This window comes from Microbacterium sp. ZW T6_19, from assembly GCF_044987465.1.
Taxonomy (GTDB): Bacteria; Actinomycetota; Actinomycetes; order Actinomycetales; family Microbacteriaceae; genus Microbacterium; species Microbacterium natoriense_A.
The window spans coordinates 397,682-508,355 of record NZ_JBJDRH010000001.1 but is presented as its reverse complement, the minus strand read 5'-3'; the positions used below and the strand labels follow the sequence as shown (position 1 = coordinate 508,355).

115 protein-coding genes and 1 tRNA gene (2 of these 116 cut by a window edge) are annotated in these 110,674 nt (G+C 68.4%); 34 read left to right on the top strand and 82 right to left on the bottom strand.

The features are described 5' to 3' along the window. Nucleotides 1–1,312 carry the 3' portion of a PucR family transcriptional regulator gene (locus ACI3KT_RS02260; protein ID WP_404902275.1) on the top strand. It extends 197 nt beyond the left edge of the window, so only the last 1,312 of its 1,509 coding nucleotides appear in the window; its start codon lies off the left edge, out of view; its stop codon occupies nucleotides 1,310–1,312. Nucleotides 1,313–1,339: 27 nt separating this feature from the next. Here ACI3KT_RS02260 and ACI3KT_RS02255 read toward each other — a convergent pair whose 3' ends face one another. After that, on the bottom strand, nucleotides 1,340–2,047 hold the full coding sequence (locus ACI3KT_RS02255) for an MBL fold metallo-hydrolase (RefSeq protein WP_292909433.1): 708 nt from the start codon (nucleotides 2,045–2,047) through the stop codon (nucleotides 1,340–1,342). 55 nt (nucleotides 2,048–2,102) lie between these two features. Between ACI3KT_RS02255 and ACI3KT_RS02250 the strand changes: the two genes are divergently transcribed. Next, the gene (locus ACI3KT_RS02250; RefSeq protein WP_404902272.1) at nucleotides 2,103–2,660 is read left to right on the top strand and encodes a WHG domain-containing protein; all 558 of its coding nucleotides are present in this window, start codon (nucleotides 2,103–2,105) and stop codon (nucleotides 2,658–2,660) included. A gap of 93 nt (nucleotides 2,661–2,753) precedes the next feature. Here ACI3KT_RS02250 and ACI3KT_RS02245 read toward each other — a convergent pair whose 3' ends face one another. Beyond that, on the bottom strand, nucleotides 2,754–4,205 hold the full coding sequence (locus tag ACI3KT_RS02245) for a helix-turn-helix domain-containing protein (protein WP_292909437.1): 1,452 nt from the start codon (nucleotides 4,203–4,205) through the stop codon (nucleotides 2,754–2,756). 141 nt (nucleotides 4,206–4,346) lie between these two features. On the opposite strand from ACI3KT_RS02245, the gene aceB reads away from it, so the two are divergent. The 4 genes from aceB (at nucleotide 4,347) to ACI3KT_RS02225 (ending at nucleotide 8,546) form a co-directional block, all read left to right on the top strand. Next, on the top strand, nucleotides 4,347–6,008 hold the full coding sequence (gene aceB / locus ACI3KT_RS02240) for a malate synthase A (RefSeq protein WP_292909439.1): 1,662 nt from the start codon (nucleotides 4,347–4,349) through the stop codon (nucleotides 6,006–6,008). 27 nt (nucleotides 6,009–6,035) lie between these two features. Further along, nucleotides 6,036–7,631 carry an isocitrate lyase gene (locus ACI3KT_RS02235; protein ID WP_404902270.1) on the top strand — a complete coding sequence of 532 codons (1,596 nt, stop codon included), beginning with the start codon at nucleotides 6,036–6,038 and terminating at the stop codon, nucleotides 7,629–7,631. 117 nt (nucleotides 7,632–7,748) lie between these two features. Then, nucleotides 7,749–8,105: a hypothetical protein gene (locus tag ACI3KT_RS02230; RefSeq protein ID WP_404902268.1), complete on the top strand. Its 357-nt coding sequence runs from the start codon at nucleotides 7,749–7,751 to the stop codon at nucleotides 8,103–8,105. Between the two features lie 9 nt (nucleotides 8,106–8,114). Continuing rightward, nucleotides 8,115–8,546 (top strand): hypothetical protein, encoded by a 432-nt coding sequence (locus ACI3KT_RS02225; RefSeq protein ID WP_292909452.1) that lies wholly within the window; start codon nucleotides 8,115–8,117, stop codon nucleotides 8,544–8,546. A 1-nt stretch (nucleotide 8,547) separates the two neighbouring features. Here the strand turns inward: ACI3KT_RS02225 and ACI3KT_RS02220 are convergent, their stop codons facing one another. Then, complete coding sequence (locus ACI3KT_RS02220; protein ID WP_404902267.1) at nucleotides 8,548–9,057, bottom strand: Lrp/AsnC family transcriptional regulator; 510 nt, start codon at nucleotides 9,055–9,057, stop codon at nucleotides 8,548–8,550. A gap of 110 nt (nucleotides 9,058–9,167) precedes the next feature. Between ACI3KT_RS02220 and ald the strand changes: the two genes are divergently transcribed. From ald to ACI3KT_RS02195, 5 genes are all read left to right on the top strand, one after another. After that, on the top strand, nucleotides 9,168–10,259 hold the full coding sequence (ald, locus tag ACI3KT_RS02215; RefSeq protein ID WP_292909454.1) for an alanine dehydrogenase: 1,092 nt from the start codon (nucleotides 9,168–9,170) through the stop codon (nucleotides 10,257–10,259). A 208-nt stretch (nucleotides 10,260–10,467) separates the two neighbouring features. Then, a complete protein-coding gene (locus tag ACI3KT_RS02210; protein ID WP_307298548.1) occupies nucleotides 10,468–11,862 on the top strand; it encodes an MFS transporter in 1,395 nt (464 codons plus the stop codon). A 10-nt stretch (nucleotides 11,863–11,872) separates the two neighbouring features. Continuing rightward, nucleotides 11,873–13,420, top strand: coding sequence for an FAD-dependent oxidoreductase (locus ACI3KT_RS02205; RefSeq protein WP_404902266.1), 1,548 nt, complete (start codon nucleotides 11,873–11,875; stop codon nucleotides 13,418–13,420). Beyond that, complete coding sequence (locus ACI3KT_RS02200) at nucleotides 13,417–15,498, top strand: molybdopterin oxidoreductase family protein (protein WP_404902265.1); 2,082 nt, start codon at nucleotides 13,417–13,419, stop codon at nucleotides 15,496–15,498. Before ACI3KT_RS02205 ends, ACI3KT_RS02200 begins: the two co-directional genes overlap by 4 nt. 10 nt (nucleotides 15,499–15,508) lie before the next feature. Continuing rightward, entirely contained in the window at nucleotides 15,509–16,711 is a 1,203-nt protein-coding gene (locus ACI3KT_RS02195) for a pyridoxal phosphate-dependent aminotransferase (protein WP_404902262.1), read from the top strand. Nucleotides 16,712–16,801: 90 nt separating this feature from the next. Here the strand turns inward: ACI3KT_RS02195 and ACI3KT_RS02190 are convergent, their stop codons facing one another. From ACI3KT_RS02190 to ACI3KT_RS02170, 5 genes are read right to left on the bottom strand one after another with little or no spacing between them, the layout of a single operon-like run. Beyond that, nucleotides 16,802–17,203, bottom strand: coding sequence for a VOC family protein (locus ACI3KT_RS02190; protein ID WP_404902260.1), 402 nt, complete (start codon nucleotides 17,201–17,203; stop codon nucleotides 16,802–16,804). A gap of 19 nt (nucleotides 17,204–17,222) precedes the next feature. Then, the gene (locus ACI3KT_RS02185) at nucleotides 17,223–18,359 is read right to left on the bottom strand and encodes a UDP-N-acetylmuramate dehydrogenase (protein ID WP_404902259.1); all 1,137 of its coding nucleotides are present in this window, start codon (nucleotides 18,357–18,359) and stop codon (nucleotides 17,223–17,225) included. Continuing rightward, nucleotides 18,359–18,757, bottom strand: coding sequence for a MaoC/PaaZ C-terminal domain-containing protein (locus tag ACI3KT_RS02180; RefSeq protein ID WP_307298561.1), 399 nt, complete (start codon nucleotides 18,755–18,757; stop codon nucleotides 18,359–18,361). The genes ACI3KT_RS02185 and ACI3KT_RS02180 overlap by 1 nt, the downstream gene beginning before the upstream one ends. Then, nucleotides 18,757–19,212, bottom strand: coding sequence for a MaoC family dehydratase N-terminal domain-containing protein (locus ACI3KT_RS02175; RefSeq protein WP_307298564.1), 456 nt, complete (start codon nucleotides 19,210–19,212; stop codon nucleotides 18,757–18,759). The genes ACI3KT_RS02180 and ACI3KT_RS02175 overlap by 1 nt, the downstream gene beginning before the upstream one ends. A 35-nt stretch (nucleotides 19,213–19,247) precedes the next feature. Further along, a complete protein-coding gene (locus tag ACI3KT_RS02170; RefSeq protein ID WP_292909472.1) occupies nucleotides 19,248–20,063 on the bottom strand; it encodes a sulfite exporter TauE/SafE family protein in 816 nt (271 codons plus the stop codon). A 129-nt stretch (nucleotides 20,064–20,192) separates the two neighbouring features. Here ACI3KT_RS02170 and ACI3KT_RS02165 point away from each other — a divergent pair, with 129 nt between their 5' ends. Then, on the top strand, nucleotides 20,193–21,767 hold the full coding sequence (locus ACI3KT_RS02165; RefSeq protein WP_404902256.1) for an AMP-binding protein: 1,575 nt from the start codon (nucleotides 20,193–20,195) through the stop codon (nucleotides 21,765–21,767). Nucleotides 21,768–21,848: 81 nt separating this feature from the next. Here ACI3KT_RS02165 and rplQ read toward each other — a convergent pair whose 3' ends face one another. From rplQ to ACI3KT_RS02130, 7 genes are all read right to left on the bottom strand, one after another. Beyond that, a complete protein-coding gene (gene rplQ / locus ACI3KT_RS02160; protein WP_307298567.1) occupies nucleotides 21,849–22,388 on the bottom strand; it encodes a 50S ribosomal protein L17 in 540 nt (179 codons plus the stop codon). A gap of 34 nt (nucleotides 22,389–22,422) precedes the next feature. Beyond that, entirely contained in the window at nucleotides 22,423–23,412 is a 990-nt protein-coding gene (locus tag ACI3KT_RS02155; protein WP_307298568.1) for a DNA-directed RNA polymerase subunit alpha, read from the bottom strand. Between the two features lie 157 nt (nucleotides 23,413–23,569). Further along, nucleotides 23,570–23,968 (bottom strand): 30S ribosomal protein S11, encoded by a 399-nt coding sequence (gene rpsK / locus ACI3KT_RS02150; RefSeq protein ID WP_050722515.1) that lies wholly within the window; start codon nucleotides 23,966–23,968, stop codon nucleotides 23,570–23,572. Nucleotides 23,969–24,000: 32 nt separating this feature from the next. Further along, entirely contained in the window at nucleotides 24,001–24,375 is a 375-nt protein-coding gene (gene rpsM / locus ACI3KT_RS02145) for a 30S ribosomal protein S13 (protein ID WP_292909482.1), read from the bottom strand. 130 nt (nucleotides 24,376–24,505) lie between these two features. Then, a complete protein-coding gene (gene rpmJ, locus ACI3KT_RS02140) occupies nucleotides 24,506–24,622 on the bottom strand; it encodes a 50S ribosomal protein L36 (protein WP_005050492.1) in 117 nt (38 codons plus the stop codon). Nucleotides 24,623–24,688: 66 nt separating this feature from the next. Beyond that, the gene (infA, locus tag ACI3KT_RS02135; protein WP_005050493.1) at nucleotides 24,689–24,910 is read right to left on the bottom strand and encodes a translation initiation factor IF-1; all 222 of its coding nucleotides are present in this window, start codon (nucleotides 24,908–24,910) and stop codon (nucleotides 24,689–24,691) included. A 163-nt stretch (nucleotides 24,911–25,073) separates the two neighbouring features. Further along, a complete protein-coding gene (locus ACI3KT_RS02130; protein WP_292909484.1) occupies nucleotides 25,074–25,784 on the bottom strand; it encodes a thioredoxin domain-containing protein in 711 nt (236 codons plus the stop codon). Between the two features lie 293 nt (nucleotides 25,785–26,077). Here ACI3KT_RS02130 and ACI3KT_RS02125 point away from each other — a divergent pair, with 293 nt between their 5' ends. Continuing rightward, entirely contained in the window at nucleotides 26,078–27,118 is a 1,041-nt protein-coding gene (locus ACI3KT_RS02125) for a hypothetical protein (protein ID WP_404902254.1), read from the top strand. Between the two features lie 190 nt (nucleotides 27,119–27,308). On the opposite strand, the gene map is transcribed toward ACI3KT_RS02125, so the two are convergent. From map to ACI3KT_RS01965, 32 genes are all read right to left on the bottom strand, one after another. Further along, entirely contained in the window at nucleotides 27,309–28,157 is an 849-nt protein-coding gene (gene map, locus ACI3KT_RS02120; protein ID WP_404902252.1) for a type I methionyl aminopeptidase, read from the bottom strand. 1 nt (nucleotide 28,158) lies between these two features. Further along, a complete protein-coding gene (locus ACI3KT_RS02115) occupies nucleotides 28,159–28,755 on the bottom strand; it encodes an adenylate kinase (protein ID WP_404902249.1) in 597 nt (198 codons plus the stop codon). Further along, nucleotides 28,752–30,074, bottom strand: a complete 1,323-nt coding sequence (secY, locus tag ACI3KT_RS02110) for a preprotein translocase subunit SecY (protein WP_292909491.1) — start codon at nucleotides 30,072–30,074, stop codon at nucleotides 28,752–28,754. Before secY ends, ACI3KT_RS02115 begins: the two co-directional genes overlap by 4 nt. 101 nt (nucleotides 30,075–30,175) lie before the next feature. Next, nucleotides 30,176–30,796, bottom strand: a complete 621-nt coding sequence (gene rplO, locus ACI3KT_RS02105) for a 50S ribosomal protein L15 (protein WP_307298579.1) — start codon at nucleotides 30,794–30,796, stop codon at nucleotides 30,176–30,178. Beyond that, nucleotides 30,796–30,981: a 50S ribosomal protein L30 gene (gene rpmD / locus ACI3KT_RS02100; RefSeq protein WP_130498108.1), complete on the bottom strand. Its 186-nt coding sequence runs from the start codon at nucleotides 30,979–30,981 to the stop codon at nucleotides 30,796–30,798. The genes rplO and rpmD overlap by 1 nt, the downstream gene beginning before the upstream one ends. Continuing rightward, nucleotides 30,981–31,655 (bottom strand): 30S ribosomal protein S5, encoded by a 675-nt coding sequence (rpsE, locus tag ACI3KT_RS02095; RefSeq protein ID WP_268748601.1) that lies wholly within the window; start codon nucleotides 31,653–31,655, stop codon nucleotides 30,981–30,983. The genes rpmD and rpsE overlap by 1 nt, the downstream gene beginning before the upstream one ends. Nucleotides 31,656–31,675: 20 nt before the next feature. Then, nucleotides 31,676–32,035 (bottom strand): 50S ribosomal protein L18, encoded by a 360-nt coding sequence (gene rplR, locus ACI3KT_RS02090; protein WP_292910337.1) that lies wholly within the window; start codon nucleotides 32,033–32,035, stop codon nucleotides 31,676–31,678. A 2-nt stretch (nucleotides 32,036–32,037) separates the two neighbouring features. Beyond that, nucleotides 32,038–32,574 (bottom strand): 50S ribosomal protein L6, encoded by a 537-nt coding sequence (gene rplF / locus ACI3KT_RS02085; protein ID WP_307298584.1) that lies wholly within the window; start codon nucleotides 32,572–32,574, stop codon nucleotides 32,038–32,040. 6 nt (nucleotides 32,575–32,580) lie between these two features. Then, on the bottom strand, nucleotides 32,581–32,979 hold the full coding sequence (rpsH, locus tag ACI3KT_RS02080) for a 30S ribosomal protein S8 (protein ID WP_207482440.1): 399 nt from the start codon (nucleotides 32,977–32,979) through the stop codon (nucleotides 32,581–32,583). 154 nt (nucleotides 32,980–33,133) lie between these two features. After that, nucleotides 33,134–33,724 carry a 50S ribosomal protein L5 gene (rplE, locus tag ACI3KT_RS02075; protein ID WP_045256211.1) on the bottom strand — a complete coding sequence of 197 codons (591 nt, stop codon included), beginning with the start codon at nucleotides 33,722–33,724 and terminating at the stop codon, nucleotides 33,134–33,136. Beyond that, a complete protein-coding gene (gene rplX, locus ACI3KT_RS02070; RefSeq protein ID WP_292910329.1) occupies nucleotides 33,724–34,083 on the bottom strand; it encodes a 50S ribosomal protein L24 in 360 nt (119 codons plus the stop codon). The genes rplE and rplX overlap by 1 nt, the downstream gene beginning before the upstream one ends. A gap of 2 nt (nucleotides 34,084–34,085) precedes the next feature. Then, a complete protein-coding gene (gene rplN, locus ACI3KT_RS02065) occupies nucleotides 34,086–34,454 on the bottom strand; it encodes a 50S ribosomal protein L14 (protein ID WP_025102399.1) in 369 nt (122 codons plus the stop codon). Continuing rightward, nucleotides 34,451–34,768 (bottom strand): 30S ribosomal protein S17, encoded by a 318-nt coding sequence (gene rpsQ / locus ACI3KT_RS02060; protein WP_292910327.1) that lies wholly within the window; start codon nucleotides 34,766–34,768, stop codon nucleotides 34,451–34,453. Before rpsQ ends, rplN begins: the two co-directional genes overlap by 4 nt. Further along, nucleotides 34,768–35,085: a 50S ribosomal protein L29 gene (rpmC, locus tag ACI3KT_RS02055; RefSeq protein WP_067121112.1), complete on the bottom strand. Its 318-nt coding sequence runs from the start codon at nucleotides 35,083–35,085 to the stop codon at nucleotides 34,768–34,770. The genes rpsQ and rpmC overlap by 1 nt, the downstream gene beginning before the upstream one ends. Beyond that, entirely contained in the window at nucleotides 35,085–35,504 is a 420-nt protein-coding gene (rplP, locus tag ACI3KT_RS02050) for a 50S ribosomal protein L16 (protein WP_292910324.1), read from the bottom strand. The genes rpmC and rplP overlap by 1 nt, the downstream gene beginning before the upstream one ends. Beyond that, a complete protein-coding gene (gene rpsC, locus ACI3KT_RS02045; protein ID WP_045256216.1) occupies nucleotides 35,504–36,259 on the bottom strand; it encodes a 30S ribosomal protein S3 in 756 nt (251 codons plus the stop codon). Before rpsC ends, rplP begins: the two co-directional genes overlap by 1 nt. After that, complete coding sequence (gene rplV / locus ACI3KT_RS02040) at nucleotides 36,259–36,657, bottom strand: 50S ribosomal protein L22 (RefSeq protein WP_050722498.1); 399 nt, start codon at nucleotides 36,655–36,657, stop codon at nucleotides 36,259–36,261. Before rplV ends, rpsC begins: the two co-directional genes overlap by 1 nt. Next, nucleotides 36,657–36,938, bottom strand: a complete 282-nt coding sequence (gene rpsS, locus ACI3KT_RS02035) for a 30S ribosomal protein S19 (protein WP_017201589.1) — start codon at nucleotides 36,936–36,938, stop codon at nucleotides 36,657–36,659. The genes rplV and rpsS overlap by 1 nt, the downstream gene beginning before the upstream one ends. A 12-nt stretch (nucleotides 36,939–36,950) precedes the next feature. Further along, nucleotides 36,951–37,790, bottom strand: a complete 840-nt coding sequence (gene rplB, locus ACI3KT_RS02030) for a 50S ribosomal protein L2 (protein ID WP_292910317.1) — start codon at nucleotides 37,788–37,790, stop codon at nucleotides 36,951–36,953. Between the two features lie 21 nt (nucleotides 37,791–37,811). Further along, nucleotides 37,812–38,135: a 50S ribosomal protein L23 gene (rplW, locus tag ACI3KT_RS02025; RefSeq protein ID WP_292910315.1), complete on the bottom strand. Its 324-nt coding sequence runs from the start codon at nucleotides 38,133–38,135 to the stop codon at nucleotides 37,812–37,814. Then, on the bottom strand, nucleotides 38,132–38,794 hold the full coding sequence (gene rplD / locus ACI3KT_RS02020; RefSeq protein ID WP_307298599.1) for a 50S ribosomal protein L4: 663 nt from the start codon (nucleotides 38,792–38,794) through the stop codon (nucleotides 38,132–38,134). Before rplD ends, rplW begins: the two co-directional genes overlap by 4 nt. 2 nt (nucleotides 38,795–38,796) lie before the next feature. Continuing rightward, entirely contained in the window at nucleotides 38,797–39,456 is a 660-nt protein-coding gene (gene rplC, locus ACI3KT_RS02015; protein ID WP_292910311.1) for a 50S ribosomal protein L3, read from the bottom strand. Nucleotides 39,457–39,464: 8 nt separating this feature from the next. Then, a complete protein-coding gene (rpsJ, locus tag ACI3KT_RS02010) occupies nucleotides 39,465–39,773 on the bottom strand; it encodes a 30S ribosomal protein S10 (RefSeq protein ID WP_017201594.1) in 309 nt (102 codons plus the stop codon). A gap of 416 nt (nucleotides 39,774–40,189) precedes the next feature. Continuing rightward, a complete protein-coding gene (locus ACI3KT_RS02005) occupies nucleotides 40,190–40,366 on the bottom strand; it encodes a hypothetical protein (protein WP_307298603.1) in 177 nt (58 codons plus the stop codon). A 254-nt stretch (nucleotides 40,367–40,620) separates the two neighbouring features. Further along, a complete protein-coding gene (locus tag ACI3KT_RS02000) occupies nucleotides 40,621–40,833 on the bottom strand; it encodes a hypothetical protein (RefSeq protein WP_292910309.1) in 213 nt (70 codons plus the stop codon). A gap of 177 nt (nucleotides 40,834–41,010) precedes the next feature. After that, entirely contained in the window at nucleotides 41,011–42,204 is a 1,194-nt protein-coding gene (tuf, locus tag ACI3KT_RS01995; RefSeq protein WP_045256223.1) for an elongation factor Tu, read from the bottom strand. A gap of 146 nt (nucleotides 42,205–42,350) precedes the next feature. Further along, nucleotides 42,351–44,468, bottom strand: coding sequence for an elongation factor G (fusA, locus tag ACI3KT_RS01990; RefSeq protein WP_292910305.1), 2,118 nt, complete (start codon nucleotides 44,466–44,468; stop codon nucleotides 42,351–42,353). Between the two features lie 84 nt (nucleotides 44,469–44,552). Continuing rightward, a complete protein-coding gene (rpsG, locus tag ACI3KT_RS01985; RefSeq protein ID WP_045256225.1) occupies nucleotides 44,553–45,026 on the bottom strand; it encodes a 30S ribosomal protein S7 in 474 nt (157 codons plus the stop codon). A 5-nt stretch (nucleotides 45,027–45,031) separates the two neighbouring features. Next, a complete protein-coding gene (rpsL, locus tag ACI3KT_RS01980) occupies nucleotides 45,032–45,400 on the bottom strand; it encodes a 30S ribosomal protein S12 (protein ID WP_013584051.1) in 369 nt (122 codons plus the stop codon). A 198-nt stretch (nucleotides 45,401–45,598) separates the two neighbouring features. Beyond that, nucleotides 45,599–49,318 (bottom strand): SCO7613 C-terminal domain-containing membrane protein, encoded by a 3,720-nt coding sequence (locus ACI3KT_RS01975; protein ID WP_404902246.1) that lies wholly within the window; start codon nucleotides 49,316–49,318, stop codon nucleotides 45,599–45,601. Beyond that, on the bottom strand, nucleotides 49,318–49,536 hold the full coding sequence (locus ACI3KT_RS01970) for a helix-turn-helix transcriptional regulator (RefSeq protein ID WP_292910300.1): 219 nt from the start codon (nucleotides 49,534–49,536) through the stop codon (nucleotides 49,318–49,320). The genes ACI3KT_RS01975 and ACI3KT_RS01970 overlap by 1 nt, the downstream gene beginning before the upstream one ends. Continuing rightward, nucleotides 49,536–50,012, bottom strand: a complete 477-nt coding sequence (locus ACI3KT_RS01965; protein WP_307298611.1) for a DUF2975 domain-containing protein — start codon at nucleotides 50,010–50,012, stop codon at nucleotides 49,536–49,538. Before ACI3KT_RS01965 ends, ACI3KT_RS01970 begins: the two co-directional genes overlap by 1 nt. Before the next feature lie 162 nt (nucleotides 50,013–50,174). Between ACI3KT_RS01965 and ACI3KT_RS01960 the strand changes: the two genes are divergently transcribed. Beyond that, nucleotides 50,175–53,372 (top strand): ATP-binding protein, encoded by a 3,198-nt coding sequence (locus ACI3KT_RS01960; RefSeq protein WP_404902244.1) that lies wholly within the window; start codon nucleotides 50,175–50,177, stop codon nucleotides 53,370–53,372. A 90-nt stretch (nucleotides 53,373–53,462) separates the two neighbouring features. On the opposite strand, the gene ACI3KT_RS01955 is transcribed toward ACI3KT_RS01960, so the two are convergent. From ACI3KT_RS01955 to ACI3KT_RS01915, 9 genes are all read right to left on the bottom strand, one after another. After that, entirely contained in the window at nucleotides 53,463–54,302 is an 840-nt protein-coding gene (locus ACI3KT_RS01955; protein WP_307298612.1) for an ABC transporter permease, read from the bottom strand. Then, nucleotides 54,299–55,294, bottom strand: a complete 996-nt coding sequence (locus tag ACI3KT_RS01950; protein WP_404902243.1) for an ATP-binding cassette domain-containing protein — start codon at nucleotides 55,292–55,294, stop codon at nucleotides 54,299–54,301. The genes ACI3KT_RS01955 and ACI3KT_RS01950 overlap by 4 nt, the downstream gene beginning before the upstream one ends. 83 nt (nucleotides 55,295–55,377) lie before the next feature. Then, nucleotides 55,378–56,025, bottom strand: a complete 648-nt coding sequence (locus ACI3KT_RS01945) for a spermidine/putrescine ABC transporter substrate-binding protein (protein WP_307298616.1) — start codon at nucleotides 56,023–56,025, stop codon at nucleotides 55,378–55,380. A 47-nt stretch (nucleotides 56,026–56,072) separates the two neighbouring features. After that, nucleotides 56,073–56,564, bottom strand: a complete 492-nt coding sequence (locus tag ACI3KT_RS01940; RefSeq protein WP_307298617.1) for a hypothetical protein — start codon at nucleotides 56,562–56,564, stop codon at nucleotides 56,073–56,075. 7 nt (nucleotides 56,565–56,571) lie between these two features. Next, nucleotides 56,572–57,588, bottom strand: a complete 1,017-nt coding sequence (locus ACI3KT_RS01935; RefSeq protein WP_404902241.1) for an ABC transporter — start codon at nucleotides 57,586–57,588, stop codon at nucleotides 56,572–56,574. A 98-nt stretch (nucleotides 57,589–57,686) separates the two neighbouring features. Then, the gene (locus ACI3KT_RS01930) at nucleotides 57,687–57,839 is read right to left on the bottom strand and encodes a hypothetical protein (protein ID WP_307298621.1); all 153 of its coding nucleotides are present in this window, start codon (nucleotides 57,837–57,839) and stop codon (nucleotides 57,687–57,689) included. Between the two features lie 56 nt (nucleotides 57,840–57,895). Then, nucleotides 57,896–58,861: a TolB family protein gene (locus tag ACI3KT_RS01925; RefSeq protein WP_404902239.1), complete on the bottom strand. Its 966-nt coding sequence runs from the start codon at nucleotides 58,859–58,861 to the stop codon at nucleotides 57,896–57,898. Next, on the bottom strand, nucleotides 58,858–60,126 hold the full coding sequence (locus tag ACI3KT_RS01920; protein ID WP_292910280.1) for an MFS transporter: 1,269 nt from the start codon (nucleotides 60,124–60,126) through the stop codon (nucleotides 58,858–58,860). The genes ACI3KT_RS01925 and ACI3KT_RS01920 overlap by 4 nt, the downstream gene beginning before the upstream one ends. A 4-nt stretch (nucleotides 60,127–60,130) precedes the next feature. Beyond that, on the bottom strand, nucleotides 60,131–62,743 hold the full coding sequence (locus ACI3KT_RS01915; RefSeq protein ID WP_404902237.1) for a chitosanase: 2,613 nt from the start codon (nucleotides 62,741–62,743) through the stop codon (nucleotides 60,131–60,133). Nucleotides 62,744–62,917: 174 nt separating this feature from the next. Here ACI3KT_RS01915 and ACI3KT_RS01910 point away from each other — a divergent pair, with 174 nt between their 5' ends. Continuing rightward, nucleotides 62,918–64,126, top strand: coding sequence for an ROK family transcriptional regulator (locus tag ACI3KT_RS01910; RefSeq protein WP_404902235.1), 1,209 nt, complete (start codon nucleotides 62,918–62,920; stop codon nucleotides 64,124–64,126). Between the two features lie 15 nt (nucleotides 64,127–64,141). Here the strand turns inward: ACI3KT_RS01910 and ACI3KT_RS01905 are convergent, their stop codons facing one another. The 3 genes from ACI3KT_RS01905 to ACI3KT_RS01895 form a co-directional block, all read right to left on the bottom strand. Continuing rightward, nucleotides 64,142–65,050: a sugar ABC transporter permease gene (locus tag ACI3KT_RS01905; RefSeq protein WP_404902233.1), complete on the bottom strand. Its 909-nt coding sequence runs from the start codon at nucleotides 65,048–65,050 to the stop codon at nucleotides 64,142–64,144. After that, on the bottom strand, nucleotides 65,050–66,654 hold the full coding sequence (locus tag ACI3KT_RS01900) for an ABC transporter permease subunit (RefSeq protein ID WP_292908619.1): 1,605 nt from the start codon (nucleotides 66,652–66,654) through the stop codon (nucleotides 65,050–65,052). The genes ACI3KT_RS01905 and ACI3KT_RS01900 overlap by 1 nt, the downstream gene beginning before the upstream one ends. Before the next feature lie 70 nt (nucleotides 66,655–66,724). Continuing rightward, on the bottom strand, nucleotides 66,725–67,939 hold the full coding sequence (locus ACI3KT_RS01895) for a maltose ABC transporter substrate-binding protein (protein ID WP_292908621.1): 1,215 nt from the start codon (nucleotides 67,937–67,939) through the stop codon (nucleotides 66,725–66,727). 187 nt (nucleotides 67,940–68,126) lie between these two features. On the opposite strand from ACI3KT_RS01895, the gene ACI3KT_RS01890 reads away from it, so the two are divergent. Then, entirely contained in the window at nucleotides 68,127–68,615 is a 489-nt protein-coding gene (locus ACI3KT_RS01890; RefSeq protein WP_307298631.1) for a YajQ family cyclic di-GMP-binding protein, read from the top strand. 430 nt (nucleotides 68,616–69,045) lie between these two features. Beyond that, complete coding sequence (locus ACI3KT_RS01885) at nucleotides 69,046–69,678, top strand: GntR family transcriptional regulator (protein ID WP_292908733.1); 633 nt, start codon at nucleotides 69,046–69,048, stop codon at nucleotides 69,676–69,678. Here ACI3KT_RS01885 and ACI3KT_RS01880 read toward each other — a convergent pair. From ACI3KT_RS01880 to ACI3KT_RS01855, 6 genes are all read right to left on the bottom strand, one after another. Then, nucleotides 69,669–70,703 carry an alpha/beta hydrolase gene (locus ACI3KT_RS01880; RefSeq protein ID WP_404902231.1) on the bottom strand — a complete coding sequence of 345 codons (1,035 nt, stop codon included), beginning with the start codon at nucleotides 70,701–70,703 and terminating at the stop codon, nucleotides 69,669–69,671. The two genes, ACI3KT_RS01885 and ACI3KT_RS01880, sit on opposite strands and share 10 nt — an antisense overlap. Before the next feature lie 28 nt (nucleotides 70,704–70,731). Further along, nucleotides 70,732–71,772 (bottom strand): hypothetical protein, encoded by a 1,041-nt coding sequence (locus ACI3KT_RS01875; RefSeq protein ID WP_404902230.1) that lies wholly within the window; start codon nucleotides 71,770–71,772, stop codon nucleotides 70,732–70,734. A gap of 62 nt (nucleotides 71,773–71,834) precedes the next feature. Beyond that, nucleotides 71,835–73,208, bottom strand: a complete 1,374-nt coding sequence (locus ACI3KT_RS01870; protein WP_404902228.1) for an FAD-dependent oxidoreductase — start codon at nucleotides 73,206–73,208, stop codon at nucleotides 71,835–71,837. A gap of 44 nt (nucleotides 73,209–73,252) precedes the next feature. Then, nucleotides 73,253–74,314, bottom strand: coding sequence for a polyprenyl synthetase family protein (locus ACI3KT_RS01865; protein WP_404902225.1), 1,062 nt, complete (start codon nucleotides 74,312–74,314; stop codon nucleotides 73,253–73,255). A 23-nt stretch (nucleotides 74,315–74,337) separates the two neighbouring features. Further along, the gene (locus tag ACI3KT_RS01860) at nucleotides 74,338–74,997 is read right to left on the bottom strand and encodes a ubiquinone/menaquinone biosynthesis methyltransferase (protein WP_373426337.1); all 660 of its coding nucleotides are present in this window, start codon (nucleotides 74,995–74,997) and stop codon (nucleotides 74,338–74,340) included. 93 nt (nucleotides 74,998–75,090) lie between these two features. Then, nucleotides 75,091–75,651: a hypothetical protein gene (locus ACI3KT_RS01855; protein ID WP_307298640.1), complete on the bottom strand. Its 561-nt coding sequence runs from the start codon at nucleotides 75,649–75,651 to the stop codon at nucleotides 75,091–75,093. Nucleotides 75,652–75,711: 60 nt separating this feature from the next. Between ACI3KT_RS01855 and ACI3KT_RS01850 the strand changes: the two genes are divergently transcribed. Beyond that, complete coding sequence (locus tag ACI3KT_RS01850) at nucleotides 75,712–76,962, top strand: isochorismate synthase MenF (RefSeq protein WP_404902223.1); 1,251 nt, start codon at nucleotides 75,712–75,714, stop codon at nucleotides 76,960–76,962. 136 nt (nucleotides 76,963–77,098) lie between these two features. Here the strand turns inward: ACI3KT_RS01850 and ACI3KT_RS01845 are convergent, their stop codons facing one another. Genes ACI3KT_RS01845 through ACI3KT_RS01835 form a run of 3 tightly spaced genes read right to left on the bottom strand, consistent with a single transcriptional unit; the run spans nucleotide 77,099 to nucleotide 79,957 of the window. Then, nucleotides 77,099–77,941, bottom strand: a complete 843-nt coding sequence (locus tag ACI3KT_RS01845) for a PPK2 family polyphosphate kinase (protein WP_404902222.1) — start codon at nucleotides 77,939–77,941, stop codon at nucleotides 77,099–77,101. 16 nt (nucleotides 77,942–77,957) lie between these two features. After that, nucleotides 77,958–79,622 carry a 2-succinyl-5-enolpyruvyl-6-hydroxy-3-cyclohexene-1-carboxylic-acid synthase gene (gene menD / locus ACI3KT_RS01840; protein WP_404902221.1) on the bottom strand — a complete coding sequence of 555 codons (1,665 nt, stop codon included), beginning with the start codon at nucleotides 79,620–79,622 and terminating at the stop codon, nucleotides 77,958–77,960. Beyond that, entirely contained in the window at nucleotides 79,619–79,957 is a 339-nt protein-coding gene (locus tag ACI3KT_RS01835; protein ID WP_292908636.1) for a PLDc N-terminal domain-containing protein, read from the bottom strand. The genes menD and ACI3KT_RS01835 overlap by 4 nt, the downstream gene beginning before the upstream one ends. Before the next feature lie 67 nt (nucleotides 79,958–80,024). On the opposite strand from ACI3KT_RS01835, the gene ACI3KT_RS01830 reads away from it, so the two are divergent. Both ACI3KT_RS01830 and ACI3KT_RS01825 read left to right on the top strand, forming a co-directional pair. Further along, on the top strand, nucleotides 80,025–80,426 hold the full coding sequence (locus tag ACI3KT_RS01830; RefSeq protein ID WP_404902220.1) for a hypothetical protein: 402 nt from the start codon (nucleotides 80,025–80,027) through the stop codon (nucleotides 80,424–80,426). Nucleotides 80,427–80,479: 53 nt separating this feature from the next. Next, nucleotides 80,480–81,121, top strand: a complete 642-nt coding sequence (locus ACI3KT_RS01825; protein WP_404902218.1) for a DsbA family protein — start codon at nucleotides 80,480–80,482, stop codon at nucleotides 81,119–81,121. Here the strand turns inward: ACI3KT_RS01825 and ACI3KT_RS01820 are convergent. From ACI3KT_RS01820 to ACI3KT_RS01810, 3 genes are read right to left on the bottom strand one after another with little or no spacing between them, the layout of a single operon-like run. Then, nucleotides 81,118–82,464, bottom strand: a complete 1,347-nt coding sequence (locus ACI3KT_RS01820; protein ID WP_404902216.1) for an NtaA/DmoA family FMN-dependent monooxygenase — start codon at nucleotides 82,462–82,464, stop codon at nucleotides 81,118–81,120. The two genes, ACI3KT_RS01825 and ACI3KT_RS01820, sit on opposite strands and share 4 nt — an antisense overlap. Beyond that, entirely contained in the window at nucleotides 82,461–83,666 is a 1,206-nt protein-coding gene (locus ACI3KT_RS01815; RefSeq protein ID WP_404902213.1) for an LLM class flavin-dependent oxidoreductase, read from the bottom strand. The genes ACI3KT_RS01820 and ACI3KT_RS01815 overlap by 4 nt, the downstream gene beginning before the upstream one ends. A 47-nt stretch (nucleotides 83,667–83,713) precedes the next feature. Beyond that, nucleotides 83,714–84,433, bottom strand: a complete 720-nt coding sequence (locus ACI3KT_RS01810; RefSeq protein ID WP_292908642.1) for a GNAT family N-acetyltransferase — start codon at nucleotides 84,431–84,433, stop codon at nucleotides 83,714–83,716. 251 nt (nucleotides 84,434–84,684) lie between these two features. Between ACI3KT_RS01810 and ACI3KT_RS01805 the strand changes: the two genes are divergently transcribed. The 9 genes from ACI3KT_RS01805 (at nucleotide 84,685) to ACI3KT_RS01765 (ending at nucleotide 95,157) form a co-directional block, all read left to right on the top strand. Continuing rightward, complete coding sequence (locus tag ACI3KT_RS01805) at nucleotides 84,685–85,755, top strand: ABC transporter permease (protein WP_404902211.1); 1,071 nt, start codon at nucleotides 84,685–84,687, stop codon at nucleotides 85,753–85,755. Beyond that, the gene (locus ACI3KT_RS01800) at nucleotides 85,752–86,705 is read left to right on the top strand and encodes an ABC transporter permease (protein ID WP_404902209.1); all 954 of its coding nucleotides are present in this window, start codon (nucleotides 85,752–85,754) and stop codon (nucleotides 86,703–86,705) included. The genes ACI3KT_RS01805 and ACI3KT_RS01800 overlap by 4 nt, the downstream gene beginning before the upstream one ends. Further along, nucleotides 86,702–88,423, top strand: a complete 1,722-nt coding sequence (locus ACI3KT_RS01795; RefSeq protein ID WP_404902206.1) for a dipeptide ABC transporter ATP-binding protein — start codon at nucleotides 86,702–86,704, stop codon at nucleotides 88,421–88,423. The genes ACI3KT_RS01800 and ACI3KT_RS01795 overlap by 4 nt, the downstream gene beginning before the upstream one ends. Nucleotides 88,424–88,461: 38 nt before the next feature. Next, entirely contained in the window at nucleotides 88,462–90,084 is a 1,623-nt protein-coding gene (locus ACI3KT_RS01790) for an ABC transporter substrate-binding protein (RefSeq protein WP_404902204.1), read from the top strand. Next, nucleotides 90,084–91,121, top strand: coding sequence for an LLM class flavin-dependent oxidoreductase (locus ACI3KT_RS01785; RefSeq protein ID WP_404902201.1), 1,038 nt, complete (start codon nucleotides 90,084–90,086; stop codon nucleotides 91,119–91,121). The genes ACI3KT_RS01790 and ACI3KT_RS01785 overlap by 1 nt, the downstream gene beginning before the upstream one ends. A 30-nt stretch (nucleotides 91,122–91,151) precedes the next feature. Next, nucleotides 91,152–92,348, top strand: coding sequence for an LLM class flavin-dependent oxidoreductase (locus tag ACI3KT_RS01780; RefSeq protein ID WP_404902198.1), 1,197 nt, complete (start codon nucleotides 91,152–91,154; stop codon nucleotides 92,346–92,348). Between the two features lie 20 nt (nucleotides 92,349–92,368). Next, the gene (locus ACI3KT_RS01775; protein ID WP_404902195.1) at nucleotides 92,369–93,748 is read left to right on the top strand and encodes an NtaA/DmoA family FMN-dependent monooxygenase; all 1,380 of its coding nucleotides are present in this window, start codon (nucleotides 92,369–92,371) and stop codon (nucleotides 93,746–93,748) included. Next, nucleotides 93,745–94,671: a DUF1684 domain-containing protein gene (locus tag ACI3KT_RS01770; RefSeq protein WP_404902192.1), complete on the top strand. Its 927-nt coding sequence runs from the start codon at nucleotides 93,745–93,747 to the stop codon at nucleotides 94,669–94,671. The genes ACI3KT_RS01775 and ACI3KT_RS01770 overlap by 4 nt, the downstream gene beginning before the upstream one ends. A 183-nt stretch (nucleotides 94,672–94,854) precedes the next feature. Next, nucleotides 94,855–95,157 carry a GIY-YIG nuclease family protein gene (locus ACI3KT_RS01765; RefSeq protein ID WP_404902190.1) on the top strand — a complete coding sequence of 101 codons (303 nt, stop codon included), beginning with the start codon at nucleotides 94,855–94,857 and terminating at the stop codon, nucleotides 95,155–95,157. 60 nt (nucleotides 95,158–95,217) lie between these two features. On the opposite strand, the gene ACI3KT_RS01760 is transcribed toward ACI3KT_RS01765, so the two are convergent. From ACI3KT_RS01760 to ACI3KT_RS01730, 7 genes are all read right to left on the bottom strand, one after another. Beyond that, a complete protein-coding gene (locus tag ACI3KT_RS01760; protein WP_404902187.1) occupies nucleotides 95,218–95,751 on the bottom strand; it encodes a GNAT family N-acetyltransferase in 534 nt (177 codons plus the stop codon). Next, the gene (locus ACI3KT_RS01755) at nucleotides 95,748–96,890 is read right to left on the bottom strand and encodes an LLM class flavin-dependent oxidoreductase (RefSeq protein WP_292908662.1); all 1,143 of its coding nucleotides are present in this window, start codon (nucleotides 96,888–96,890) and stop codon (nucleotides 95,748–95,750) included. The genes ACI3KT_RS01760 and ACI3KT_RS01755 overlap by 4 nt, the downstream gene beginning before the upstream one ends. Before the next feature lie 95 nt (nucleotides 96,891–96,985). After that, the gene (locus ACI3KT_RS01750; RefSeq protein ID WP_307298672.1) at nucleotides 96,986–97,984 is read right to left on the bottom strand and encodes an ABC transporter substrate-binding protein; all 999 of its coding nucleotides are present in this window, start codon (nucleotides 97,982–97,984) and stop codon (nucleotides 96,986–96,988) included. Nucleotides 97,985–98,048: 64 nt separating this feature from the next. Continuing rightward, nucleotides 98,049–98,840, bottom strand: coding sequence for an amino acid ABC transporter ATP-binding protein (locus ACI3KT_RS01745; RefSeq protein WP_045256264.1), 792 nt, complete (start codon nucleotides 98,838–98,840; stop codon nucleotides 98,049–98,051). Beyond that, nucleotides 98,837–99,889 carry an amino acid ABC transporter permease gene (locus ACI3KT_RS01740; protein WP_404902185.1) on the bottom strand — a complete coding sequence of 351 codons (1,053 nt, stop codon included), beginning with the start codon at nucleotides 99,887–99,889 and terminating at the stop codon, nucleotides 98,837–98,839. Before ACI3KT_RS01740 ends, ACI3KT_RS01745 begins: the two co-directional genes overlap by 4 nt. A 154-nt stretch (nucleotides 99,890–100,043) precedes the next feature. After that, nucleotides 100,044–101,354, bottom strand: coding sequence for a M20/M25/M40 family metallo-hydrolase (locus ACI3KT_RS01735; RefSeq protein ID WP_404902182.1), 1,311 nt, complete (start codon nucleotides 101,352–101,354; stop codon nucleotides 100,044–100,046). A gap of 8 nt (nucleotides 101,355–101,362) precedes the next feature. Further along, entirely contained in the window at nucleotides 101,363–101,716 is a 354-nt protein-coding gene (locus ACI3KT_RS01730) for a carboxymuconolactone decarboxylase family protein (protein ID WP_404902180.1), read from the bottom strand. A gap of 198 nt (nucleotides 101,717–101,914) precedes the next feature. Between ACI3KT_RS01730 and ACI3KT_RS01725 the strand changes: the two genes are divergently transcribed. Together ACI3KT_RS01725 and ACI3KT_RS01720 are read left to right on the top strand one after the other, a co-directional pair. Beyond that, nucleotides 101,915–102,742, top strand: coding sequence for a nitroreductase family protein (locus ACI3KT_RS01725; RefSeq protein ID WP_404902177.1), 828 nt, complete (start codon nucleotides 101,915–101,917; stop codon nucleotides 102,740–102,742). Continuing rightward, entirely contained in the window at nucleotides 102,739–104,253 is a 1,515-nt protein-coding gene (locus tag ACI3KT_RS01720) for a protein adenylyltransferase SelO (RefSeq protein ID WP_404902175.1), read from the top strand. Before ACI3KT_RS01725 ends, ACI3KT_RS01720 begins: the two co-directional genes overlap by 4 nt. A 21-nt stretch (nucleotides 104,254–104,274) precedes the next feature. On the opposite strand, the gene ACI3KT_RS01715 is transcribed toward ACI3KT_RS01720, so the two are convergent. Further along, a complete protein-coding gene (locus tag ACI3KT_RS01715; RefSeq protein WP_404902172.1) occupies nucleotides 104,275–105,342 on the bottom strand; it encodes a PQQ-dependent sugar dehydrogenase in 1,068 nt (355 codons plus the stop codon). A 103-nt stretch (nucleotides 105,343–105,445) separates the two neighbouring features. Here ACI3KT_RS01715 and ACI3KT_RS01710 point away from each other — a divergent pair, with 103 nt between their 5' ends. Beyond that, a complete protein-coding gene (locus tag ACI3KT_RS01710) occupies nucleotides 105,446–105,907 on the top strand; it encodes a GNAT family N-acetyltransferase (RefSeq protein WP_404902169.1) in 462 nt (153 codons plus the stop codon). Between the two features lie 29 nt (nucleotides 105,908–105,936). After that, the gene (locus ACI3KT_RS01705; RefSeq protein ID WP_404902166.1) at nucleotides 105,937–108,009 is read left to right on the top strand and encodes a bifunctional lysylphosphatidylglycerol flippase/synthetase MprF; all 2,073 of its coding nucleotides are present in this window, start codon (nucleotides 105,937–105,939) and stop codon (nucleotides 108,007–108,009) included. 5 nt (nucleotides 108,010–108,014) lie between these two features. Here the strand turns inward: ACI3KT_RS01705 and arfB are convergent, their stop codons facing one another. The 3 genes from arfB to ACI3KT_RS01690 all read right to left on the bottom strand — a co-directional run bounded on the left by arfB (nucleotide 108,015) and on the right by ACI3KT_RS01690 (nucleotide 109,646). Continuing rightward, entirely contained in the window at nucleotides 108,015–108,455 is a 441-nt protein-coding gene (gene arfB / locus ACI3KT_RS01700; RefSeq protein WP_307298686.1) for an alternative ribosome rescue aminoacyl-tRNA hydrolase ArfB, read from the bottom strand. Between the two features lie 39 nt (nucleotides 108,456–108,494). Continuing rightward, a tRNA-Met gene (locus ACI3KT_RS01695) sits at nucleotides 108,495–108,570 on the bottom strand. A gap of 89 nt (nucleotides 108,571–108,659) precedes the next feature. Then, a complete protein-coding gene (locus ACI3KT_RS01690; RefSeq protein ID WP_404902163.1) occupies nucleotides 108,660–109,646 on the bottom strand; it encodes a helix-turn-helix transcriptional regulator in 987 nt (328 codons plus the stop codon). 61 nt (nucleotides 109,647–109,707) lie between these two features. On the opposite strand from ACI3KT_RS01690, the gene ACI3KT_RS01685 reads away from it, so the two are divergent. Beyond that, a protein-coding gene (locus tag ACI3KT_RS01685; protein WP_292908692.1) for an ATP-binding cassette domain-containing protein crosses the window boundary here: on the top strand, nucleotides 109,708–110,674 show its 5' portion. 68 nt of this gene lie beyond the right edge of the window; 967 of the gene's 1,035 nt are visible here — the first part of the coding sequence; its start codon is at nucleotides 109,708–109,710; its stop codon lies off the right edge, out of view.

Below are 110,674 nucleotides of genomic sequence, written 5' to 3'. Positions count from 1 at the left end.
CGACGTCGACACCGAGATCGACGTGTACGTGCGCCGACTGTCGGATCGAGGCGTGCTCGGCCTCGGCTTCGGCACCGAGGTGCACCGCTCCGGAATCCCCGATGAGCTCCTCGCAGCGTGCGACGCACACGCGATGCCGCTGTTCGAAGTGCCGTACCGCACGCCCTTCATCGCGGTCGCGCGGGCACACTCCGAGGCGATCGCGGCGCAGGCCTACGCGCGCCGCTCCTGGGCCCTCGACACGCAGCGCGCTCTCGCCCTGGCCGCTCTCCGTCCGCACGGGCTCGACGCGACGATCTCAGAGCTGGGTCGCAGGCTCGACGCCTGGACGGGCATGTACGACGCCGCCGGCGCTCTGCGGTTCGCTCACCCGCGCGACGGCCTCGACCTCGAGACCCTCGCTCTCCTCGGCGAGCGCGTGATGGAGGTGCTCACCCGGGGCCTCGAGGCCGGGCAGGCCCTCACGATCGGCACTCAGACCTTCATGCTGTTCACCGTGGGGCGCGGGGGCCACCTGCGCGGGGTGATCGCGCTCGCGCTCGACGCCCTCGACCCCGAGGCCCGCACCGTGGTCACCTCGGTGATCGCGATGGCCGGCCTCGCGCTCGAGCAGAGCGAACAGCTCGCGCGGAGCCGTCGGCGTCTGCACACGCAGCTGCTCGGATCGCTGCGAGATGACGATCCCTCCCTCGCCCGGCGGGTGCTCGGCAGCATCCCTGCCGCCCCGGTGGTGGTGGCGGTGGCCGCCGATGCGCCCGCGGGGCCCCTCGTCGACTGGTGGGAGCGCCGGCGCTCCGAGCACGGCACAGCGTCCTTCGTGGCGGAGACCGACGATGGCGTGGTGATCTGCGTGTCGGCCGGCGACGAGGCGCTGTTCGACGAGGTCGCCGCGCGTTTCGGCATCCGCATCGGCATCTCCGCACCGGAGCCGTACGACGCCTTCTCCCGCGCACACGCGCAGGCCCTCACCGCGCTGCGACAGCAGGGGAACCCCGCAGCCGTCCGCTACGCGGATTCGGTGGGCTCGAGCATCCTCAGCGCTCTCGCGACCGACGAGGCGCGCGTCGTGGCCGAGTCGAGACTCGCTCCGCTGCGTGCGCACGATCAGCGGCACACCGGAGACCTCGAGAAGTCGCTTCGCACGTGGCTCGAACACGATGCCAAGGCCGAGTCCGCCGCTGCCGCGCTCGGTGTGCATCGGCACACCCTGCGCTCGCGGATCGCTCAGGCCGGCGAGCTGCTGGGAATGGACTTGGCCTCGTTCCCCGCCCGTGCCGAGGTGTGGACGCTGCTGCAGACCGCCAGAGACTGAGTCGTGCTCCCCCGGGCCGAGGGGAGTTCACCCACGCCTGTCGAGCTCCTCGAGCAGCGCGGCCACGGTGCCGCGGTACTCCGGGCCGTGACCGGGGAAGATCCGCGACTCGGGCAGGTCGCGCAGCGTCTCGAGGCTTCGCCTGGTCTGCGGCGCATCGTCGCTGAACGGCGCGAGGCGTGCCCCCGCTGCACCGGTGAGCACGTGACGGGTGGTGATGGCGTCTCCGAGGAAGAGCGCCTCGACCTCGGCGACCCTGATGGCCGCGGACCCCTTCGTGTGGCCGGGGATCGAGATGATCTCGGGGCGACCGGGCAGATCGAGGACGTCGCCGTCGGCCATCGCGGTGACCACCTTCGGATGCGTCTTGCGCAGCGCTCCTCGGCGCAGTCCCTTCCAGATGAAGCCGAGCGACGGGCCGAGACGCCAGGCGTCGGGCTTCACCCCTCGTGCAGGAACCGCGCCCGTGGCCAGATCTGCATCGGGTTCGAGCACATGCACCGGAATGCCGTGGCGCGAACGAAGCTCTTCGGCGATGCCGATGTGATCGTCGTCTCCGTGGGTCAGCACGACACCACGGATGTCGGCGATGTCGCGCCCGACCGTTGCGAGGGCCTTGCGGAGGATGCCGAGATCGCCGGAGAGTCCGGCGTCGATGAGAGTCACGCCCTCATCGGTCACGATCGCGTGGATGGCGATGATGTCGTCGCCGATGCGGAGGATCTGAGCTGTCATGTTGGCTACGATACATAGCCTTGATGGCTACGGTCAATAGCCATATGCTGGAGTCATGCCCGCCCCGCAGAGAGTCAGCGCCGAAACGCTCGTGACCGCCGTCCGCTCCATCGCGGAAAAGGACGGAGTGGATGCCGTGACGATGAGCGCCGTCGCAGCCGCGGTCGGGGTGCGCGCACCGAGCCTCTACAAGCGCGCCTCCAACCGTCATGAGCTGCTGCGGCTCGCCGCTGACGACGTCGCCCGCGAGCTCGGCGAAGAGATCGCCGAGCTCTCCCGGCGGGTCGACGACCCCCGCGAACTGCTCGCCGGGACCGCCCGCGCCCTGCGCGGCATATCTTCCCGCTCGCCGAAGGTCACCACTCTGCTGTTCTGCGCGCCTGCCCGGCTCGCGGGCCCTTCGCCGGAGCTCGTCGCACCACTCATGGCCACCCTGCTCGCCGCGGTCACACGGCTCTCCCCCGAAGACCCGCTCTCGGCCGCACGCACGCTCACGGCGTGGGCGTACGGCTTCAGCACCATGGAGCAGAACGGCGGTTTCCGTCAGGGCGGCGATGTCGACGCCGCCTTCGAACGCGGTCTCGACATCGTGCTCCGCGGTATCGGCGCCTGAGCCGGCTCTCGATGTTCCCGTCGCAGAAAGTCCCGGTATTCGGCGGCGATACCGGGATCTTCTGCGACCGGAACGCGCCCGAGGAGACGGCGCTCACACCGGGGCGTGCGCCTCGAGGAACTCGTACACGTCGGTGGTGTCGACGCCAGGGAAGGCGCCGGTAGGAAGAGTCGCCAGCAGGGTTCGAGGGGTCTTCACGTTCGGCCAGGAGTTCTCGCGCCACCGCTCCTCCAGGTCGGCCGGAGCCCGTCGGCAGCACACCTCGACCGAGTGCTTCGACACTCCGCGATGCGGGGTGTCGCGACCGACGAACCACTTCGTGTCGTCGAAGCGCACGCCCACGCTGACCGAGTGCAGCCCTTCGCTCGACGCCTCCACTCGGGCCGTGCACCAGTACGTGCCGTTGCCGGTGTCGGTGTACTGGTAGTAGGGATTGAAGCGGTCGTCCTCGTCGAACACGACGCGACTCGTCCATCGACGGCAGCACATCTGCCCCTCGATCGCGCCGAGCCTGTCGGTCGGGAAGTTGACGTCGTCGTTCTCGTAGGCCTTGGTGATCGTGCCCGACTCGTGCACCTTGAGGAAGTGCACCGGGATGTCGAGGTGCCGGGTCGCGAGGTTCGTGAAGCGATGCGCGGCCGTCTCGTACGACACGGAATAGGCGTCGCGGAGATCCTCGATCGAGATCGCCCGGCGGCTCTTCGCCTCTTTCAGCATAGGCACGACGTGATCCTCGGGGATCAGGAGCGCTCCGGTCAGATAGTTCGTCTCGACGCGCTGGCGCAGGAACTCGGCATAACTGCGCGGTTCGGAGTGACCCAGCATCCGGCTCGACAGCGCCTGCAGCACCGAGGTGCGCGCATCGCCCTTGGCCTGCACCTGGCTGGAGAGATAGAGACGCCCGTTCGCGAGATCCGCGACGCTGCGCGTGGTCTGCGGGAGGTCGGGCGCGTAGTGCAGCGTGAAACCGAGATAGGCGGCGATCTCGGATGCCGCGCGCTGGGTCAGTGGTCCGCCCGAGTGCCCGACCGCGGTGAGGATCTCGGATGCCTTGGCCTCGAGATCTGCGAAGTGGTTGTCCTGCCGGCGCATGAGGTGCCGGAGCTCCACATTCGCCCGCCTCGCCTCTTCCGGCGTGGCGGCACGTTCGTCCTTGAGCCGGTCGATCTCGCCGTGCAGGGCGAGCAGAGCCTTCAGGGCGTCCGTCGGGAGGCTCTTCGCGATGCGGAACGGCTCGATGCCGAGGGACTGGAACGTCTGCCCCTTCATCGCACGCTCGAGCGCGATCTCGATCGCGCTGCGCTCGTCGAGAGGCTCGCCCTCCAGCAGCGCGTCGATCGACACGCCCAGGGCGCGGGCGATCGCCTGCAGTTGCGTGAGCTTGGGCTCGCGCTTGCCGGTCTCGATCATCGACATCTGGCTCGGGGCGCGATCCACCGCCGCCGCGAGGGCGTCGAGGGTCATGCCGCGAGACGTGCGCAACTGACGGATGCGGCGGCCGATCGTGAGGGCGTCGGCGTCTTCTTCGACGAAAGAAGCGGTCATGGCCGTGATTCTGTCACAGAAACAGAATTTTGATCAATCTTCACACGCCGTTTGGTCGGTCGAGGTGCGGAAGTTCACCCAGAGTGGTGTTCAAGCCACCCGGCGTCGAGGCCGGATCGACCGAAGAAAGGACTTCTGATCATGAGCACTCCCACCATCACCGCACCGATCCAGACGGCGCAGCAGGGGCCGGCGATCGCAGTCACGGGCCCGATCCGCGAACGCTACGACGAGGTCCTCACGCCTGAGGCCCTCGCGTTCCTCACCGAGCTGCACCACCGATTCGGCGGACGTCGCCACGACCGCCTCGCCGACCGGATGCGTCGCCGCTTCGAGATCGGCAACGGGCACGACCCCCGGTTCCGCGACGACACCGCGCACATCCGCGAGGATCGCGACTGGCGTGTGGCCGGCGCGGGCCCCGGCCTCGAGGACCGCCGCGTCGAGATCACCGGCCCCACGGACCCGAAGATGACCATCAACGCCCTGAACTCCGGTGCGAAGGTCTGGCTCGCCGATCAGGAGGACGCGACGAGCCCCACGTGGCAGAACGTGATCGAGGGACAGCTGTCGCTCAGGGATGCGATCCGCGGCGAGCTGTCCTACACCGCCCCCGCATCCGAAACGGGTCCTGGCAAGGAGTACCGCGTCACCGCCGAGCGCACCCCCACGATCGTGATGCGTCCTCGCGGATGGCACCTGCCCGAGAAGCACATCGACTTCACCGATCGCGCGGGCCGGCGGATGTCGGCATCCGGTTCTCTGGTCGACTTCGGCCTCTACTTCCTGCACAACGCTCAGGCGCTGATCGACGCGGGCCGCGGACCCTACTTCTACATCGCCAAGCTCGAGTCGAGCGAGGAGGCGAAACTGTGGGACGACGTGTTCTCGTTCGCCGAGGAGTACGTCGGCATCCCCCACGGCACGATCCGCGCGACTGTCCTGATCGAGACCCTGCCTGCGGCCTTCGAGATGGACGAGATCCTCTACGAGCTGCGCGACCACTGCGCGGGCCTGAACGCCGGGCGCTGGGACTACATCTTCTCGATCATCAAGAACTACCGCGGTCGCGGCGCACGCTTCGTGCTGCCCGACCGCAGCGAGGTCACGATGACCGTGCCGTTCATGCGGGCCTACACCGATCTGCTCGTGCAGACCTGCCACAAACGGGGCGCCTACGCGATCGGCGGCATGAGCGCATTCATCCCGAACCGGCGCGACCCTGAGGTGACCGCGCGGGCGATCGAGAAGGTCTCCGCCGACAAGAAGCGCGAGGCCGGCGACGGCTTCGACGGCACCTGGGTGGCCCACCCCGATCTGATCCCCACCGCGCAGGCGGAGTTCGACGCCGTGCTCGGCGAGCGACCGAACCAGGTCGATCGTCAGCGCGACGACGTGCACGTGACGGCATCCGATCTGCTCGATCTGCACATCGGGCGTCCGATCACGGCACGGGGCGTGCGCGACAACGTGTCGGTGGCGATCCGCTACCTGGAGGCCTGGCTGCGGGGCCTGGGAGCCGTGGCCATCGACAACCTCATGGAGGATGCCGCGACCGCCGAGATCAGCCGCTCGCAGGTGTGGCAGTGGATCCACCAGGACCGGACGACCGAAGACGGCACGGCGATCACACCCGAGTACGTCGAAGGCCTCATCCGCGAGGTGCTCGCCCAGGCCACCCGTTCCGCGGGCGACCGTTTCGAGGATGCAGCGGAGATCTTCCGCGAGGTGGCGCTGCGCGAGGAGTTCCCCGCTTTCCTCACTCTCGGCGCCTACTCCCGGTACCTCACCGAGACCGACTGACCGCTCACCGACGACGAAGGACCTGACATGACCCAGTACGAGAACGACATCGACGCGATCCAGACGCTGAAGGACGCGAACGGCTCCGCATGGCGAGCCATCGACCCGGAGTCGGTCGCGAGGATGCGGGCGCAGAACCGCTTCCGGACAGGACTCGAGATCGCGCAGTACACGGCCGACATCATGCGCCGCGACATGGACGACTACGACGCCGACTCCTCTGTCTACACCCAGTCGCTCGGGGTGTGGCACGGCTTCATCGGGCAGCAGAAGCTCATCTCGATCAAGAAGCACCTGAAGTCGACGAACAAGCGCTACCTGTACCTCTCCGGCTGGATGGTCGCGGCGCTGCGCTCCGAGTTCGGCCCGCTCCCCGACCAGTCGATGCACGAGAAGACGGCCGTTCCCGCCCTGATCGAAGAGCTCTACACGTTCCTCCGCCAGGCCGACGCACGTGAGCTCGACCTGCTGTTCACCCAGCTCGATGCGGCTCGTGCGAGCGGCGACGAGACCGCGATCGAGTTCATCCAGTCGCAGATCGACAACTACGAGACCCATGTGGTGCCGATCATCGCCGACATCGACGCCGGCTTCGGCAATCCCGAGGCGACGTACCTCCTCGCCAAGAAGATGATCGAGGCCGGCGCCTGCGCGATCCAGATCGAGAACCAGGTCTCCGATGAGAAGCAGTGCGGCCACCAGGACGGCAAGGTCACGGTGCCGCACGAGGACTTCATCGCCAAGCTCAACGCGGTCCGCTACGCGTTCCTCGAGCTCGGCATCGACAACGGCGTCATCGTCGCCCGCACCGACTCGCTCGGCGCCGGTCTCACCCAGAAGCTCGCGGTCACCCGTGAACCCGGCGATCTCGGCGATCAGTACAACTCGTTTCTCGACGTCGAGGAGATCTCGGAGGCGGAGCTCGGCAACGGCGACGTGGTCATCAAGCGCGACGGTGCGCTGCTGCGGCCGAGGCGCCTGGCCAGCAACCTGTACCAGTTCCGCCCGGGGACCGGTGAGGAGCGCGTGGTCCTCGACTGCATCACGTCGCTGCGCAACGGCGCCGACCTGCTGTGGATCGAGACCGAGAAGCCGCACGTCGAGCAGATCGCGGGCATGGTCGACGCGATCCGCGAGGAGATCCCGAACGCGAAGCTGGTCTACAACAACAGCCCGTCGTTCAACTGGACGTTGAATTTCCGTCAGCAGGTGTACGACCTGCTCGCGGAGCAGGGTGAGGACGTCTCGGCGTACGACCGCGACAAACTGATGAGCGTCGAGTACGACGACACGGAGCTCGCGCGGCTCGCCGACGAGAAGATCCGCACGTTCCAGCGCGACGGATCGGCCCGCGCGGGGATCTTCCACCACCTCATCACGCTCCCGACGTACCACACGGCTGCACTGTCGACGGATGACCTCGCGAAGGGCTACTTCGGCGACGAGGGGATGCTCGCCTACGTCAAGGGAGTCCAGCGCCGTGAGATCCGCGGCGGGATCGCGGCGGTCAAGCACCAGAACATGGCCGGAACCGACATCGGCGACAACCACAAGGAGTACTTCGCCGGTGACGCCGCTCTCAAGGCGGGCGGCCAGCACAACACGATGAACCAGTTCAACTGACGCCCCCGGCGAACCCAGCCGGTCCCCGCGAGCCCCTCGCCCCACCAGGGCGAGGGGCTTCGTCATGCCTGTGGATAACTCCTGCGGGCCGTCGACGGCCGCACGTACTCTGCTGGCATGACCGATATCGTCGCTCCCCGGGAGACCAGGAGCATCCGCCGCACCGTCGGCATCGTGCTCCTGATCGTCGCCGCTCTGACGACGGTCCCCGCTGCCGTCGCCGGTGTCGCCGAGGCTACGCTGATCCCCGACAGGGCGCCGCCCGAGGCGTTCCTGCTGCCGGGGCTCGCGGCGTGGCTGATGACGTACACGTGGTGGTTCCATGCGGCGCTGATCGCGATCGGCATGATCCTCGTGTTCGAGGCGCCGCGAAGAGCCTGGGCCGCGCTCCTCGGCGTCGCAGTCTCGGTCAGCTGGGTCGTGGCGATGGTGTTCCTGATCACCTCCGGCATGCTGTTCCCGCAGGGGGCATAGCCTGGAGGCATGAGCGACGTCTGGGCCGGGATCGCCGGCGAGTTCCTCCACCTCTATCCGCGCGGATGCCGGATCCTCGCGGTCGCGGGAGCGGATGCCGCTCGCTCCCGTCGCGCCGCGGACGACCTCGCCGAGGCGCTGCGCGCCGCGGGTCAGGAGGTGCGGCGCGTGCACAGCGCCGACGGAGACGAGCAGGCTCTGCGCGACGACGTGGTCTCGCCGTTCCGCGCCGCGCAGGAGCCCGCCGTGCTCGTCGTCTCGGGCCCTGGCATCCTGCTCGGCGCCACCGCTCGCGGAATGTGGAACTTCGCCGTGTGGCAGCTCGAGGGTGATGAGCCGCCGCACACGGTCGCCGATGCGATCGTGGACATGACAGACCCCGACGCACCGACGCGTCGCTTCGCGGACTACTGCGCGGCGCCTGCGGCCTGGGGCGCCTGACTCAGCGGAACGACGCCGCGACTGAGCCCCGGTGGTAGTCGAACACGATGCTCGTGCGCGTCGAGGCGACGCTCGACTGCGCCGACAGGTGCTCGAGAACGAACTCGCGCATCTCCGAGGAGTGGGCCACCGCGATGTGGAGCAGGAAGTCGTCGTCGCCGCCGAGAAAGAACAGCTGGATCACCTGCGGCAGCACGCGTACCCGCTCGGCGAACTCGACGATGCTCTCGCGTCGCCCGCTCGGGCGCAGTGTCACGCCGATGACCGCTTGGAGGCCGGCGCCCAGCATCCGCTCGTCCACGCTCGCGTGGAACCCGGTGATGACGCCCCGCTCGAGAAGCGATCGCAGGCGCGCGTGGGCGGTCGACGGAGCGACGCCCAGGGTGCCCGCGAGCTCGGCATTGGTCATGCGACCGTCAGCCGCGAGCAGACTCACGATCCGGGCGTCGATCGGGTCGAGCGCGGGGGCTCGCAGAGTATTCGGTCCGGGGGCTTGCGAAGGCATCTCCATCCGAACGATTATTCAGGATCCGACCGCCGGGCGAATAGTCTTCAGCAAATCTTCCCGTGAGCCGACGTTTCTGCGATCCTGACTTCACCGCCATCATCTCAGGAGGATCGATGAAGATCGCCGTGCCCACCGAGGTCAAGAACAACGAGAACCGCGTCGCGCTCACCCCCGCCGGCGCCGACCGCCTCGTACACGAGGGGCATCGCGTGCTCGTGCAGTCGGGCGCAGGGCTCGGCTCCGGCATCGCCGACGACGACTATCGCGCCGTCGGCGCGGAGATCGTCGCCACCGCCGACGAGGTCTGGCACGATGCCGAGCTCCTCATCAAAGTCAAGGAGCCGATCGCTCAGGAGTACGGCTTCCTGCGCCCTGATCTCACGCTCTTCACGTACCTTCACCTGGCCGCCGACCGCGCCCTCACGACCGCGCTCGTCGAGGCCGGCACCACGGCCGTCGCCTACGAGACCGTGCAGCTGCCCGACCGCAGCCTCCCGCTGCTGGTGCCGATGAGCGAGATCGCCGGCCGCCTCTCCGTCACGATGGGCTCGTATTCCCTGCTGCGCTCGAACGGCGGCCGCGGCATGCTGCTCGGCGGCATCGCGGGCGCCCCGCGTGCGAAGACCGTCGTGATCGGCGGCGGCGTCGCGGGCGAGCACGCCGCGGCGAACGCTCTCGGTCTCGGCGCGCAGGTCACCGTCATCGACATCTCGCTGCCGCGCCTGCGCGAGCTCGAGCACCGCTACGGCGGCGCTCTGCAGACCCGGATGTCCAGCCGATACGACATCGCGGAGGAGCTCGCCACGGCCGACCTCGTGATCGGCTCGGTGCTGATCCCCGGTGCTGCGGCCCCCAAGCTGGTCACCGACGCCATGGTCGCCGCGATGAAGCCGGGGTCGGTGCTGGTCGACATCGCGATCGACCAGGGCGGATGCTTCGAAGGCTCCCGTCCGACCACGCACGACGATCCGACCTTCGCCGTCCACGACTCGATCTACTACTGCGTCGCGAACATGCCGGGCGCGGTGCCCGCGACCGCGACGAGGGCGCTCACCAACGCGACGATCCCCTACGTGTCGGCGATCGCCGGCAAGGGCTGGGAGCGCGCAGCATCCGACGATCCGGCCCTTGCGAAGGGCCTGAACGTCCACGGCGGCCGCGTCGTGCTCGAGGCTGTCGCCCGGGCGCACGGCCTCGCCGCCTGAGGACTGCGTCACGCTCGCGTCGACGGCCGCGCTCCCGAGATCGGATGCTTCGTTACAGCCGTGTTTCGTCTTTCTCTTGCGCGGCGCGTCGCCGCCGTGATGGAGATGTGACGCCCCCGTAAAGTCCCTGCCGCACGCCCGGAACACCTCCCCCCTAGCGTGGCCGATACGCAAACCAGCGTGAAGCGCCACCCTACGGAGGTCTGCCATGGCAACATCCACCGACACCCTGCGCACGATCGATGCGGCATCCGGGGCCCTCGCCGAGCGTCCCGGCCGCTGGCTCGACGGCTGGAACGCCGAGAACGGCGAGCAGTGGGAGTCGCAGGGCCGCGCGATCGCGAAGCGGAACCTGGGCTGGTCGATCTTCGCCGAGTTCCTCGGCTTCGTGATCTGGCAGCTGTGGAGCGTCGTCGTCGTCATGCTCCCCGCCGCCGGATTCGCCCTCACCAGCGGCGAGCAGTTCTGGCTCATCTCGCTGCCGACACTCGTCGGCGCGACTCTGCGCATCCCCTACACCTTCGCGGTGGCCCGCTTCGGCGGCCGGAACTGGACGATCGTCTCCGCCGGCCTCCTGCTCATCCCCGCCGTCCTGCTGGGCATCGTCGTCCAGCATCCGGAACTCCCCTTCGGCGTCCTGCTCCTGGTCGCCGCGCTCGGCGGAGTCGGCGGAGGCAACTTCGCAAGCTCCATGGCGAACATCACCTACTTCTTCCCGCAGAAGGAGAAGGGCTGGGCGCTCGGCTTGAACGCGGCCGGCGGCAACCTCGGCGCCGCTGTCGCGCAGTTCACGGTGCCGATCGTCGTCACTCTCGGGGCTGCGGGCACGCTGAACCTCAGCCTCGCCGGCTGGTTGTGGGTGCCGCTGATCCTGCTCGCGATGTGGGGCGCGTGGCGGTTCATGAACAACCTCTCGACGGCGAAGACCGACTTCGCGGGGGTCGCTGCGGCCCTCCGAGAGAAGCACCTGTGGATCATGGCGTTCCTCTACATCGGCACCTTCGGCTCGTTCATCGGGTTCGCCGGAGTCTTTCCGAAGCTGATCGCCGACCAGTTCCCCGAGTTCTCCACACTCTCGATCGGCACCGCGAGCGTCGGGCTGGCGTTCCTCGGCGCGCTGACCGGATCGCTGGCCCGCCCCTACGGCGGTCGGCTCGCCGATCGCATCGGCGGCGCCCGGATGACGATCGCCGCGTTCACGTTGATGATCGCCGCGACGGTCGCGGTGATCCTCACTCTCCCGCTGCACAACTTCTGGCTCTTCCTCGGCCTGTTCCTGCTGCTGTTCATGGCGACGGGCATCGGCAACGGCGCGACGTACCGCATGATCCCCTCGATCTTCGCCGCCCGGGGCGCGGCACAGGCCGGTACCGAGCACGCGGTGTCCACTCAGCGCCAGGGTGCGGCCGCCGTCGGGATCATCTCGGCTGTCGGCGCATACGGCGGATTCCTCATCCCGCAGGTGCTGAACGCATCGCAGGCCACCACCGGCCGGTACGACTCCGCGTTCTGGGGCTTCGTGGTCGCTTACGCCGCGATGGCAGCGGTCACCGCCGTGATCTATCTCGTGCCGCGGGCGTCGCTCGACCGCCGGATCGTCTGAGGGCGTGCGCGTGTCGCCGCACAGAATCGTGCTGATCGGATTCGGGCCGGTCGGCGCACGGTTCGCGGAGGAACTGCTGCCCGCGGTCGAAGACGGCCGAGTGGACCTCACGATCGTCGGCGCCGAGTCGCACGATCCCTACAACCGGATCATGATCGCGGAGTACGCCGCGGGTGAGATCGAGCGCGAGTCGCTCACGACCGCGGTCGCCGCCGACTTCACCGCGGCCGGTGCCTCGGTGCTGCACGGTCGACGGGTGACGCTGATCGACCGCGAGGCATCCGTCGTCGTGCTCGACGACGGATGCCGGCTCCCCTACGACCGCGTCGTGCTCGCCACGGGCGCCAGGGCGAATCTCCCCGCGCTGGACGGGATCGACCGCCTCGGACCCGACGCCTCCGGGCTCGATCACGCGCTCACCGAGGGCGTGTGCGCCGTGCGCAGCCTGGAAGACGCGGAGCGTGTCAAAAAAGTCGTGGATGCCGGGGGCCGCGTCGTGATCCTCGGCGCCGGCGTGCTCGGGATCGAGTTCGCGCTGCTGCTGGCCGCAGCCGGCGCGATCCCCCGGCTCGCCCACTTCGGACCGATCCCGATGCCCCGGCAGCTAGACCGGGGCGCCGCCCACGTGCTCGCGGGATCCCTCGATCACGCGGGGGTCACGGTCGTCCCGCACATGCGCGCGGAGGGCGTCGTCGTCCGCGAGGTCGACGGCATCCGCTCGTTCCGAGCTCTCGTCTCCAGCGACGGCAAGCGCATCGAGGGCGACCTGCTCGTGCTCTCCTGCGGTGTGCAGGCGCGCACCGAACTCGCGGTCGACGCCGGTCTCCGGGTCGCTCGCGGTGTTCTCGTCGACGACCGGCTGCGCAGCTGGACCGACCCTCGCATCCACGCCATCGGCGACGTCGCGCACCTCGCCGACCCGATCGTCCACGCGCACGAGCGCGAGGTTCCCGGTGGCCCCTCCGGGCTGATCGGTCCCGGCTGGCGCCAGGCGGACTGGCTGGCTGCGGCGATCGTCGCCGAGCTGGAGGGTCTGGAGGTCGAGCCGTTCGCCGAAGAGGTGCCCGGGGTCGTGCTCGTGAAGGCGAGCCAGGTCGATCTCGTGTCAGCCGGCGATGTGCAGGCCGACCCCTTCGCGCCGACGCCGGTGGGTGAGAAGCCACGCGAGGTCGCGCTGTGGGCCGATCCGCAGCACGGCACCTACGTGAAGATGACGACGACCGACGGTGTGCTCGACGGCTTCGTGGCTGTGGGGATGCCGCGAGCCGCCGCCGAGCTGGCCGTGCTGTACCAGCGACGAGGCGAGCTTCCGAGCGACCGATCACTGCTGCTGCGGCTCGATGCGGCCGAGGCGGCTCTTCCCGTACCTCAGGGACGCGAGGCCACGGTCTGCATGTGCAACGCCGTCACGGCCGGCCAGATCGAGGACGCGGTGGCCGAGCACTCCTGCACGAGCGTGGAGGACGTCGGCAGGTGCACCCGGGCGGGTACCGGATGCGGTGGCTGCCGTGCGCGGATCGCAGATATGCTGACCGCTCTGGAGGTCGCCCCCGCATGACCGACACGCACTGCCCGTACTGCGCGCTGCAGTGCGCCATGACGCTCACCGCGACCCCCGGCGAGCGCCTTCCCGTCGAGGTCGCCGGTCGCGATTTCCCCACCAACCGGGGCGGGCTCTGCAAGAAGGGCTGGACCTCTGCCGAGCTGCTCGGCAGGGCCGACAGGATCACCGCCCCGCTCGTGAAGCAGGCCGACGGGACCTTCGTCGAGGCAGGCTGGGCGGAGGTCCTCGACCGCATCGCCGCCGCCGTCACGCGACTGAAGGCCGAGAGCGGCCCCGACGCGATCGGCGTGTTCGGCGGTGGCGGCCTCACGAACGAGAAGGCGTACCAGCTCGGCAAGTTCGCGCGCATCGCGCTGGGCACCCGCCTGATCGACTACAACGGGCGCTTCTGCATGTCTTCCGCGGCCGCGGCCGCGAACCGCGCCTTCGGCCTCGACCGGGGTCTGCCGTTCCCGCTCTCCGACCTCGACACGGCCGACGCCGTCCTCGTCCTCGGCTCGAACATGGGCGACACCATGCCGCCGTTCGTACAGCACCTGCAGGGAGCCAGAGGCCGCGGCGGGCTCATCGTCGTCGATCCGCGGCGCTCGACCACGGCCCGGCTCACCGAAGACGGCGCGGGGATGCACGTGCAGCCCGTCCCGGGGACGGACCTGGCACTCCTGCTCGGCATCGCCCACGTCGTCGTGGCCGAAGAGCTGTACGACCGCGACTATCTCGACGAGCGCACCGTCGGCTTCGAGGCTGTTCGACGCTCGGTGTCGTCGTGGTGGCCGGCCCGCGCGGAGTCCGTCACCGGGGTTCCTGCCGAGACGATCCGCGCCGTCGCGCACCGTCTGGCCGGTTCCTCTTCGGCCTACATCCTGACCGGGCGCGGAGTCGAGCAGCACGTCGACGGCACCGACACCGCGACGGCCGCGATCAACCTCGCCCTCCTGCTCGGCCTCGTCGGGCGCCCTGGGTCCGGATACGGCACGCTCACCGGGCAGGGGAACGGGCAGGGTGGCCGCGAGCACGGTCAGAAATCCGACCAGCTGCCCGGCTATCGCAAGATCATCGATCCGGCCGCCCGCGCTCACGTCGCCCGCGTGTGGGGTGTCGACCCCGCGATCATCCCCGGCCCCGGACTGCCCGCGGTGCAGCTGCTCGAGCGATGCGGAGCTGCCGACGGAGTGCGGATGCTGCTCGTGCACGGGGCCAACGTCGTGGTCTCTGCGCCGGACGTGTCGCAGGTGCGCGCCGCACTCGGGCGGCTCGACCTCCTCGTCGTGAGCGACTTCTTCCTGTCGGAGACGGCGCAGCTCGCCGACATCGTGCTCCCTGTGCTGCAGTGGGCCGAAGAGGACGGCACCATGACGAACCTCGAAGGCAGAGTCATCCGCCGTCGCCGCGCCGTCGATCCGCCTCCCGGAGCCCGCAGCGAGCTGTGGATCATGCGCGAGCTCGCCGAGCGGCTCGGCGCCCCTGGTACCTGGTCGCTCGACCCCTCCGAGGTCTTCGACGAGCTCGCCCGCGCGTCGGCCGGCGGCATCGCCGACTACTCCGGCCTGTCGCACGCGCTGCTCGACACCGGCGTCGAGGCGCACTGGCCGTACCCGGCCGGTTCCACAGGCACTCCGCGGCTGTTCCGCGAGCGCTTCGGCCACGACGACGGCCGCGCGCGTCTGGTCGCGGTACGGGCGCGTCAGCCGGAGACTCCGCGAGGCGCGGAACTCAGCCTCATCACCGGCCGCCTGCTCGCGCACTATCAGTCGGGCACGCAGACCCGAAGAGTGGCAGAGCTGAACGACCTGCACCCGCGCATCGTCGCCCAGCTGCATCCCCTGACCGCGCGCGACCGAGGTGTGGCGGAGGGGTCCCGCATCCGCCTGTCGAACTCCCGCGGCGCGCTCGAGGCCGATGTCGAGCTCACCGACGGCATCCGCCCCGACACGGTGTTCCTGCCCTTCCATTACTCGGGAGCGGAGAGTGCGAATCTGCTCACGAGTGCCGCGACCGACCCGCACAGCTCGATGCCGGAGTTCAAGAATGCCGTGGTCACCGTCGAAGCGATCCGGGCCGGCGCCGAGTAGCATTTGACGTGTGACCGAACGCGCACCTCTCTCCCGCAAACTGTCCGCAATCGCCGAGTCCGCGACTCTGAAGGTCGACGCCAAGGCGAAGGCCCTGAAGGCCGAGGGCAAGCCCGTCATCTCGTACGCCGCCGGCGAGCCCGACTTCGCGACGCCGCAGTTCATCGTCGATGCCGCGGCCGAGGCTCTCGCCGACCCCGCGAGCTATCGGTACACGCCGGCCCCTGGCCTTCCGGCCCTCCGCGAGGCGATCGCGGCGAAGACGCTGCGCGACTCGGGCCTCGAGGTCTCCCCTGCCCAGGTCATCGTCACGAACGGCGGCAAGCAGTCGGTCTACCAGGCCTTCCAGGCCGTGGTGAACCCGGGCGACGAGGTGCTGCTTCCGGCGCCCTACTGGACCACCTACCCCGAGGCCATCCGCCTCGCCGACGGCACTCCCGTCGAGGTGTTCGCCGGCGCCGACCAGGAGTACAAGGTCACCGTCGAGCAGCTCGAGGCCGCCCGCACCGAGCGCACCACCGTGCTCGTGTTCGTGTCGCCCTCGAACCCGACCGGCTCGGTGTACACCGCCGAGGAGACCAAGGCCATCGGCGAGTGGGCCCTCGAGCACGGCATCTGGATCGTCTCCGACGAGATCTACCAGAACCTCACCTACGAGGGCGTCAAGGCGACCTCGATCGTCGAGGCCGTGCCGGACGTCGCGAACCAGACCATCCTCGTCAACGGCGTCGCGAAGACCTACGCCATGACCGGCTGGCGCGTGGGCTGGATGGTCGGCCCCGCAGACGCCATCAAGGTCGCAGGAAACCTGCAGTCGCACCTGACCAGCAACGTGAACAACGTCGCCCAGAAGGCCGCGATCGCCGCGCTCAACGGCCCGCAGACCGAGGCCGAGCAGTTCCGCGAGGCGTTCGACCGCCGCCGTCGGCTGATCGTGTCGGAGCTGTCGAAGATCGACGGCCTCGTGGTGCCGAACCCGCTCGGCGCGTTCTACGTGTACCCCGACGTGCAGGGCCTGCTCGGCCGCACCTGGGGCGGCGTGACGCCGACCACATCGCTCGAGCTCGCCGACCTCATCCTCGACCAGGCCGAGGTCGCGGTCGTCCCCGGAGAGGCCTTCGGCCCGTCCGGTTACCTCCGCATGTCGTACGCGCTCGGCGACGACCAGCTCCTCGAGGGCGTGCAGCGCCTGCAGCGGCTGTTCTCCGCCTGACGCGTCTCGTCGCTTCGACTCGATGATCGCTCGATGACCGGAACTCCGGTCGTCGAGCGATCAGAGCGAGACGGGACGCTGCGAGATCCGTCAGTCCTCGGGGTGGAAGCCGATCAGCCAGCGGATGCCGTAGCGGTCGACGACTGTTCCATCGAAGTCGCCCCAGGGCCGCTCCTGCAGCGGGTCGATGACGCGTCCGCCCGCGGCGAGCTGGTCGAACCAGCTGGTGAGGGTCGTGGCATCCGCGGTGCCGAGCAGCGACAGGAACATGCCGGCCATCTGCACGGCGTCGTCGTCGGCTCCGGCATCCGCTCCGGCGATCTCGACGGGACCTGCGAGCTGGCCGTGCGCGATCGCGTCGCCCGGGCCGTCATGGCGACCGGCTGCCGCGTAGTCGAGCAGCTGAAGCTCTCCGCCGAAGACGGCCTGATAGGAGCCCAGCGCCTCGGCGGCGTTGCCGGGGAACAGCAGGTAGGGGATGAGTCCGCTCATGCCGCGAGTGTACGCCGGGCTAGAGCTCGACGCCCACGAGCACGGGCTCTGGCTGCAGGACGAGACCGAACTCCGAGTGCACGCGGCTCTGGATGAAGCGGGCGAGTTCCGAGACCTCCGCCGCGCTCGCTCCGCCGCGATTCGTGAGTGCGAGAGCATGCTTGGTCGAGACCGAGGCACGCGAACGCGGCAGCTTGAAGCCCTTGCGGATGCCGGCCTGCTCGATCAGCCAGGCCGCGCTGACCTTGACCTCGGCACGCTTCTGCGTCTGCACCGGCTGCGGGACCAAGCCGTCGTACGACGTGAGCGGGATCACCGTGACAGCGTCGAGGTCGGGCGTCACCGGCCACTGCGGGCACTCGGGCGGCAGCGCCCTGGCGACGCTCTCCGGCACGATCGCGTTCTGGAAGAACGAGCCGACGCCGTGCGTGTCGGGATCGTTCGCGTCGAGCAGCATGCCCTTCGATGCGCGGGTCGAGAGGATGCGCTCCCGCACCCAGCTCAGCGGCACCGGCTCGTCACTCTCGAGGCCGAGCGCGCGACGCAGCTGCGCGCCTCGCACCACGCGCTCCCCCGCCACGGCGAGGTCGACCGTGATCGAGAGGATCACGGCTCGGCGCTGCGGCTCGCTGCCGTAGTGGTGTTTGAACACCGAGGTGCGGAATCCGAGTCCGAGGTCGGATGCCGGCACGGTGACGATCTCGGACGTGTGCTCATCGAGCAGCTCGACCTCGGCCAGGGTCTCCTGGATCTCCTGGCCGTACGCCCCGATGTTCTGCACGGGGGCGGCGCCGACCGTTCCCGGGATGCCGCTCATCGCCTCGAGCCCCGCGTAGCCGTGCTGCACAGCGTAGGCGACCAGGTCGTCCCATCCGTGCCCGGCCTGTGCGCGCAGGCGGATGCGACCGGGGTGCGGAGAAGGCAGCTCCTCGATGCCTCGCGTGAGCACTCGGATCACGGTGCCCTCGAACGGCTCGTCGCCGACGAACAGGTTCGACCCGCCACCCAGGACGAACCAGTCGTCTCCACGAGCCCAGACGTCTTGCAGCGCGTCGACCAGTTCGGCGGTGGTGTTCGCCTCGAGCATGCGCTCGGGCGCCGCGCCGGTCTGCAGCGTCGTGAGCGCGGACAGGCGGATCGGCTCGACCTCGCGCATCAGATCGCGACGCGCAGCTGCGCTTTGACGAGCACGGTCGCCTCGCCGAACGTGACCTTGAGGTCGATACGCGCAGCGGTCTCGTCGACGGCTCCGACGGTCGCGAGGACGTGGACGTCGGCACCGCTCTCAGGATCGACGACGACGGGCTTGGTGAATCGCACGCCGTAGTCGAGGATGCGAGCGCTCGGGTCGAGCGCCGCGACGACGACGGACGAGGCGATTCCCATCGTCAGCATGCCGTGCGCGAGCACTCCGGGCAGTCCCACGGCCGCCGCGACGTCGTCACGGTAGTGGATGGGGTTGAAGTCTCCCGAGGCGCCTGCGTACCGCACGAGCGACTCCCGGGTCAGATGCACGGTGCGCTCGGCGACCACGTCTCCCACGGTGAACGACATCAGGAGGCCCCTTCTTCCGAGCCCACCAGCAGCACGCTGGTGGCCGTCACGACGTGGCTGCCCTCGGCATCCGTGATCTCGGCCTCGCTCGTGATCATGGCGTTCCCGCCCATCATGCGGATGCCGGTGACCTTCAGACGGCCGGTCAGTTCGTCACCCGCGACGATCGGCCGCGTGTAGGCGAAGCGCTGCTCGGCGTGGATCGTGCGCGCCAGCACGATGCCGGAGTCCGGCTCGGCGAGCAGCTGCTGCAGGGTGTGGTCCTGGATGACCATCGCGAACGTCGGCGGCGCAACGACGTCGGCGAAGCCTGCGGCGCGCGCGGCGTCCACGTCGGTGTGCTGCGGGGCGTCGGCGAAGACGGCGCGAGCGAACTCGCGCACCTTCTCACGTCCGACCAGGTACGGGGCGGTCGGCGGGTATTCCCGGCCGACGAGATCTTGGTTCACTGCCACCTCTCGATCCTACTTTCCCGAACCGACCGGCCTGTCTACTTCTGGGTCCCTGAGCCTGCCGAAGGGCGGCCTTTGATCGCCTTCATCGCCATCTGCGCCGCGATGACGACGAGGTATGCCGCGAACAGGATGTTCCCCGTGAGGGGATCGATCAGAGTCGCGAGCCACGCGCCGAGCGCCGTGGTCGTGCACGCCGAGACTCCGATGAGCGCGGCCGCAACGAGGTCGACGTTGTGGTTGCGCAGGTTGCCGATCGTTCCGGACAGTGCAGTCGGGATCATCATCAGCAACGAGGTGCCCTTGGCGACGAGGTCGCTGGTGCCGAAGGCGATCATCATCGCCGGAACCACGATCACACCGCCGCCGACGCCGATGAGGCCCGCGATCACACCGGTGGCGACGCCGAGCACGACGAGCGATATCCCGCTCAGCCAGTTGAGGTCGAAGTCGGCGTCGCGGGAGGGGATCACCAGGAAGAGCGTCACGATCACGACGAGGAGGAAGATCACGAACGCCCATCGCAGCACCGTCTGCGAGATCTTCGGCAGCAGCCGCGTGCCGATCTGCGCTCCGACCACGGATCCCGCGGCGAGGATCAGCGCCGGAACCCAGGCGACCGAATCGTGCACCGCATAGGAGATCACGCCCACCGTGGCCGTGGGGATGATCGCCGCGAGCGACGTGCCTGCTCCGAGGCGCTGGTTGAAGTGCAGCAGCAACACGAGCAGCGGCACGATGACGGTGCCGCCTCCGACTCCGAAGAGTCCGGAGAGAAGACCGGCGACGAGGCCGATCCCCACGAACGATGCGTAGGCGCGAGGCCCTCGGCTCAGGCTCTGGACGTCACTCACCGCTTCAGCCTACTCGCGGGCAGCGCTCGCCCCCCGGATGCGGGTGAACCCTGGGACTGGGTGCCATTGTGTGCGACACTGGATCGCATCGGACGCCGGCGTCCGCAGACCCGGATCGAAGGAGATCTCATGGTTCGCAGTTCCTACCCCGACGTGGAGATCCCCGACGTCTCCATCCACGAATTCCTGTTCGGAGACCTCGATGAGTCGCGGCTCGATGCCATCGCACTGGTCGACGGCATGAGCGGCGCCACCACGACCTATCGGCAGCTTCTCGGGCAGATCGACCTGTTCGCGGGCGCCCTCGCCGCGCGCGGCGTCGGCGTCGGGACGAAGGTGGGCGTGCTCTGCCCGAACGTCCCCGCTTTCGCGACCGTGTTCCACGGCATCCTGCGAGCAGGGGCGACCGCGACGACGATCAACTCGCTGTACACCGCCGACGAGATCGCGAACCAGCTGACCGATGCCGACGCCACCTGGCTCGTCACCGTCTCTCCTCTGCTCGCCGGGGCACAGGCCGCGGCCGAGGAGCTCGGGATCGAGGCGGATCACGTGATCGTGCTCGACGGCGCCGAGGGGCGCCCCTCGCTCCCCCAGCTCCTCGGAGAGGGGCACAGCGCCCCAGCGGTCTCCTTCGATCCCGCGACCCACATCGCGGTGCTCCCCTATTCCTCCGGCACCACGGGACGACCGAAGGGAGTCATGCTCACCCACCGCAACCTCATCGCGAACGTCTCCCAGTGCCGCTCCACGATCTCTCTCGCCGACGACGACCGCGTCCTCGCTGTGCTCCCCTTCTTCCACATCTACGGCATGACGGTGCTGCTGAACTTCGCTCTGCGCCAGCGTGCAGCTCTCGTGACGATGCCGAAGTTCGACCTCGTCGAGTTCCTGCGTGTGGTGCAGGAGCACCGGACCAGCTGGGTCTTCATCGCTCCCCCGATCGCAGTCGCCCTGGCGAAGCACCCCCTCATCGACCAGTACGACCTGTCGGCGATCAAGGTGATCTTCTCCGGCGCCGCGCCTCTCGACGGCACCCTGGCCACGACCGTCGCGAACCGGCTGGGCTGCGTGGTGTGCCAGGGGTACGGAATGACAGAGACGAGCCCGGTCACGCACGCCATCCCCTACGACCGCCCCGACATCGACCGCTCGTCCGTGGGCATGCTGCTCGCGAACACCGAAGCGCGGCTCCTCGCCGAGGACGGCGCCGATGTCGAGGTCCCGGCATCCGGCGCCAGCGAACCGGGCGAACTCCTCATCCGCGGGCCGCAGGTGATGCAGGGCTACCTCAACCGTCCAGACGCGACTCAGGAGATGCTGGACGCCGACGGCTGGCTGCACACGGGTGACGTGGCGACCGTCACCCACGACGGGGTCTTCCGGATCGTCGACCGCCTCAAGGAGCTCATCAAGTACAAGGGCTACCAGGTCGCCCCCGCCGTGCTCGAGGCGGTGCTGCTCGAACACCCGTCCATCGCCGATGCCGCCGTGATCGGCACACTCGACGACGACGGCCAGGAGGTGCCGAAAGCGTACATCGTGGTGCAGCAGGGCGCCGAGCTGGATGCGGATGCCGTGATGGCCCACGTCGCCGCGCATGTCGCGCCACACGAGAAGGTGCGTCAGGTGGAGTTCATCGGCGCCATCCCGAAGTCGGCCTCGGGCAAGATCCTGCGCAAGGACCTGCGCGCCCGCGCGTGATCGCACGACCGACTCCCCAGGCGCCAAAGACGAAGCCCGCCACCTCCGAGGAGGTGGCGGGCTTCGTCGTACGCTGGGCGCTTACTCGGACTTCTCCTCGGCAGCAGCCTCGACGGTCTCCTCAGCGGGAGCCTCGGTCTCGGCGACCTCAGCCTCGGGAGCCTCCTCGACAGGAGCCTCCTCGACGACCTCGGCCGGCTTCTCAGCCTTCTCGGCCTTCGGAGCGGAAGCCTTCTTGGTCGACTTCGCCTTCGGGGTGACGGGCTCGAGGACGAGCTCGATCACTGCCATGGGCGCGTTGTCGCCCTTGCGGTTGCCGATCTTCGTGATGCGGGTGTAGCCGCCCTCACGGTCGGCGACCAGCGGAGCGATCTCGTTGAACAGCACGTGAGCGGCGTCCTTGTTGGAGCGCAGCACCGTCATCGCACGACGACGCGCGTGCAGGTCGCCGCGCTTGCCGAGCGTCACGAGACGCTCTGCGAGCGGACGCAGGCGCTTCGCCTTGGTCTCGGTCGTGGTGATCGACTTGTGGGTGAAGAGCTGCGCGGCGAGGTTGGCAAGCAGCAGGCGCTCGTGGGCGGGGCCGCCTCCGAGGCGGGGACCCTTGGTGGGCTTGGGCATAATCGTCTAACTCCTGGTCAGGAAAGGTCGGGTATCAGAAGGACTCGTCTTCGCTGCCGCCGTAGAAGTGGGCGCCGTCGAAACCGGGCACCGAATCCTTGAGCGACAGACCGAGCGAGATGAGCTTGTCGCGCACCTCGTCGACCGACTTCTGGCCGAAATTGCGGATGTTCATGAGCTGCGTCTCCGAGAGGGCGACGAGCTCCGAAACGGTGTTGATGCCCTCGCGCTTCAGGCAGTTGTACGAGCGCACGGACAGGTCGAGGTCCTCGATCGGCATCGACAGCTCGCTGGAGTTCACAGCCTCCACCGGTGCCGGGCCGATCTCGATGCCCTCAGCCTCGACGTTCAGCTCGCGTGCGAGGCCGAACAGCTCGGTGAGCGTCTTCGCAGCCGAGGCGACGGCGTCGCGGGGGCTGATCGACGACTTGGTCTCGACATCGAGCACGAGCTTGTCGAAGTCGGTGCGCTCACCGGCACGAGTCGCCTCGACACGGTAGCTCACCTTGAGGACCGGCGAGTAGATCGAGTCGATCGGGATCTGACCGGCCTCTGCGTACTCGTTGCGGTTCTGCGTCGCCGAGACGTAGCCACGTCCACGCTCGATGGTGAGCTCGAGCTCGAACTTCGCGGTGTCGTTGAGCGTCGCGATGACGAGCTCGGGGTTGTGCACCTCGACACCGGCCGGAGCCGAGATGTCGGCGGCGGTCACTTCGCCCGCACCGGTCTTGCGCAGGTACGCCGTGATGGGCTCGTCGCGCTCGCTCGACACGACGAGCTGCTTGATGTTGAGGATGATCTCGGTGACATCCTCCTTCACGCCGGGGATGGTGCTGAACTCGTGCAGCACGCCGTCGATGCGGACGCTGGTGACAGCGGCGCCGGGGATCGACGACAGCAGGCTGCGACGAAGCGCGTTGCCGATCGTGTATCCGAAGCCGGGCTCCAGAGGCTCGATGATGAACCGGCTCCGGTTCTCGACGATCTTTTCCTCGGTCAGTGTGGGACGCTGTGCAATAAGCACTCTGTGTTCCTTTCGATCACATGCCCGCTATATGACATGTGGTGGGGTGAGGTCTTGAGTTGTGACGTTGCCGTCGGGCCCGCAGCCCTGGCGCGATGCCCCGGGGCGGGCAGTGAGTCGCCCGCCCCTCACAGGGCGAGCGACTCATGGAGCCTGATCAGACGCGGCGGCGCTTCGGCGGGCGGCATCCGTTGTGCGCCTGCGGAGTGACGTCCGAGATCGAGCCGACCTCGAGGCCGGCGGCCTGGAGCGAGCGGATCGCGGTCTCGCGGCCGGAGCCCGGACCCTTCACGAGGACGTCGACCTTCTTGACGCCGTGCTCCGCAGCCTGACGGGCAGCGGACTCGGCAGCCATACCGGCGGCGTACGGGGTCGACTTGCGGGAGCCCTTGAAGCCCACGCCACCCGACGATGCCCAGGCGATGACGGCGCCGGACGGGTCGGTGATCGAGACGATCGTGTTGTTGAACGTCGACTTGATGTGGGCCTGGCCCAGCGCGATGTTCTTCTTTTCCTTGCGGCGCGGCTTGCGCGCGGCGGCCTTGGGTGCAGCCATGAAAGTGTTCTCCTAGTCCCTGGGGCCGCTGCTTAGCGGGCCTTCTTCTTGCCGGCGACGGTGCGCTTCGGGCCCTTGCGGGTACGGGCGTTGGTCTTGGTGCGCTGACCGCGGACCGGGAGACCACGACGGTGGCGGATGCCCTCGTAGGAGCCGATCTCGACCTTGCGGCGGATGTCTGCTGCGACCTCGCGGCGCAGGTCACCCTCCACCTTGTAGTTGCCTTCGATGTGATCGCGAAGTGCGATGAGCTGGTCGTCGGTGAGGTCCTTCACGCGGATCGACTCGTCGATCTCGGTGGCCTTGAGGATCTCGACCGAGCGGGTACGGCCGACGCCGTAGATGTAGGTAAGGGCGATCACCACGCGCTTGTCGCGCGGGATGTCAACGCCGGCAAGACGTGCCATGCGGTTCTCCTGGATGTTGTGGAGGTGTGGAGCAGGATCGGTGCTCGGGCCTCCGCCCCGAGGTGTCCCCCACTCGCGTGGGATCTGATCCTGCCGTTGTGTATTGAGTTGTGAGTCGGATCTGTGCTGATCAGCCCTGGCGCTGCTTGTGGCGCGGGTTGCTCTTGCAGATCACCATGACGCGGCCGTGGCGGCGGATCACCTTGCAGTGATCGCAGATGGGCTTGACGCTGGGATTGACCTTCATGATGTGTTCCTGTTCGCTGTCTTCACCGGGCAGGCAGGGATGCCTGGGGTGTTACTTCTCGACCGATCAGCGGTAGCGGTAGACGATGCGCCCGCGGGTCAGGTCGTAAGGGCTGAGCTCCACGACCACGCGGTCCTCGGGGATGATGCGGATGTAGTTCTGCCGCATCTTTCCTGAGATCGTTGCCAGAACCTTGTGTCCGTTGGTGAGCTCAACGCGGAACATCGCATTGGGCAACGCCTCGGACACGACGCCCTCGATCTCGATGACACCGTCTTTCTTAGCCATAGCCTCGCTGACGCTTCTGCAGACCGGTCGATCTGCGGTGGGTGATTTGGATTGCGGTGCCGCACCGACTCAGACACGCCGAATCAAGGCACAAGGCACCAAAGATCTATGATATCCGACGGCGCCGGTTCCAGCAAGCTGGGGCCGGCGCCGTCGGCGGAGATCACTTGGCGGAGTCGTCGCCCTCTGTGCCGGTCGTCGCCGCGCCGGCCTTGGCGAGGACGTCCTCGAGCTTGGTGATCTCTCCCGCGTTCAGGTCGAGACGTTTGCCGTTGACCTCGACGGTCGGAGTGCCCTTGATGTCGTGGCTCGTGGTCTGCGATGCGACGAAGTTCTTGTACGTGCCGTCCGCGATGCAGTCCGCCGCTGCGCCGGCGCCCGCCTGGTCGGCGAGCGAGGCGAGCTCGTCGTCGCTCAGGCCGACCGAGTTCTCCTCGGGCTGATTGGCGAACAGCGAGTTGAAGAACGTCAGCGCAGCGTCCGGAGCTTCGGCGGCCACGCAGTACATCGCGCTCGCGGCACGGGTCGAGTACTTCGTGTTCTGCGAGTACCGATCGAGAATCGAGACGGGGTGGATGTTCAACGTGATCGCGTCGTTCGCCGCGGCTGTCTGCAGCTGCTCGCCGTACTGCGTCTCGAAGGTGCCGCAGATCGGGCACATGAAGTCGACGTAGGTGTCGACCTCGTCATCGCCGGTGCCGAATGTGATCGCACCCGTCTCCTGGTTCACGATCGCGCTCTGCGGTGCGGTGCCGGGGCCGGTCGCCAGCGAATTCGCCCACCACACGGCTGCTCCGATGGCGACCAGTACGACCACCACGGCCGTGGACACGCCGACGACGAACCAGTTCGTGCTCTTCTTGGCGACTGCCATTGCTTTCCGATCTGTCGAGGCTCACGCGCGTGAGTCCGGCCTGAAGTCTTCGGGTGTATGCACACCCATGCAACCATTCTGCCTGGTCTTTCCTATGCAGTGGTTGTGTTCGTCTCGATTGCCGCGAGACATCATCTCGCGCGCGAGCCACCTGCTGCGGCGTGGTGTTTCGCGCGCGGCTCGGTTTCTCACTCTCTTTGCACCGGTGCCCGGAAAATCAGATCGTCCACGGATCGTGCGGATTCGGAGGGACGCCGGCTCGCCGACGAGCGGCAGACGGACAGGATGCTGCCATGCCTCTGCTGCTTTCCTCACGGGCGTCGACGTCGTCGCCGCTTCCGCTTCTCACGTCGTCCGAAGCGCGTCTACGCGGTGTGCGCCATCGCGGCTCCGACTGGCTCCGCGTGCGGACCGGGGTCTATGTCGATCGCTCGGCATACCAGAAGCTCAGCCCCTCAGAGCGTTACGCAGTGCGCGTGCACGCGTTCCTCCGGACTCACCCCGACGCGATCCTCTGTTTCGAGTCCGCAGGCGTCATCCACGGCCTGCCGACGTTCGGCGAGGCCGAGCACATCCACGTGTACGACCCCTCACGCGCCCGGTCCCGCCGCTTCAGCGACGTGTGCGTGCACACGAGTGAGGATTCGCGCCAGGTGGAGCGGGTCGACGGCACTCTCGTCACGTCATTGCTCGACACGGTCGTCGACCTCGCCAGGGTGTTGCCGCCGGCGCGTGCCGTGGCTGTGGCGGACAGCGTCGTCTCGCCGGTTCAGGGAGGGACGCTTCAGCTCGATGAACTCCGCCTCCGCACGGGCGAGCAGGTGAATCGACGCGGACGCCGCCGTGCGTCGTGGACGTGGGACCACACCGTGCCGCTGTCGGAGTCGCCTGCCGAGAGCGTGAGCCGCCTGGTGATCGCGTGGAACGGGTTCGAGGCGCCGGCCCTGCAGCAGGTGTTCCGCTACGAGGGGCATGAGGACCGGACGGACTTCTACTTCCCGTCCTCCCGCGTCATCGGCGAGTGCGACGGCTGGCAGAAGTACGCGCTCGGCGAGCCCGAGAAGGCAGCGAAACTCCTCGCCGACGAGAAGCGGCGAGAAGACCGGCTGCGCCGGCATCGGCATCCGTTCGCCCGATGGGATCTGAGGGATGCCTGGAAGTCGGCGCCTGTGCGAGAAGCGCTGCTTGCCGCCGGCGCAGAGCTTGTGCGCCCGCCGGAGACCGGGATGCTGCGGACACTCGCAATCCGTTCCCGCGAGAAGCCACTTCGCGCCTCAGACACCACGCCCGGCGCAATGTCTCGCCGACGGAATGATGTCTCACCGCCGAAGTGATGTCTCACGCACGACCGGGCATTCACACGCCCGGCCCGCCCGCCGGAGACTCCCCCTCAGCCCGACGAGAAACCATTTCGCGCACGAGACACCACGCCTGGCACGATGTCTCGCGCGCAGAATGATTTCTCACCAAAATGAGTCCTGCGGAAGGAATACCACGCCTGGCGCGCAGCCGCATGCCGCCTGTCTAGGCGATGGGAGTGGGGACGACACCGAAGGGCGCAAGGCCCGCGGCTCCGCCGTCCTCGGCAGTCAGCACCCAGATTCCATCGGCGTGCACCGCGACGCTGTGCTCCCAGTGCGAGCCGTCGGAGCCGTCGATGGTCGAGACGGTCCAGTCGTCGTCTTCGACGAAGGTCTCCTCGCCGCCGGCGGTGACCATCGGCTCGATCGCGAGAGCCAGGCCCGGCTTGATCTCGGCGCCGGGGTCGGGCGTGCGGTAGTTGAAGACGCTCGGCGCTTCGTGCATCTTGCGGCCGATGCCGTGGCCCACGTACTCCCGAAGGATCCCGTAGGTGCGCCCCGAGACCTCCGAGACGCCCTGCGCCTCGATGTACTCCTGTATCGCTGCGCCGAGATCGCCGATGTGCGAGGCGGACGCCATCGCGGCGATGCCCGCCCACATCGCCCCCTCGGTAACGCGCGAGAGCTCCTGCCGCCGGGCGACCAGCCCGGCATCCGCCTCGCCGGGAACGATGAAGGTGCGGGCGCTGTCGCCGTTCCATCCCTGGAACTGCGCTCCCCCGTCGACGGAGACGATGTCGCCGGCCTCGAGCACCCGGTCGCCCGGGATGCCGTGAACGACCTCTTCGTTCACCGAGACGCAGATCGTGTGGTGGTATCCGCGCACGAGCTGGAAGTTCGACTCGCCTCCGCGCTCCAGGATGACGCGGTTCGCCTCGGTGTCGAGCTCGAGAGTCGAGACTCCAGGCCAGATGAGCGGAGCCACGGCATCAAGCGCCGCTGCTGTGATCAGCCCCGGCTCGACCATCGACTGCAGCTGTGCCGGGGTCTTGTAGATCGAACGACGGAACATCTCAGACGGCGACGCGGAGACCGCGTGCGTCGAGAGCGGCGAAGATGCGCTCGGTGATCTCGTCGAGACTGCCCACGCCGTCGATGGTGTCGACGATGCCGCGGGGACCGTACACCGACAGGATCGGGGCGGTCTCGTTCTCGTAGATGTCGAGACGGTGCGCGATCGCTTCGGGGGTGTCGTCGGTACGCCCCTGCTCGGTGGCGCGAAGCGCGAGACGGGCGATGCTCTCTCCACGCGGCACGTCGAGCAGGATCACGGCGTCGAGTGACTCGCCACGCCCTGCGAGGAACTCGTCGAGGTGCTCCACCTGGTGGGTGTTGCGAGGATACCCGTCGAGCAGGAAGCCTGCTGCCGCGTCGTCCTGGGAGAGGCGGTCGCGCACGATCGCGCTCGTCAGCTCGTCGGGGACGAGGTCGCCCGCCTCGAGGATCGCCGTGACCTGCTGGCCGAGCTCGGTGCCCTCTTTGATGTTGGCGCGGAAGATGTCACCGGTCGACACCACCGGGATGCCGAACGACTCCGCGATGCGCACGCCCTGCGTGCCCTTGCCGGAACCCTGCGGGCCGACGATGAGGAGACGAGCGGATGCAGTCATCGGAGGAGCCCTTCGTAGTGACGCTGCTGCAGCTGCGCATCGATCTGCTTGACCGTCTCGAGTCCGACGCCGACGATGATCAGGATCGACGCGCCACCGAACGGGAAGTTCTGGTTGGCGCCGACCGTGGCGAGGGCGATGAGCGGGATGAGGGCGATCAGACCCAGATAGATCGAGCCGGGGAGCGTGATGCGGGTGAGCACGTAGTCGAGGTACTCGGCGGTGGGCCGACCGGCGCGGATGCCGGGGATGAAGCCGCCGTACTTCTTCATGTTGTCGGCGACCTCGACCGGGTTGAACGTGATCGCCACGTAGAAGTACGTGAAGCCGATGATCAGCAGGAAGTACGCGAGCATGTAGATCGGGTGGTCGCCCTTGGTGAAGTTCGTGGTGATCCAGGTCACCCACTCCGCCGGCGTCGAACCGTCCTGCGGCGTGTTGAACTGGGCGATCAGCGCCGGGATGTACAGCAGGGACGACGCGAAGATCACGGGGATCACGCCCGCCATGTTCACCTTGATCGGGATGTACGTGTTCGTGCCGCCGTACGTGCGGCGTCCGACCATGCGCTTGGCGTACTGCACGGGGATCCGTCGCTGCGACTGTTCGACGAATACGACGAGTCCCATCACGACGATGCCGACCGCGATCACCATCAGGAAGATCTCGAAGCCCTTGGTCTGCCAGATCAGGGACATGGCGCCGGGGAAGGTCGCGGCGATCGAGGTGAAGATGAGCAGCGACATGCCGTTGCCGATGCCGCGCTCGGTGACGAGCTCGGCGAACCACATGATGAGGCCGGTGCCGGCGGTCATGGCGATGATGATGAGCAGCTGCGCCCACCACGCCTCGTTCGTGAGCAGGGTCTGGCAGGCGGCGACGTCAGTGTTGCCGAAGAGCTGACCGCTGCGCGCCACCGTGACCAGCGTGGTCGACTGCAGCAGTGCCAGAGCGATCGTGAGATAACGCGTGTACTGGGTCAGCCTGGACTGTCCGGCCTGACCCTCCTTGTGCAGCGCTTCGAAGTGCGGGATGACGACACGCAGGAGCTGCGTGATGATCGTCGCCGTGATGTACGGCATGACGCCCAGCGCGAAGATCGACAGCTGCAGCAGCGCGCCACCCGAGAAGAGGTTGACGAGTCCGAGCAGTCCGTCGGTCCCGTTGTTCTCGGCAAGACATGCCTCGACGTTCGGGAAGTTCACGAATGGAGCCGGGACGTTGGATCCGAGGCGGTAGATGGCGACGATCGCCAGAGTGAAACCGATCTTCCGACGCAGGTCGGGCGTGCGGAAGATCCGCGCGATGGCGCTAAACAAGGGCGTTCCTCCTGAAAAGGTTGCCAATCCCGAGAGATGGCTGAAAGACCAGGGTAACTCAAAAGAGGGGCCGGATTTCTCCGACCCCTCTTTCGCAGTGGTTACTTGACGGTTCCGCCCGCGGCCACGATCTTCTGCTCGGCAGAACCCGAGACCTTGTCGACCGAGACGGTGAGCTTCACGGCGATGTCGCCGTTGCCGAGAACCTTGACCTTCTCGTTCTTGCGAACGGCACCCTTGGCGACCAGGTCGCTGACGGTGACGTCGCCACCGGCGGGGTACAGCTCCGCGAGCTTCTCCAGGTTCACGACCTGGTACTCGACGCGGAACGGGTTCTTGAACCCGCGCAGCTTCGGGGTGCGCATGTGCAGAGGCATCTGCCCACCCTCGAATCCGACGCGAACGGTGTTGCGAGCCTTGGTGCCCTTGGTACCACGACCGGCGGTCTTGCCCTTGGAGCCCTCACCACGACCGACACGGGTCTTCGCGGTGTTGGATCCGGGGACCGGACGCAGGTGGTGCACCTTCAGGACGCCCGGACGGGATGCCGGAGCATCCTTCTTCGGAGCGGCCTTCTTGGCAGCAGCGGTGTCGGCCTTGGCGGAGGCAGCAGCCTTCGCGGGAGCCTTCTTCGCGGCAGGCTTCTTCTCGGCGGCAGCCTTGGGAGCTGCAGCCTTCTTCGGGGCCTTCTCGGCCTCGACGGCTTCGTTCTTCTCAGCCATTAGTCGATCTCCTCAACCTTGACGAGGTGGGCGACAGCGCGGACGTAGCCGCGAGTCTGGGCGTCGTCAGGGCGGACGGTGCTGTCACCGATGCGCTTCAGACCGAGCGAACGCAGCGTGTCGCGCTGGTTCTGCTTCTCGCTCACCTTGGACTTGATCTGCGTGACCTTGAGCCGGGCGGCCATCAGGCACCTACCTTCTGTGCAGCGAGAGCCTCGGCCTCGGCACGGACGAGACGCGCAGGTGCGACCTGGTCGAACTCGAGGCCACGACGCGCGGCGACCGCACGGGGCTCCTCGAGCTGCTTCAGAGCCGTCACCGTGGCGTGCACGATGTTGATCGTGTTCGACGAGCCGAGCGACTTCGACAGCACGTCGTGGATGCCGGCGCACTCGAGCACGGCGCGCACGGGACCACCCGCGATGACACCGGTACCGGCAGCAGCCGGACGGAGCAGGACCACACCGGCGGCCGCCTCACCCTGCACGGGGTGCGGGATCGTGCTGCCGACGCGCGGAACGCGGAAGAAGTTGCGCTTGGCCTCTTCGACGCCCTTCGCGATCGCGAGAGGGACCTCACGGGCCTTGCCGTAACCGACGCCGACCAGACCGTTGCCGTCGCCGACGACCACGAGAGCGGTGAAGCTGAAGCGACGACCACCCTTCACGACCTTCGACACGCGGTTGATCGTGACGACGCGCTCGAGGAACTGGTTGTCGCCGCGGTCGCGGGAGTTGCGGTCACGACCGCCCTGGTTGCGGTCACGGCCACCGCGGCGGCCATCACGCTGATCGCGAGTCGGCTCTGCCTGCGTCGTGCCGGCAGCCGTCTCGGAAGTGGCAGCAGCCGCTTCGGTCACTTCGTTCTCCTTGTTGTCACTCACAGTGCCAGGCCCCCTTCACGAGCGCCGTCGGCGATGGCGGCGACGCGACCGGCGTAGCGATTGCCACCACGGTCGAACACTGCCTCGGAAACGCCTGCGGCCTTCGCGCGCTCGGCGACGAGCTCGCCGACCTTGCGGGCCTTGGCGGTCTTGTCACCCTCGAACGAGCGCAGGTCGGTCTCGAGCGTCGAAGCCGACGCCACGGTGTGACCCTTGCTGTCGTCGACCAGCTGCACGAAGACGTGGCGGGCCGAGCGGTTGACGACGAGACGCGGACGCGACTCGGTGCCCACGACCTTCTTGCGAAGGCGGGCGTGACGACGCGCGCGGGCGTCAGACTTTGACTTGAGAGCCATGGTTACTTACCACTCTTTCCGGCCTTGCGACGCACGACCTCGCCGGCGTAACGCACACCCTTGCCCTTGTACGGCTCAGGCTTGCGGATCTTGCGGATGTTCGCAGCTGCCTCGCCGACAGCCTGCTTGGAGATACCGCTCACGGTGAGCTTGTTGGTGCCCTCGACCGTGAAGGTGATGCCGGCGGGCGGGTCGATCAGGACCGGGTGCGAGAAGCCGAGGGCGAACTCGACCGCGCTGCCCTTCTGGGCGACGCGGTAACCGGTGCCGACGACCTCGAGACCCTTGGTGTAGCCCTGGGTCACGCCGATGATGTTGTTGTTGATGAGCGTGCGGGTCAGGCCGTGAAGCGACCGCGACGCGCGCTCGTCGTCGGGACGAGTGACGAGAACCTGGTTCTCCTCGACCGCGACCTCGATGGGGCTGGCCACCGTCAGGGTGAGCTCACCCTTGGGGCCCTTCACCGCGACCTCACGGCCGTCGACCGAAACGGTCACGCCCGCGGGAACATCGATGGGAAGTCGTCCAATACGCGACATTTCGAATTACCACACGTAGGCGAGAACTTCTCCGCCCACGCCCTTCTGCTCAGCCTGACGGTCGGTGAGAAGACCGGAGGAGGTGGACAGGATGGCCACGCCGAGGCCGCCGAGAACCTTGGGAAGCTCCGTCGACTTCGCGTAGACACGAAGGCCGGGCTTCGAGACGCGCTTGATGCCGGCGATCGACCGCTCGCGGTTCGGGCCGTACTTCAGCTGCAGCGTGAGGTTCTGTCCGACGCGGGCGTCAGAGGTTTCCCAGCCTGCGATGTAGCCCTCCTGCTGGAGGATCTCGGCGATGTGCGTCTTCAGCTTGCTCGACGGCAGAGTCACGGAATCGTGGTGCGCCGAGTTCGCGTTGCGCAGACGGGTCAGCAGATCTGCGACCGGGTCTGTCATTGTCATGTGTGTTTTCCTTTGTTCATGAGGTTCCGGCTGTCGTTACACGACAGACGGCCTGCGATGACACGCAATCTTCAATTGTACGGCACCGCGAAGGCGATGCCGGACGCTTCGACAGGCTCAGCGACCCGCTGGGTCCCTGAGCCTGTCGAAGGGCTTACGCCTGGGCGTCGTCCGAGCGGAACGGGAAGCCGAGTGCGCGCAGCAGGGCGCGGCCCTCGTCATCCGTCTTCGCGGAGGTCACGACGGTGATGTCGAAACCGCGAACCCGGTCGATCTTGTCCTGATCGATCTCGTGGAACACGCTCTGCTCCTGGAGACCGAAGGTGTAGTTGCCGTTGCCGTCGAACTGCTTGTCCGACAGACCGCGGAAGTCGCGGATACGGGGCAGGGCGAGCGAGACCAGGCGGTCGACGAACTCCCATGCGCGGTCACCGCGAAGGGTGACGTGCGCACCGATGGGCTGACCCTCGCGCAGCTTGAACTGTGCGATGGACTTGCGCGCCTTGGTGACGATCGGCTTCTGACCGGTGATCTTGGTGAGGTCGTCGACCGCACCATCGATCACCTTGCTGTCGCGAGCTGCCTCGCCGACACCCGTGTTCACGACGACCTTGACCAGGCCGGGGATCTGCATGACGTTCGCGTAGCCGAACTGCTCCTGCAGAGCCTTCTTGATCTCAGCGTTGTACTTCGCCTTCAGGCGGGGCTGCACCTTGACAGCCTCCGCAGCGTCAGTCGTTGCCATCAGAGGTCCTTACCGCTCTTCTTCGCGTAACGCACGCGGACGGTGCGCTTGACGCCGTCCTTGGTCTGCTCCTCGACCCGGTGGCCGACCTTGGTCGGCTTCTTGGTCGAGGGGTCGACGACTGCGACGTTCGAGATGTGGATGGGAGCCTCGACGGTCTCGAGGCCACCCGTCTTGGTGCCGCGCTGCGTCTGGCCGACGCGCGAGTGCTTGGTGACGTAGTTCACACCCTCGACGATGATGCGGTTCTGCCCGACAAGGATCTCGAGGACCTTGCCCTGCTTGCCGCGGTCGCCGCCCTTGGCCTGGGTGCGGCCGGTGATGACCTGAACCAGGTCGCCCTTCTTGATCTTCGCCATGATCAGATGACCTCCGGTGCCAGGGAGACGATCTTCATGAACTTCTTGTCACGAAGCTCACGGCCGACCGGGCCGAAGATACGGGTGCCGCGGGGCTCCCCGTCGTTCTTCAGGATCACGGCGGCGTTCTCGTCGAACTTGATGTACGAGCCGTCGGGACGGCGCGTCTCCTTCTTGGTGCGGACGATGACCGCCTTGACGACGTCGCCCTTCTTGACGTTGCCGCCCGGGATCGCGTCCTTGACGGTCGCGACGATGGTGTCGCCCAGGCCCGCGTAACGGCGGCGCGAGCCACCGAGAACGCGGATCGTGAGCAGTTCCTTCGCGCCGGTGTTGTCGGCGACCTTGAGGCGGGACTCCTGCTGAATCACTTGGCCTTCTCCAGAATCTCCACCAGACGCCAGCGCTTGGTGGCGCTCAGCGGGCGGGTCTCGTTGATGAGGACCAGGTCGCCGATGCCGGCGGAGTTGGTCTCATCGTGCGCCTTGACCTTCGAGGTGCGGCGGATGACCTTGCCGTAAAGCGGGTGCTTCACGCGGTCCTCGACCTCGACCACGATGGTCTTGTCCATCTTGTCGCTGACGACGTAGCCACGACGCGACTTGCGGTAGCCACGGGCATCCACATCGCGCACGTCGTGTGCGGCGTGCTCAGCCTCGACAGCGGCTTCCTTCTTGGTGGCCATCACTCAGCCTCTTCCTTCACGGCGTCGTCGGCGGCATCCGCCTTCTTCGCCTTCGACTTGGTCGCCTTCTTGGCCGGAGCCTCGACCGGAGCAGGCGTCGCACGGATGCCCAGCTCGCGTTCGCGGATCACGGTGTAGAGACGCGCGATGTCGCGCTTGACGGCGCGGATGCGGCCGTGGCTCTCCAGCTGGCCGGTGGCCGACTGGAAACGGAGGTTGAACAGCTCCTCCTTGGCCTTGCGCAGCTCCTCAACGAGGCGCTGGTCTTCGAACGTGTCGAGCTCTGCCGGAGCGAGCTCCTTGGTGCCGATCGCCATTACGCGTCGCCCTCCTCGCGCTTGATGATGCGTGCCTTGAGCGGCAGCTTGTGAATTGCTCGGGTCAGTGCTTCACGAGCGAGCTGCTCGTTGACACCCGCGACCTCGAAGAGGACACGGCCCGGCTTGACGTTGGCGACCCACCACTCGGGGGATCCCTTACCGGAACCCATTCGGGTCTCAGCCGGCTTCTTGGTGAGCGGGCGGTCGGGGTAGATGTTGATCCACACCTTTCCACCACGCTTGATGTGACGGGTCATCGCGATACGAGCGGACTCGATCTGACGGTTGGTCACGTAGGCCGAGGTGAGCGCCTGGATGCCGTACTCGCCGAACGACACCTGGGTGCCGCCGGTGGCGTGGCCATCACGCTTCGGGTGATGCTGCTTGCGGTACTTGACCTTGCGGGGAATAAGCATCAGGCAGACGCTCCTTCTGCGACGGGGGCCTCGTTGCGCGGCGCGCGGCGGCGGTCGCCACCACGGTCGTCACGACGGGCCTTCGGTGCGTTGGCCTGCTCGCGAGCAAGCTCCTTGGCGGTGAGGTCGCCCTTGTAGATCCAGACCTTCACGCCGATGCGGCCGAAGGTGGTCTTCGCCTCGTAGAAGCCGTAGTCGATGTTCGCGCGCAGCGTGTGCAGCGGCACACGACCCTCGCGGTAGAACTCCGAACGGCTCATCTCGGCGCCGCCGAGGCGGCCGGAGACCTGGATGCGGATGCCCTTGGCGCCAGCGCGCTGCGCGCCCTGGAGACCCTTGCGCATCGCGCGACGGAACGCCACACGAGCAGACAGCTGCTCGGCGATGCCCTGGGCGACGAGCTGAGCGTCGGCCTCGGGGTTCTTGACCTCGAGGATGTTCAGCTGGATCTGCTTGCCCGTGAGCTTCTCGAGGTCGCCGCGGATGCGCTCGGCCTCGGCGCCACGACGACCGATCACGATGCCCGGGCGGGCGGTGTGAATGTCGACGCGGACGCGGTCACGGGTGCGCTCGATCTCGATGTTCGAGACACCGGCGCGGTCGAGCTGCGTCTGCAGCAGACGACGGATCTTGATGTCCTCGGCCACGTAGTCGGCGTAGCGCTGACCCTTCTTCGTCGAGTCCGAGAACCAACGAGAGACGTGATCAGTGGTGATACCGAGGCGGAAGCCGTACGGGTTTACCTTCTGTCCCATTACTTGCTCGCCTTCTTGTTGCTGTCGCCTGCGGCAGCCGGAGCGGCCTCGGGCGTCGAGAGCACGACCGTGATGTGGCTCGTGCGCTTCTTGATCTGGAAAGCGCGACCCTGTGCACGGGGCTGGAAACGCTTGAGCGTCGTGCCCTCGTCGACGTACGCGTTCTTCACGTACAGGTCCTGCTCGTCGAGGTACTCGCCGTCACGATCCGCCTTGACCTGCGCGTTGGCCATGGCCGACGCGACAAGCTTGTAGATCGGCTCACTGGCGCTCTGCTGTGCGAACTTCAGGATCGCCAGAGCCTCCTGGGCCTGCTTGCCCTTGATGAGCGCGACGACACGACGAGCCTTCTGAGGGGTCACGCGGATGTGCTTCACGCGTGCGATCGATTCGACCATTAGCGGCGCCGCCCCTTCTTGTCGTCCTTCTCGTGGCCGCGGAAGGTGCGGGTGGGCGCGAACTCGCCCAGTTTGTGACCGACCATGGTCTCGGACACGAACACAGGAATGTGCTTGCGTCCGTCGTGGACCGCGATCGTGTGACCCAGCATGGCCGGGATGATCATGGACCGGCGAGACCAGGTCTTGATGACGTTCTTCGTGCCGGCTTCGTTCTGCACGACCACCTTGCGAAGCAGGTGCTCGTCGACGAAGGGGCCCTTCTTAAGACTGCGAGGCATCTTCTCTTACTCCTACTTGCGCTTCTTGCCGGCGTTACGACGACGCACGATGTACTTGTCGCTTTCCTTGTTGGCGTGGCGGGTACGACCCTCAGCCTGGCCCCAAGGAGTGACGGGGTGACGTCCACCGGAAGTCTTGCCCTCACCACCACCGTGGGGGTGGTCCACCGGGTTCATCGCGACACCACGCACGGTCGGGCGGACGCCCTTCCAGCGCATGCGGCCGGCCTTGCCCCAGTTGATGTTCGACTGCTCGGCGTTGCCGACCTCGCCGATGGTCGCGCGGCAGCGCGCATCGACGTTGCGGATCTCGCCCGAGGGCAGACGCAGCTGGGCGTAGGGGCCGTCCTTGGCGACGAGACGGACGGATGCACCGGCCGAACGCGCCATCTTCGCGCCGCCGCCGGGGCGGAGCTCGATCGCGTGGATGACGGTACCCGTCGGGATGTTCTTCAGCGGCAGGTTGTTACCCGGCTTGATGTCAGCCGAGGGACCCGACTCGATGATGTCGCCCTGCTTCAGCTTCGCCGGCGCGAGGATGTAGCGCTTCTCGCCGTCGAAGTAGTGCAGCAGCGCGATGCGCGCGGTGCGGTTGGGGTCGTACTCGATGTGAGCGACCTTGGCGTTGACACCGTCCTTGTCATTGCGACGGAAGTCGATGACACGGTACTGGCGCTTGTGGCCACCACCGATGTGACGGGTCGTGATGCGGCCCTGGTTGTTACGACCACCGGTCTTCGAGAGCGGGCGCAGCAGCGACTTCTCCGGCGTCGATCGAGTGATCTCGGCGAAGTCAGCCACCGACGAGCCGCGACGGCCCGGGGTCGTGGGCTTGTACTTGCGAATAGCCATTATTTGTCCTTATCCCCCGGGTCAGCCGACTGCCGTGAAGATGTCGATGGTGCCCGACTTGAGGGCCACGATCGCGCGCTTGGTGTCCTTGCGCTTGCCGGTGCCGAAGCGGGTGCGACGGGCCTTGCCGACGCGGTTGATCGTGTTGACCGATGCGACCTTGACGCCGAAGATCTTCTCGATGGCGAGCTTGATCTCGGTCTTCGAAGCGCGCGGGTCGACGAGGAAGGTGTACTTGCCCTCGTCGATGAGTCCGTAGCTCTTCTCGGACACGACCGGCTTCAGGATGATGTCGCGCGGGTCCTTGTTCAGGGCCGTCTGGAGAACAGATGCCTGCTCGCTCATGCGGAGACCTCCTGGTTGGCGCCGGTCTTGGAGGCGATGAAGCCCTCGAGAGCGGCCTGGGTGAAGACGATGTCGTCGGAGACGAGCACGTCGTAGGCGTTGAGCTGGTCGAACGTCAGCACGTGCAGGTTCGACAGGTTGCGAATGCTCTTCAGCGTCACGTCGTCGTTGCGCTCGATCACCACGAGGACGTTCTTCGACGAGACGACGTTGGTGAGGAAGCTCACCGCGGTCTTGGTCGAAGGCGCACCGTCGATGCCGAAGGACTCGATCGCGTGGATGCGGTCGCCGCGGAAGCGGTCGCTCAGCGCGCCCAGCAGGGCGGCGGCGATCATCTTCTTGGGGGTGCGCTGCGAGTAGTCGCGCGGCTTGGGGCCGTGCACGATGCCACCACCGGTCATGTGCGGCGCGCGGATCGAGCCCTGACGGGCGTTACCCGTGCCCTTCTGCTTGAAGGGCTTGCGGCCTGCACCGGAGACCTCACCGCGACGCTTGGTCGAGTGGGTGCCCTGGCGCGCGGCGGCGAGCTGCGCGACGACGACCTGGTGGATCAGCGGGATGTTCGTCTTGACGTCGAACAGCGCGGCGGGAAGCTCGATCGAGCCTGCCTTCTTGCCGTCTGCCTTGAGGACGTCGAGCGCGAGAGTCGAGTCAGCCATGATCAGGCACCCTTCACTGCGTTGCGGACGTAGACGATGCGGCCACGAGCACCGGGGACGGCGCCCTTGACGAGCAGCAGACCCTTCTCGATGTCGACGGCGTGCACCGTGAGGTTGAGAACGGTCACGCGCTCGCCACCCATACGGCCGGCCATGCGCATGCCCTTGAAGACGCGGCTCGGGGTCGACGATGCGCCGATGGAGCCGGGCTTGCGGTGGTTGCGGTGCGAACCGTGCGAAGCCGAGACGCCCTTGAAGTTGTGACGCTTCATGACACCGGCGGTGCCCTTGCCCTTGCTGGTGCCGACGACGTCGACCAGCTGGCCGGCCTCGAAGGTCGCGTCCACGGTGAGCTCCTGGCCCAGCGAGTAGTCAGCGGCATCCGCGGTGCGGATCTCGGTGACATGGCGACGCGGCGTGACGCCGGCGGCCTCGAAGTGGGCGGTGAGGGGCTTGTTCACCTTGCGCGGGTCGATCTGACCGTAGGCGATCTGAACAGCGTTGTAGCCGTCCTTCTCGGGGGTGCGGATCTGGGTGACCACGTTCGGCGCGAGCTCGATGACTGTGACGGGAACGAGCTTGCCGCTCTCGTTCCACACCTGGGTCATGCCGAGCTTCGTGCCGAGCATGCCCTTGGAAATCTTTGCGTTGATGTCAACCATGGCGGACCTCAGAGCTTGATCTCGATGTTGACATCAGCGGGCAGGTCGAGACGCATCAGCGAGTCGACGGCCTTGGGCGTCGGGTCGACGATGTCGATCAGACGCTTGTGGGTGCGCATCTCGAAGTGCTCGCGGCTGTCCTTGTACTTGTGGGGCGACCGGATGACGCACACGACGTTCTTCTCGGTCGGAAGGGGCACGGGGCCGACGACGGTTGCGCCCGCACGGGTCACGGTGTCGACGATCTTGCGTGCGGACGTGTCGATGACCTCGTGGTCATACGACTTCAGGCGAATGCGGATCTTCTGTCCCGCCATTGTCTGCTCTCTCTCTTTAGGCGTCTTACCGTCCGGGGCCGGGTGACCCTGGGGCATTGGACGCACGATGGCGCTGGTTTCGCGCCAGGCACTACGGACGACTCCGGAGAGTCGTTCTGCGCACCACTGTTCTGCTGTCATCCCGCACGTCTTGCAACGGACGGATGCCGACCCTCCGTCACGCATGACGGAGCCTCTACGAAGAGGTGTCGGGGATGTCCTGCCATCCGCGGCCTAGGTCCCTGCGCTGCATCTCTTGCGAGACGACGCCGCCTATGCACTGCCGTGATGGTGATCCGGCACGCGGAGCGCGCCGAAATGTCGAACCTGTCTATTCTGCCATGCCGGATTTCACTTGCGCAAACCCGGGCGTGTCGCGCTTCCGAGAGCGCCGCGCCGAAGGCGCTGCGGCAGGGTCAGAAGAGCGGGGCGAGGCATCCCCATGCCTCGCCCCGCTTGGGGAGGGCGTCCAGTGCGAGGGGGCGCACCGAACGCGAGGAGGGCAGCGTGAAGGGACGCCGCTCCCCTCGTTCGAGGGCGCGGCGAGAGACCCGCCGCGCAGGCAGGGAGTAGCCGAGGTGCGCAGAGCGCACGCATCTCACGATGATCCCCAAGATCGTTCCCCAGTATCGAACGCGGGTGCCCCGCGTGTCGTCGGAACGTCGAACCCCTTCGACGTTCCCGGCCGTAAGATCCCCAGACGGCCAGAAGTCATTCTACGGGATGATCGCCGAGGAACGCGATATCGGGCGACGGAATACCGGGTCTCAGTCCCCCGCGCGCGGATATGAGACGAGCGGCGGCCCTTCCCTGAGGAAGGACCGCCGCTCGGAGTGCGTGCGAGGGACTACTCGTTTCCGACGGCCTTGTCGGCGCCTTCGCGGATCTCGTCGATCTTGTCCGCCGCACCAGGTGCGATCTTCTTGGCGAAGTCGGCGACGCCGTCGAGCACCTTGTCGCTGACGTCCTCAGCCTGCTCGCTCTTGACCGCCTCTTCGATCTTGTCCTTGTTCTGCTCGAAGAGTTCCTTGCCCTTGTTGACGGCGTCCTCGATACCCATGTGAAAATCCCCTTCTGAGGTGTGTGCTGCCGGCCGACGGGCCGACAGCACTCATTCTGCATCGTCGCACCGGTATACGGAACCCCGTGCGTCGTTTGCGACACCGAGTGTCATCCAGTGGGAAGCACAAAGGGGCCGAGCCCGAAGGCTCGACCCCTTTGCGAAGGAAGCAGATGCTTACTTGATGATCTTCGTGACCGTACCGGCGCCGACGGTGCGTCCACCCTCACGGATGGCGAAGCCGAGGCCCTCTTCCATGGCGATCGGCTGGATCAGCTCGACCGTCATGTCGGTGGTGTCGCCGGGCATGACCATCTCGGTGCCCTCAGGCAGCGAGATGACGCCGGTGACGTCGGTGGTGCGGAAGTAGAACTGCGGGCGGTAGTTCGTGTAGAACGGGTTGTGACGGCCACCCTCGTCCTTGGACAGGATGTACGCGGTGCCCTCGAAGTTCGTGTGCGGGGTAACCGAACCCGGCTTCACGATGACCTGGCCGCGCTCGACGTCCTCGCGCTTGGTGCCGCGGAGGAGCAGACCACAGTTCTCGCCGGCCCATGCCTCGTCGAGCTGCTTGTGGAACATCTCGATACCGGTGACCGTGGTCTTGACGGTCGGACGGAGTCCGACGATCTCGACCTCGGAGTTGATGGCCAGCGTGCCACGCTCGGCGCGGCCCGTGACGACGGTGCCACGACCGGTGATCGTGAAGACGTCCTCGACGGGCATGAGGAACGGCTTGTCGCGGTCGCGCTCCGGGTCCGGAACGCTGTCGTCGACGGCCTGCATGAGCTCGAGGATCTTCTCGGTCCACTTCTCGTCGCCCTCGAGCGCCTTGAGCGCCGAGACCTGCACGACGGGAGCGTTGTCGCCGTCGAAGCCCTGGCTCGAGAGCAGCTCGCGGACCTCGAGCTCGACGAGCTCCAGGATCTCCTCGTCGTCGACCATGTCGCTCTTGTTCAGCGCGACGAGCAGGTAGGGAACGCCGACCTGCTTGGCGAGCAGCACGTGCTCACGCGTCTGAGCCATCGGGCCGTCGGTGGCGGCGACCACGAGGATCGCGCCGTCCATCTGTGCGGCACCGGTGATCATGTTCTTGACGTAGTCGGCGTGGCCGGGAGCGTCAACGTGCGCGTAGTGGCGCTTCGGGGTCTCGTACTCGATGTGCGAGATGTTGATGGTGATTCCACGCTGACGCTCTTCCGGCGCCGAGTCGATGGAAGCGAAGTCGCGCTGCACGTTGGTCGCGGACGGGAACTTGTCAGCAAGCACCTTCGAGATCGCTGCGGAGAGCGTGGTCTTGCCGTGGTCAACGTGACCGATGGTTCCGATGTTGACGTGCGGCTTGGTCCGCTCGAACTTGGCCTTAGCCACTTGGTCCTCCTCAGGACGTCGTGTAGAGGTGACCGGGCACTGGATTGCGACCGGTTCTCTACGGGTTAGGTTCTCAGTTTAGTAGAGAGGGAATGTGAAGTTGTAGGGGACCTGGGAGCCGGGCCGGAACCCGGCTCCCAGAAGTGTTACTCGCCGCCCTGGTGCTTCTGGACGATCTCGTCGGCCACTGCACGGGGAACCTCAGCGTAGCTGTTGAACTCCATGGAGTAGACGGCGCGGCCCGAGGTCTTCGAGCGCAGGTCGCCGATGTAACCGAACATCTCGGACAGCGGGACGTGTGCACGGACGACCTTGACGCCTGCGGCGTCCTCCATCGACTGGATCTGGCCACGACGCGAGTTCAGGTCGCCGATGACGTCGCCCATGTACTCCTCCGGAGTACGCACCTCGACGGCCATCAGCGGCTCGAGCAGAACGGGGTTCGCCCGACGCAGAGCCTCCTTGATACCCATGGAGCCGGCGATCTTGAACGCCATCTCCGAAGAGTCGACGTCGTGCGCGGCGCCGTCGACGATGGTCGCCTTGACGCCGACGATCGGGTAACCGGCGAGGACGCCGACGTTCATCGCGTCCTGGAAACCGGCGTCGATAGAGCCGATGTACTCACGAGGGATGCGACCACCGGTCACGGCGTTCACGAACTCGTAGGTCTTGTCGTTGTCGAGCTCGAGCGGCTCGATGTTGAACTGGATCTTCGCGAACTGACCCGAACCACCGGTCTGCTTCTTGTGCGTGTAGTCGTGCTTCTCGACGGCCTTGCGGATCGTCTCGCGGTACGCCACCTGCGGCTTGCCGACGTTCGCCTCGACGTTGAACTCACGCTTCATGCGATCGACGAGGATGTCGAGGTGCAGCTCGCCCATGCCCTTGATGGTCGTCTGACCGGTCTCGGGGTTGAGCTCGGTGCGGAAGGTCGGGTCCTCCTCAGCGAGCTTCTGGATGGCGACACCCAGCTTCTCCTGGTCGGCCTTGGTCTTCGGCTCGATCGCGACCTCGATGACGGGCTCGGGGAACGTCATCGACTCGAGGACGACGGGCGACGTCGGGTCGGTCAGCGTGTCACCGGTGGTGGTGTCCTTCAGACCGATGACGGCGTAGATGTTGCCCGCGGTGACCGAGGGGACCGGGATCTCCTTGTTGGCGTGCATCTGGAAGATCTTCCCGATGCGCTCCTTCTTGCCCTTGGTCGAGTTGATGACCTGGGCGCCGGAGTCGAGCTGGCCCGAGTAGACGCGCACGTAGGTCAGGCGACCGAAGAACGGGTGCACCGCGACCTTGAACGCGAGAGCCGCGAACGGGTCGTTCGCGTCGGGGTGACGCTCGATGATCGTGTCGTAGTCCTTGGGATCGTGCGCCTCGATCGAGCCCACGTCGAGCGGGTTCGGGAGGTAGTCGACGACCGCGTCGAGCATCGGCTGCACACCGCGGTTCTTGAACGCGGAACCGCAGAGCACCGGGTAGATCTCGGATGCGACGGTGAGCTTGCGGATGGCGCCCTTGATCTCGGCGACCGTGAGCTCCTCACCGCCGAAGAACTTCTCGAGCAGAGCGTCGTCGGTCTCGGCGACGGTCTCGAGGAGCTGCTGACGGTACTCGTCGGCCTTGTCCTTGAGATCGGCCGGGATCTCCTGGATCTCGTAGGAGGCGCCCATGGTGACGTCACCCTTGGCATCTCCGGCCCAGACCAGCGCGCGCATCTCGACGAGGTCGATCACGCCGATGAAGTCGTTCTCCGCGCCGATGGGCAGCTGGATGACCAGCGGCTTCGCGCCGAGGCGGTTGATGATGGTGTCGACGGTGAAGTAGAAGTCCGCGCCGAGCTTGTCCATCTTGTTGACGAAGCAGATGCGGGGGACGTTGTACTTGTCGGCCTGACGCCACACGGTCTCGGACTGGGGCTCGACGCCCTCCTTGCCGTCGAAGACGGCGACAGCACCGTCGAGGACGCGGAGCGAGCGCTCCACCTCGACCGTGAAGTCCACGTGACCGGGGGTGTCGATGATGTTGATCTGGTTCTTGTTCCAGTAGCAGGTCACGGCGGCAGACGTGATCGTGATGCCGCGCTCCTTCTCCTGCTCCATCCAGTCGGTGGTCGACGCGCCGTCGTGCGTCTCGCCGAGCTTGTGGTTGACGCCCGTGTAGAACAGGATGCGCTCGGTGGTGGTGGTCTTGCCAGCATCGATGTGAGCCATGATGCCGATGTTCCGAACCTTGCTCAGGTCGGTGAGCACGTCTTGTGCCACAGGAGTGTCCTTATCTTTTTGGCAGTCGTACTGCGAAGAGTGGGGTGCCCGCCTCCGGCGAGTGGCCGGGGGCGGGCGAAGCTGTTACCAGCGGTAGTGAGCGAACGCGCGGTTCGACTCGGCCATCTTGTGCGTGTCCTCGCGGCGCTTGACCGCGGCGCCGAGGCCGTTCGACGCGTCGAGGATCTCGTTCTGCAGACGCTCGGTCATCGTCTTCTCACGACGACCCTTGGCGTAGCTGACGAGCCAGCGCAGCGCGAGGGTGTTCGCGCGGTGCGGCTTGACCTCGACCGGCACCTGGTAGGTCGAGCCACCGACGCGGCGGCTCTTGACCTCGAGGGTGGGACGGACGTTGTCGAGCGCCTTCTTCAGCGTGGCGACGGCATCCTGGCCGCCGTTCTTCGCCTCGACGCCCTTGAGGGCGTTGTAGACGATCGACTCGGCGAGGGACTTCTTGCCGTCGACGAGGATCTTGTTGACCAGCTGGCTGACGATCGGAGCGCCGTATACCGGGTCGTTGACGACGGGACGCTTAGGTGCGGGACCCTTACGAGGCATCTAACTCAACCCTTCTTCGCACCGTAGCGGCTGCGAGCCTGCTTACGGTTCTTGACGGCCTGGGTGTCCAGGGCGCCACGGACGATCTTGTAACGCACACCGGGGAGGTCCTTGACACGACCGCCGCGGACGAGCACCAGCGAGTGCTCCTGCAGGTTGTGGCCCTCACCGGGGATGTACGCGGTGACCTCGGTCCCGTTGCGGAGCTTCACACGAGCGACCTTGCGCATCGCCGAGTTCGGCTTCTTCGGGGTGGTGGTGTAGACGCGGGTGCAGACCCCGGCCTGCTGCGGGTTCGACTTCAGGGCGGGCGCCTTGGTCTTCGAGACCTTGGGCGAGCGACCCTTGCGAACCAACTGCTGAATGGTTGGCACGTTCTCTCCTCATAGTGCTGCACGGTGACAGCGTGATGGATTCACATCAGACCCACCGGCGCGCCGGAACCGACGTGCTTTTGTGGTGGTGGGTATGCCGTGGGGGCGGACCGGCAAGGTGCCGACGCCCAGCGCGCACATCAAGACGTGCACACACCTGATCAAGTGTAATGCCGCGTAACGTGGCGGTCAAATGGATCAGCGCAGATCACGGATCCGCGCCGCCACCGATCCGCTCTCCCCCGTCCGCCGTTCGGCGGTGACCGCGATGATCAGCAGCACGGCGCCCATCACCGCGAGCGTGATCCACCACGGCATCGACTCGATCCCGCGACCGATCTGCACCGAGAACACGAACACGTTCTCGATCGGCAGCACGATGAGGCCGATCAGGAAGGGGGCGGCGAGCCGACCCCTCGAGCCGACGAGGATGGCGGCGAGTGCGAGGACCATCACCAGGATCGCCCGCCAGGTGAGCGGATCGGTGAACGTCGACACGATAGACGCGCTCATCATCGTGACGATGCCCGGCGCGAGCAGCGCCCAGGAACCGGTCCAGCGACCGGGCCAGCTGTCGAGCGTCGGCCTGCGCTTCGACGGGCTCAGCGACCCAGGGGTGAGGCTCGGCGACCCAGGGGGGAGGATCGGCGACACAGGGGTGAAGTTCAGAGCTCCGGCGATCAGCAGGAATGCGCCCAACGGGAGCGAGAACCACTCCACTCTCAGGTCGCGCGGACTCCACGCCACGACGGCGGTCACGAACGCGATCGCGAACAGGAACCAGACCGGCGGCATCAGAGTCGCCCTGCTGCGGAGAGTGGACGCCGTCGACACGACCGCGAGCAGATAGGCGAGCATCAGCGCCCACATGGCCCAGATCGAGAACCAGTCGCGCTCGATCGCGAACCACGTGCCCGCGGCGAGCGCAAGAGCCGCTGGAGCCCCCAGCCACCGGCTCGACTGCAGGGGCGCGCTGTCGGAGGTTCTGCGGATGCCGCGGCCTGCGAGCATCAGGGCCAGAGCCGCCACCGCGCTGGCCCCGAGGCACGCCAGGAAGAGACCGGCGCCGCGGAGCGAGGGGAAGTCCCATCCGAGACCGATCCTGATGGCCTGGATCGTGCCGACGCTCGCCGCGAGGCCTGCGGCGAGCAGGGTCGGGGTGCGCAGCATCCGCAGCCGGCGCACGCGCCCCGCCGCTTCGCTCCGCCCGAAGAAGCGCGCGAGTGCGAGCAGCAGCCAGCCCGCCGCGAGCAACCCGCCCACGCGCCACGGAAAAGAGGTCTGCCCCGCCGGGTCGGGCTCGACGACCGCGACGATCGCGAGCAGCGGTCCGATCGCGACGACCAGGCCTGCGGCGTACAGGGCGACGGCGCGCGCTCCACGCAGAGTCAGGAGCACGGCGACGAGCGCTGCGCCCAGAGTCGGCGGCAGCAGATACGCCTCGAGCAGGTCGACGCCGATGAGGCCCCACACGCACCACAGCGCTCCGGTGAACGCTGCTGCCGAGACCGCCCACGCGTACCGGCGCCCGGCGAACAGCGCGGTGGCCGCGGCGCCGAGACCGAGGATCAGCAATACGAGGAAGGCCGTGCCGAGTCCGGCCGCATCGCGCCAGAGCGCGAGCAGGATCGCGATCGCGCCGGTCAGCAGCGACGATGCTTCGATCGCGACCCGCGCGGCGTCGGCAGCGCCGACGGCGTGACCTCTCGCGAGCAGTGCAGCGCGTATCAGCGGCGTCGCCGGCAACGCCAGCGCCACCAGCATCGCGATGATCGGGAGGGTCACCGGAGACCCGCTCGACGGCAGCAGTTGCGCGCCCAGGCACACGATCACGACGGCGAGAGTCGGGACCAGCATCCCCGCGGCCATCGTGCGCACGGCGACCGTGAGACCGGGACGGCGCGTGACCAGCAGCGAGACGGCCAGCACGAACATCAACCCGGTGGACAGGGCCGTCCAGCCGCTGCGCTCGACGACGACCTGCAGGACTCCGATGCCGAACGGCACCGCCGAGACCACGAGCACCGTCTGCCATGCCCGCGCCCCGATGCGGGACAGATAGGTGGCCGCGATCGCGACGGCGAGGCCCGCGGACGCCGTCAGACACAGCTGTGCGATGCCGTCGACGCCGCTCTCGCCGAGCGCGGTGGAGACGAGCGTCAGCGCGAACGCGAAGCCGGCTCCGACGTACACGAATCGCAGCCGGGCCGGGAGCACACCGGCCAGGACGGCGAGCGCGAGAAGCGTGCCGACGCCGGCGAGCGGGACGATCGACGGCTCGCGCCAGGCGATGACTGCTGAGGCGATCAACGCCACGTGTGCGGCGACGATCAGAACGATCCGAGTGCCGGCAGCCGTGACCCTCAGGTAGCGGAGGACCAGGGCGACCACGACGACTGCGACGGCGAGCACGGCCACAGACACGGGCAGCAGCAGCACCTTCGCGCAGCCGAGCACCAGAACGGCTGCGGCCCCCATGACCGACGACACACGAGCGGGGGCGGTCGCGAGCGAGCGGATGCTGTCACGTCGCCGCGCGAGCGCACTGAACACGGCGAGCCCTGCGCTGACCGCGGCGAGACCGACGATCAGGCCCCACTCCATGGCTCCGCCCGTGACCTCCGCGCGGGGACTCCGCTGCATCACCTCGGTGATCGCGACCATGCCGTTCAGCGCGGCGAAGCCGAGCAGGACCAGGGCCGGGAGAGCCAGCACGGCGAACGAGCCGCCGACGACGAACCCGCGCGGCACGGTGCGCGGAAGCGGAACGACGGCCCCGACGAGAACGAGGGCGGCTGCGGCCGCAGCCGGGATGATCGCGAACATCCACGACACGTCGACCGAGGCCGCGCCCGTGAGGGCGTAGACGACGAGCACGATCGCCGCGGAGGCCGTACCTCCAGCCCCGATTCCCCAGAGCGGTCCGAGCATCCGCCGAGACGCGATCGTCGCGTGCGCCGCCATCAGGACCAGCAGGCCTGCGGCCGTCAGCAGGAACGGCGTGAAGCTGCCGCCGATCCGCCACAGGAGCACGAGCGCGACGAGCGCGCTGATCAGCTGCAGCGCCGTGAGGGTGATCTGCTCGGCCCGCGGCGGGCGCAGCCACTCGATGAGACCGGCCGCAGCGTAGGCGACGCCGATCGCGCCGAGCACGGCCCAGAGCTGTGCGCCGACACCTGCGCCGATCATCGCGGGCACGAGCGACAGGCCGACGAGCGAGGTCCACTGCCAGATGCGGATGCCGCGGGCGAAGCTCGCGAGCAGCATGACGGTGCCCGCGACAGCCGTCGCCGCTGCGGAGGTGAGCCAGGGGTCGATCTCCGGACCGGCGAGCTGGGCGACTGCGTGGACGTCCAGTCCGCCGAACACGAGCCCGAGCCCGCCGACCGCCTCGGCCGAGAAGCGCAGGCCCCGTCGCGACAGCAGCCAGGCTCCGCCGAGGAACAGCAGGGTGATGAGTCCGACGATGACGCCGCGCAGCGCCTTGTCGGCGAGATCGGGGTTGAAGTAGGTGAACACGATCGCTGCGACGGCGAAGAGCCCGGCCCCCGCGGTGGCCAGCACGGACTGCAGCGTCGCGCTGCTCTGTGGAGCCGATGCGGATGCGGTCGCCGGATGCGAACCGTGCGGTGCCGACGACGGAGCCTGTGGTGAGGCCGTATGCGGGCGGGGAGCCGCTCCGACCGGTGCGAGCGGGATGACGGGCAGGCGTCGCAGCAGCTCGTCGCGGGCGCGCAGCGCGTTCGCGGCGGCGACCGAGGCGTTCCACACCTCGATCGCGACGGGGCCGCGGAAGTCGGAACCGCAGCGGGCGCAGCATCCGTCTGACAGCATCCACTGGCACACCGGGCAGCTGGCGTCGTCGAGCAGCTGCCGGGCGACCGACTCGCCCCAGGTCGATACCTGCGTCGTCGTCATCACGGCTCCTGTCCGTCGGGTACCCAGCGCAGGATGTCGCCCGGCTGGCATTCGAGCACTCGGCAGATCGCGTCGAGAGTGGTGAAGCGCACGGCTTTGGCACGACCGTTCTTGAGGACGGCGACGTTGGCCGGGGTGATTCCGATGGCGTCGGCGAACTCCTGCACGCTCATCTTCTTGCGGGCGAGCTGCACGTCGAGGTCGATCACGATGGGCATCAGACGACCTCGGAGAGATCCTGCTCGAGCTCGAGCGCCTTGCGCAGGAGTCCGCGGAGCACGACCACGAGCAGCGCCAGCGCCGCGCTCACCACGACCCCGAGGACCGCGAGGAGCGTGAGCGAGAGCGACACCGCCCGGCTTGCGACGATCACGATGTACGAGGCGAGGATCAGCACGCCTGCCGAGATGAGCGCGGCGAGGATCACGTCGACATAGCGGAAGGCCTCGACGCGGAAGATGCGGTCGGCCTGCACGAGGGAGAGCAGGAACCAGATGCACACCAGGGTGACCTCGACGAGGCCGAGGAAGACGACCGCCCCGATGATGCCCGGGATCTCGAGCTGGGCGACATCGGGGTTCCGGCTGGCGGTGATGCGGGCGACTTCGGGGATCACGAGGACCTGACTGGCCACGAGGAGTCCGAGCAGGACGAGGATCAGCACCTGGAGGATGACGGTGACGCGAGGCTGCATGACGACCCTATCGATCAGCAATGGATATCTATCGAAAAACGATAGTGACTGTGCCGGCGCGGATGCTGCGGATCGGCTCTTCTCACAGTGGATCCGCAGGTCGGATGACCTCGGCCGTGGGGCCCGGAACCTCACGTCGGGTCGTCGTCCTATGCTTGCCAGGTGACGCAGCGCACTCCCCGGGTCGCCGTGCTCGGCCCGGTGAAGGTCGCCGCGGCCGACGGTATCCCGCTCGACATCCCCGGCGCGACGTCGCGCGCCCTCCTGGCGTCGCTCACCCTCGGCGCGGGCACCTCCCGCAGCGTCGACGCGATCGCCGCCGACGTGTGGGGCGACGACCTGCCCGCAAATCCGCGCGGAGCAGTGCAGACCCTCGTGTCCCGGCTGCGTTCCCTGGCCGGAGCCGACATCATCCGCAGCGACGCGATCGGCTATGCGCTCGGCGTCACCGTCGACAGCGACCTCGCGATCGCGAGAGACGCAGATGCCGCCGCCGCGCGTCTCCCGGAGGGCGATGCGGCGCGGCTGCCGATGCTCGACCGCGCGCTGTCGCTCTGGCGCGCAGAGGCGGGAGCAGACCTCGCCCACTCCCCCGTCGCTCTCGACCTCGGCGCGGCCGCGGCAGAGCTGCATGATCGCCTCCGCGCGGCGCGCTCGCGCTCGCTCATAGTTCTCGGCCGCGCGGCCGACGCGATCCCGGCGCTGGCCGCTCTCGCCGACTCGAAGCCGTACGACGAGGAGGCGCACGCTCAGCTGATGACGGCTCTCGTCGAGGCCGGGCGCGAGCAGGAGGCACTGGCCGTGTTCGCGCGGCTGCGGACCCGACTGCGGGATGATCTCGGCTCTTCTCCGAGCAAGGACACGAGCGCGTTCAACGCCCGCATCCTGCGCGGCGAGGAGGCGACTGCGCCCGCGCGGGTGCGCATCGGGCTGCAAGCCGCTCCGAACGAGCTCATCGGCCGCGATGACGACGTCGAGCGCATCGAGGCGCTGCTGGCGACCAGCCGGCTCGTGACGATCCTGGGCCCGGGCGGCCTCGGCAAGACCCGGCTGGCACAGGCGGTGGCGGCGGCATCCGACGCGCCGGTCGTCGCGGTCGTCGCCCTGGCCGGCGTCCGCGCCGATGCCGACCTGGAACCCGCCATCGGGGCGGCGCTGGGCATCAGCGAGAGTTCTGCCGGCAGCCGACTGTCCGACGCGCGATCACAGCCCGACCTGCGCACCCGCATCGTCGCACTGCTGGGCGAGCGACCGGCGCTGCTCGTTCTCGACAACTGCGAGCAGATCATCGACGCGGCCGCGGCCTGGGCCGCCGACATGCTCGGCGCAGTGCCGACGCTGCGGATCGTCACAACCAGTCGGACGCCCGTCGCGATCGCAGCCGAAGCGGTGTACCCGCTCACCGCGCTGAGCGCGGGCGACGGCGAGGGCCCGGCGGTGCGGCTGTTCCTCGAACGGGCGCGTGCGGCGCGCCCCGACGCGAGACTCGACGGAGCGACCGTCGCCCGGCTCTGCGACCGCCTCGACGGACTGCCTCTTGCGATCGAGCTCGCCGCCGCACGCGTGCGCACCATGACCGCCGAGCAGATCGAGTCTCGCCTCGAGAACCGCTTCGCCCTGCTGACGAGCGGCGACCGCGCCGCGCCCGAACGCCATCGCACCCTGCAGGCTGTGATCGAGTGGAGCTGGGACCTGCTCGACGACGACGCCAGGAACGCGCTCGTCCGGTTGTCCCTTCTTCCGGCAGGCTTTTCGGCGGTCTCGGCGTCAGCAGTGCTCGGCGAGAGCGCCGTCGACGACCTGCTCGACCGGCTGGTCTCCCAGTCCCTGCTCGCGGCGACCGATACCGGCATGGGTGTGCGGTTCCGCATGCTGGAGACGGTGCGCGAGTTCGGCCTGGCCCGGCTTGCAGCCTCGGGCGCCGAAGACGACGCGTGGCATGCCGTGCTCGCATGGGCAGGCGGCTTTTCCCGGATGCCGGGGGCTGCGCTGTTCGGCGAGTGCGCGCCGGTGCGCCCCGACGTTCTGGCAGAGCTGAACGCCGAGAACGACAACCTGGTAGCGGCGCTGCGCTACGCCGCAGAGAGCGGACTTTCCGCCGATGTCGTGCGGATCTTCTCTGCGTTGATGTCCGCGTGGGTCGTGCGCGGCGCGTTCACGGAGTTCTTCGGATTCACACCGATCGTGATCGCGGCGCTCGACGGGCTCGACCACGACGCGGTGTCCGCCGATCTCCTCGTGAGTGTCCTGCTGCCGTGCGGGCTGATGGCCCTCGTCGGCGAGGACCCGCGTGGGCTCGGCGCCATCAGCCGCCTGCGCCGCATCGCCCGCACGCCCGGCGTGATCCTGAGCCCCGCCTTGGCGGCGCTCCTGTCGGTGACCGTGCAGGTGTCGCGTCCGGAGCGGATGATGGCGGTCCTGCGGGCGTTGCGCGAAGAGCCCGAACCGGCCGCGCGCCTGGTCGGAGAGTTCCTCACCTCGCAGACGGCCGAGAACACCGGCGACGCCGTCACGGCCGCCTCGTCGGCGCAACGCGCCTGGGAGCTGGCAGGAGAGATCGACGACCGGTGGATCGGCACGCTCGCGGCGAGCGCGGCGGCACAGGTCGCCGGCCAATCGGGCCATCACGCGGATTCTCTCGTCTGGCTCGACCGTGCCCGACGCAGCGCCGAGGGTTTCGACGTCTCGGAGGAGCAGGTGCAGCAGGACTGGACGCGAGGCATCGCTCTGCTCGGCCTCGGCCGCCTGGACGAGGCCGAGCGCGTCTTCGAAGACGTGTCCCGTACGGCCGAGCTCACCCAGCAGGGAGTGGAGTACGCGGCGCTGGGCTGGTTCGGCCTCGCGGAGGTGGCGCGCGCACGCCGTGACTTCGACGGGGCGGTGGCAGGCTACCGACGATCTCTGGCCGGCTTCCCGTCGGGCGATCAGCGCGCCACCCCGTGGTACCTGGTGCTGCTGGCGACCCTCATCACGGCCTCCGTCGCCGACGAGCTGCTCCCCGCTGCAGACCTCGCGCGGTGGGCGAACCGGCTGCGGACACGGACCCTGGCTCTGCACCGTATGAATCCGACCTACGTCGACCGACCGGTGATCGGCACAGCGCTGGCGGGCTGGTCGTCGTGGGCGCTGACCACGCCGACCGAGCAGGATCGCGGTCTGCGGGGGCTGGCACTGGCCGAGCTTCTCGGCGCTCGACAGGATCTGCCGAGCCTGTCGCTCACGGCGCTGTTCGCACAGGCGCGAGGAGTGGTCGGAGCCGAGGCCGTCGCCGCGGCGCGCGCCGCGGCATCCGCTCTGCCATCCGAGCAGCTCGTCGATGAAACGCTGCGCGTGCTGACGCATCGAGTCCCCGGCCGCTGAGACCCCCGGGTTCGCGTCGAGACCCCCGGCTGGCGGGGTGCGCAGCAGGGGGTCTCGACGACAGAGCGGGGCTCGGCGGAATGGTGGGGGTCAGGCCCGGCGCATGTACGCCCGGACGGTGAGCGGGGCGAAGATCGCGACGATCACCGCGGCGCCGAGGATCGAGATCCAGGCGTCCGCCCCGAACACGCCGTTGTTGACGAGGTCGCGGACGGCGGTGACCAGGTGCGACACCGGATTCACGTTCACGAAGCCCTGAAGCCAGCCGGGCATGGTGTCGACCGGCACGAAGGCGTTCGACAGGAACGTCAGCGGGAACAGCACGAGCATGGAGATGCCCTGCACGCTCGACGCTGTGCGCGCGATCACTCCGAAGAAGGCGAAGATCCAGCTGATCGCCCAGGAGCATCCGATCACGAGCAGCCCTGCCGCCACGACCGCGCCGATGCCTCCCTCGGGGCGCATGCCCATGATGAAGCCCATGACGAAGGTGAGAGTCGTCGCGATCGCATAGCGGAGGGTGTCGGCGAGCAGCGCACCGGAGAGCGGGGCGATGCGCGCGATCGGCAGCGAGCGGAACCGGTCGAACACGCCCTTGTCCATGTCCTCCCGCAGCTGGGTGCCCGTGACGACCGAGGTGGTGATCACGGTCTGCACGAGGATGCCGGGGATGATCACGGGCAGGTACGACGCGACATCGCCCGAGATCGCCCCGCCGAAGATGTAGGTGAACATCAGCGTGAAGATGATCGGCTGAAGGGTCACGTCGAACAGCTGCTCTGGCGTGCGGCGGATCTTCACGAGTCCGCGGTAGGCCATGGTGAGCGTGTTCTGCACGCTCTGGCCGAGGCTGGTGCGGTTCTTCAGATGGCGCTCGGATGCCGGGACGATCATCCTGGCCGTCGAGGGCGCCGTGGCGATGGCGGTCATGCGTGCACCTCTTCCTTCTGTGCGTCTGCGTCGTCGCCGGCCGTGGCCGGCTTTCCGGTGATGGTGAGGAACACCTCGTCGAGCGTCGGCTTCTGGACGCTGAGCTCGGTGACCCTGATACCGCTCTCCCGCAGGGTGATCAGGAGATCGGCGATACGGTTCGGGTCGGCCATCGGCGCCGTGATTCGCGCGGCCTCGGGCGAGAGCGTGCCCCGCACGCCCAGCATCCGCTCGATCGCGGTGAGCGCGTCAGCCGTGTCGGCGGCGTCCTCGAGACGCAGCTGCAGGCTCGAGGCTCCCACCGACGCCTTGAGCTCGTCGCTCGTGCCTTCGGCGACGACCTTGCCGTGGTCGATCACGGCGATGCGGTCGGCGAGCTGATCGGCCTCGTCGAGATACTGCGTCGTGAGGAGTACGGTCGAGCCGGTCGCCACGAGCTCGCGGATCGTGTCCCACATCTGGCCGCGTGTGCGCGGGTCGAGGCCTGTGGTGGGCTCGTCGAGGAAGATCAGGGGCGGCTGCGCGATGAGGGATGCGGCGAGGTCGAGGCGACGGCGCATGCCGCCCGAGAAGTCCTTGAGCGGGCGTCGGGCCGCCTCGGCGAGACCGAAGCGCTCGAGCAGCTCCTCCTGCTTGCTCTTGGCCTCACTGCGGCCGAGGCCGAGCAGCCGGGCGAAGATCATGAGGTTCTCCGTCGCCGAGAGCGTCTCGTCGACCGAGGCGAACTGCCCTGTGACTCCGATGAGCTGACGGACGATCTGCGGGTCTCGCACGACGTCGTAGCCGAAGATGCGGCCCGAGCCGCCGTCGGGGCGCATGAGGGTCGCGAGCATGTTGATGGTCGTCGTCTTGCCGGCGCCGTTCGGGCCCAGGACACCGTAGACGGTGCCGGTCTTCACGCGGAGGTCGACGCCGTCGACCGCGCGGTTCTGTCCGAACACCTTCACGAGTCCATCGGCCTCGACGGCCCAGTCTGCGTTGTGGTTTGTCATAGGGACAGCATCCGCTCGCCCGCTTGCACGACGCTGTCGCGGCGCTGTCGCCCGCTGTCAGGCGCCGCCCTACGATGAAACCGTCAGACCGAGTCGGGGCCGAAGGGCGAGTCGAGCGACTCGGTGAGCTCCGCCAGCATCGCCTCGATCTGGGGCTCGACGTGCTGCGAGATCGCCGCCTGGATGTGCAGGCGGTGTCGGAGCATCAGCCCGCAGATCTCCCGGCCGACCATGTTGGCGTACTCGTCGGCGAGGGCCACCTCCTGCCGGAGCGCGGCCTTCGCCTCGTCGCTCAGCGGCGGCAGCGGCGGCAGCTCCTCGGCTGCGTCATCGGCCATCCCCGCGATCGTGAACAGGAACGGCGCACCGGGCACCGGATCAGGATCGAGCGGGAGTCCGTCGAACTCGGGGTCGAGGTTCTCGGCCGGCCGGTAGCTGCGCGCCCTGTTGCGTGCGGCCTGCTGGTCGAGCTCGCGCTGCAGCATCGGCAGATTCCGCGCCGTGTACTCGGCGACCGCGCTGTCGACGATCGCCTTGATGCGGGTGGAGAGCCCGTGCTGAACCCCGTGCGGCGTGTTCGACGCGATGCCCGCTGCCGAGAGCACGGGGGAACCCAGGCAGCGGCGGCACGGCGCGACGCGACCGCGGTGGGTTGCCGGCTCCCAGCGCGGCACCCAGCGCAGCCAGGCCTCCACGGCCTGGTCGACCTGCGTCTCCAGTGAGCGCTCCACTCCTCAAGCGTAAGGCGCGCCGGGCGTGTCGTGCGCGATTCGCCGCGTCACTCGTCGCCGTGTTCCTCCCACGGCCAGCGCGGATGCTGCGCTCTGGTGCGCCGGAGCGCCACCCCGCTCCACGAGGCGACGGCGGCGGACAGCACCAGCACGGCACTCGCGCCACCTCGTACCAGGTCGCCCGCAACCGCGGTGGAGACGATCAGATCGCCGGTGCCCAGCAGCACCGCGATCCAGACGGCAGCCAGATGGACCAGCCCGGTGAGGATCGCGACGGTCGGAACCGAGAAGAACGACGGCCGCGCCGGACGCACCGCGAACCAGAGAGACAGGGCGAAGACCCCGACTGCTGCCGCCATTCCGATGATCCCCGGCCCCTGACCGAGGTCGGTGACGGCGATGATGTCGGCATCGGTCGCGAAGCTCAGCGCCCCCAGACCGAAGACGGCCAGGGCGAAGAACCCGATCGTCGCGAGGGCGAGGGCCAGCAACGCCGAGACCCCCGCGGACGGCGGTCTGCGGGGGTCTGGCGATGACATGCGAGTCTCAGCGGGCGAGCGTCGGGCCCGCCTCGAGCGTGCGCTCGTACTCGCGCTGCGCCTCGGCGTTCAGCTCGGTCTTGCGAGCGCCGCTGCGGGCGACCCAGGCGCCGAACCAGATCGTGAGCTCGCGTCCGAACACGAACGCGGCGATCGCGAGCGGCGCGAGCAGCTGCTCGTTCACGAGCCGAGCGCCCTCGGACGCGGTGAGCCGCCAGAACGGTTCCTGGATGAGCTGCCCGAGGATGTGGCCGCCGTAGGCGATGACTCCGACGATGATGCCGAAGATCACCCAACGACCCCACTTGCCGCGGTTGATGAAAGCGCCCAGCAGCCAGAAGCCGAGGTAGAACACGACGACCGGCACCCAGAACCCGAAGGTCGTCAGTGGTGCGAGGGCCGCTTCTCCGAGGTTGTCGGCGGTCACGTCGCCGGCCAGCGCTCCGAGACCGAGGATCGTGCCGAGGTAGAGGATCGCGAAGGAGAGAGCGGCGAGCAGGCCGATCGCTCCGGCGGTGCCGCGGTTTCCGCGCTCACGCGGCGGCTCAGGAGCCTGCACGAAGATGGGCTGCTGCTGCAGCGGCACGACGATCGGCGTCTCGGCGGGCACCGGTTCGGATGGCACCGGCTCGGATGGCACGATGCGTGTCTCGGTGTCGTCGGCCGTCGAATAGGCGTTGTCGGCCATCGTTGACTCGCTGTGCGAGACCGGAGTGTCGAGCACCGTGGTCTCGTCGTCCTGTGCCGCGATCTCGTTCAGCGCTGGAGTCGAGAACGTACCGGGGTGGTCGCGCTCGGCCTCTTCGAACGCGGCGAGATCGGCGTCGGCTGCGGCCGTCGCATCGGCGTCGCCCGCGGGCGCCTTGTCGGCGTCTTCCGCTGCCGTGTCTTCCACGGTTTCGGGGGTCTGGCCCGGCACCGCCGCGCTCGCCGCTGCGGCCGCGTCGAGACCGGCGTTCGCGCTGTCGACGACGTCGTTCACGTCGGCCGGCTGCTCGTGCTTCGGAACCTCGGGGTCACTCATGGGGTGCGCCTCTCATCGGATGTGATCAGTGCGAGGGTACCGCCGCGCGTTCGAGCGCCGTCGGAGGCGTGCCGACGTGTCGCTGAGCCCGGCGCGGATCAGGGCAGGATGCTGCGCATCCCCTCTCCGACGAACTGCGCCATCGCGGGCACGATCGGCAACGCGAACCACACCAGCCCGACGATGACCCCGGCGCACAGCATCCCCGCGATCCAGCTGATCGCCAGATTGCGTCCCCCCACTCGTGCCATGCCTTCACGCTACGGCTGCTCGTCCACCCGGGACGCACGCAACGCCGGGCGATGTATCAGTCGTGCACCATCGCGGGCGACGAGGCGTCCTCGGCGATCAGCTCCGGCTGCCCGGCGCCGTCGGCGGACACCGACCACACTCCCCCGTCGACGCCGTAGGCGACGGTGTCGTCGTCGATCCACGCGGCCTGATCGTCGACGCTGCGGTCCTCGGCGAGCGGCGTCTCCTGCATGGTCGCGAGATCCAGCACGTACAGCCGCCACGGATCATCGACGCTGTCGTTCACACGCTTCTTGAAGACGATCCTCGTGCCGTCGGGCGACAGCGACGGGCACTCGACATTCTCACGCAGGGCGGTGGCGGACCACTCGCTCACGTCGCCCTCGACGAGGTACGTGGTCCCCGCCGTGGAGACCGTCGCGTAGAAGGTGTCGTCGTCTTCGGCGAACGTCACACCCCAGTAGTTGACGTCGACGCGGTGCACGCGCTCACCGTCGATGTAGAGCGGGATGCCCTCGAGGGAATCGACGATTCGTCCGGTGTCACGGTCGTAGATGCCGGTCCGCGTAGAGAAGTTCGTGCCGGCGTAGTTGTCGCCCGTGACGAAGACGGTCCAGGCCACCATCCGGCCCGAGGGCGAGACGCGAGCACGCGTCGGCACGCCGCTGTACGTGAAGGTCTCGGTCGGCGTGAGATCGGCGTCGAGCACCTCGACCTTGGTCGTCGGCTTCAGGCTGCCCTCGACGCTCACACACACCGCGGTGTCACCGGCAGCGTAGAAGCGATTGCATTCGAGTCCCGTTCCCGTGCGCCCCGGGGCTCCGCCTCCGTCCTGCAGCACGACGGAGCCCTCGGAATCACGGACATAGAGTCCGTGGTCGGTCGCAGGCACGACGTCTCCGGCGGCGTGCGCCCCGTCTCCGCTGCGGGCCACGGCGTAGAGCGAGTAGCCGATCCCGACGCCGGCGAGTACGAGCGCCGCGGCGCCCACGAGCACGACGCGCTTCCTCATCGACGTCACGCGTGCTCCTCCTCAGGGTGGCGATCGGGACGGATCAGCACCCCGGCCGCGATCAGCACCGCCAGGAGCGCGAGTGCAGCGGCGGCGAACGCGGCCGTCATGCCCCAGAACGTCCACGCCGCACCGAACATGACCGCCGCGAACAGTCGACCGGTCGCCTGACCGGTCTGCAGCAGAGCCATGCCTCCCGCGCGCCGCTCGCGGGGAATGCGGGGACCAGCGAGCGCCATCAGCACGCCGTCCGTCGCCGCGTAGAAGACGCCCAGCAGCGCGAGCATCAGTACCAGCAGGAGCGGACCGTCGATAGGCAGCAGCAGTGTCGAGTACGCGCCGATCAGGGCGAGGTTGCCGAGCAGGAACGGCAGTCTCCGGCCGATCCGATCGGCCAGACGCCCCATCGGCACGGCCAGCACGAGATAGACCAGAGCGCTGCCGAGCGGAAGCAGCGGGAAGAACGCGGCATCCAGCTGCAAGCGCTCCTGGAGACCGAGGTAGAGGAAGCCGTCGCCGACCGTCGCGAGGCCCAGGATCGTGGCCGCGATCAGGAGCCGGCGGAAGACCGGCTCGCCCAGGATCCGCACGGTTTCGCGCAACGTGGGCCGGGGAGCACCGACGGGCATGGAACTGCGACCGGGCACGAAGGCGATCAGCACCAGCACGCCCAGGCTCGCGACGCAGAAGCTGACGATGAAGACCGCGTCGAAGGCATCCGCCAGCATCCACAGCAGTCCGAACGCGGCGAGTGGACCCAGCAGCGCGCCCGCGGTGTCCATCGCGCGGTGCACGCCGAAGGCCCGTCCCTGGTGCGCGTCGTCGACGGAGAGGGAGATCAGTGCGTCGCGTGGAGCGGTGCGGATGCCTTTTCCGATCCGGTCGACCGCGAGGGTCGCGGACAGCGCCACGGTCGAGGCTCCCGCGAGCAGGAGGAACGGCTTGCAGACCGCGGACAGTCCGTAGCCGATGCCGGCCACGAGCTTGTGCTGCGACCAGCGGTCGGCGACGTGTCCGCCGAGCAGGCGCACGAAGGCCGTGACGCCGTTGTACAGACCATCGAGGAAACCGAAGGCGAGCGGGGTCATGCCCAGCCCGATGACGAGGTACAGCGGGAGTACCGCCGTGACCATCTCCGAGGAGAGATCCGTGAGCAGGCTCACGACTCCGAGTGCGATCGCGGTGCTGCCGACTCCGGCCGCGCGGCGGCCCACCTGAGGGTGGACCGCCGCGCCGCCTTCGTCCTGCCGCGCTTTGCTGCCGGCGAGATACATGTCGTCAGTGGCAGGTGATCGTGCTGGTGTCGGCCACTGCACCGCCCACGGCGATGAGCTTCGTCGTCACCGAGGAGTCGGTGAAGTCGAGCTGCAGCACGCCGTACTTGTCACCCACGCGCTTGACGCTGTTCGGCTTGACGTTCTCGTAGCCGGTCAGGTTCACGCCGCCCATGCCGGCGACGATCTCGACCGTGCCGTTCGCCGCTGCCGCACCCGTCGCCGACTGCGGAGCGAAGCGCTCGTAGTCGTGATCGTGGCCGTTGATGACCAGTTCGACACCCGCGTTCGCCATGAGTCCCCAGACCTCATCCGAGACGCCCTCGTTGCCGTGGGTGCCGGAGGTGAAGGCGGGGTGGTGGTAGTACGCCACGGTGCACTGCTTGGTGCTGGCGGCGAGATCGGCATTGATCCAGTCGATCTGCGCCTGCTCGTCGAAACGGTTGGAGTTCAGCGCGATGAAGTGCCAGTTGCCGTAGTCGTAGCTGTACCACATCTTGCCCTGCGGGGTCGCGCGGGCGCCGAAGTAGTCGCGGTACGCCTTCTCGTCGCCCTTCTCGGTCTCCTCGTTGTAGTCGGTGTCGTACGACTCGTGGTTTCCGGGCACCGGCCAGGTGTTGTTCTTGAACTTGCCCCACGACTTGTCGTAGTTGTTCATGAAGTCCTCGATGTGGCCGTCGTCATAGGCCATGTCGCCCATGGTGATGTAGAAGGCGGGGTTCAGGGACTGTGCGAGCGTCGCCGTGGCGAAGTGCTGGCAACCGGAGCTCGGCGCCGAGCAGCCCGTACCCGCGATGTCGCCCGCGCCGACGACGCGGAACGTCGTGCCGCCGGGGTTGCCTCCGTCGGTCCCCGCCGTGCCGTACGCCTCGACCTCGAACAGCGAGTAGCCGTAGGCGGTGCCGCGGGCGGTGCCGTAGATGCGCAGGTAGCGGCCGGTGCCGTTCAGATTCGTGAACTCGTCGGTGCCGCCGTTGCCCGCCGCTTCCGTGGCGAGCGTGCTCCAGGTGGTGCCATCGGCCGACATCTCGATGCGGTACTTGCTCGCATAGGCGGCCTCCCACTTCAGCACGACCTTCGAGACCGCGGCTCCGGTGCCGAGGTCGATGCGCACCCACTGCGGGTCCACGCCCTCGACGCTCGACCACCGGGTGGTCGCGTTGCCGTCGACGGCCTTCGCGGCTTCGAAGCCCGTGCCCTCGACCGTCGACGCCGTGACCGGCTTGTTCTTCGAGATCAACGCGGCGGTACCCGGCGTCGTGGTCGGGGTCGGAGTAGGGGTCGATGTCTGCGTGGGTGTCGGGGTCGGGGTCGGCGTGGAGCCTCCGCCGGTGCCTGCCGTGCCATAGACCTCGGCTTCGTACAGGGAGTAGCCGTAGGCGGTGCCGCGGGCGGTGCCGTAGATGCGGAGGTAGCGGCCGGTGCCGGTGAGGTTGGTGAACTCGTCGGTGCCGCCGTTGCCTGCGGCTTCGGTGGCGAGGGTGGTCCAGGTGGTGCCGTCGTTCGAGGTCTCGATGCGGTACTTGGAGGCGTATGCGGCTTCCCATTTCAGGACGACCTTGTTCACGGTGGAGCCGGCACCGAGGTCGATGCGCACCCACTGCGGGTCCACGCCCTCCACGCTCGACCACCGGGTGGTCGCGTTCCCGTCGACCGCCTTCGCGGCTTCGAAGCCCGTGCCCTCGACCGTCGACGCCGTGACCGGCTTGTTCTTCGAGATCAACGTCGCCGTGCCGGGGTTCTGCGTCGGAGACGCCGTCGGCGTCGGAGAAGACGTAGGGTTCGGGCCGCCGATCTCATCGAGCGGCCAGCGGGGCGTCGGGTTCGACGGGATGCTGAAGGCCTCGCCGTAGACCGACCAGTTCAACGGGGTGTCGAGGTTGAGGTTGCCCGCGCGGAGCCACACCCGCTGAGCCGTCTCGATGCGCGTGACGTCTTCGTGGGCCGCCTCCTTCTGCATCTCGATGACGCGAGCGTCGAGGAAGGCGTTGAGATACGTCGTCTCGTTGCCGCCCTCCGCCGGTGTCTTGGCCTTCTTCCTCGCCTCGGTGCGGATGTCCTGCATGCCGTCGAAGCCGTGCACGACCGCGGCGTCGTAGTAGATGAACTGGCCCAGTGCGCCGATCTTGTCGCTGAGTCCGAGATCGACCGAGGGGTCGAAGTACCATTCGCGGGTCAGGTCGCGCTGCGCACGCTGGAACGCGGCTTTGGCGCCCTCCGCCTTCCACGCCGCCTCATACGCGGACCCGAGACCGGCGTGCGAGTCGGTGCCGTCGACGCTGCGCAGCGCGGGGAGGTACTTCGCCAGCCCGTTGCTCGGGTACTTCTTCGTGTACCGCTCGACGAGCTCCAGCATGTCGCTCGTTCCCGAGGTGAACCCGATGATGCCGCCGGTGTAGCCGCGCCCGTCGTCGATGTCCTCGATGTAGTCGTACCGGTTGTACCAGTCGAGGACCGAGTTCTCGGCCGAGGTGACGATCTCCTGCGCGATCTCCCGCTTGACCGGGTCGCGCAGGCTGACGGTGGTGGCTGCCTGGGCTGAGGTGGCGATGAGCCCGCTGAGCGGTATCACGATCGCAGCAGCCAGCAGAGCCAGCAATGGTCGACGTTGACGCATGATTCCTCCGTGAGGGTTGGGGGGTAAAGAATGTTTAGGAAAGATTCTTTACGAAGAGTTATACCGGAGGAACGTCCGTCACGCAATGGGCGGATGGCGCGGTTCTCCTGCCGTTCATCTGCGCTGCAGGTCTGTAGCATGCGGAGTACCCGACCATGAGACATCGAGGACATCGTGCCCACTCCCCCGACCGGAACCAGCGTCGTCCGAGCCATCAACGCCCGTGCCGCCCTGCGGCTGCTTCTCGACCGCGGTCCCTTGAGCCGTCCCGAGATCGCGGCCCTGCTCGCGGTGTCGAAGCCCACGGCCTCGCACCTGCTGACACAGCTCCGCGAGAGCGGCCTCGTCAAAAGCGACGGCAATCGCGACGGGGCCGTCGGACGCGCGGCCGAACTGTTCAGCGCGAACGAGACCGCGGCGTACGCCGCCGCCATGGATGTCACTCCGGAGCGCACGGAGGCCGTCGTGATCGACTTCGCGGGCTCGGTGATCGGCACTTTCTCCCTCGACACGCAGGACGGTGTCGAGGTCGACCCCGCCGCGCAGGTGCAGCGCGCCTTGACCGGCGCGTGCGCGGATGCCGGCATCGCCGCAACCGCTGTCCGCAGAGTCGTCATCGGCATCCAGGGCGCGATCGATCCGACATCCGACCGCCTGCGCTTCGCCGCGCATCTGCCCGGTTGGCAGCGGCCGGGACTCACCGTCGCCCTGCAGGACAGCGTCGGCGCTCCCGTCGACATCGAGAACGACGTGAACCTTGTCGCGATCGCCGAACGTGCGCACGGTGTCGCGACCCGCGACGACAGCTTCGTCGAACTGTGGGTGTCGGACGGCATCGGCATGGGGCTGATGTTCGGAGGACGCGTTCATCGCGGCCTCACGGGCGGGGCCGGCGAGATCGCCGAGCTGCCGGTGCCCGGCGCGCCCGTGCCGCAGGAGACGAACGAGTTCGGGGCGAGCGGCATGCAGGCGCTCGCCGGCGCACCTGCGCTCGGCCGCGTGCTGGCCGAGCACGGGTTCTCGGCCGACACTGCGGTCCAGGCCATGACAGAGGCGGTCGCCGCCGGCGGCGACGGCGCAGCATCCGCCCTCGACGAGATCGCCTCACGGCTGGCCCTCGGCCTCTCGGCCGTCGTCGCGATCGTGGATCCCGATCTCATCGTGCTCGCCGGCGACATCGCGCTGGCCGGCGGCGAGCGGCTGCGCAGCCTGGTGCAGCATCACCTGCACGCGACCGTCGTCGCCCGCCCTCCGGTGCTGCTGTCGAGCCTGGACGGCAACCCGGTGCTCGACGGCGCATTGCGACTCGTGCTCGAGCGCGTGCAGGACGAGGTTCTCGACACCGTCAGCGGCGGCCAGTCGAAGCCGGCAGGCGACGACTGACCGCGATCGCGGAGATCAGCCCTTGGTCGCGCCGGCGGTCAGCCCGCCGACGATGTACTTCTGCAGGAACAGGAACAGGATCATGACCGGGACGGCCGCCATCACCGCGCCGGCCGAGAACGCCGACCAGTCCGCGTAACGCGGGTTCGCGACGAGCTTCGTGAGCCCGACCACAAGGGTCTGCTTGTCGACGTCGACGAGCATGATGCTCGCGATCACGTACTCGTTCACGGTTCCGATGAACGACAGCAGCGCCACGACCGCCAGGATCGGTGCGACCAGCGGCAGGATCATCGTGAAGAAGATGCGCGCGTGACCCGCACCGTCGATGCGCGCCGCCTCGTCGAGCTCGATCGGCAGCGTGTTGAAGAAGCCGTACATCAGGTAGGTGTTCACGCCCAGCGCTCCACCGAGGTACACGAGGATGAGGCCGGTGTGCGTGTTCAGGCCGATGGCCGGGAACCAGTCGCCCAGCGTGGTCATGAGCAGGAAGATCGCCACGACCGCGAGCAGCTGCGGGAACATCTGCACGACGACGATCGTCACGAGTCCGACACGACGGCCCGTGAACCGCATGCGCGAGAACGCGTACGCGGCAAGCGCGCCGATGAACACGGTCGACGCACCCGTGATCACCGCGATCAGGAGCGTGTTCAGGAACCACAGGCCGTAGGGGTTCTGCGGGTCGCTGAGGATGCGCACGTAGCTGTCGATGCCGATGGCCGAGAACAGCTGGTTCGACCCGGTCAACGTGCCCCGCGGGTTCAGCGAGGCCGACAGCACGTACAGCAGGGGGAACAGCGCGAACGCGCTGACCACGATGGCGACGAGGTGACGCCATCCGGTGTCGGCGAACCACTGTCCGAAACTGCGCTTGCGCGGGGCGAGGAGCTGCTCGTTCGTGACGGTGTGGGCGGTGCTCATCAGTTCAGCTCCTCGAGTGCCTTGGTCTTGCGGAAGCTGATGATCGAGATCGTCGCCACCACGATGAAGATCAGGATGGTGAAGGCGGAGGCCAGACCGTAATCGCGGTTCTGGCCGGTGAAGGCCACCTTGTAGACCATCGAGATGAGGATGTCGGTGTGCCCGACCGGGATGTTCACGTCGTCGAAACGGGGTCCGCCGTTGGTGAGCATGTAGATCAGGTTGAAGTTGTTGAAGTTGAACGCGAACGACGAGATCAGCAGGGGCGCGACCGTCACCAGCAGCAGCGGCAGCTTGATGCGGCGGAAGATCTGCCACGGGTTCGCGCCGTCCATGACGGCCGCCTCGTTGACCTCGGAGGGGATGCCCTGCAGCGCGCCCATGCACACGAGGAACATGTAGGGGAAGCCGAGCCACAGGTTCACGATCAGCACCGACACCTTCGCGAGCGTCGGATCCGTGAGCCACGGGATCTCGGCGCCGCCGAAGATCACCTGGTTGATGAACCCGAAGCTTTCGTTCATCATGCCGGCCCAGACGAGGGCGGAGAGGAAGGCGGGGAACGCGTAGGGCAGGATCAGGATGATCCGGTAGCCGTTGCGGAACCGCATCCTCGTGTTGTTGAAGACCAGGGCGAGCAGCAGGCCGAGGAAGAAGGTGGAGGCGACGGAGACGAGGGCGAACACGAACGTCCAGATCGTCACGGAGATCAGCGGGCCGCGGATGGACTCGTCGCTGACCGCGCGCACGAAGTTGTCGAAGCCGACCGTCGTCTGCCAGCCGGGCAGCAGCTGCTCGCCGTCGTCGGCGGTGAAGGCTCCGGTGCCGAGGTCCGAGTACACGGTGCCCGTGTCGGAGTCGGTGATGGTGTCGGCATCCGCGTCGTACTCGAGCGTCGAGATGTACAGGTACCCCTTCTGACCGTCAGGGGCGCGAAGGCTGCCGTCGTTGGGGTCGTCGCTGAAGGGCACCGACAGCTTCTCGAGCTCGGCCGACAGCGTGAACACCTTGGCGAGCGGAAGCGTGGTCCATCCATCGGTGGCGACCGCCTGACCGCCCTCGAAGTCGGCGTCGACCTCCTGCAGAGGCTGTTCCGCGGTGCCGAGCAGGGCGTCACCGGAGTCGGGGTCGGTGACGAGAAGGCCGTAGGTGCCGAACTGCTCGACGACGGTCACGGGGTATGTCGGCGAGTCCTCGACGCGCTCCTGTGCAGACGCGAGCAGCGAGGAGATCGCCTGATCCTTGGTGCCGTTGTGTCCGGTGCCGTAGTTGGTGAAGCCGATGTACCCCGTGTAGAGCAGGGTGAACACCTGGAAGATCACGAGGAAGATGATGCCGGGCGTGAGGTACTTCGCCGGGATCATCTTGCGGGAGAAGTAGATCCAGTTGACGAGCACGGCGACCACGACGACGACGCCGAGGATCAGCCACTCCTGATGCGTGAAGAGCACGTACGCCGCGTACAGCGCGATCGCGTCGACGACGGCGAGCAGCAGGATCTTCAGCAGAGTCCAGCCGATCGGCGCGGATGCCGCTTCGGCGATCTTCGCGGCCTGACGCTGGCGCTTGGTCGGAGGAGCCGTGGGCTCGGCGGTGTCTGTCATCTCGTCCCCGTCGTGGAGCTGCCGGGGCGGACGGCTGCGTCCGCCCCGGCAGGATGGTGCTGGTGGTGTCTTACTTGATGGCCGCGGTCACGTCGTCGACGAGCTTCTGCCACGTCGTCTTCGGGTCCGCACCGTTGATGATCGCGGCCTCGGCCACGCCCCAGAACTGCCACACCGAGCCCATGGCCGGGATGGCCGGCATCGGAACGGCGTCGGCGCCGACAGCCTGGAAGCCGGCGATGATCGGGTCGGAGGCAGCCTCGTCTGCAGCAGCCGTGAGCGCGGGCAGGACGTTGCCGGCCTTGAACAGCTCGAGCTGGACGTCCTTCGTGCCGATGTAGTTCACCAGGAAGTCGTTCGCAGCGACCTTGTTCTTGGACTCGGCGCTGACGAAGAAGCCCTTGACGCCGGCGAACGGCGACGCGGTCTCACCGGTGGGGCTGGGGACGGGGTCGATCGCCACGTTGATGCCCGCGTCGACTGCGGCGCCGACGTTCCACGGACCGGTCAGCCAGAAGGCCGCCGTGCCGTCGAGGAACTGTTGCTTGGCGATCTCGCCGTCGACGTCGGTGTTCAGGTTTCCGGTGCCGTTCTTGCCCTGGGCGGCGAGCCAGTCGGCGAAGGCGAAGCCGCCCTCGCTGCCGAGCTGCAGGTCAGCCGAGTCGTAGCTGCCCGAGTCGTCGGTGCCGAAGACGGGGGCGCCGAATGCGGTCTGGAACGGATACAGGTGGTATGGGTTGCCCTCTGCACCCTGTTCGACGACGAACTTGCCCTTGGAGATCATGTCGTCGAAGCTCGTGGCGGCCGCCGGAACGAGGTCGGCGTTGCGCAGCACGGCGATGTTCTCGACCGCGTAAGGAAGCATGTAGACGGTGCCGTCGTAGGTCGCGGCCTGGAGCGCGACCGGGAGGTAGTCGGACGCCGAGTCGCCGAGTTCGAGAGGCGCGACGACGCCGTTGGTGGACAGCTCGCCCAGCCAGTCGTGCGCGCCCATGACGATGTCGGGGCCCTTGCCGGTCGGGACCTGCTGGATGAAGTCGTCCTTCATGTCGTCGACGGACTTGCCGACGAGTTCGACCTTCACACCGGTCTTCTCCTCGTAGGAGTCAGCGGCGCCCTGCAGCGCGTCGACGCGCTCGGAGTCGACCCAGACGGTCAGGGCGCTGGCGGCGTCGTCGCCCTTCGAGTCGTCGTCGCTGCTCCCGGTGGAGCAGCCGGCGAGCGTCAGAGTCGAAACCATGGCGATCGCGCCGAAGGCGGCGATGCCCCTCTTGTTCACCTTCATTGGTGTGAGCCTCTCTCAGTGCGTGTGGCCTGCAGGACTGCAAGCGCTTACAGTATGCACCGACATCAGCCTGATGCGCAATGGAAGTCCGTGTCGATACCAGACTGTGACCGCATGCGAGTACATGCAACAAGGTGAAAGCGCTTCCAAGACTGCGCGGAAATGGGCGGGTCGCTAGACTTTTGCCATGGCTGACAGTTCCTTTGACATCGTCTCGAAAGTGGATCACCAAGAGGCAGAGAACGCCCTGAATCAGGCCCACAAGGAGATCGAGCAGCGCTACGACTTCAAGGGCACCGGTGCGTCGATCGCGTGGAGCGGCGAGCAGGTGCTGATCATCGCGAACACCGAGGAGCGCGCGAAGGCGGTGCTCGACGTGTTCCAGTCGAAGCTCATCAAGCGCGGCATCTCCCTGAAGAGCCTCGACTCGGGCGAGCCCTTCGCCAGCGGCAAGGAGTTCCGCATCGTCTCGAGCCTCAAGGACGGCATCTCCTCCGAAAACGCGAAGAAGATCGGCAAGCTCATCCGCGACGAGGGCCCCAAAGGCGTGAAGAGCCAGATCCAGGGCGACGAGCTGCGCGTGCAGTCCAAGAGCCGCGACGACCTGCAGGCGGTGATCGCATTGCTGAAGGGCAGCGATCTCGACATCGATCTGCAGTTCATCAACTACCGCTGAGGCGGGCTCGATCGGCAGGGAAACCGGCCGGATGCCGCGGGAACAGTCCGCGGCATCCGGCCGGTTCTCGTTTTCCCCACCTGCGATCGAATACTGATATACGGGTTTAGTTCGGAAAGACTGGGTACGTCGCATCCGGAGCGACAGACGATGTGTCTCGTGCATGATGCGCTGTCGGCTCAGCGCTGCGATCTCTGATCGCGGTTCACGCCTTGTGGGGACCGGGCCGGCTGACAGCTCCGTGCAATGCATCGACCATGGTCGGCGGGCGCCCCCTACGCTCGCCGACCACGGAAACATTTATTACGAACCATCTGGGAAATCCCCTGCCGCAGGACTCGTGTTGGCAATGCAGCGCACTTCGTGATGTAGTTGCCATCCGGGCGATTCATGGGGAACCCGGATATGGACATGCAACTGGGGGCGATCCATGAATAGAAGAGGACTGGGGTCCGGGCGCGGCGAGACGAAGCAGCTGCTCGCCGAGGAGGTCTTCGCGCATATCGCGTCGCAGATCGTCGACGGCACACTCGCGCCTGGGCAGCGCATCCGCGACGTCGAAGTGGCGGACGAGCTGCACGTGTCGAGGACGCCGGTCCGCGAGGCGCTGCAGCGCCTGGAGCGCCTGGGCATGGTGACGATGTACCCGAGCCGGTACACCGAGGTCACGGCGGTCACACCCGAGGTCGTCGCGCAGACGCTGGAGTTCGCCGGCTACCAGGCGGGAGTGACCACGCGCATGGGACTTGCCAGGGTCGACGATGCCGAGCGCGTGCATCTCGCCGGACTCGTGGAGGAGATGTACGCGGCGCAGGGCGGAAGCGACATCTCCCGCACTCGTTGGGCGGTTTTCTCTTATCTCAGCGATCGCTGCGACAATGCGCAGCAGCGATCCCTGATCCAAGACGCCGGCATCACACTGTTCCGCAATCTCCGGGACTGGGATGTCCCGGAGGACGACCGGCAGCGGATGCAGCAGATCTATCGCGACTTCCGCGACGCCGTTCTCGACGGCGATGGCGACCGGGCCGAGCTTCTCGCCCGCGCGATGCACTACGTCTGATCGGCCGCCGCCCACCCGCGCACCCAGCGGTCGAGCCTCGCGTAGGCCTCCTCGCGGGCCTCGTGCCGTGAGAGGAACACGTCGTGAAGGGCGCCGTCGATGCGCTCGACCGTCACGGTCGGACCGAGTTTCAGCGCCGCCTTGGCGATGTCGTCGACGACCAGCACGGTGTCGGCCGACGTGAGATCGGCCGACCATCGGGTCGGTGTCGCGGAGCGCGCCGACAACAGCACGCACACCGGCACGGCGATCGAGAGGCCGGCCGCGACTTTCGCGTGCCCGGCCAGGATGGCGCGGAACCACCCGGCGTGCACCGCCATGGTCTGCACCGGGCGCCAGGCCAGATTCACGTCCACCGGATCGTCGGGATCGGCGACTTCCTGCTGTGCCCGCGTGTAGAAGCCGAGATCGACCTGTGGTGCGGCCTCGAGAGGACGCAGCCGCGCCTGAAGTTCGGCCATCGGCGTGATCAGCGGACGGACCGACGCCACCTGGAACTCCAGCCACGGACTGTTCAGGATGACGGCATCGGCGGCGCCAGGGTGCCGCGAGGCCCACAGGCTCAGCGTGAGTCCGCCGGTCGAGTGCCCGAGCAGGACAAGACGACGGCCGGATGCCGTCCCTTCGGAGCCGCGGCCCATCGCCACGAGAGCCGCTTCGATGTCCTCGTCGTAGGTGGAGAGATCAGTGATGTAGCCGGGCGTCTGCCCCTGACGCAGGCTGCGGCCGTACTTGCGCAGGTCGAGAGCGAAGAACCGCGCACCGCGCGCTGTCCAGAAGCGGGCGAGGCGCTTCTGGAAGAAGTAGTCCGACCAGCCGTGCACATACAGCACGTCGACATCGTCGAGCGGGCGCCGCCTTCTCAACGGGTTCCTGAACCTGCCGAAAGGTCTGTCCCACCAGCCGGACTCAGTCGGCAGCGCCCTGACCAGCGTCGCGACCACCGGGCCTTCGTGATCGTCTGCGAGCTCGAGCGTCCGCTGCGCGAACTCGTCGCCGAGGACGTCGGGGATCCACTCAGACATGCGGCCAGGCTAGCCGAAGACTCCGGCCTCACTGCGGTGCGGTGTGCCCGATCGTGAGGTTGCGAACGATCACGGTCGCAAGCGGAACAGGATCCACAGCGCCCGATCCGTTGTCGAACGTCATGAAACGGATCCAATCCGGACCGATGAGCACGTCGAGGATGCTCTCACCGTGCTCGCCCTTGCTCGCGATCGCGGCATTGGTGCCCTCGACGACGACCACCTCACCTTCCTGCTCCTCGAAGGCCCAGGCCCCAGCGGGGAGCGTGGTGACCTGCAGGAAGATGTCGACCTCGTAGCCCGACCCGGGCGACGTGTACAGGCAGTGCACCGATCCGTTCACGACGCTGTAGACCTCCGCGGGGACGCCCCACCCACCGAAGTCGGTGAACTCCTCGACCTCGGTGCCTAGAAGCTGAGAGAGCTCCGCAGTCGTGATGAATCGCTCGCACCGCGTCCCGACGATGTCGCTGTCGCCGAGCGCGAACTCGTGGACGCTCGCAGCTGCCTCCGCGAGGAGAGTGCGTAGAGCCTCTTCGATCTTCGCAGCGTCCGCCCCCTCGAGTTTCGGGTCGTGGAGAGTCGCAGACAGCAGCACCTGGCCGTCCGGGAACTCGAAGTGGCAATAGCCGCCCTCCTCACAACTCGCCCGTTCGCCCCAGTACCCCAGTCTCTCGCTCGCGCCCGCGATCACCGCGTCGGCACCCGGGACGAGCAGCACCTCCCAGGACGCCGAGTCGTCGCCGGCCGAGCAGGCGATGCCTCCGGCGCGCTGGAACATGTGCTGTGCGGGCCCGGGTATCCAGTTCATCGTGGATATCAGCGACATCACGGGCCGCACGGGCGTCGTCGATTCGCCGATGACACCCGCGAGCGCAGCGTCGACGTCATCGCAATCGACGTCGAACGCCGGCTCGGGTTCCACGGCGGGCTCGGGAGACGGCGTCGGGCTCTGCGAGCCCTCCACGACAGGCGTGCGCGTGGGGATGGGCTCCGGAGACGGAGCACAGCTCGTGAGCAGCAGGATCATGGCTGCACCGAGGACCAGAGAGGGAGGGCGCCGTTGCATGCGCTCAGCCTAGAAGCCGGTCCGCGATGAATCTTCGAAACCGGACAACGATCAGATGACGATCACTCCCCGCGGGAGACCCGCACCATCACGTCGCGCGGGACGACCTTGACCCGTGCGCGCTCCTGTGGGGCGCCCAGCGCGATCTCGTGCTCGTCGAGTCGGTGCCAGCCCTCGAGGTCGGTCCACTTCACACCACGCTCCTCCAGGAGCGCCGTCACGGAGTCCTCGGAGGGATCTTCAGGCTGCCACCAGGAGCCCTGGTCGTTGATGATGTGACGGACGGTCTCCATGGCGTCGGACTTGGTGTGGCCGATGAGGCCGACCGGTCCGCGCTTGATCCAGCCGGTCGCGTAGATGCCGGGAACGCGCTGGTTCGAGTCCTTCGCGAGCACCTGGCCCTCGCGGTTGGGGATCACGCCGTGCTTCTTGTCGAACGGCACACCGGGCAGCGGCGAACCGAAGTAGCCGATGGCACGGTAGAGCGCCTGCATCGGGACCTCGCGCAGCTCGCCCGTGCCGATCGCGCCGCCCTGGCCGTCGGGCTGTGTGCGCTCGTAGACGAGGGCTGCGACCCGGCCGCTCTCGTCGGTGCGGACCTCGACCGGACGCGCCCAGAAGTGCAGGTGCAGTCGACGGGATGCCGTACCGCCCGCGTTGTTCACGGAGTCGCGCTTGCGCCACGACTGCAGCACGCGATCGATGACCATGACCTGTTTGTTGCTGGCGACGGCATCCTTCGATGCCTCGTCGTAGTCGAAATCCTCGTCGTACACGACCATGTCGACGTCGCGCAGTTCGCCGAGCTCGCGCAGCTCCAGCGGGGTGAACTTCACCTGAGCCGGCCCACGTCGACCGAACACGTGCACATCGGTGATCCGGCTCGCCAAGAGCCCCTCGTACACGTTCTCGGGCACCTCGGTGACAAGCAGATCCTCCGCGTGCTTCGCGAGCATCCGCGCGACATCGAGGGCCACGTTGCCGTTGCCCAGCACGCCCACGGATTCGGCGTCGAGCGGCCACTCGCGCGGCACGTCAGGGTGGCCGTCGAACCAGCTGACGTAGTCGGCCGCGCCGTAGGAGGCGACCGCGTCGATCCCGGGGATGTCGAGCGCGGTGTCGCGGATCGCGCCGGTCGCGAAGATCACCGCGTTGTAGTGCTTCTTGAGATCGTCGAGCGTGATGTCCTCGCCGAAGCGCACGTTGCCGAACAGGCGGATGTCGCCGCGGTCGAGCACGTCGCGCAGAGCCGTGATGATGCCCTTGATGCGCGGGTGGTCGGGAGCGACGCCGTAGCGGACGAGCCCGTAGGGTGCGGGAAGCTGCTCGAACAGGTCGATCGACACGTCGAACTTGCGCTCGGCCTTGAGCAGGATGTCGGCGGCGTAGATGCCGGCGGGGCCTGCGCCGACGATGGCGAGTCTGAGCTTGGTCATGAGGGTCCTTTCCTCACGCTGCGCGTGCGCGCGGCGGCATGGGGTCAGCGGGAGCGCTCGGCCAAGGACTCGGCGAAGCGGGTGAGTGCTTCTCGCACCGTGCCCTTGGGCAGCGGGGCGAGCGCGTCGATGGCGTCGCGGGTCCAGGTGAGGGCGAGCTCGAGGGTCTTCTGCGTCGAGCCGTGATCGCGCAGCTCGGTGAGCGGTCCGTCGAGGATCGAGGGGTCGGCGCCGTCGGCGATGCGCGCGACTCCGTCGTCGATGCGCGCCGCGAGTTCGGCGGATGCCGCGTCGGGCTCGGCCTTCAGTAGCAGGTAGGGCATGGTCGGCACACCGGCACGGAGATCGGTGCCCGGCACCTTGCCGGTGTCCTCTGGCTTCGCGGAGAGGTCGATCACGTCATCGAGGAGCTGGAATGCGACGCCGATCTTCTCGCCGTAGACCCGCATCGGCTCCTCGTACTCGCTGGGCGCATGCGAGAAGATCACGCCGGCCTGCGTCGCTGCGGCGATCAGCGAGCCGGTCTTGTCGGCGAGCACCTGGATGTAGAACCCGATCGCGTCGTCACCGGGCTGCGCGCCGAGCGTCTCGTGCATCTGGCCGAGGACGAGCCGCTCGAAGGTGTCGGCCTGCAGGCGGATGGCCCGGTCGCCGTGACGGGCCATGAGCTGGCTGGCACGGGAGAACAGGATGTCGCCCGTCAGGATCGCGATGTTGTTGCCCCACACGGTCTGCGCGGCGGGAACGCCGCGGCGCCGATCGGCGCCGTCCATCACATCGTCGTGATACAGCGAGCCGAGGTGGGTGATCTCGAGCGCCTTGGCGATGTCGATCACGGCATCCGTGTTGCCCTCGCCGAGCTGAGCGGCGAGCAGGGTCAGCACGGGGCGGATGCGCTTGCCTCCGGCCTCGTAGAGGTAGCGGCTGGTGACGTCCGCGAGCGGGTCGGCGACGCGCACATCCTCGGCGAGCCCCGTCTCGACGAGCTCGAGCCCGTCCTCGATGGAGCGGGCGACGCGGCGCGCGGCCGGGCCGATGAAGATGCGGTCGCTGAAGCCGAGACGGCTCGCCAGTCGCGAACCCGGGGCGATGGGGCTCGAAGTCACGGATCCAGCCTACCTGGGTGCGATCACTCGGGCTTGCGGGCCCGGTGCAGGGCGACGATGCCGAAGGACAGGTTGCGGTACGCCACGTCGGTCCAGCCCGCCTCGCGGATCCATGCCGACAGAGCGCGCTGGTCGGGCCAGTCGCGGATGGACTCGTTCAGATAGTCGTACGCATCGCCGTTCGTGCCCGCGACGCGCGCGACGCGGGGCAGCACCTGAGCGTTGTAGAACCGGTAGGCGCCGCGGAAGAGCTTGCCCGGTGGCGTCGAGAACTCGTTGATCACGAGCCGCCCGCCGGGCTTGGTGACGCGGAAGAGCTCGCGCAGCGCCTTCTTCGGGTCGTTCACGTTGCGCAGCGCGTATGACATCGTGACGGCGTCGAACTCGGCGTCCCCGAAGGGGAGGTTCGTGGCATCCGCTTCGACGAACGACAGATTGCGCATGCCGCCGTGTCGGCGCTGGCCCTCTGCGAGCATCCCGGGCGAGAAGTCGGCCGCGACGACCTCGGCGCCGCTGCGGGCGAGGGAGGCCGACGACGAGGCCGTGCCCGCACCGAGGTCGAGGATGCGCTCCCCCGGCTTCGGGGCGACGGCGCGCGTCGTCGCGGCGCGCCAGAGCGCGTCATTGCCGACCGTCATGGCCGTGTTCGTGCGGTCGTAGCCGGCCGCGACCTGGTCGAACATGCCGCTGACGCGGGCGGGGTCCTTGCCGAGATCTGCGCGATTGGGCTCTGTCACGCCTTCAGTCTAGGCGGGCCTCGCTGGGCGCTCCCCCGCCTAGGCGGGTCGGTCGAGGCCGAGGGCGACCAAGCGGTCGAGCCAGACATCCGCGGTGGCATCGTCGAAGGGCGGGAGCTGTTCACGCACCTGCTGCTCCAGCTCGAGCGCCAGCGCTTCGAGGTGGGTCATGATGTCAGCCGGGTAGCCGAACTCGGCACTGTGCTGCGCCCACTCGTCGCGGTCGTCGACCCAGGTTCCCCGCTCGCCCACCACGCGGACGACATCGAGATCCATGTCGACGCCGGTCGCGAGCAGCGGATCGTCCGACCAGCGCACATCCCACCCCAGGTCGATGTAGATGCGCATGCCCTTGGGATGATCGCGGTTCACCGTGAGCGCGTAGTCCTGTCGGCCGGCGGGGATCAGGGTGACGTTGGGGCTCCAGGTCGTGAACTCGCGCCCCGGCCGCGCGCTGTGCCATCCGACCGGCTGGCCGATCCAGTCGCCCCACTCGTCTGCGCCGAGGTAGACGCACTCGTGCCGCCAGTGCGGCGAGTCGTCCCATTTGCGCCACTGCGTGATCATCTCGGTTCCGGGTGCGGGACGTCCGTCGCTCATGCCTTCAGCGTACGTTCCCGTGCCGGAATCGCGATCTCGCCTCGAAGGTAGGCTGGAAGGGTGAGCACGAGGCTGGTCGTGGAGACCCGCGAGATCGACCCGGTCGAAGACCTTCTGGCGTACGCTGACCCCGCTGTACCCCTGGCGTGGCTGCGCCGCGGCGACGGCATCGTCGCGGTGGGTTCCGGCACCGTCGCCGAGATCCGGGTTCCTCCGGGTGAAGACGCCGCGCGCTCGACGATCATCGCCTCGGCATGGCAGCGCCTCGTGCAGGATGCCGAGATCGACGACCCGCTGGGCCTCCCCGGCACCGGCCTCATCGCATTCGGTGCGCTCACGTTCGATGAGGACTCGAGCGCCGACAGTGTGCTCCTCGTCCCCTCCACCGTCATCGGGCGCCACCGCGGGCGCAGCTGGCTGACCCGCATCCGCTCCTCCGATTCCGACGCGTCGCATGTGGCGGATCCGCAGACCTACGGCCCGCACTGGGCGGGAACCGTCGGCCCCGGCGCACAGAGCCCCCAGGGGTATCAGGACTCGGTGCGCGGCGCGCTCTCCCGCATCGCCGACGGCGAGCTCAGCAAGGTGGTGCTCGCGCGCGACCTCACCGGCAGCATCCCCGCCGGGTCCGATCTGCGCCGACTCGTGCGAGCCCTCTCGAGCGGCTACCCCGACACCTGGGCGTTCGCGGTCGACGGATTGATCGGTGCGAGCCCCGAGACGCTGGTCACCGTGCAGAACCGCACGGTGACGGCCCGCGTGCTCGCGGGCACGATCGGCCGCGGACCGGATGCCGACGCCGACACCGTCGCCTCGGCCCACCTCGCATCGAGCACGAAGGATCTCGATGAGCACGAGTACGCCGTGCAGAGCGTGCTCGCCTCGCTGCGCCCGCACACGCGTGTGCTGGCGGCGAGCGAGCAGCCCTTCCTGCTGAAACTGCCGAACCTGTTCCACCTCGCGACCGATGTCGAGGGAGAGCTCGCCGAGGGCGAGTCGTCGCTCGACCTGATCGGCGCGCTGCATCCCACCGCCGCGGTCGCCGGCACCCCGACCCCTGCGGCGATCGCCGCTATTCGCGAGCTCGAGCCCTTCGACCGTGGCCGCTATGCCGGGCCGGTCGGCTGGGTGGATGCGTCGGGCAACGGCGAGTGGGCCATCGCGCTGCGCTGCGCTCAGTTCACCGCCGGCGCCGAGGACATCGCGGTCACGGCCTATGCGGGTGCGGGTATCGTCGCCGGGTCCGACCCCGAGTCGGAGCTGCTGGAGACGCGGGTGAAGTTCCGCCCGCTCGTCGACGCGCTCGCCTGACGCCTAGGAACTCACTGGTCGTTGAGCGAGCGAAGCGAGACGAAACGCGCTTCTCCGGCCCGCGCCACGGGATTGAAACCGCGTTTCGTCTCGGTCGCTGCGCTCCCTCGCTCAACGACCACGGGGGCGACGGGCCTCAGCTGGCGGCGAGGCGCTTCTTCTCGGCCGCCACGTCGAAGTCCGCCTTCGGCCACTGCGGGTCGATGTCTTCGAGGGCTGCGAGCAGCAGCTCCTGCACGGCGAGCCGGGCGTACCACTTGGCGTTCGCCGGAACCACGTGCCAGGGCGCGACCTCGGTCGAGGTGCGCTCGAAGACCGTCTGATACGCGGCCATGTACTCGTCCCACAGCAGCCGCTCGTCGACGTCGCCCGGGTTGTACTTCCAGTGCTTGTCCGGCCGCTCGAGCCGTTCCATGAGGCGTTCCTTCTGCTCGTCGCGGGAGATGTGCAGCATGACCTTGACGATCCGGATGCCGGATGCCGCGGCATCCGCTTCGAACTGATTGATCGCCGCGTACCGCCCCTCGATCTCCTCCGGCGTCGCGAGTCCCCGCACTCGTCCGATCAGCACGTCCTCGTAGTGTGAACGATCGAACACCCCGATGAACCCGGGCTCCGGCAGGCGCTTCGCGATGCGCCAGAGGAAGTCGTGCGAGCGCTCCTCGTCGGTCGGCGCCTTGAACGCGGTGAGCGAGACGCCCTGGGGGTCGACCCCGCCGACGACGTGACGCACGATGCCGCCCTTGCCAGCCGAGTCCATCGCCTGCAGCACGAGAAGCACCGCGTCCTTGGCGACGCCGGCGCGGCTCTCGGCGAACAGCCGCTCCTGCAGCTCGTTCAGGTCGTCGAGCCCGGCCGCGAGAGCGCGGGCGCCCTCGGCTTTGCCACCGGAGAACCCCGGCTTGCTTTCAGGGTCGACATCGGCGAGACGGAATCCCTCACCGACCTGCAGCTCGCGTGTCCAGGCATGTGCATTCATGCACACATCATGCCAGTCAGCGCGGCAGCGGCACCTCGATCAGCTGCCGCCCCGCTGCAGGCGTCGTGAGCACCTGATCGAGAGCGGCCCTGGTCGTCACGCGGTGGTAGGCCCAACCGTAGGCGAGAGCGAGATGCTCGAGGTGCACGTCATGCGGAGTGTAGAAGGCGCGATCCAGGTCGGCTGGCGGAGCGGATGCGGCGACCTCGAGGCCGTCGAAGATCGTGCCGCCAGCGTCGTTGCCGACGATCACCTGCAGCCGGGGCTGCGGTTCGTCGGGCGGCAGCAGCAGTGCGCCGACGTCGTGCAGGAAGGCGAGATCTCCGAGCAGCACCCGGGTGATGCCCTGCGCGCCCTCGGCCTGCGAGGCCGCAGCGATGCCGGTCGCCGTCGCGATGGTCCCGTCGATGCCGGCGAGTCCGCGGTTCGCGTGGACGGGCACCTTCTTGCCGCCGAGCACCGAGTCGGCCACGCGGACGAGGCGCGAAGACCCGAACACCAGCCGGTCGTGCGGCCACGTCGCCCGCCACACGGCGTCGACGAGCAATTCGCGGTCCAGCGGGCGCCGCACCGCCTCGAGCTCGACCTGCACGGCGTCGCGACGAGCGGTGAAGTCCTTCGAGGCGAGGCCGTCGACATCCGGAGCACGCTCGCTGAGGTCGACCGCGAGAGCGGCGGATGCCGCCATCCATGCGCCGAGCCACTCGCGATCCGCCTCGCCGGGCGCGACCGAGACGGATGCCGCGGGCGTGGTCCGTCCGTTCAGATCCAGCGCCTCTCCCCCACGACGCACCGCGATCACCTCGACCTCGGAGCGGGAGAGCAGGCGGGCCGCTTCGCGGCTGAGGGTCGGGTGCCCGAGCACCACCGCGCGTTCGATCCGTCCGCCCAGCGTGGGGTCGTTCAGCAGCGCCCGGTATCCGTGCACGACGCGGCGTCCGAAGCGCGCCCCGCTCACGATCTCGGCGATCAGCGGCCACGAACCCTGGTGCGCGATCTCCTCGGCATCGGCACCGGCGTCAGCCCCGGCGATCACGACGGTGCGCGGTCCCTGCTCGAGCACCCTCGCTGGCTCGGCGACGCGCAGGGGCACGGAGCCGGGTTCGACCTCGAAGAGCGGCACCGCTCCCGACAGCGGCTCACGCGCGGGCAGGTTCAGATGCACGGGGCCGGCGACGCCGGGCAGGCCGCCCTCGGCATCCGCTCCGCACGCCACCGACACTGCACCGGCCGCGAGACCCGACCAGTCCCCGTCGCCCGGCACGGGCGCGTCGAGCGACAGGCGCACGAACGGCGTGAACACCCCTGGTTGGATCGTCGCCTGATTCGCCCCGACACCGCGCAGTTCGGGCGGCCGATCGGCGGTGAGGAGCAGCAGCGGGATGCCGGCGTGAAAGGCCTCCATCACGGCAGGGAGCAGGTTCGCCACGGCGGTTCCCGAGGTGCAGACGACGGCCGTCGGAGCGCCGGTCTCGCGCGAGAGCCCGAGGGCTGTGAAGCCGGCGACCCGCTCGTCGATGCGCACGTGCACCCGGAGCAGGCCGCGTCCGTGGAAGTGCACCGCCGCGAGGGCGAGTGCCTGGGACCGGGATCCCGGCGAGAGCACGAGATCGCGCACGCCGTGCGCGATGAGGTCTGCGATCAGGGAGGCCGCGGCATCCGTCGCCGGAGAAGCCCTCACGGACGCGCGTCCGGGGCGTCGCCCTCGTCCTCGAGACGCGCGAGCTCGGCCTCGAGCTCGGCGATGCGAGCGTCCTGTTCCTTCTTGTCGATGCTCCGCAGGAACGCGGGGTCGTCATCGGGTGCGTAGGGCCGCGCGTCCTGGTCGCCGGCGCGCCGGCGTCCGATCGTGAACCAGAGGATCCCCCCGATCACCGGGACGACGATGACGATCGCGATCCACACGCCCTTGGGCACGCCGCGGTGCCGCGTCGCCGGCTGCACGGCGCAGTCGACGATGCTGAACACCCAGAACACGGCGGCCAGAAATCCACCGACGATCAACAATCTCGCCACCCTTTCAGTGTAGGCGCGTCACGACGCCCGGGGACCGCGTACCCCGCGTTGTTAGACTGCGCGGATCATGCCTCGCCCGCAGCTCCCGCACCGGACCGAGCGGATGCTGATCGTCAGGGTCGCCATCGCTCTCGGTCTCGCCGTGCTGCTCCTCGTGGGAGCCTGGTCGAACTCCCATGGCGAGAGCCGCGCAGGTTCCGCCCTCTGCCTGGCGTCGGGCGTCTCGGCGAGTTCGGTCTCCGATCATCAGGAGATCGCGGCGACCGACACCGCCATGCCGGACGCGGGACTCGTCAGCATCTGCGCGCTCGTCGTCTTCCTGCTGGTGCTGGTCGCGCTGCGGCTGCTCAGCCCGCGGACGGCGTTCCGCCTCGGACGGAACGCCGTCGCATCCGCTTCTCCTCGCGCCGGCCCCACGACGTTCCCGCCTGCCCTCACTCTCGCGCAGCTCTCCCTCTCACGGACCTGATTCCGGGCGCTCCGCGTTGCCCCGATTCACTCACCCCTGTGTCTGGAGACCCCATGAAGACCTCGTTCAAAGCCGTCATCATCACCATCGCCGTCATCGTCCTGCTCGCCTTCGCCGCCATCGTCTACGCCATGAACCAGCAAGCCCAGAAGCCCACCGGAGACGGCGAAACCGTCCGTCCCGATTCGCACGTCCTCGACGAGGGAGGAGCGGATGCGGTCACCCTCGTCGAGTTCCTCGACTTCGAGTGCCCGTCGTGCGGGCAGTTCTTCCCGATCGTGGAGGACCTGCGCGAGAAGCACGACGGCGACATCACGTACGTCGTGCGCTACTTCCCGCTGCCCGGCCACATCAACTCCACCCAAGCCGCGCTCGCTGCGGAGGCCGCGGCCCAGCAGGATCGCTTCGAGGACATGTACCGCACCCTGTTCGAGACGCAGCAGCAGTGGAGCGGGCAGCCGACCGAGACACCCGAGGTGTTCCGGACGCTCGCCGAGGACCTCGGTCTCGACATGCCCGCCTACGACGCGGCGATCGCGGATCCGGCCACCCTTGAGCGCGTCCTCTCCGACAAATCCGACGGAGAGGCCCTCGGCGTGCAGAGCACCCCGTCGTTCTTCATCGACGGGGAGCTGCTCGAGCTCACCGCGTGGGGCGACCTGGAGACCGCGATCGAGAAGGCGCTCCAGGACTAGGCCTCGACGGCGACCGGCTGCCCTGCCACCCCGAGCGTCTCGCGCAGCGTGGCACCCTCCTCGTACGACGTGCGGTACGTTCCGCGTTCCTGCAGCAGCGGGATGACCCGGTCGGTGAACTCGTCGAGACCGTGCGGGGTGAGGTGGCCGACGACAGTGAACCCGTCGGTCGCCCGTTCCTGCACATAGCGGTCGATGTCGGCGGCGACCTGGTCAGGCGTGCCGACGAAGGTGTGGTTCGCGGTCAGCCGGATGATGAGATCGCGGATGCTGAGCTTCTCGGCTTCGGCGACCTCGCGGAGCTTGGCGATCCGGCTGCGCACCGCCGCGTGCCGGTTCGCGAAGCCCTGCGCCGACTCGGCGCCGGTGTCGGGCTCGACGTCGGGCAACGGTCCGTCGGGATCATAGCCGCTGAAGTCGCGGTTCCAGACCTGCTCGAGGTAGGTGATCGCCGTCTCCGGGCGCACCTGGGCGAGAGCGATCTCGCGCGAGCGCTCGCGCGCTTCCTCCAGCGTGTCTCCGAGCACGAACGACGCCGCGGGGAGGATCTTGAGGTCGTCCTCCTGACGCCCGACCGCAGCGAGGCGTCCCTTCACATCGCGATAGAACTCCTGCGCATCCTCGAACTCGGTGTGCAGCGAGAAGATCACGTCGGCGTGCGCGGTGGCGAAGTCGCGGCCGTCGGCCGAGTCGCCGGCCTGCACGATGAGCGGGCGATGCTGCGGCGATCGAGGCACGTCGAACCGCGCGTCGATGTCGAACAGGTCGCTGCGGTGCGCGACCTGCGCGATCGCGTCCCGGCGCAGGAACTCGCCGGTGTCGGCATCCGCGAGGATCGCATCGTCACGCCACGACGCCCACAGCCGCTTCGACAGCTCGGCGAACTCGGCGGCCCTGCGGTAGCGGTCGCCGTGGTCGAGGAACCCGCCGCGGCGGAAGTTCGCCCCGTGGAACGCGTCGGAGCTGGTCACGGCGTTCCACCCGGCACGGCCGTTCGAGAGGTGGTCGAGGGTCGCGAGTTGGCGGGCGAGCTCGTAGGGCTCGTTGAACGTGGTGCTCAGCGTGCCGACGAGCCCGATGTTCTCTGTGACCGCAGCCAGCGCGGCGAGGACCGCCAGCGTGTTCGGGCGCCCGAGCACGTCGAGATCGTGGATGCGGCCGCGGTGCTCGCGGAGGCGCAGTCCCTCCGCCAGGAACAGATAGTCGAACAGCCCCCGCTCTGCGTTGCGCGCGAAGTACTGGAACGACGAGAAGTCGATCTGGCTGCCGGCCGTGGGGTCGGTCCACACCGTGGTGTTGTTCACGCCGGGGAAGTGCGCGGCGAGGTGGATGCGACGGCTCATGCGGAGACCTCCTGTGCGGCGAAGCGGCTGGACCGGAGCGGCAGGCCCAGGCGCTGCCGCAGGGTGGGCGAGCCGTCGTCCTCCTGCAGGATGCCGGCGGCGCGGGCCACGGGGACCACCTGCTCGGTGATCGCGGTGAGATCGGCCGGCAGGCGAGCGGGGCGCAGGCGGATGCCGTCGACTCCGGCCGCGGCGAGGGTGCGGATCTCGTCGACGATCGTGGCCGCCGTGCCGATGGCGATGTGGGCATCGGTGGCGAGCGGCGCCCGTTCCTCCAGGCGATCCCAGGCCTCGACGGCGGCCGCTTCAGTCGCCTCGATCAGCACGAGAAGGTCGGCGAACACGCGCAGCCTCTCTGGTTCGTCACGCACCTCGGCGGCGGCCTGCTCGACCTCGGCGACGATCACCGCCGCCTCCTCGGCGCCGCAAGGGGTGATGAACACCACGTCCGCGTGCTCCGCGGCGAACCGGTACGGGATGCTCTGATGTGCCAGGGCGGTGATCAGGGGCTGACCCTGCGGCGAGCGCGGCACGATAGAGGCGCCGGTGATCGAGAAGAACTCCCCCTCGAAATCGGCGTTGTGCACCCGTTCCCGATCGAGGAACCGGCCCGACTCGACGTCGCGGATGATCGCGTCGTCCTCCCAGGAGTCGGCCAGGCGACGGATCGCGTCGACGACCTCTCCGGCCTCGCGGAACGCCGCCTGCCACGCGGGGTCGTCCTCGACGTGGCCGGAGGCGGGGAACCCGACGGGTCCGTCGCCTCGCCGGCCGAAGTTCGCCCGCTCCTGCGGAGAGGAACCGGCGACGATGCGGGCACCGGCCCGTCCGAGGCTCGCGTGATCGAGGGTCTGCAGACCGGTCGCCAGGTGGAACGGCTCGGGATGCGTCGTGGTCACCGTGGGGATCAGCCCGATCCGACGGGTGAGCGGCGCGAGGAACGACGCGACGAGCAGTGCGTCGAGCCGTCCGCGCACGCGGTCGCGGCGGATGCCGGCATCTGCCTCTGCGGTCCGCCCCTCGAGCGTGAGCGCGTCTTCGATCGTCGCGAACACGACCCCGGCGTCGTCGGCCGCGCGCACCAGGTCTCGCCAGTATCCCGCCGTCGTGAGCTCGGTCGGCCTCGCCGTGGGCTCGCGCCATGCGGCAGGGTGCCAGCCCGCTCCGTCGAGCGCGACGGCGATGTGCACCTTCTCAGTCATCTGTGGTTCCTTTCGATCACGAGGACGCATGTCCCGCGAGGGTCTTGTCAGCCCGCGAGCACGCGGTCGTCGACGGGCGTGCGCACCGCGAGGAAGGTGGTGTGCCGACGGAGGGTGAAACCGAGACGCTCGTACACGCGGATCGCACCGACGTTCGCCGCCGCCGCGTGCAGCAGGGCGCGGTCGCCGCGCTGCTGGATGTGGAAGGCCACGTCGAGCACGAGCCTCGAAGCGATGCCCTGCCCGCGGTGCTCGGCATCCGTGGCGACCGCGCTGATCTCGGTCCATCCCTCCGGATGCAGCCGCTCCCCCGCCATCGCGATCAGTCGCCCCTCGCGGCGGATGCCGACGTAGCGACCGAGCTCGTGCGTACGAGGGCGGAACGGCCCCGGCTGGTTGCGCTCCACCAGCGCGAGCATCTCGGGCACGTCATCGGCGCCCAGCAGCACCGCCTCCTCGTCGGGCCGAGGGCGCAGAGCATCCGTCTGCACGAGCTGCACGCCCGCACCACGACCGAGCTCCTGCCACCCCTCGGGAAGATCCGGGTCCGCACCTGATATCCCGATCTCCTCACCCGGACCGACGAGTTCGGTGAGCGCCTGCCACACCCTCGGGTGCTCCCAGGTGCGGACCGCGACGAACGGCGCGACCTCCGAGGGGTAGCGCCGAACGAGGTCGTCGCCGATCGCGAAAGACGAGTGCGGCCCCGTGAGCGCATGCCACGCGGGGTTGTCGAGGACGTCGTCTCCTGGTGCCGTGTGCGACATGGGATCGTTCCGTTTCATCGAGTGTCGAGATGGGTGTCCCCACGTTAGGAGCACACCGTCGGGTCAGGGGCCGCCAACCGCCGACTGTGTCGCCTCATGACCGAACACGTCGGCGCGTAACGATCGGCGTCGGTCTTTGACCACGCGCGTCAGCGCATGACCACCGGCGCCCGCGGCACCTCGGGGCGGTGAGAACATCGCCCATCGGCATTCCGCCGCCCCCTCGCTGCAACCACGGAAGGAGCCCTGTCATGCCCGCCACGCCCACATCACGCTCGACGATCGTCCGCTACATCGCGTCGAGGCTCGGCCAGTCGCTGATCGTGCTCTGGGCGGCGTACACGGTGTCGTTCATCGTGCTGTACGCGCTGCCGAGCGACCCGGTGGCCCTGCTCGCCGGCGGCGACGCGAGCGATGTGACGCCGGAGCAGCTCGCCGAGCTGACCGCGCAGTACGGCCTCGACAAGCCGCTCGTCGTGCAGTACCTCCTCCGCCTCGGCGGAGTGCTCCGGGGTGACTTCGGCACCTCGATCGCGACCGGGCGCCCCGTGTCCGAGGTCATCGGCGAAGCCGTCTCCCCCACTCTGCAGCTCGCCGGGCTCGCCTTCCTGATCGCCGTGCTCGCGGGCGCCGGTCTCGCGGTGCTCGCCACCTATGTGCGAGGGCGCGCACTCTCGACCTTCCTGCTGGGCCTGCCGCCTCTCGGCGTCGCGATCCCCTCGTTCTGGTTCGGGCTGATGCTCATCCAGTGGTTCTCGTTCCAGCTGCCACTGTTCCCGGCGATGGGCGACAAGAGCGCCGTCTCGCTCGTCCTGCCGTCGATCGCCCTCGCGCTGCCGACCGGCGCCATGATCGCGCAGCTGCTCTCGAAGAGCCTGGCCACAGCCCTCGGCGAGGCCTACATCGACACCGCGCGGGCGAAGGGCGCCGACCGTCGTCGAGTGCACCTGCGACATGTGCTGCGCAACGCGGCCCTCCCCGCCATCACGATGACCGGCCTGATCGTCGGTCAGCTGCTCAGCGGCACGGTCGTCACTGAGACCGTCTTCTCACGCCCCGGCGTCGGCCGGGTCACGGCATCCGCGGTGCAGCAACAGGACATCCCCGTCGTGCAGGGCATCGTGCTGTTCGCGGCCGCCGCCTTCGTTCTCGCCAACCTCGCAGTCGATCTCGTCTACCCGCTGCTCGATCCGCGCATCCAGCTGACGGCGGCACCGCGCCGCCGCCGTCAGACCCCCGTCCCCACGCACGCTGAGGCCCCCGTGGCCGCGGAGGCCGCCACCGACTTCGACACCGACGCCGTACTGGAGGCAGCACGATGAGCGAGACCACCGCCCTGCTGCCCGACACCGCACAGCATCCGGTCGACGGATTCGGTGCGACGGCGGGCGACCGCTTCCAGGACGCGGTCGCCGACCGCGCATCCCGCGCCGCCGCTCGACCGACGTGGACGAGCAGGTTCGGCTGGTTCGCCCGGCGGCCGGCAGCAGCGCTCTCCCTGCTCTGGCTGCTCGTCGTGATCGTCGCCGCGCTCTGGCCGAGCGCCATCGCGCCGGGCGATCCGCTCGTGGGCGTGCCCGCGGAGAACCTGCAGGGGCCGTCGGCAGCGCACTGGTTCGGCACCGACCAGATCGGCCGCGACCTGTTCACGCGCGTCGTGCACGGCACCTCGCTCACCATCAGCGCGGCGTCGATCGCCGTGACCGTCGGCCTCGTCGTCGGCTCGGTGCTGGGCCTCGTCAGCGGTTTCGCCGGCGGCAGGACGGATGCCGTCATCATGCGCGCCGCCGACGTGCTGCTCGCGATTCCCGGGCTGCTGCTCTCGCTCGCGATCATCACGGCTCTGGGCTTCGGCACCGTCAACGTGGCGATCGCGGTCGGCATCGCCAGTGTGGCGTCGGTGTCGCGCATCATGCGCTCCGAAGTCATAAAGGTGCGCAGTTCCGCGTACATCGAGGCCGCACGCGCCTCAGGCAACGGGTGGCTGCGCGTGCTCCTGCGGCACGTGCTGCCGAACTCCACGGGGCCGGTGATCGTGCTCGGAGTGCTCGAGCTCGGCGGCGCGATCCTCGCGGTGTCGGCGCTGAGCTTCCTCGGCTACGGCGCCCCTGCTCCCGCGCCCGAATGGGGAGCGCTCGTCTCCGGCGGCCGCGACTTCCTGCGAGGCGCCTGGTGGCTCACGACGCTCCCCGGCCTCACCATCGCCCTCACCGTGCTCGCCGCCAACCGGCTGGCGCGAGGGCTCGACGACGAAGGGACGGGCAGACGATGAACGCCCTGCAGCCTCTGCTCGAGATCGATTCGCTCTCGGTCGCCTACCGCACCCCTCGCGGCAGCATCGACGCGGTGCGCGAGGTGAACCTCTCGATCGGCGAAGGAGAGACCGTCGCGGTCGTCGGCGAATCGGGATCCGGCAAGTCCACGACCGTGCACGCGATCATCCGGCTGCTTCCGGATGCGGCGCGCATCACCCGCGGATCGATCCGCTTCGAGGGCGCCGACCTCGCGCGAGCCTCGGGTTCGGCGCTGCGCGCCGTGCGCGGACGACGGATCGGGTTCGTGCCGCAGGACCCGACGGTGAGTCTCAACCCGGTGCAGCGCATCGGCGTGCAGGTCGCCGAGGTTCTCCGGGTGCACGGGCTCGCCGATCGCCGCAGCAGCGCACGGCTCGCGGTCGAGGCGCTCGAGCGGGCGGGCCTGCCCGACGCCGCCGTGCGCGCGCAGCAGTATCCGCACGAGCTCTCGGGGGGAATGCGTCAGCGTGTGCTGATCGCGATCGCCATCATCGCCGACCCTCGACTGATCATCGCCGACGAGCCGACCAGCGCGCTCGACGTCACGGTGCAGCGGCAGATCCTCGATCACCTCGACGAGCTCAAGCGCGAACGCGGCTCGAGCCTGCTGCTCATCACGCACGATCTCGGCGTCGCCGGCGACCGTGCCGACCGCATCGTCGTGATGTCGCAGGGTGAGATCGTCGAGCAGGGCACTCCCGAACAGGTGCTGCTCACGCCCCAGCATCCGTACACCCGGCAGTTGATCGCCGCGGCACCCAGCCTGAACGCGCGCGGTGCCGGAGCCCATCGCGAGCCCACACCCGAGGCGAGGCGGTCTTCGCTCGTGCTGCAGGGCCGGCCCGGCGATCCGTTCGCGGAGCGCGAGGCGGAGACGGCGGCGCTCGATGCCCTGGCCTCCTCCGTCGTCGAGCCGGTTCTGCGCGTGGAGCGGCTCGTGAAGGAGTTCGCGCTTCCCGGTGCGGCCCGCGGCGTGCAGCGCGCGGTGGACGACGTGAGCTTCTCGATCGACCGGGGCCGCACCCTGGCCCTCGTCGGCGAATCCGGATCGGGCAAGACCACGACCGCGCGACTGGCGCTGCGCCTGGCCGAACCGACGTCCGGCGCCGTGCTGATCGACGGCGTCGACGTCACTGGGCTCCGGGGGTCCGCCCTCCGCCAGCTGCGCCGCCGCATCCAGCTCGTGCAGCAGAACCCGTACGCCGCTCTCAACCCGCGTCTGAGCATCGAGGCGATCATCACCGACCCGCTGCGGGCGTACCGACTCGGCACGGCCGCACAGCGCCGACGCCGGGCCGCGGAACTCGTCGACGTCGTGACCCTGCCGTCGTCGGTGCTGCAGCGCAGGCCGTCGGAGCTGTCAGGCGGCCAGAGGCAGCGTGTGGCGATCGCGAGAGCGCTGGCCATCTCGCCCGAGCTCCTGGTTCTCGACGAGCCGGTCTCGGCGCTCGACGTCTCGATCCAGCATCAGATCCTCGAGCTGCTGAGCGGCATCCAGCAGGAATTCGGGCTCAGCTATCTCTTCATCTCTCACGACCTCGCCGTCGTGCGCCAGATCGCGCACACCGTCGGTGTGATGCAGCGCGGACGACTGGTCGAATCGGGCACCGCCGATGAGGTCTTCCAGAACCCGCGCGCCGAGTACACCCGCACTCTGCTCGACGCGATCCCCGGTCGCCTTACGACCGCCCTGTAACCCCCGCACCCTCACCCGCACCCGCACAAGGAGTCTTCATGAACCGCACCCGCATCATCCTCGTCGCCGCGCTGGCGGTGACGACCGGACTCGTCCTCAGCGCCTGCGCCGGCGCCGCCCCAGCCGGCACCTCCGACTCCGACGCCGCAGCGACCCCCATCGACGGCGGAGACCTCACGTTCGCGATCGCGAACGACCCGATCTCGCTCAACCCGTCCGGCATCGGCTCGGGCAACGACACCTGGTACGTGACCCGCCAGCTCGTCGACTCGCTGCTCTACCAGAACCCCGACACCGGCGAGCTGGAACCGTGGCTCGCGACCTCGTACACGGCCAACGACGACGCGACCGCGTTCACGTTCGAGCTGCGCGACGACGTCACGTTCTCGGACGGCACGCCGTTCACGGCGGCGAACGTCAAGGCGACCTTCGACGACATCATCGCCGCAGGTGCTCTGAGCCAGTCCGTGAGCAGCTTCGTCGGCTACCAGGAGACGAAGGTCATCGACGACGACACGGTCGAAGTCCACTTCAGCACCCCGAATGCCGCGTTCCCGAATTCGACGGCCGCGGTCGGCCTCGGAATCGTCGGAGACGCCACCCTCGCGGTGCCCTTCGCCGACCGGGCGGACGGGAAGTCCGTGGTCGGCACCGGCCCGTTCACGCTCGACACGTACACGAAGGATGTCGAGACCGTACTCACTGCACGCGACGACTACGCCTGGGCGCCGGAGGCGCTCGGCAACGACGGTCGCGCCCACCTCGACACCGTGACGTTCCAGATCGTGCCGGAGGCGAGTGTACGCACGGGGAGCCTGACCTCGGATCAGGTCGACGTGATCGGCGGCGTGCAGCCGAACGACGTGCAGACCCTCGACGATGCCGGGTACCCGCTGGTCTCACGAGGGAACCCGGGCATCAGCTTCGGCCTGTCGTTCAACCTCGCGCGTCCCGTCGTGTCCGACATCGCGGTGCGCGAGGCCATCTCGGCCGCCATCGACCCGAAGGTCGTGCGCGACACCGCGCTGAACGACCTCTTCCACGTGGCCACGAGCGCGCTCGCCAAGAACACCCCCTCGTGGGCTGATGAGGGCGAGCACTTCTCCTACGACCCGGACCACGCGTCCGAGTTGCTCGACGAGGCGGGGTGGACCGAGGGCGCCGACGGCATCCGCACCAAGGACGGCCAGCCGTTGACCCTCCGCCTCGCCTGGATCACGAACTTCGGCCCCAACCAGACGTCGCTCGAGCTGATCCAGCAACAGCTCAAGACCGTCGGCATCGATGTCGTGCTCGAGGGCAGCACGGTTCCCGAGTTCCTCGAGAAGCAGGCCTCCGGCGACTTCGACATCGTCTGGGGCAACCTGTCTCGTGCGGACGGAGACGTGCTGCGCACGCAGTACTCGGTGGCGACGACCAAGCTCAACATCGACGATCCCGAGCTCGAGGCGCTGCTGCAGGACCAGCTCGCCGCGGGTGACAAGGCGGCGCGCGACAAGATCCTCGCCGAGGCGCAGGCCCGAATCGCGAGCCAGTACTACCAGATCCCGGTGCACGAGCTCACCTCGATCCTCTCGACGCAGTCCACCGTGCACGGCGTGTCGTTCGGCGCCGACTCCCGGCTGGATTCTCTCGTGGGCGCGTGGAAGGACGCGAACTGATGACCGAGCAGAAGATCATCGACGCCGGTTTCACACTCGCCGGAAACTACCCCGAGGCCGACCCGGTGGCCGGTCTCGAAGAGACGTTGCAGCTGTTCGAGTTCGCTGAGGAGATCGGCCTGCAGGTCGCCGGCATCCGCCAGCGCCACCTCGAGCGCGGTGTCTCGTCGGCGCTCACGTTCCTCGCAGCCGCGACCCAGCGGACCCAGGCGATCCGCCTGGAGACCGCGGTGGTACCGCTCGGCTACGAGACGCCGTTCCGGCTGGCCGAGGACTTCGGCACGGTCGACGCGCTGTCGAAGGGGCGGCTCAACGTCGGGGTGAGCTCGTCCGCCCCGCACGGGGCGCTGCTGCGCCACCTCGGCCGCCTGGAGGAGGACGGCGACATCGACGCCTATGTGCTGATCGCCCGGTTCCTCGAGGCGCTCGAGGGTCGCGCGCTCGGCGAGGACATCTACACCCCCTACGGCCCGCAGACGCCGCGCGTGCAGCCGCACATCCCGGGGCTGCGCCAACGGGTCTGGCTGGGGGGCGGCTCGGCGCGCTCGGTGCGCTGGGCGGCTGAGCAGGGTCTGAAGCTTCTGCTCGGCAACATCACCTCTGCCGACAACGGCGACGCGTTCGAGACCGCGCAGCGCGTGCACATCGACGACTACTACGCGCATTTCGCGGGCCCCGGCGAGCCGGCTGTCGGCGTGGAACGCGTGATCCTGCCGATCGACAGCGCGACTGCCGATCAACGCGAGCGATACACCGCCTTCGCCGACAGTCGCCACGAGCGCACGACGCAGCCCGTGAACGGGCATGTCTTCCAGCGCGACCTGTTCGGCACCGCCGACGAGATCGTCGATCGTCTGCTCGCCGACCCGGCGATCGACGGACGCACCGAGCTGCGAGTCGCCCTGCCCTATGCCCTCGCACTGGAGGACTACCGGCAGGTCCTCTCGGACATCCGTCATGCCGTCCTCCCCCGCCTCGGCTGGGCGCCGACGGCATCCGCGCTCGCAAGCAGCAGCCCCGCGAGCACCGCCGCCTAGACCACCGCCGTACCCACCAAGGAGCACACAATGAGTTCACGACTTCGCATCGGCGTCGCCCTCGACGGCGCCGGCTGGCACCCCGCCGCCTGGCGGGAGCCGTCATCGCGGCCCGCCGAGCTGTTCAGCCCCGACTACTGGGTCGACCTCGTGCGCATCGCCGAGGAGGGCCTGCTCGATTTCGCCACCATCGAGGACTCCCTCGCCCTGCAGTCCTCCGAGCGCGGTGGCCCCGACGACCGCACCGATGAGGTGCGCGGCCGGCTCGACGCGCTGCTGATCGCCGCGCGGGTATCGCCGGCGACCTCGCACATCGGTCTGATCCCCACCGTCACGACCACGCACACCGAGCCGTTCCACGTGTCGAAAGCGGTCGCGACTCTCGACTACACGAGCGAGGGACGCGCCGGCTGGCAGGTCAAGGTCTCGGGCCGTGCCGACGAGGCCGCGCACTTCGGCCGCCGGGAGCACCCCGGCGCCGAAGTCGCCTGGGGCGATCCGGCCTTCGATGTCCTCGTCGCGGAGCTGTTCGACGAGGCGGCCGATGCGGTCGAGGTCGTGCGTCGGCTCTGGGACAGCTGGGAGGACGACGCCGAGATCCGCGATGTCGCGACCGACCGCTTCCTGGATGCCGACAAAGTGCACGAGATCGACTTCGAGGGGCGGTGGTTCAGCGTCCGTGGCCCGTCGATCACGCCGCGTCCGCCGCAGGGGCAGCCCGTCGTCGCCGCCCTCGCGCACGCCGAGGTTCCCTACCGCCTGGCCGCGCGTTCGGCCGACGTGGTCTTCGTCACGCCGACGGATGCCGCGCACGCACGCTCGATCCTCGACGATGTCGGCGCGGCTGCGACAGCCGTGAGCCGAGAGGGCTCGCCTCTGCAGGTGTTCGCAGACTTCGTCGTCTTCCTCGACGACCGCGACGGCGAGAGCGGCGCCGACCGCCTGCGCCGTCTCGACGCCGTGGGCCGACCACTCACGAGCGATGCCCGGATCTTCACCGGCTCGGCATCCGAACTCGCCGACGTCATCGCAGAGCTCGGCGCCCTCGGCTACGACGGAGTCCGCCTGCGGCCCGGCGTGCTCACCGATGATCTGCCGCGCATTGCCGGCGATCTCGGCGCGGAGCTGCGTGCTCGCGGGCTCTTCCACGACGCCTACGAGGCCGACACCCTGCGCGGCCTGCTCGGGCTGCCCGAGAACATCCCCAGCCGCTACGCGGCCGTCTGACCGAACCGGAGGAGAACGACATGACCACCAGATCACGCAAGCAGATCATCCTCGCCGCGTATGTCGGCGGGGTCAACGAGCACACCCTGTGGGAGCACCCGGATGCCGGGAGCCAGATCGACTTCTCGACGTTCCGGCACGTGGCCCAGACGGCTGAGCGGGGCCGCTTCGACTACTTCTTCCTCGCGGAGGGGCTGGCACTACGGGCGCGCGCCGGACGCATCTTCGAGCACGACATCGCCGGCCGCCCCGACACCCTGCCGGTTCTCGCCGCGCTCGCGGCCGTCACCTCGCACATCGGACTCGTGGGCACCCTGAACGCGACGTTCAACGAGCCCTACGAGCTGGCCAGACAGATCGCCAGCCTCGACCACCTCTCCGGTGGCCGAGCGGGGTGGAACGTGGTCACCTCGTTCGACGCGTTCACGGGCGCGAACTTCCGACGTGGCGGTTTCCTGCCGCACAGCGAGCGCTACGTGCGCGCCGAGGAGACGGTCGCGACGATCCGTCGGCTGTGGGACTCGTGGGCCGAGGACGCGATCGTCGCCGACAAGGCCTCGGGCGAGTTCCTCCCCGATGCCGACGCCGGAGCATTCGTGCAGACGAGCAGTCAGTTCGACATCGCCGGCCGCTTCACGGTGCCTCGCAGCCCCCAGGGCCGACCGGTCATCGTGCAGGCGGGCGTCTCACCCCAGGGGCGCGACTTCGCGGCATCCACCGCCGACGCCATCTTCTCGCCCTACGCGACTCTCGCGGAGGGCAAGGCGTTCTACGCCGATATCAAGGAGCGGGCCGCCCGGTTCGGCCGGGGCCCGGAGGAGATCAAGATCCTCCCGGCCGCCGGATTCGTGCTCGGTGATTCTCAGGCGGATGCCGAGGAGAAGGCTCGTCACATCCGCGAGCAGCAGCTGACCGACAAGACCATCCAGGTCACGTTCGAGCAGGTGTGGAACCGCGACCTGTCGGCGTACGACCCCGACGGACCGCTGCCCGACATCGATCCCGACCCGGAGGCGGCGCCCATCATCCAGGGCCGCGCCTTCGTGTTCCAGGATCGGTTCGAGACGGTGCGGAAGTGGCGGGAACTGGCCGATGAACGCGGCCTCACACTGCGCGGGCTCGCGCACGAGGTCTCGGGCAAGGCCGCGTACGTCGGCACCGCCGCGCAGATCGCCGATCAGCTCGACGCCTTCGTGCAGGAGGACGGCGGAGATGGCGTCGTGATCGGATCGCATATCGTGCCGGCCGGGCTCGACGAGTTCGTCGATCAGGTCGTACCGCTGCTGCAGGAGCGCGGTTCGCTGCGCACCGACTACGAGGGCACGACGCTGCGCGACAATCTCGGGCTTTCGGTTCCCGCACGCGACGCTGAGCTCGCCGGAATCGAGGCCGTGCGATGACCCTGCAGGCCGAGGTCGAGACGCACGACGACTTCGCTCAGGAGTGGGAAGCCTGGCATCGCGCGAACGAGAAGAAGCGCGCGGACCCGCACGGCTTCCTCGCCGTCACGGGCCTGTTCTGGCTGACCGACGAGCCGACCAGGGTGCCGGGGCTGCCCGGCCTGTGGACCACCGGGGTGGACGGGCCTGTGGTCGAGCTCGGGCCCGATGAGGCGCTGCGGTTCGGCGAGACGCCGATCAGCGGGACCCACCGATTCGGACCGATCGCCGAGCGCGACGGCATAACGGTCGGCTTCGACGAGGGCGTTATCGAGATCGCCAAGCGCGGTGGTCGCGACATCCTGCGTCCGCGTCGCGCCGACTTCCCGTTCCTGCGCTCCTACAGCGGAACCAGCGCCTTCACGGCCGACCCGAAGTGGCGGATCCCGGCGAGGTTCGTGCGGTTCATCGCGCCGCGGGCGATCGAGGTGGGAGCGGCGGTCGACTCATTGGCGCACGTCTACGACTCGCCAGGCTACGTCGAGTTCGAGGTCGACGGCGAGACGTTCCGGCTGCTCGCCTTCCCCGGGTACGCCGCGGGCTCGCTGTTCGTGCTGTTCACCGACGCGACGAGCGGCGTCACGACCTACAAGGCGAACCGCACCGTGACGATCGAGGTGTCCGACGAGAGCGACGAGACCGTGATCGACTTCAACCGGGCGGTGAACCTGCCGTGCGCGTACACGGACTTCGCGACCTGCCCGCTGCCGCCGGCCGAGAACCACCTGCGCATCGAGGTCGCCGCCGGCGAGAAGACCCCGACGGCGAGGGTCGAGGGCGTCTTCTCCGACGCGGGGATCGTGCCTGCGGCATCCCCACCATCTGAGCGAGCACAGCGCCCCCTCTGGTCGTTGAGCGAGCGCAGCGCCCCCTCTGGTCGTTGAGCGAGCGACGCGAGACGAAACGTCGTGAGCCGAACTCGACGCCGGAGACAAGCGTTTCGTCTCGGTCGCTGCGCTCCCTCGCTCAACGACCGGTGGCGGGTCGTTGAGCGAGCGAGGCGAGGCGAAACGCGGCATCCTCCGGTCACTTCAGCCGATGTCCGCCGCCACGCGGACGGTGCGCGAATGGCATACGTGCACATCCTCCGTTGCGCGGACGACACCCTCTACGTCGGAAGCACGATTCACCTGTCACTCCGGCTCGAGCAGCATCAGGCGGGGCTGGGCAGCGCCTATACGAAACATCGCCTACCCGTCCAACTGATCTGGAGCGAGGATTTCTCCCGCGTCGACGAGGCGTTCGCCTGGGAGAAGCGCATCCAGGGCTGGAGCCATGCCAAGCGCATGGCTTTCATCGAAGGAGGGCTGGATGCCGTCAAGAGCTGGAGCGCCCGAACACGCGCGGCCGCGCGACAGTCCGGCGGGTGAAGGACGCGTTTCGTCACTTCGCGCTCAACGACCGGGGGGCTTCGTCGCTGCGCTCCTCGGTCAACGACCGGACGGGAGATCCAGCCCGAAGGCCAGCAGGTCGAGGAACCGGCCCGGCTCGACCTCGATGCGGTGCTCACGCTCGTGCAGTCGGCGGAATCCGAGCTTCGCGTACAGCGCGTGGGCGCCGAGCATCTCCGGGCCGCTGTTCATCACGACCCGCTCGACGCCGCGCTCCTCCGCGAGCGCGATGACGTGCCGGGTGAGAGCTTCTCCGATGCCTCGGCCGCGCGCCGATGGCGCCACCGCGAGCTGCCGGAAGTCGAGTTCGCCCTCTCGCGCGAGTTCCGACAGGCGTTCGCCCGGACGCGGGACCCACACCGTGCCTATGATCGCGCCGGCGGCGTCTTCCGCGACCCAGACATCTCCAGACTCGACCCGCGCGGCGACGTCTCGCAGTGAGTGCAGGTACGCCGGTGACAGCTCGGAGTAACTCGAGCTGTACGCCTCTTCGGTGACCTGTCCGGCAACGTCGTAGTCGTCGGCCGTCGCGATCCTGATGACGAGGGTCTGCGGTGCAGCGGATGCCGTCATGAACGGGCCGCCTCGAGCGGCCGTTCGGCTGCGGCGTCGAGCCCCCACACCTCGGCGAGCAGCTCGAAGGAGCGCACGCGGTCGCGGGGATCGTGCGTGATCGTGGTGACCAGCAGCTCGTCGGCCGCAGTCACGCGCTGCAGCGTCGCAAGCCGTTCTGCGACAGCATCCGGATCCCCGACGAAACGGGTATCGAGGCGATCGGCGACGACGTCGAGCAGGTCGGGCTCGAACGGCTCGACGAGCGCGTCTTCGGGGCGGGGATAGGCGATGGCGCCCTGGCCGGCGCGGATGCTGTGCACCCATTCAGCGTAACCGCGCCCGATGCGTTCGGCGTCGGACGCGGTGTCGGCGACCAGCACATCAGCCGAGACGATCACGCGCGGCTCTGCGAGCGCACCGGGACGGAACGCACGACGGTACGCGTCGACGGCGTCGAGCACGAAGCTGCCCGCGACATGGTAATTGGCGCCGAAGGGCAGCCCGAGGCGTCCGGCGAGCTCAGCGCTGATGCCGGCGGTGCTGCCGTGCAGCCACACCTGGATGTCCTGTCCCTCGGCCGGGGTCGCGTGAATCGGAACACCCTCGGGTGCGGCATAGCTGCCGTCGATCAGGGCGAGGATGTCGAGGACGTCCTGCTCGAAGCGGTCGGCGTCGCCCGCCGTGCGGCGCAGCAGACGCGCTTGAGCGGTGAAGCGTGCGGCGTCGAACGCGAAGGGCTTCGCCGCAGGCAGCAGCAGCCCGTCGACCACGCGAGCTGCGCCCGCGGCGGGAGGAGGTGTCGCCGCGGCACCGCTGGAACCGGAGCGTCCGATGCCGAGATCGAAGCGCCCCGGATGAAGAGCGGCGACGACTCCCGCAGCCTCGACGACCTGGAGGGCCGCGTAGTTGCCGATGATCGTCGCTGCGGTCCCGATGCGGATGCGCTCGGTGGCCGCGGCGATCGCGGCGAGCAGCACGTGCGGAGCCGACCCCGCCACGCCGGGATTCAGGTGATGCTCCGCGAGCCAGAACCGGTGATATCCGAGATGCTCGGCGGCACGCGCGAGCTCGATCGTGTCCCGCAGCCCCTGCCCCGGGGTCGACCCTTCGCCGAACGGGGAGAGATCGAGGATGCTGAGTGGCGTGCGGTCGGTCATGTCTGTGTCCTTCTCGGTGGCATTGGTGCGGGGAGGCGGCGGCGGGAGTAGAGCAGTGCGGACCGGCGCCCCTCACGCCGGCCCGCACCATCCGCTCAGGACTTGGGCAGCCCCTGCGGGTTGACCTCGGACTTCTCGATCCCCTCGGAGTCGAGGCCCCAGGCATCGAGGAGCTCGGAGTACGTGCCGTCGGCGATGAGCTGGTTGAGGACGATGCTGACCGGCTCGATCAGCCCGTTGCCCTTCGCCGTGCCTGCGGCGATGCTGGCCGCGAGCGGCCAGCCACCGGGGACGATGCCGACGAGTTTGGTGTCACCGGTCTCGCGCGCCGCCCACGCGGAGGTGGCGTTCGGGCCGAAGGTGACGTCGACGCGACCTGACTGCAGGGCGAGGACCGATGCCGCGTAGTCGTCGTAGTACTGCAGCTCGGCGGGCGCCTTGCCATCGGCCTCGAGCTCTTCGTTCCACTTCAGCAGTACCTGCTCCTGGTTGGTGCCGGAGCCCACGACGATCTTGAGGCCCGAGATGTCGGCGGCCCCCTCGATCTTCTCGATGTCGCTGTCGGCCTTCACGTAGAAGCCGAGCAGATCCTGCCGGTAGCTGGCGAAGTCGAAGAGCTCCTTGCGCTCCTCGGTGACCGTCACGTTGGAGGTGATCAGGTCGTACTTGCCGGATTGGATGCCGAGGGGCCAGTCGGCCCAGGCCACGACGACCGGGTTGTACTCCAGGCCGAGTCCTTCGGCGATCAGGCTGCCGATGTTCGGCTCGGTGCCGGCAGGCAGCGTCTCGCCTTCCGGCACGTACGCGAGCGGCGGCACGTAGGCGGCGACCGCCACGGTGAGCTTGCCCGGCTCGATCGGCTCGAAGCCGCTCTTCTTGAGCGCCTCGACGGCTTCCGGGACGACGTCTCCCTCGATCCATTCGATGTCGTCCGCCGAGACGTTGGCCGACGTCGCCGCAGGTGTCGGCGTCGCGTTGTCGGCGACCGCCTCGGCCGGACGGTTGAGGGTGACGGCGGCCACGACGCCGACGATCGCGATGACCGCTGCCGCGGCCACTCCGATCGCGACGCCCTGCTTCTTGCTGAGTGCCATGTGAATCTCCTTGGTGAGTGGTGCTGCGGCGCCTGCTGTCAGGCGCCGCGTCGGGTCGTGCGGGTCAGCCCAGAACCTTGGCCAGGAACTCCTGGGTACGCGGATGCTGGGGAGCGGTGAGGACCTCGGCGGGCGGGCCCTGTTCGACGATCACGCCGCCGTCGAGGAACACCACGCGGTCGGCCACCTCACGGGCGAAGCCGATCTCGTGGGTGACGATGATGAGCGTCGTGCCCAGCTGGGCGAGATCGCGGATGACGTCGAGCACCTCTCCGACGAGCTCGGGGTCGAGTGCGCTCGTCGGCTCGTCGAACAGCAGCACCTTCGGCTTGAGCGCGAGGGCCCTGGCGATCGCGACGCGCTGCTGCTGGCCGCCGGAGAGCTGACGCGGATAGGCGTCCGCCTTGTCGGCGAGTCCGACCCGGTCGAGCAGGCCGAGAGCCAGCTCACGGGCGTCGTCCTTTGTCAGCCGCTTGAGGGCGATCGGCGCCTCGGTGACGTTCTCGAGCGCCGTGAGGTGCGGGAACAGGTTGAAGTTCTGGAACACGATGCCGACCTGCGTGCGCCGACGGAGGATCTCGCGCTCGTGCAGTTCGTGCAGCTTCTCGCCGCGGAGCTCGTAGCCGATCAGCTCGCCGTCGACCGTGACCGATCCCCGGTCGACGCTCTCCAGGTGGTTGATCGTGCGCAGCAGCGTCGACTTGCCGGAGCCGCTCGGTCCGAGCAGGGCGATCACCTCGCCGGGCCTCACGGTGAGATCGATGCCGGACAGCACCTCGACCCCGCCGTAGCTCTTGTGGACGTTGTGGATCTCGACGAGTCCGCGGGTGGCGGTCTCTGCGACGACGGTGGTCATCGGACTTCCTTTCCTGCAGAGGCGACGACGGGCGCGGCATCCGCTCCCCCTGCTGACGGCGGGGCGTCTCCCAGCCGCACCCACTGCACACGGATCCAGTGCCGAGCCTGCTGGAGCGGGGTCGGCGGCAGTGCACGCACGGAGCCGCGGGCGAAGTGCCGCTCGATGTAGAACTGCGCGACGCTGAGGATGGTCGTGATGATCGTGTACCAGACCACCGCGACGAGCAGCAGCGGGATGACCCGGCTGTTGCGGTTGTAGATGACCTGCACGGCGTAGAACAGCTCGGGGATCGCGATCACGAACACGACCGATGCCCCCTTGACCAGGCCGATCACCTCGTTGGTCGCGTTCGGGATGATCGAGCGCATCGCCTGCGGGAGGATGATGCGGAACAGCCGCCGGGCCGCCGGGATGCCGAGGGCCGCCGCGGCCTCCTGCTGGCCGTGGTCCACCGAGATCAGCCCTCCGCGGATGATCTCGGCCGAGTAAGCGGCCTGATGCAGGCCGAGCCCGAGGATCGCCGCCGCGAAGGCGCTGATGAGCTGCACAGTCGGGAACTCGACGATCCAGAAGTCGGTCGTGAAGGGCGTGCCGAGTCCGAGCGTCGGGTACAGGTAGCCGAGGTTGTACCAGACGATGATCTGCACGACCAGCGGCACCGAGCGGAAGAACCAGATGTATCCCCACGCGGCCGAGCTCAGCAGGGCCGACTTCGACAGCCGCCCGAGCGCGATGATCGTGCCGAGCACGAAGCCGACCACCGCCGAGACCGCCGTGATCGACAGCGTGTAGCCGATGCCGATCAGCACAGGGCCGGAGAAGAAGTACTCGGCAAACGTGCCCCACATGTAGCGGTCGTTCGTGACGAGGCTCCAGGCGAACTGGGCGACGGCGAAGACGATCACCGCGGCGATCGTCCACCGCCACCAGTGGCGGGTGTGCACCACGGTCACGGCGCCGAGATCGACCTTCGTGCGGTTCTCGACGGGACGGTCGATCTCGGGATCGACCGGGGCGCCGACGGGCGGAGCGGCGGTGTCAGTCATGATGATCCTCGTGTTCCCCGCAGCGCCCGGTGCGCCGCGTGAAGCCAAGCTAGGGTCATCCGCGCCGCCCGTCCCAGCCGCGATTCACACGTCGCAACCGGCCGACGCACGCCGTAACCGAGAGGCTCGCCCCGTAACACGACGGGGCGAGCGGTCAGGCGTTCCGGAGGATCTGGTCGGTCACCCTGACCGAGAAGTACAGGGCGTCGACGGGGATGCGCTCGTCGGCGGCGTGGAACTCGCCGAACACGTCGAAGTCATCGGGCACGCGCAGGGGCACGAACCCGTAGCCGCGGATGCCGAGCTGAGCGAGGTGCTTGTTGTCGGTGCTCGCGGGCAGCAGATACGGAACGACGAGACCGCCGGGATCCTCCGCCGTGATCGCGTCCTGGAGGACATCGAGCAACGGTGCGTCCAGGGGCGATTCGATCGCGGGAACCGGACGCCCCCAGGCGATCTCGACGTCGTCGCCGACGATCCCCGCCAGCTCCTCGTGGAGCGCGGCATCGGCCCCCGGGAGCACCCGGATATCGAGGCGCGCGATCGCCTCGGCGGGGATCACGTTGGTCTTGCCGCCCGCGGCGAGCACGGTGGGTGAGACGGTGTTGCGGGCCGAGGCGCCGACCAGAGACGCGACGAAACCGAGGGTCTCGAGCTCGGCGTCGAGGTCGACTGCGGAGAAGCGGATGCCGCGGTGTCGCCCGAACACGTCGAGGAAGCGGTTCAGGGCGGGAGTGCGCACGACGGGGAACTCGTGCTCCCCCACCGCCGTCACCGCACGAGCGAGGCGCACGACGGCGTTGTCGGGGGTCGGCCGCGAGCCGTGCGCGGCATGGCCTCGGGCGGTGATCGTGGCCCAGGTCACGCCCTTCTCCGCCGTCGCGACGAGGTAGGCGCGGCGGTCGCCGGCGAGCGGAACCGAGAAGCCGCCGACCTCGCTGATGGCCTCGGTCGCACCGGCGAACAGCTCGGGACGGTTGCGGACGATCCAGCGCGCGCCCCACACTCCCCCGGCTTCCTCGTCGGCGAAGAACGCGAAGATGAGGTCCCGTCGGGGCACGACGCCCTGTCTCCGGTACTCGCGGGCGATCGCGAGGATCGTGCCCGCATAGTTCTTCATGTCGACCGCGCCCCGCCCGTACAGGACGCCGTCGTGGATCTCGGCGCCGAACGGCGGGTGGGTCCAGTCGGCCTCCGCCACAGGCACGACATCGAGATGCGCGTGCACGACCAGGGCACCGGCATCCGGGTCCGACCCTGCCAGCCGTGCGACCACGCTCGCCCGGCCCGCCTGCGGCTCGACGAGTTCGACGCGGTAGCCGACCTCCTCCAGCTTCTCCTTCACGAACAGCGCAGCGCGGGTCTCGCCGTCGCCGATCGTGGCGGCCTCGCCCGTGTTCACACTGTCGATGCGGATGAGCGCTCGGATGAAGTCGAGGGCCTCGTCTTCGAGAGGAGTGGTCATCTCGGGACTCAGTGCTTGTGCTCTGCGCGCGCGTCGCCCGCGAGCTTGAAGGCGAGCCGGCCGTGCGCGTAGCCGCCTCCCGCTCGGATCGCCGTGGCCACCCAGGCCGCCTCGGCGAGCTCGGCTTCGGTGGCCCCTGCTCGCACCGCGTTCTGAGAGTGACCGTCGATGCAGTACACGCACTGGGTCGTGATCCCGACGGCCAGCGCGATCAGCTCACGGTACTTCAGCGGGATCTCCCGGCCCTCCGTGGCGAACACGGCCTGATCGAAGGCAGCGAACGCGGCGAGGATGTCGGGCGTCTCGTTCTTGTAGACGCGGGTGAAGGTCTTGTCTGCGGCGCGATCGAAGTAGTCGGACACGTGCTCTCCTCGGGATTTCTGGCCGCGCGGGCGCCCGGCGCTCCCTCACGGTAACCGCGGCGAGGAGAGCGGATGACACGCGATGACGCGGATCGTCATCCCGCGTCTCGGAGCGTCTTCGACGATCGTTCATTGCGTCGCATGTCGCCAGGTTGCACGACGGCCCACCGTGCCACCCCCAGGGGCGAGACTCGTCGCATGGCAGATGTGATCGACACGGGGACCCTGCTGCGCGACCGCTACGGCGTCGACGCGGATGACGAAGCGCTGCACCTCGACGACTCCGGCACGATCCGGGGTCTGCTGGCCCACCGTTCGGTGCGCGCGTTCGAGCGGCGTCTCGTGTCACCGGCGATCGTCGACACTCTGATCGCGGCGTCGCAGTCGGCGTCGACCTCGTCGAACCTGCAGTCGTGGAGCGTGGCGGTCGTCCGCGACGAGGCCCACAAGAGCGCGGTGGCCGCGCTGGCCGGCGATCAGCAGTTCATCCGTGAGGCGCCGCTCTTCCTCGTGTTCGTCGCCGACTGGGCCCGGGGAGCGGCGATCTCGCGCAGCCGCGGCGAGGCGTCCGAGGGCATCGACTACTTCGACAGCACACTCGTCGCGACCATCGACGCCGCGATCGCGGCGCAGAACGCGGTCGTGGCCGCCGAGTCGCTCGGTCTCGGCGCCGTCTTCGTCGGCGCGGTGCGCAACCGACCCGACGAGCTCTCCGCGCTGCTGGAGCTGCCGGACGCGTCCTACCCGGTCGTCGGCGTCGCGGTCGGCTGGCCTGATCCTGCGAACCCGGCGCGGGTCAAGCCCCGCCTCCCGCAGTCGGTGGTCCGCCACGACGAGCGGTACTCCCCGGCATCCGTCGACGACCTCGCCGACTACGACGACGCCCTTCGGGTCTTCAACGAGTCGCAGGGGCGGACAGGGAGCTGGCTCGATGCGGTCGTCGCCCGCGTGCGCAGTCGATCGGCGCTGCACGGGCGTGAACGGCTGCGCAGCATCCTGTCTTCCCGCGGGCTGCCCTCGGCATGAGCGGCGAGGCCGGGGTGACGGAGTGGGACGCGCGGAGCCCTGCGCTCGAAGGGCAGTCTCCGCCGCTGCTCGAGCGAGTGTGGGCGAGCACGCTGCCCGAGCTCTCACGGCCGGTCGCGTCGGCGCACACCCCGCGACCGCGGCTGCTGACCCTGAACGAGGAGATCGCGCGTGAGCTGGGTCTCGCCGCGGAGTACCTGCGATCGGATGCAGGCGTGCGCTTCCTCACCGGCGAGGCGTACGATCCGGGATCGACGCCGGTCGCGCAGGTGTACGCGGGGCACCAGTGGGGTGTGTACAAGCCGATCCTCGGCGACGGCCGCGCTGCGCTCCTCGGCGAGCGTCGCGACCGCCAGGGGCGTCTGCGCGACGTGCATCTGAAAGGCATCGGCCCCACGTCGATGTCGCGCGTGGACGGCTTCGCCACTGTGGCGCCGATGCTCCGCGAGTATCTGATGGGCGAGGCGATGCACGCTCTCCGGGTCCCCACGACCCGCGCGCTGGCCGTGGTCGCGACCGGCGCGCCACGCGAGCTCGACGGGGTCGTGGCGCCGGGAGCGGTCCTCGCACGCACAGCGGCGAGCCACATCCGCTTCGGCTCCTTCGAGTACGCCCGCGCGCACGACGACCCCACGCTGCTGCACCGTCTCGCCGATCACACGATCACCCGCCACCACCCGCACGCGGCGTCCGCCGAGCATCCGCATCGGTCTCTCCTCGACGGCATCGTCGAGGCCGTGGCTGCCCTGACCGTCGACTGGATGAGCCTCGGGTTCGTGCACGGCGTGCTCAGCACCGACAACGTGCTCGTCTCGGCGGAGACCATCGACTACGGCCCTTGCGCGTTCCTCGACGAATACGAACCGGGGGCGCACTTCAGCTCGATCGACCGGTTCGGCCGATATGCGTACGATCAGCAACCCGCCATCATGCGTTGGAACCTCGAGCGATTGGGCGACGCGTTCGCGCCGCTGCTCGCCGATGATGCGGATGCCGGCGAGCGGATCGCTCAGGAGATCGTCGCGTCGTTCGACGCGCGCTACCGCGTTCATCGTGGGCGGGCGTTCCACGCGAAGCTCGGTCTCGATCACCGGGTCTCCCCCGCTGTCGCGTCGGATCTCGCGGACGACGCGCTCGCGATGCTCGCCGAGCATGCCGTCGACTTCACCGGGTTCTGGCGCGACCTGGCGGCCGCCGCGGACGGCGACGAAAGGCCGCTGCGCTCCCGCTTCCTCGGCCCCGTCGCAGAGCTCGACGACTGGCTGATCCGCTGGTCGTCCCTCGATCCCGATGCCGACCTCATCCGGGCGGCCAACCCCGTCTACGTTCCCCGCAACCACATCGTCGAGGAAACCCTCGAGGCCGCCACCGCAGGCGACCTCGAGCCCTTCGAGCAGCTGCTCGATACGCTCCGCGATCCGTACACCGAACGGACCGGCGGCGAATACCGGCGCTTCACCCTGCCCGCCCCTGAGGGAGCCGCGCGCCACATCACCTATTGCGGGACGTGATCGACGACCGGATGCGCCGCCTCAGTCCATCGGGATGAGGATGATCCGATCGTCGCCATCGCCCGGATCTCCGCGGCCATCCGTGTTGTTCGTCAGCATCCAGACCGCGCCCTCCGCGACCATGACGTCTCGCAGCCGCCCGAATCGGCCGAAGTAGTCCTCGGTGCTCGACGCGAGATCGTCGAGCGGCACGCGACGCAGCCGCTCTCCGCGGAGGTTCGCGATCAGGATGTCCGAACCGGTCACCGCGATTCCGCTCGGGCTCGCCTCAGAGGGTCGCCACTGCTGCACGGGATCGATGAAGTCGCCATCGCCGGCAGTCCCTTCGACCTCCGGCCAGCCGTAGTTGCCGCCCGGTTCGATGACGTTGAGCTCGTCCCAGGTGTCCTGCCCGAACTCGCTCGCGTACATCATGCCTTCGGCATCCCACCCGATGCCCTGCGGGTTGCGATGGCCGTAGCTGTACACCGGCGAATCCGGGAAGGGATTGTCTGCCGGGATGCCTCCCTCGGCGGTGAGACGCAGGATCTTGCCCGACAGCGCCTCGACGTCCTGCGCGCTGTCGCGCTCACCTGCGTCACCCGTCGTGATGTACAGCATCCCGTCAGGTCCGAATGCGATGCGCCCGCCGTTGTGGTTCGACGCGGACGGGATGCCGTCGATCACGCTGGTGGGCTCCCCCAGCGAGAGCTCGCCGGGCTCACCGAGAATCGTCCTGCGCTCCACGCGGTTCTCGTCCACGCCCGTGACGTAGGTGAAGAGCTCGTCATCGCGCACGGCCAGACCGAGCAGCCCTCCCTCGCCGCCGGGCGCGACGCCGTCGATCACTCCGACCTCGTGCCGCTCACCGTTCTCATCGAACTCGAGCACTCGGGCGCTGTCGCGTTCGCTGACGAGCAGAGCGTCGCCGTAGAACACCATCGACCAGGGGGTGTCCAGCCCGTCGGCGAACGTCACGGGAGCGGGTGCGGACGCCGAGACGACCGGGGCCCGCGGCGTACAGGACGTGAGCAGCAGCGCGGATGCCGCGGCGAGCGCCCCCGCGATGATCGATCGTCCCCGCGTCCGTCTCCCGCTGGTTCTTGTCATACCCCCATCCAACGCGTGCGGTCGGCGTGACGGAAGAGCCTTCGCGGCCTCTCGACGTAACCTGGCATCGACACCCGAGGACTCACGGCACGAGGAGGACACGTTGACCGCCATCACCATCCGGCCGATCTCACCGTCCGACGCGGGCGAGGTGCTGACGCTCCAGCGCGCCGCCTTCGTCTCTGAGGCGCAGATCTATGCAGATCCCGATCAGCCGCCGCTCACGCAGTCACTGCCCGAGCTGGAGGCAGAGTTGCGCACCGCGAAGGGCGTCGTCGCCGTGCTCGACGGAAGGATCGTCGGCGCGCTGCGCGCCCGTGAAGGCGACGGTCTGCTGCAGATCGGCAGGATCGCGGTCGCCCCCGACGTCCAGGGCGAGGGAATCGGAACGCGACTGCTCGACGCGATCGAGGACGACACCGACTGCGAAGAGGCCGAGCTGTTCACCGGCAGCCTGAGCGAGGCGAACATCGCGCTGTACGAATCGTGCGGATACCGCGAGACGGAACGCATCGACCAGGGCGACGGCACGGCGCAGGTCTTCATGCGCAAGCGGCTGCGCTGAGCGGCATCCGCCATCGCTACGCTGGGCGCATGATCGAGGAGCGCTCCCCCGCGACGGGAATCCTCGCCGTGCTGCGACGGATACCGGCCACGCTGTGCATGGTCGCCGTGATCCTGGCGGTGGGCGTCGTCTCTCGCGGACTCTGGGCTCCGTTCGAAGACGTCGACCTGTTCGAAACCGTCGCCTACGGTCTGCCCGCGTTCAGCGAGGGCAGATGGTGGACGCCCCTGACCGGCACGTTCTTCGTGAACCAGCCCTGGGTCTACGTGTTCACGATCTCCGGTTTCTGGGGCATGGCCTATCTCGAGTTCCGTCGGGGAGCAAGAGCGGCGCTCGCGTACTACTGGGTCGGACAGCTCTTCGCGATCCTCGCGACCGCCGCGCTGCTCCTGATGCTCTCGCAGTTCGAATGGGAGTGGGCGCAGACCCAGGCCGCCGCTCTCGATGTGGGGGCGTCCGGCGGCACGATGGCGTGCATCGCCGCCGCAGTCGGCCTGTTCCGCCCGCCATGGCGCGTGCGCGGCTGGCTCGTGCTGCTCGGCTTCGTGTTCATCGCGATGCTGTTCTGGGGTGCGATCGCCGATCTCGAGCATCTGCTCGCCGTGCTGCTCATCCTCGCCGTCGATCGGACGCTGCGTGTGCGCCGCACGACCGTGCGCGAGCAACGGCTCATCGCGGTGATCGCGGTGCTCGTCCTGGGTGCGATCGAGATCATCACGATCCTGGTGCCCACAGACGGCCCTTTCGGCCCGACTTCTCCCGCCTCCGGCGGCTTCATCGACCTGGCGATCGATGTCGTCGTGATCGCCGTCCTCGTGAGCGGACTCCGCAGAGGTCGCCGCTGGTCATGGGTCCTCGTCATCCTCCTCGGACTGTTCAACATCCTGGTGGCCGCGCTGGTGCTGACCTTGATCACCCTGACCAGCCAGACCCAGGTGGATCTGCGCTGGGACGGCGAGACCGAGCTCGCTCTCGCGAACGGGTTCCTCTGGCTCGTCCTGCTCGTCTACCTCGTCTGGGTGCGGCGCGCGTTCCGGGCGAGGCGCCGGTCAGGGATCGGCATGTCACCGGCCCCGACCGTCGAGGACCTCACGGCCGAGCTGCGCGCGCACGGCGGCGGAACGCTGTCCTGGATGGCGACCTGGGAGGGCAACAGCTACGCCCGTACAAGCGGAGGGATCGTCGCATATCACCGTCGGAACGGCGTCGCGCTCGCGCTCGCCGATCCCGTCGGACCTGCCGAGACTCGGGCCGCGGCGGTGCAGGAGTTCGTGCACGCAGCCGAGCAGGCGGGCCTCATCCCCTGCTTCTTCAGCGCCGACGATGCGACGCGTGCGGCTGTGCCGTCGGGCTGGCGCAGTCTCGTGGTGGCGGACGACACGATCGTGGATCTGCCGGGTCTGACCTTCACCGGCAAGCGCTGGAACTCCGTGCGGACCTCGTTGAACAAGGCCGGTCGTGAGGACATGACCTTCCGCCTCACCCACCTCAAGGCCGAATCGTGGGGCGTGCAGCAGCAGCTGCGCGCGATCTCGGAGGCCTGGGTCGGCGACAAGGACCTCCCCGAGATGCGCTTCACGCTCGGCACGCTCGAGGAGGCGGAGGCGCCGGAAGTGCGTCTGGCGTTGGCCGTCGCACCGAACGGCGACGTCGACGGATTCCTATCGTGGCTGCCGATCTACGGCGAGCACGGCGTCGTGCGCGGCTGGACGCTCGACCTCATGCGGCGCAGGGACGGTGGATTCGGTCCCGTCATGGAGTACCTCATCGCCTCATCGGCGCAGCAGTTCTCCGACGAGGGGTGCGAGATCATGTCGCTCTCCGGCGCTCCGCTCGCCCACGACTATCCCCCGGACGCCGGAATGATCGCGGCACTGAGCGAGCGGCTCGCCGAGGCTCTGGAGCCGGTATACGGCTTCGGCTCGCTGCACCGCTTCAAGCAGAAGTTCCACCCGCGCTACGAGACCATGTACCTGCTGTTCCGCGACGAGAGCGATCTCGCCGCGATCGGCGGGGCGTTGACCAGGGCCTTCCTGCCCGACGCGACGCTGCGGCAGTTCGCAGGTGCAGGCCTGGAGCTGGTGCGCGGGACGCGCGACTGAGCGGTTCAGATGTCGCGAGGCCGGCGGCGCATCTGCTTGACATCGGTGCGACGCTGCTTCGCCTTGAGCCGTCGCTCCTTCGACCCGCGGCTCGGCTTCGTGGGTCGACGCGGGGGCGCCGGCGGCCGGAGAGCCTCGGCGATCAGCGCGGCGAGACGCTCTCGCGCAGCGTCGCGGTTGCGCAGTTGCGCCCGGTGCTCGGATGCCGCGATCGTCAGCACGCCGTCGACCAGCCGCCCGCCGAGACGCTCGAACAGTCGCTGCCGCTGCGCCGGAGACAGTGCCGATGAGGACGCGGCGTCCCAGACGAGCTCGACACGCGAGTCCGCCGTGTTGACCCCCTGCCCGCCGGGCCCGGACGACCGCGAGAACCGCCACGACAACTCGGACTCGGGGATCACGACCCCGACCGAGACCCGTAGTCCTGGGCGGTGAGAAGCAGGCATGGGTCCATCATCCCCGACAGGAGGTGCGCATGGATCGCGTGGACGCGACGGCGGGAGTCGAACCCGCAACGCCTTCAGTTATGAGCCGAGGCCCGGGACCGCCCGGATCGCCGCGATGATGACCCCGACGCTACCGCGCGGTTCGGGCTCTGGCCAGGAGCGTTGCCTGGGATAACGCTATGAGTCCGGCGATGACCGCGACCGTCACCCGACGACATCCGGCGCCGGAGCGTCGAGGGCGCGCAGCATCCTCTCCACCGCCTCGCGGAGTTCTGCACGCCACGGCTCGGGGAATGTCGTGGTGTACTCGACGCCCTCGGGTATCCACAGCAGCGCGTACATGGCGTCGCGCCAGTCGGACCCGCCGAAGGGCCAGCGGGTGCGCTGTGCGTCCTCTGCCGTCGCGCCCTGCGACCAGACTCCGAAGCGCTCCTGCATCTCGTCCAGGGGCAGGTCCATCACGGCATCCGCCTCGACCTTCTGCGGCGACCAGGAGGAGGCGACGAACACCCGCTCCTCGATCTCCTCGGGGGTGATCGGCCTCCTCGCGAACAGCACGCGGGTGTGCTCCACCGTCTCGATGCGATCGACGCGGAACGTGCGCCAGTCGTCTCGATCGAGATCCCAGCAGAGCAGGAACCACTTTCGTCCGGAGGGAGCCAGCGCGTGCGGCTCGACCCGGCGGATGCTCTCGACTCCGGCCCCGTCGACGTACCGCAGCCGCAGACGCTCCGTGTCGCGGGTGGCGAGCGCGATCTCGCCCAGGACCTCGGGCGAGACGACCGGGGAGTCGCCGATGCGCGGAGGCTGCACGGACTCCGCGAGCGCGTTCACCCTCCGACGCAGCGCCGAGGGCAGCACCTGCTCGAGTTTGGCGAGGGCGGTGAGCGTGACCTCGGCTCCCCCGACGAGCTGCTGGGTCGCGGCCACGCGCAGCCCGATCGCCATCGTCACGGCCTCGTCGTCGGTGAGCAGCAGCGGAGGGACCGCGCTACCCGCCTCGAGCCGGTACCCGCCGGCCGCACCCGGCGTGGACTCGACACGGTATCCGAGGTCGCGCAGCCTGTCGACGTCGCGCCGCACGGTGCGCTCGGTGACACGGAGCCTGCTCGCAAGCTCCGTGCCGGGCCAGTGCCGGTGCGTCTGCAGCAGATTGAGCAGGGCGAGTGCGCGGGACGTGGTGTCGGACATGTCTCAAGAGTCCCAGATATTGCGGACAGTATCTGTCCTGGTTGCCTTCTAGCTTCGAATCATGGCAACTGAACCCATCATCGAAACCGAGGGCCTGACCAAGGTCTTCACCGTCAAGAAGACGTCGGTCGACGCGGTCACCGATCTCTCCTTCTCCGCAGCACGCGGCGAACTCGTCGCGTTCCTCGGCCCCAACGGCGCCGGCAAGTCCACGAGTCTGCGGATGCTGACGACGTTGATCCCTCCGACGTCGGGCACGGCACGGGTGGTCGGGCACGACATCCGCACCGACCCAGCGGGAGTCCGCGCCCGCATCGGTTACGTCGGCCAGCTCACGAGCGGCAGCTTCTCCCAGCGGGTGCGCGATGAGCTGATCAGCCAGGGGGCTTTCTACGGCATGTCCAAGCGCGACAGCGCGCGCCGGGCCGATGCGCTCATCGAGTCGCTCGACCTCGGCTCCTTCGCCACCAGGACGGTGCAGCAGCTCAGCGGCGGGCAGAAGCGCCGTCTCGACATCGCGCTCGGGCTCATGCACGCCCCGCCCCTCATCTTCCTCGATGAGCCGTCCACGGGCCTCGACCCGCAGAGTCGGGCGAATCTCTGGGATCACATCCTCGACCTGCGCGCTCAGCACGGGACGACCGTCTTCCTCACCACTCACTACCTCGAAGAAGCCGACCGTTACGCAGAGCGGGTGATGGTCATGGACAAGGGTCGAATCATCGCCGACGACGACGCCGCAGCCCTGAAGGCGACTCTCGCGGGAGATGTGCTGACGTTCGGCTTCGCCGACGAGGCGGATGCTGCGCTCGCTCGCTCCGTCGTCGCGACCCTGAGCACCGCCGCGGTCTCCCTCGACGGAGACTCGGTGTCGCTCGCGGTGCCGGAGGGCGATCGCCTGCTTCCGGTGATCGTGCGGGAGCTGGACGCCGCAGGCATCCTCGTCCGCCGCGCGACCGGGGTTCCGCCGACCCTCGACGACGTGTTCCTCGCCCTCACCGGTCGCACGCTGCGCGAAGCCGGCGAGG

Bases quoted from the DNA above. Each gene is read 5' to 3' on its own strand.
- ACI3KT_RS02255 (WP_292909433.1), bottom strand. From the start codon at position 2,047: ATGACAGCTCAGATCCTCCGCATCGGCGACGACATCATCGCCATCCAC.
- ACI3KT_RS02250 (WP_404902272.1), top strand. From the start codon at position 2,103: ATGCCCGCCCCGCAGAGAGTCAGCGCCGAAACGCTCGTGACCGCCGTC.
- ACI3KT_RS02245 (WP_292909437.1), bottom strand. From the start codon at position 4,205: ATGACCGCTTCTTTCGTCGAAGAAGACGCCGACGCCCTCACGATCGGC.
- aceB (WP_292909439.1), top strand. From the start codon at position 4,347: ATGAGCACTCCCACCATCACCGCACCGATCCAGACGGCGCAGCAGGGG.
- ACI3KT_RS02235 (WP_404902270.1), top strand. From the start codon at position 6,036: ATGACCCAGTACGAGAACGACATCGACGCGATCCAGACGCTGAAGGAC.
- ACI3KT_RS02230 (WP_404902268.1), top strand. From the start codon at position 7,749: ATGACCGATATCGTCGCTCCCCGGGAGACCAGGAGCATCCGCCGCACC.
- ACI3KT_RS02225 (WP_292909452.1), top strand. From the start codon at position 8,115: ATGAGCGACGTCTGGGCCGGGATCGCCGGCGAGTTCCTCCACCTCTAT.
- ACI3KT_RS02220 (WP_404902267.1), bottom strand. From the start codon at position 9,057: ATGGAGATGCCTTCGCAAGCCCCCGGACCGAATACTCTGCGAGCCCCC.
- ald (WP_292909454.1), top strand. From the start codon at position 9,168: ATGAAGATCGCCGTGCCCACCGAGGTCAAGAACAACGAGAACCGCGTC.
- ACI3KT_RS02210 (WP_307298548.1), top strand. From the start codon at position 10,468: ATGGCAACATCCACCGACACCCTGCGCACGATCGATGCGGCATCCGGG.
- ACI3KT_RS02200 (WP_404902265.1), top strand. From the start codon at position 13,417: ATGACCGACACGCACTGCCCGTACTGCGCGCTGCAGTGCGCCATGACG.
- ACI3KT_RS02190 (WP_404902260.1), bottom strand. From the start codon at position 17,203: ATGAGCGGACTCATCCCCTACCTGCTGTTCCCCGGCAACGCCGCCGAG.
- ACI3KT_RS02185 (WP_404902259.1), bottom strand. From the start codon at position 18,359: ATGCGCGAGGTCGAGCCGATCCGCCTGTCCGCGCTCACGACGCTGCAG.
- ACI3KT_RS02180 (WP_307298561.1), bottom strand. From the start codon at position 18,757: ATGTCGTTCACCGTGGGAGACGTGGTCGCCGAGCGCACCGTGCATCTG.
- ACI3KT_RS02165 (WP_404902256.1), top strand. From the start codon at position 20,193: ATGGTTCGCAGTTCCTACCCCGACGTGGAGATCCCCGACGTCTCCATC.
- rplQ (WP_307298567.1), bottom strand. From the start codon at position 22,388: ATGCCCAAGCCCACCAAGGGTCCCCGCCTCGGAGGCGGCCCCGCCCAC.
- rpsK (WP_050722515.1), bottom strand. From the start codon at position 23,968: ATGGCTGCACCCAAGGCCGCCGCGCGCAAGCCGCGCCGCAAGGAAAAG.
- rpsM (WP_292909482.1), bottom strand. From the start codon at position 24,375: ATGGCACGTCTTGCCGGCGTTGACATCCCGCGCGACAAGCGCGTGGTG.
- rpmJ (WP_005050492.1), bottom strand. From the start codon at position 24,622: ATGAAGGTCAATCCCAGCGTCAAGCCCATCTGCGATCACTGCAAGGTG.
- infA (WP_005050493.1), bottom strand. From the start codon at position 24,910: ATGGCTAAGAAAGACGGTGTCATCGAGATCGAGGGCGTCGTGTCCGAG.
- ACI3KT_RS02130 (WP_292909484.1), bottom strand. From the start codon at position 25,784: ATGGCAGTCGCCAAGAAGAGCACGAACTGGTTCGTCGTCGGCGTGTCC.
- ACI3KT_RS02125 (WP_404902254.1), top strand. From the start codon at position 26,078: ATGCCTCTGCTGCTTTCCTCACGGGCGTCGACGTCGTCGCCGCTTCCG.
- map (WP_404902252.1), bottom strand. From the start codon at position 28,157: ATGTTCCGTCGTTCGATCTACAAGACCCCGGCACAGCTGCAGTCGATG.
- ACI3KT_RS02115 (WP_404902249.1), bottom strand. From the start codon at position 28,755: ATGACTGCATCCGCTCGTCTCCTCATCGTCGGCCCGCAGGGTTCCGGC.
- rplO (WP_307298579.1), bottom strand. From the start codon at position 30,796: ATGGCTGAGAAGAACGAAGCCGTCGAGGCCGAGAAGGCCCCGAAGAAG.
- rpmD (WP_130498108.1), bottom strand. From the start codon at position 30,981: ATGGCCGCCCGGCTCAAGGTCACGCAGATCAAGTCCAAGGTGAGCGAG.
- rplR (WP_292910337.1), bottom strand. From the start codon at position 32,035: ATGGCTCTCAAGTCAAAGTCTGACGCCCGCGCGCGTCGTCACGCCCGC.
- rplF (WP_307298584.1), bottom strand. From the start codon at position 32,574: ATGTCGCGTATTGGACGACTTCCCATCGATGTTCCCGCGGGCGTGACC.
- rpsH (WP_207482440.1), bottom strand. From the start codon at position 32,979: ATGACAATGACAGACCCGGTCGCAGATCTGCTGACCCGTCTGCGCAAC.
- rplE (WP_045256211.1), bottom strand. From the start codon at position 33,724: ATGGCAACGACTGACGCTGCGGAGGCTGTCAAGGTGCAGCCCCGCCTG.
- rplX (WP_292910329.1), bottom strand. From the start codon at position 34,083: ATGGCGAAGATCAAGAAGGGCGACCTGGTTCAGGTCATCACCGGCCGC.
- rpsQ (WP_292910327.1), bottom strand. From the start codon at position 34,768: ATGGCCACCAAGAAGGAAGCCGCTGTCGAGGCTGAGCACGCCGCACAC.
- rpmC (WP_067121112.1), bottom strand. From the start codon at position 35,085: ATGGCGATCGGCACCAAGGAGCTCGCTCCGGCAGAGCTCGACACGTTC.
- rplP (WP_292910324.1), bottom strand. From the start codon at position 35,504: ATGCTTATTCCCCGCAAGGTCAAGTACCGCAAGCAGCATCACCCGAAG.
- rpsC (WP_045256216.1), bottom strand. From the start codon at position 36,259: ATGGGACAGAAGGTAAACCCGTACGGCTTCCGCCTCGGTATCACCACT.
- rplV (WP_050722498.1), bottom strand. From the start codon at position 36,657: ATGGTCGAATCGATCGCACGCGTGAAGCACATCCGCGTGACCCCTCAG.
- rpsS (WP_017201589.1), bottom strand. From the start codon at position 36,938: ATGCCTCGCAGTCTTAAGAAGGGCCCCTTCGTCGACGAGCACCTGCTT.
- rplB (WP_292910317.1), bottom strand. From the start codon at position 37,790: ATGGCTATTCGCAAGTACAAGCCCACGACCCCGGGCCGTCGCGGCTCG.
- rplW (WP_292910315.1), bottom strand. From the start codon at position 38,135: ATGAGCGAGCAGGCATCTGTTCTCCAGACGGCCCTGAACAAGGACCCG.
- rplD (WP_307298599.1), bottom strand. From the start codon at position 38,794: ATGGCTGACTCGACTCTCGCGCTCGACGTCCTCAAGGCAGACGGCAAG.
- rplC (WP_292910311.1), bottom strand. From the start codon at position 39,456: ATGGTTGACATCAACGCAAAGATTTCCAAGGGCATGCTCGGCACGAAG.
- rpsJ (WP_017201594.1), bottom strand. From the start codon at position 39,773: ATGGCGGGACAGAAGATCCGCATTCGCCTGAAGTCGTATGACCACGAG.
- ACI3KT_RS02000 (WP_292910309.1), bottom strand. From the start codon at position 40,833: ATGGGTATCGAGGACGCCGTCAACAAGGGCAAGGAACTCTTCGAGCAG.
- rpsG (WP_045256225.1), bottom strand. From the start codon at position 45,026: ATGCCTCGTAAGGGTCCCGCACCTAAGCGTCCCGTCGTCAACGACCCG.
- ACI3KT_RS01975 (WP_404902246.1), bottom strand. From the start codon at position 49,318: ATGACGACGACGCAGGTATCGACCTGGGGCGAGTCGGTCGCCCGGCAG.
- ACI3KT_RS01970 (WP_292910300.1), bottom strand. From the start codon at position 49,536: ATGCCCATCGTGATCGACCTCGACGTGCAGCTCGCCCGCAAGAAGATG.
- ACI3KT_RS01965 (WP_307298611.1), bottom strand. From the start codon at position 50,012: ATGCAGCCTCGCGTCACCGTCATCCTCCAGGTGCTGATCCTCGTCCTG.
- ACI3KT_RS01955 (WP_307298612.1), bottom strand. From the start codon at position 54,302: ATGACCGCCATCGCCACGGCGCCCTCGACGGCCAGGATGATCGTCCCG.
- ACI3KT_RS01950 (WP_404902243.1), bottom strand. From the start codon at position 55,294: ATGACAAACCACAACGCAGACTGGGCCGTCGAGGCCGATGGACTCGTG.
- ACI3KT_RS01940 (WP_307298617.1), bottom strand. From the start codon at position 56,564: ATGTCATCGCCAGACCCCCGCAGACCGCCGTCCGCGGGGGTCTCGGCG.
- ACI3KT_RS01935 (WP_404902241.1), bottom strand. From the start codon at position 57,588: ATGAGTGACCCCGAGGTTCCGAAGCACGAGCAGCCGGCCGACGTGAAC.
- ACI3KT_RS01930 (WP_307298621.1), bottom strand. From the start codon at position 57,839: ATGGCACGAGTGGGGGGACGCAATCTGGCGATCAGCTGGATCGCGGGG.
- ACI3KT_RS01920 (WP_292910280.1), bottom strand. From the start codon at position 60,126: ATGTATCTCGCCGGCAGCAAAGCGCGGCAGGACGAAGGCGGCGCGGCG.
- ACI3KT_RS01915 (WP_404902237.1), bottom strand. From the start codon at position 62,743: ATGCGTCAACGTCGACCATTGCTGGCTCTGCTGGCTGCTGCGATCGTG.
- ACI3KT_RS01905 (WP_404902233.1), bottom strand. From the start codon at position 65,050: ATGAGCACCGCCCACACCGTCACGAACGAGCAGCTCCTCGCCCCGCGC.
- ACI3KT_RS01900 (WP_292908619.1), bottom strand. From the start codon at position 66,654: ATGACAGACACCGCCGAGCCCACGGCTCCTCCGACCAAGCGCCAGCGT.
- ACI3KT_RS01895 (WP_292908621.1), bottom strand. From the start codon at position 67,939: ATGAAGGTGAACAAGAGGGGCATCGCCGCCTTCGGCGCGATCGCCATG.
- ACI3KT_RS01890 (WP_307298631.1), top strand. From the start codon at position 68,127: ATGGCTGACAGTTCCTTTGACATCGTCTCGAAAGTGGATCACCAAGAG.
- ACI3KT_RS01885 (WP_292908733.1), top strand. From the start codon at position 69,046: ATGAATAGAAGAGGACTGGGGTCCGGGCGCGGCGAGACGAAGCAGCTG.
- ACI3KT_RS01880 (WP_404902231.1), bottom strand. From the start codon at position 70,703: ATGTCTGAGTGGATCCCCGACGTCCTCGGCGACGAGTTCGCGCAGCGG.
- ACI3KT_RS01875 (WP_404902230.1), bottom strand. From the start codon at position 71,772: ATGCAACGGCGCCCTCCCTCTCTGGTCCTCGGTGCAGCCATGATCCTG.
- ACI3KT_RS01870 (WP_404902228.1), bottom strand. From the start codon at position 73,208: ATGACCAAGCTCAGACTCGCCATCGTCGGCGCAGGCCCCGCCGGCATC.
- ACI3KT_RS01860 (WP_373426337.1), bottom strand. From the start codon at position 74,997: ATGTTCGACCAGGTCGCGGCCGGCTACGACCGCACGAACACGGCCATG.
- ACI3KT_RS01855 (WP_307298640.1), bottom strand. From the start codon at position 75,651: ATGAGCGACGGACGTCCCGCACCCGGAACCGAGATGATCACGCAGTGG.
- ACI3KT_RS01845 (WP_404902222.1), bottom strand. From the start codon at position 77,941: ATGAATGCACATGCCTGGACACGCGAGCTGCAGGTCGGTGAGGGATTC.
- ACI3KT_RS01830 (WP_404902220.1), top strand. From the start codon at position 80,025: ATGCCTCGCCCGCAGCTCCCGCACCGGACCGAGCGGATGCTGATCGTC.
- ACI3KT_RS01825 (WP_404902218.1), top strand. From the start codon at position 80,480: ATGAAGACCTCGTTCAAAGCCGTCATCATCACCATCGCCGTCATCGTC.
- ACI3KT_RS01820 (WP_404902216.1), bottom strand. From the start codon at position 82,464: ATGAGCCGTCGCATCCACCTCGCCGCGCACTTCCCCGGCGTGAACAAC.
- ACI3KT_RS01815 (WP_404902213.1), bottom strand. From the start codon at position 83,666: ATGACTGAGAAGGTGCACATCGCCGTCGCGCTCGACGGAGCGGGCTGG.
- ACI3KT_RS01810 (WP_292908642.1), bottom strand. From the start codon at position 84,433: ATGTCGCACACGGCACCAGGAGACGACGTCCTCGACAACCCCGCGTGG.
- ACI3KT_RS01805 (WP_404902211.1), top strand. From the start codon at position 84,685: ATGCCCGCCACGCCCACATCACGCTCGACGATCGTCCGCTACATCGCG.
- ACI3KT_RS01800 (WP_404902209.1), top strand. From the start codon at position 85,752: ATGAGCGAGACCACCGCCCTGCTGCCCGACACCGCACAGCATCCGGTC.
- ACI3KT_RS01795 (WP_404902206.1), top strand. From the start codon at position 86,702: ATGAACGCCCTGCAGCCTCTGCTCGAGATCGATTCGCTCTCGGTCGCC.
- ACI3KT_RS01790 (WP_404902204.1), top strand. From the start codon at position 88,462: ATGAACCGCACCCGCATCATCCTCGTCGCCGCGCTGGCGGTGACGACC.
- ACI3KT_RS01785 (WP_404902201.1), top strand. From the start codon at position 90,084: ATGACCGAGCAGAAGATCATCGACGCCGGTTTCACACTCGCCGGAAAC.
- ACI3KT_RS01780 (WP_404902198.1), top strand. From the start codon at position 91,152: ATGAGTTCACGACTTCGCATCGGCGTCGCCCTCGACGGCGCCGGCTGG.
- ACI3KT_RS01775 (WP_404902195.1), top strand. From the start codon at position 92,369: ATGACCACCAGATCACGCAAGCAGATCATCCTCGCCGCGTATGTCGGC.
- ACI3KT_RS01770 (WP_404902192.1), top strand. From the start codon at position 93,745: ATGACCCTGCAGGCCGAGGTCGAGACGCACGACGACTTCGCTCAGGAG.
- ACI3KT_RS01765 (WP_404902190.1), top strand. From the start codon at position 94,855: ATGGCATACGTGCACATCCTCCGTTGCGCGGACGACACCCTCTACGTC.
- ACI3KT_RS01760 (WP_404902187.1), bottom strand. From the start codon at position 95,751: ATGACGGCATCCGCTGCACCGCAGACCCTCGTCATCAGGATCGCGACG.
- ACI3KT_RS01755 (WP_292908662.1), bottom strand. From the start codon at position 96,890: ATGACCGACCGCACGCCACTCAGCATCCTCGATCTCTCCCCGTTCGGC.
- ACI3KT_RS01750 (WP_307298672.1), bottom strand. From the start codon at position 97,984: ATGGCACTCAGCAAGAAGCAGGGCGTCGCGATCGGAGTGGCCGCGGCA.
- ACI3KT_RS01745 (WP_045256264.1), bottom strand. From the start codon at position 98,840: ATGACCACCGTCGTCGCAGAGACCGCCACCCGCGGACTCGTCGAGATC.
- ACI3KT_RS01740 (WP_404902185.1), bottom strand. From the start codon at position 99,889: ATGACTGACACCGCCGCTCCGCCCGTCGGCGCCCCGGTCGATCCCGAG.
- ACI3KT_RS01735 (WP_404902182.1), bottom strand. From the start codon at position 101,354: ATGACCACTCCTCTCGAAGACGAGGCCCTCGACTTCATCCGAGCGCTC.
- ACI3KT_RS01725 (WP_404902177.1), top strand. From the start codon at position 101,915: ATGGCAGATGTGATCGACACGGGGACCCTGCTGCGCGACCGCTACGGC.
- ACI3KT_RS01720 (WP_404902175.1), top strand. From the start codon at position 102,739: ATGAGCGGCGAGGCCGGGGTGACGGAGTGGGACGCGCGGAGCCCTGCG.
- ACI3KT_RS01715 (WP_404902172.1), bottom strand. From the start codon at position 105,342: ATGACAAGAACCAGCGGGAGACGGACGCGGGGACGATCGATCATCGCG.
- ACI3KT_RS01705 (WP_404902166.1), top strand. From the start codon at position 105,937: ATGATCGAGGAGCGCTCCCCCGCGACGGGAATCCTCGCCGTGCTGCGA.
- arfB (WP_307298686.1), bottom strand. From the start codon at position 108,455: ATGCCTGCTTCTCACCGCCCAGGACTACGGGTCTCGGTCGGGGTCGTG.
- ACI3KT_RS01690 (WP_404902163.1), bottom strand. From the start codon at position 109,646: ATGTCCGACACCACGTCCCGCGCACTCGCCCTGCTCAATCTGCTGCAG.